The following is an 85,015-nucleotide window of genomic DNA, read 5'->3' as shown; positions in this document are numbered from 1 at the left end:
TTGGAACGTTCCCAACGGGAAGGAAAGATGTAATGCTTGAATCGCAGACTCCATCGATTGAGCGGACCGAGTTTCCATCGGTACAGCGAGATAAAAACGACTCTTTCGCTTGACGAACGTTGCGACACAGGCTTTTGACGTTCCTCTACCCGATACAACAGTATCAAGTTCCCAATGTCCAAACGTTTGACGCCCTTTGACGTCGGACGGACGTTTACTGATTGGCAGTCCGACGTTGAAGCGTCCGCGCGTCTCACGGGGTTTCTGACGCTTTCCCTTTTGCCGAAGAAGTCCAGAATCGGCCTCGACGAGGCCACTATAAATCCAACGATAAATTGTCTTGAACGAGAGTCCTTCTTCTTGAAATAATCGTCCGGCAATTTGTTCAGGGGACCACGTCTCCCGTAATTTTTCGAGGATGCAGATTCCTTTTTCGAGCGTAAACTTCGTACGTGCACCGCACTTCTTTTTTCGCTCCACATAACGATGGTCAGCATGAGAAGAATCGTAATGAGGATTTCGTTTCAATTCTCGTGAAATCGTAGAAGGTTGACGCCCCAGGCGTCCCGCAATCTTTCGGACAGAGAAACCTAGCTCGAGATACGTCTCTATTTTGACTCTTTCTGATATGGTAAGATGAATATAGCTCATAACGAATCCTCCGTTGAATTTTGTGTGGTAACTCTATTCTACACGAGGCCGTTATGGGTTTTTTTGTGTTTTCAGCTAGGTGTTGCACTTAATATTACAATTCGTCATTCCAATAAAAATAACAACAGTAAAAATGATGATCAAGATTTCAGGATTGCAATCGAACTTTTGAAAAAGGCTCAGGATTCGCAGAGGCTAGAGCAAGTCGTGAATCTAGACGTCGCGTCGGAAGACGTGCAAGAAGGACGATTTGTCGATGGCGGAATCAAGTATCGATATGTCAAGAGCTACGAGCGCAATCCTAAAAATAGATTGTTGGCAATCAAAGAGCATGGCGTCATCCGTAAGGCGTGTGGTTTTGATTTTGAAGCCGTCTATGGAGAACGTGGGAAGGAGTATATCGAAATCCATCATATCCAGCAATTGAGTGAGCTCGAAGAGCCCGCTGAAATTAATCCTAGAACTGATTTAATCCCGTTGTGCGCTAACTGCCATAGAATGATTCATAGAAAAAAAGATGAAGTTTTGACGGTCGAACAGTTGATTGAAATATTAGAAGGAAGAAGGCATTGAACATCACGAATGATGATGAGCCGTATACGACTTCATTTTTCTGAAGAGGTCCAACCGTATAATCTGCGTAATAATTCTAGTTCTATGACTTTTTATCCAATCAATCGATTGATTGGAATCTGTGTATATCATCTTCTTTTAAAATAAAATAGAGGTCCACTTGTTTACTCATACTAGTGCCTGATTCCTTTATATATACGGCACGTCGATTTCTAATCTCAAATAAAAAGATTGTATACGTTTCGATGTCGAAATGTATACAATCTTTTTTTGTTCTCTAATTCATTATTAACTAATACATTCAATCTCGAACATCACTTACGATTGATTAGCCAATGAGTGCGATGTTCGAGACTTTCTTTGACATGATCAGAATCAGCCGAGATGGGCAGCACCGATGACCCCCGCATGACCTTCCAATGTCGCGAGACGTACATCGATGCTCGGACGAAGAGCAGGATAGACGAGCTCGCGGACTCGGCAGATCAACTCTTCCCAGAACAAATCTGCAGATCCTGTGACTCCCCCTCCTATGATGATGACCTCGGGGTCGATCGTGTGGATGATGTTCGCGAGCCCTGTCGCCAAGTGGTTGATGAATCGGGTTCGTTCTGAGGGTACGGTGAGCAGCATCTCGATGGACGAGGCTTCCTTCTCCAAGGCACGTGATTGGAGTGCGGTGCCGCTCGCCAACCCCTCGAGGGAGCCGACGTTGAGCACCGGATGGACGGACCCGGATGAATCGATGATGGTGTTGCCAATCTCTCCCGCATATCCATTAGCCCCGCGAATGAGCTTCTTCTCATGGACATAGCCACCACCGATCCCGGTGCTGACCGTCACATAATAGACGGAAGAGGATGTCTGTCCTGCTCCGAACAACGCCTCGCCGAGCGCCGCAGCATTCGCGTCATTCTCGAGATGGGTCGGGAGCCCGAATCGGGAGGCGATGGGGGTGACGAGGTCGACGTGGTCCCAGCCAGGCAGATTCGGTGGGGATAACAGGTGTCCGGTCCTCGCGTCGAGCGGACCAGGCGCGGCGATGCCGATGTTCGTCAGATGGAACTCTTCCGAGAAGTATCGGATGGCATGTTCGATGTGCGAGATGGTCGGTCCGGGTCCGGCGGCCGGATTAGTCGGGAAGGACAACTGCTTGATGACCTTCTCCTGATCGACGACGGCGACGCGTGTCTGCGTACCGCCGAGATCGACACCGATCCGGAGCGGGTTCATCGTCTTCGGAGCAGGTCCGGTGACCAACATGAGACCGTCCCCGGAGACGACATGCTCGCTGCCGGCAGGGAGGAGTGCGGTCGCCCCGACCGATAACACGACGTCGTCCAATTCGATGGTTCCCTCGACGACGGTGATGATACGGAACGACGGGCTCGGGTCTAGTGCATGGGTCTGACGGATGGTCCATTCCTCGACGAAGAAATCAGGATTCCGCGTCAATCGTCTTCTAGATGGAGACAACGGGACGGAAGGCTCTAAGTAACGATAGTGAGGGAACCGTATCACGCGACGGGCCTGTTCGATGTGGAGTGTGCGCAAGGTGCCGGTGATTGGATCGAGACGATCATAGTCATGCAGACGATAGGTCGTGTCCGAGTTCTGTTGGATTTCGAGGACGACACATCCTTCCGTCAGGGCATGGACGGTCCCCGCCGGTACATAGAGGAAATCACCCTTCGATACCGGTACGTGATGCAATGACTGCAACAACGTCCCCTGCCGGACGGCCTCGTCGAATTCTTCCGGGCAAGACAAGGAATGACCGTGGATGAGGGAGGCGTCCTCCGGACAATCGATGATGTACCAACATTCGTTCTTTCCGTAAGGTTGTTGCTCATAACGTCTGGCATCGGCGTCGTTCGGATGGACCTGAACGGATAGGTCCGTCGAGGCATCGATCCACTTCAACAGGAGTGGGAAACCAGAATCCGTCTCCATACCGAAGATTTTAGGGTGGTTTGACCACAACTCTTCCAGATCGAGACCGACGAGCGGTCCGGATTTGACGCGCGTAATCCCGTTCGGATGACTCGCGAGTGTCCAGACCTCTCCCGTCGGAATGTCTTCGGGAATGGAAAACCCATACTCGCGAAGTCTCTGTCCGCCCCATATCCGTTCCTTGACGATCGGTTCGAAATAAATCGCTTCCTGCATGCTAACTCCTCCTTTATCCTGTTTTCAATTACAACTCTACACTTTTATAAAATAAAAATAAACAAATTAAATATCAAGTATAGACATGAAAAGGAAAACACGTATAATCATATTTGTAAGCGATTACAAAAAAGGAGGAGATTTTAGGTGAAGAAAATCATGTTGGCGTGTAGTTCAGGGATGTCGACGAGCATCCTGGTGTCGAAGATGCAGGAACATGCGAAGGATATCGGAGAAGAAGCGAAGATTTGGGCGGTCGGACAGGACCAGGCAATGAAGGAGATGGATGGCGCCGACGTCATATTGATCGGACCACAGATGCGGTTCCTTCTCTCGAAGTTCCAGCAGGCGACGGAAAAGCCCGTCGAGGTGATCGACATGATGGCGTATGGCATGGCGGACGGAAAAGCGGCCTATGAACAAGCCGTGAAGTTGATGGGGTGAACGACATGCAGACGAACGAACAGACGATCGAGCAAGTCGCGTTCATGATGATCCTACACAGCGGGAATGCCAGAAGTACGATTCGTGAGGCGATCGAAGCCTATAAGGAAGGGACGTTCGAGGAGTTCGAGCGGTTGCTGTCGGATGCACGCGCTCAACTACAAGAAGCACATCAAGTCCATTTCGGGCAGGTCCAGAAGGAAGCGAGCGGTGAACCGACGACGCTATCCTTGTTGTTGCTACACGCGGAGGACCATCTGATGTCGACGCAGACGATGCTGGATCTGACGGCCGGGCTCATCGAGCTCATGGAACATAAGTTCTCTAAAAAATGATAAGGAGTGTTTGAGATGACAGAGAATAGTAAGTGGTTCGACCTGTTGAGCCGTTTCCTGATGCCGATGGCGGCATTCTTGAACAACAGTCGCTACCTGCAGACGTTACGTGACGCATTCATGCTTGCTTTCCCGATTACGATGTTCGGTTCCTTGATCGTCGTCGTCGCCAACCTACCATTCCTCGACAAGTTCATGTCCCCTGGCGTGCTCGACGCCTTCAAGACGTCGCTCGGGAATGCACCATCTGCGACGATGGGCATCATGTCATTGTTCGTCGTGTTCGGTATTGGCTATTATCTATCCAAGAGTTATGAGGTCGAAGCCGTATTCGGTGGTGTCATTGCCCTCGTCTCGTTCCTATTACTTACTCCGTTCTTCGTCTCGGTCGAAAACGTCACGGAGCCGGTGGGTAACGTCATCCCGCTCGACCGACTCGGCGCGAAGGGCATGTTCCTCGCCATGATCACAGGATTCCTGGCAGGAGAGATCTATCGCTTCATTGTCCAGAAGAACTGGACGATCAAGATGCCAGCTGGTGTACCGATCGCGGTCGCCAAATCGTTCTCGGCACTCGTGCCGGCATTACTTACGCTCACTGTCTTCCTCGGGATCAACATCGCAGTCACTTCACTTTTGGACACGAACCTACATGACCTCATCTTCAATCTCGTCCAGAAACCACTCGTCAACTTAGGGAACGGTCTCGTCCCGACATTGATCGCCATCTTCTTCGTCCAATTGTTCTGGTTTTTCGGTCTTCATGGACAGGTCATTGTCAACTCGGTGATGGATCCGATTTGGAACACGCTGTCCCTCGAAAACCTGAACGCCTATACCGCGAACGGAGAAATCCCGAACATCATCAGCAAGCAGTTCATCGAAATCTACACCGTCGGGATTGGGGGCTCGGGTTCGACGCTGGCGGTGGTCGTCGCCATCCTGTTGTTCATGCGCTCCAAGCAATTGAAGCAGATCGGGAAACTATCGATCGGGCCTGGCGTCTTCAACGTCAATGAGCCGATGATTTTCGGGCTCCCGATCGTCATGAACCCGTTGATCATGATTCCATGGATTGTCGCACCATTGATCACGGTGACCGTGACATACTTCGCCATGTCTACGGGCATCGTCCCGCCTCCGACCGGCGTAGCCGTGCCGTGGACCGTCCCGATGTTCATCAGTGGCATGATGGCGACCAACTCCCTCGCCGGAGGTCTGTTACAGCTCGTCAACTTCGCCATCATCATGGCGGTATGGTTCCCGTTCCTCGTCTTCATCGATCGACTGAACCTGAAGAAGGAGCGTGAGGAAGCGAACGCCACGCAGGAGAAGAAGGAACAAATCGGCTGAACGACGTCGCTTGAGTGAAAAACAATAATAGATAGGATGTGCATAGGATGAATCAGACAGAGAACACGACCATGCAGGAGAAGAAGTATACCTTCCCGACCGACTTCTGGTGGGGGACGGCCGCATCCGCGACACAGATGGAAGGCGCTGCGCATGAGGGCGGGAAGGGACCGAACATTTGGGACTACTGGTACGAGCAAGAGCCGAATCGTTTCTTCGACGGCGTCGGTGCGACGGTGGCATCCGACTTCTATCACCAGTACGAAGAGGACATCGCCCTGATGAAGGAACTCGGTCACAACTCGTTCCGGATGTCGATCTCTTGGTCCCGTCTGTTCCCGACCGGGGAAGGAGAGGTCAATCCCCAGGCAGTCGACTTCTACAATCGCGTGATCAATGAGTTGATTGAGTCCGGCATCGAGCCGTTCGTGAACCTGTACCACTTCGACATGCCGCTCGCGTTACAGGAAAAGGGCGGCTGGGAGAGCCGACACGTCGTCACACGTTACGTCGACTATGCCAAGGTCTGCTTCGAGCTGTTCGGGGACCGCGTGACGAAATGGTTCACGCACAACGAACCGATTGTTCCGGTAGAGGGAGGCTATCTGTACGACTTCCATTATCCGAACGTGGTGGATTTCAAGCGCGCCGTCCAGGTCGCTTATCATTCAATCTTATCGAGTGCCCTTGCCATCGAGGCGTATAAGGAGTCGGGCCAGGCTGGCAAGATTGGCATCATCCTCAACCTGACGCCGTCCTATCCGAGAAGCCGGAACGAGGCGGACCTTCATGCTGCTCATCTGGCGGACATCCTGTTCAACCGCTCTTTCCTGGATCCATCTGTACTGGGTACCTTCCCGAAGAAACTGGTCGAACTGTTGGAGGAACAGGACGCCCTCCCGCTCATGGAGGAGAAGGATCGTCATACGATCGCGACACACACGGTCGACCTGCTTGGTATCAATTACTATCAGCCGAGACGGATCAAGGTGAAGGAACACCTTCCGAACCCGAAGGCACCGTTCATGCCGGAGCACCTGTTCGATTATTATGAGATGCCGGGACGGAAGATGAACCGTCATCGCGGCTGGGAAATTTACGAGAAGGGCGTCTATGACATCCTGACGAACCTTCGTGAGAACTACGGGAACATCGAGTGCTTCATCTCGGAGAACGGGATGGGGGTCGAGGGGGAGGAACGCTATCGCGATGCGGATGGCAGCATCCAGGACGGTTACCGGATCGACTTCATCGCGGAGCACCTGAAGTGGGTGCATCTGGCCATGGAGGAAGGTTCGAACGTCAAGGGCTACCACCTCTGGACCTTCATGGACAACTGGTCTTGGAGTAACGCCTATAAGAACCGCTACGGCTTCGTCGGCGTGGACCTTACGAGTCAGAGCCGGACGGTCAAGAAGAGTGGTCACTGGTTCAAGCGCGTGATTGAAGAGGATGGGTTCGTGAGATGATGAAGGATGATCAGGGTATATCTAGCCCTGGTCATCCCTTTTTGTTATATTATACGTATATGTCTATACATGGGGTGTAATCATGTCTACTAAAAAGAAACCAAAGTACGAGAAAATCGCAGATGAACTGCGCGGACGAATCCTTAACGGAGGTTATGACGTCGAGGAAGCCATGCCGGACGAAATTCAACTCGCGGAGGAGTTCGCGGTCAGCCGGATGACGATGAAGCGAGCACTTGAAATCCTGGTGTCGGAAGGCATCATCTATCGTCAACGAGGACAGGGGACCTTCATCCTGCCTTCGAGCTTCTCACAGGGTAGGATCAACGTGTTGAACAAAGAATCCCAAGGGCTGACGAAGCTTCTTGGCGAGCGGACGGTCAGGAGTGAGGTCCTCCAGTTCGAGGTGCGCTTCCCGGATGCAGAGGTCGCCCGTCATTTGATGATTGAGAAGACCGATCCCGTCTACGAGATACGACGCGTCCGTTATGTCGATGATGAACCTTACGTGATCGAGCATACGTTCATGCCCTCCTCGTTGATCACTGGAGTGACGAAGGAGGTCCTCGATAGTTCGATCTATCGATACATCCAGGAAGAACTCGGTTACACGATCACAAGCTCACATAAGATGATTCGGGCGGATAAACCGAACCAGTGGGACCGTGATTACCTTGGGAACGAGGAGACCGATCCGATCATCGAGGTCGAGCAAGTCGTCTTCCTCGGGAACGGGAAGCCGTTCGAGTATTCGTTCTCGAGGCATCGTTACGATAAGTTCGTCTTTACTTCCGTTCACATCGGTCGATGAATGACGATGGGGCAAGTAGATAAGCATTTTCCCGACCTGAGTGAACTTGAGTGATACTATTAAATGATCAAATAAGAAAGGCGTATACATTTCAATGTCGAAATGTATACGCCTTTCTTATACTTTTAAAGAAATTCTCGACGACTAGGTAACTGAAGAATTTTAAATGATGGTGAAATTGCTGAACAAGGTAAGCCTAAAGATTTGAAAGAAAAATACAATGCTACATACTTTAAAGAAGTATATTTCTCAATTGTAAATAAGGAAGTGAATAAGGTATGAACAAGTCCGTTGCTCGGTTGATTAAATACGACATGCTGGTATTTTTACGAGAACCATTTTTCGCTTTACCAATAATGATTCTTCCTGGTATATTCTTTTTCGTATTCATGAAAATATTTAGTGCTCAAATTGGTAGTGCTGAAAATTTTGGTCCATATATTCCGATTTATGCGTTATTAATTTCGTTCTTAATTCTGTTCTTTAACATCGGTCTTCAATACGTAACTGAAAAAGAACGAGGGATACATAAGCGCCTTGTCCTTTCAGGAATTAGCATTTACCAAGTCATATTTACATATGTATTTAGAGGTGTAGTGCTATCTTTAATTGGTTTTGCAGAGATACTTTTAATTGGTCTATTTGTATTTAAAACTACGATTACTGACCATTTATTGTTATTTTTAATTACATTTATATTCGTGATTTTCATTACATTATTGTTTAGCCTTTCTACCCATAATCTCTTTGAGAACTCACGACAGGTATTACCTTATACAATCATCATGTTCCAATATGTCTTATTTGGATCTGGGTTGATGTTTTCAGTAGATAGTATTCCAAGCTATTTGAAATTCCTAGTCGATATTAATCCTTTCTATCATATGAAAGAATTATTGCTAGCTGTTTGGAACTGGACACCTATCCACATGAATAACATTTATTATCTTATTTTTATTATCTTTGTATGTATCTCACTCATTTATTTTAAGGCTAGAAAAAAGCAGTACTGACTTTTTTCTATAGACATTTTGTTGAACGACTTTTAGAAAATCAACACAGTATTGAACTGTTCCCGGTCAAGTAGATAGTCAAAATAATAAATAATTATTAAACGGTTTGAGTCCTCAATTTTAATGGGCTCAAGCCGTTTAGTCGTTTTTGGTTTTTGGTACTGCTCTTCATTATAGAATCAAATGTATTGTTGCTTCGTATTACGGAAATCGTCGAACTCCTCGAATTTATGTAGACGATCTCTTTATTTTGTATCTCAGGTAGCATTACTGGATTGATGGTTGCCTCACTGATATCAGCACAAGCATTTCTAACATCTGCCTTCGTGAACAATATGATCCGTCCTTTGACGAAACGGATTGTTCTTGGTATGGCTCCCCGTCGTCCGCCAATCCGACGCGATCTTACAGCGCTAAGAATCGGGATCGGCAAGTAGTTGATCAAAGGGAACGGATCTTATTGGTTTTGATGCCAATGTACAGAGGAGAGACGGAGAAACTCATAATAGTTTACCTTCCGCGATTCGATGACCTTCTCGAGACTGATGTAGCGTCCGACTTCAAAGCCGTATTGATAAAGCAGCAAGAGCGTCAACAGTCGTGTCGTCCGACCATTCCCGTCATTGAACGAACGGATGGATCGATAGAAAATCGAGGACGAACAGGCTCGTCAGGATAAGCGGATCGACATCCTCTTGTTGCCGACGTTCGAATAGGATGTTGCATAACGCCTGCATCGCCGCTGGTGTTTCGAATGCAGGGACTGGAATGAAGCACTTCCGGCGAGTGCTATCAGGGAGATACCATGTAGTGTTATTGCTTCGTCCATTTCGCACTCCGTCCAAGACCGGATGGGGCAATGATTCCCTCGTCACGTAAGTCGCGCAACACGCGATTGATTGTCGCCTCACTGATGTCGGGGCAAGCTTTCCTTACGTCTGCCTTCGTGAATGGTGTGATGCGTCCTTCGACGAAACGACGAATCCGATTGTTCTTGTTCTGACTACCCGTCGTGACCAATCCGACGCGATCCTCGAGTTCTTTGTAGGCAGCAAGAATCGTGCTCAGCAAATAGTTGATCCAAGGGAACGGATTCTGTTGGTTCTGGTGCCAACGCACGGAGGAGAGACGGAGTGACTCATAATAATCTTCCTTCCGTGATTCGACGATCTTCTCAAGACTGATGTAGCGTCCGACTTCGAAGCCATACTGATAGAGCAGCAAGAGGGTCAACAACCGGGCCATTCGACCATTCCCGTCATTGAACGGATGAATCGATAGGAAATCGAGGACGAACAAGCTCGTCAGGATGAGTGGGTCGACGTCTTCTTGTTGCCTGCGCTCACGAAGGCTGTCGCATAATGCCTGCATCGCTGCCGGGGTCTCGAACGCAGGGACTGGGGTGAAGCGCGTCCGGCGCGTGCCATCCGGGAACGTTTCGCTGATCTCATTGTCGACGTTCTTCCACCGCCCACCTTCGACGGGGACGAATTTATAGAGTTCCTTGTGTAGTTGCATTAGAATGTTCGCATTGACCGGGATATCCTCGGCTGAAGCATGAATCAGGTTGAGGACGTCGCGGTAACCAGCAATCTCTGCCTCTGAACGATCGGCAGGGTCGGCTGACTTCGACATAATAGTTTGGAGACGACTTTCCGTGACGATGATTCCTTCGATCGCATTCGATGCTTTCGTCGACTGGATGACGGCGACATCGCGTAAGGTGTTGAGGATTTGAGGCGCTTGCTGTTTATAGAGATCCTGCTTGCCCTTATACTCATTGATCCGTCCAATCAAACGGACGGTCTCCATCGGCAGGGCGAGGTCTTTGAGATAGGTATATGTATAGTCGCGCATGCGTCGAACTCCCTTCACGAAATAGATCATATAAAGTTAAACATACTCATTTTCATAGTGTTTGACTATGTTTAAACTCATTATAACGTATTTAATGTCGTTCATACACGCATAAACATAGTCAAATCATCGCATTTTGACTATGTTTATTTGTTTTTGACCACGATTACTTTTTTTAACCGAAAGTCGAATGATCCTGACTGACTTAAAAACAATCCTGGCATTGAAAGTGTCTCGACGATCGCTCGCAGGCTTTCGTTAGTTTTCAATTCCTTCGAATTCACTGAGCTGAGATTAATCGTTTCAGTTTTTCTTCTGTACCGGATTCCTCAACCGGTGTATAGATGCTACATCGCAAGTCGTCTTCTCCCTGTACTTGGAGGGAGGTCAAGTCGAATAGCATCTTGCCAACTTTTCCATGACGGAATTCAATCAGGATTTCCGGAGCCTTACTGACCTGACTCTCCATCCAGAGTGATTTGAATTCAGGATACGTATTACTCATCTCCTGTATGAAGGACGTATACCATTCATCACCAGAGTATTGACCGTAGTATGTACGGAAAATGGACAAGAATCCTTTGGCGAAGTGTTCCCAATTCCCGGCAAGTACTTTAAATTCTTTCTGTGAGAACAAGAGGCGAATGAGGTTACGTTGTGATTCTGGAATGGTCGCAAAATCTACGAACACATGGGCCGCTGCAGGATTCCAGCCGACGATATGGCAGTAACGATCCGTAATGATCGTCGGGCACGTCGTCAAGGCAGAGAGAATTTTTTTGAGTGACGGACTGATAGTCATAGGGGAAGCTTGAATTTTCATACTGACGACCTGCGTCCCTAATGCTAAATCGTTCAAATATTCGTGTTCATCCCTGTTCAGACATAACGCCTGGGCGATACAGTCTAAGACGCTTCTAGATACCTTAATATCTCTTCCTTGTTCTAACCAGGTGTACCATGTCGTACTGACTCCTGCTAATTGAGCAACTTCCTCTCTTCTCAAGCCAGGCGTTCTCCTTCTTGATCCAGGCGGTAGCCCCACTGATTCCGGTTTGAGCTGTGCTCTTTTCGTCTTCAAAAAATAGGATAGAGCTTCTAATCGATTCGAGTCGTCCATATACGTTCCTCCTGATTTCTCTCCATCCAAGTATCAATTATAATAGGATAAATGAACACTTGTAATAGGATACATGACACGTATGATTATCTCATACTATTACAAGGAGTGAAGAAAAATGGAGCGCGTAGTGATTACAGGAATGGGTGTCGTCTCACCAATCGGAAACGATGTGGAGTCCTTTTGGAATAATATGATTGCTGGAAATTCAGGCATCACGGAAATCGATACGTTTGATACGACTGATTTCAAAGTAAAGATTGCAGGGAGTGTAAAAAACTTTGATGCGGAAAAGGCGATTGGTAAAAAAGCCTCTCGTAACCTGGATCGCTTCGTCCAGTTCGCATTAGCGGCTGCTGATCAAGCCTGGAACGATTCTAAGCTAGGAGAATCTGATCTGGATCGGGAAAGACTTGCTGTGTATGTGGGGTCAGGTGTAGGAGGAATTGAAACGTTGATTGACGGTGTTTATGCTTTACACCAAAAAGGTCCGAGAAGGGTCAGCCCGAGTCTCGTACCTTCGATGATGTCTAACGCAGCAGCCGCTCAGATTAGCATCAAGTGGCAAGCGATGGGACCTTCCATGTCACCTGTATCCGCGTGTGCGATCGGAAACACGGCTATTGGTGAAGCATATCGACTCATTCGAATGGGAGAGGCTGATGCTGCATTCGCTGGTGGAACGGAAGCGGGCATCACGGAATTGTCCATAGCAAGCTTCGGTAATGCGACGGCATTATCTACACGAAACGAGTCACCTGCTCAAGCGAGTCGCCCTTTTGACGGGACACGCGATGGTTTCGTGATGTCGGAGGGAGCGGGCATCTTGATTCTAGAATCGTTAACACATGCGAAGCAACGAGGTGCGTCCATCTATGCGGAAGTCGTCGGATACGGAGCAAGTTCAGATGCTTATCATATAGTGGCGACCCATCCGGAAGGTCAGGGAGCATACCTCGCCATGAAGCGTGCCGTCCAACAGGCAGGGATTGAGACGAAGGACATCGATGTGATCAGTGCCCATGCGACGAGTACGATCGTCGGCGATCAGTCCGAGACACGTGCGATTAAAAAATTGTTTAAGGAACATGCAAATACACTCCCGGTGACGGCGAACAAATCAATGTTGGGTCACATGCTCGGTGCTGCCGGTGGAGCGGAAGCGATTGCGCTTGCGAAATGTTTACAGGAAGGAATCATTCCACCGACGATCAATCTTGAAATCGAGGATCCTATGTGTGACTTGGATTATGTGGCAGAAGGGGCTCGTTCGGTGGAATTAGAGTACGGACTATCCAATTCTTTTGGATTCGGTGGTCATAACGCCGCCATCGTCTTGAAAAAATATATGGATTAAGCTTCAGAGTCTGAGTGCGGACAAGAGAACTCCATATGTAAGTACTCACTAAAAATGGATTGTAAACATTTCGACGTCGAAATGTTTACAATATTTTTGTGTATACAACGCTTAATAAATATTAGCGATTCGGGAATCTTCACCCCTGCTGTATCATCATTCATCCAACGATTCGTAACACATTCTATCTTTTTTGTGACAACGCGATACATCCATTTAATCAGATTTCGCTTGATTAAGGACGTCGAGATCTATATTTTTAGTAATCCACCTTCTGAAGGGAGATTTAAATCCACACCTAAAACACAACTGTATATGTCGTCATTCTAATTCTAGCTCCTTCATCACATCGTCAAAAGAAAGTGCTTTTGATTGCTTCTCATGTGCTTCTTTAGCGTCACGATAAAGCTGTAGATCTATGTCGTCTTCGATGCGATCGAGGACAGCATCTCGCACGAGTTCGGAAATCGTAATGCCCTTCGCCTTCGCATATTCTTGAATGAGGTGTATCTCATTATCGTTCAATCGAATTGTAATCATACTCATTTTCATCAACCCCTTTATCATAGATTGTAGTCTGGATGCAGATTTAGCTCATACGATTGCGATCGATACTGGATCACCTACATAAGATTCGACCTTTCAACATCTCGAATGAAGAAGATTCGTCATAAGGAAGTAGATTGAAATCTACTCAAATTGAGATAAACATGTTCATTCTCTTGTGTTTTGACTATGTTAAAAAAGAGGATGACTATCATTATCTTTTTCTTTACTCTGATAGCGTGACGCTCAAGATTTGCTTGAACGAGACGATTTCGACGTCTAGATTTCGTTTGACGAGATGGACCTCCTCCTGCACATAGTCGAGCTTCTCGACGAAGGCATCGAAACGATGCGTCAACGGACCGTTCATCGCCGTCACCGTGACGATGTCTCCGCTGAAGATGGCGTCGTTCAACGCGTTCTCGATCGTTCCGTCGATCGGTCCCTCCGTATCCTCGAACTTGAGATGATGGACCTCTTGATAATAGCGTTTCAGCAATCCTTTGTGTTCGGGCATCAGGAACGGGATCCATTTCTTGTTGCCACGGTCTTCATAACTCATTAAAAGCACTCCTTCCTATAATAAGAACATTTGTTCTTATTATGTTCCTCGTTTCTCTTGTTTTCAATCCGATATTTCGACGTCTCATCAATGCCTCCGTTTCTGGGACGAAAAAAGGCAGCGACGAGGATCTCGTCACTGCTCCAGTATGTTTCGGCTATTCGATTAAATGAGGAGATTCATTCTCCCACCATGCCGTCATGGTCGTTGTCCCGCATATATTGGTATAGCCAGTGCTTCTCCGTGATTGGCATCGCAAAGCCTGCGTCCTTCGCTTCCTGGATCGTCACTTGACCATTGCCGTCGGTATCGACGCGCGAGATATCCTCGGTCGCTGCAGTACCGGGAGCTGATTTCGCTACCGGTTCTTTTTTCGTCTCCTTTTTCTTCGTCAGACCGAGTGCGGCATTCGTCTCGTCCGGATTGTCGTTCTTGAACCGGTCGACGACGGTATTCCCGCGGACCGTGTAGGTATACTGATACGCGGATGGAATCATCGTCGACGTATTCGGGTAGGTGATTTGTGCTTCAAAGTTCGTTGCGCCACCCGCCTTGCGGATGACGTCCTCCATGTACGCCTGATCACCATGACGATTCAGTGTACTGTCCTGCGGAGTGATGTTGTAGGCATTCGAAACGCCACCGAGCGAATCGGCGATGATATGTCCTTCGTCGAGATCCGTACGTTCGACGCCAGGCACTTTCGCTTCATCGGAGTAGTAGCGTCCGTCACGCGTGACGTCTTCCGTCTCATCATCCTGGAGGACGATCTTCTTCGCGATGACGCGGACCAGCTGACCGTGTTCATTCGTGAACGCCCAATATTTCCGGTCACCGAACCCGATGTCGACGACGACGTTCGCCTGCCGACTACCGGACAGATCTCCGCCATCGATCGTAATCTTCTTATATCCTTTGAAAGAATCATGCGGAGTCTTCGTTTTTGATTCCGTTGATGGATTCGTCTCCTTTGATTGCGTGACTGTACGAGTATCCGCCTTTTTTTCAGGATGTTGATCGGCGTCCTTCGTCGCATCGGTCTTTTGTGTAGTCGTGTCTTCCTGCTGCGCTACTTGCTCTGTCTCATCTGGTAGAGGTGAGGTCGTCTCCGCATCTGTACATCCTGCCATCAGTAGGACGATAAGCGGAATTGTTATGTAAGAAATCTTCATGGGTGTACTCCTTTTAGATTAAGCTGTCGTTGCGTCCTTCATTATAACGCTAGTCCTTCATTTCTGCTGTCTTATTTCTGAAGGCTGATGCGATTGATTGATTACCTCAAGGGCGGGGGACAGATCGGGAACTGCTCTGTTTGATGGAAAGGAACCATATACCGTTCAGTTTCCGTATTTAAAATGACATCTCGTCAGCATTCGATTCTCAATCATGCAAAATTTTAAAAAATATAGCGTATAGTATTAATGAGTATATAAATATACAAATATATAAATGTAGTGAAAGAGGTGCTTTGATGAATTTTTGGGATGAGTTGTTAGAAGATGAGGTTGCTTTATCACTAAATAAAGAAAACGTGAAACAAATCGAAAAAGAATTAGGCGCTCGTCTTCCTAAAAAATATATCGAAAAGTTAGAAGAACAAAATGGTGGGGATCTTGTATTCGATTCAGTGAATGTTGATTTCGAAAACACATGGTCTGACGAAGAAGATAGTCTTCATCTACCGTTGAATCGTTTCAAACCCTTGACGGTGGAGGAATTTGAGGACGGCAGGTCTACGTTAGCTGAGTGGGGATTAACTGGAAAATTGATGCTGTTCGGCGAGGGTCAAGGCAGTTACCTTTGGTACTTCGGTTTCGATGACACCCCTAACGCACCACATATTTGGTGTTTGGACATTTCGGATGAGACAACACACTTCGTAGCAGAGAGCTTCGACCAACTCCTCGATCATCTCGTTCGTCGAAATGATCAAGTTGAAGGCGGAGTTGAATTAACACACGAAGATGTATTTGCCGACTATCCTTCGATGGATGAAATTCGAGAAGTAATCGCGGGGAATGATGAGGACGAACGACTGATGGCTTATCGCATGTGGTCGACAAGAGGTGAAGACGTTAAAGGATTGGTCAGTGAATTGCGTGGACGTGTCCAAGATTCGAACTATGAAGACGAACTAGATTCATACGCGGAACTATTAGCTCAAGTATTGATGGACAGATCAGTCGAAAACTATATGACACATGAGCAGGCAATTGCACTATTTAATGAAAAGGAAGATGTATCAGATTTGAGCCATGTAGTTGTACAGCTTGAATCAGATATGTAATGGATCAATAGCTTTTTAGCAACATGTCTTTGAAACCAAAAGAGACTAATCCTAAAAATTTGGGATTTGTCTCTTTTTTATACATTACTTTTTGTCAGTAGCGAGATCAGATATTTCAAATGCTGGAACGGTCCGCTCACAGACTACTCGGGATCGACGAGTAAGGAAGAATTCATTTTAGTCATCCTATTTGGAATAGCTAATGCGATAAATGATCATTTTAAAAGCACGGAACAGAGCGGTCCCGCTCTGTCTGATGGAAGGGGACCGCAAGCCGTCCTGTTTCCGTACTCTAGCTCGCTCCTCGCCAGCGCTCGCTGCGTTCCCGTCAACAGGACGGCACCGTGTCGGACTGCATCCCACTCGCGAAAGGAGTTTTTCCATGAAACTGACTACACTCGTTGAAATCACTCGTATCCGCCAAGAGGTCCGAGAGCCGGATGTCGCGCTCGAGACGACGCATATCACATCTCCCGAGGACGCGTTCTGTGTCGCGAAACGCTTCATCCAGGACGATGACCGTGAAGTGTTCCTTGTCATCCTGCTCAATACGAAGAACCGCGTCATTGCCGTCCATCGGGCACACGTTGGTAGCATCAACTCAAGCGTCGTCCATCCCCGAGAAATCTTCAAGTCCGCCATTCTTAACAATGCGACGTCACTCATCGTCAGTCATCAGCATCCGAGCGGTGACCCGCATCCATCACGGGAAGACATCGAGGTGACGGAACGGCTCGTTGAAGTCGGACGCATCGTCGGCATCCAGCTCCTCGACCACATCATCGTCGGTGCCGGAGAAGAATACGTCAGCTTGAAAGCACAAGGTGTTTTGTAAAGAGACGATAAGTGTAGACGGACGGGGAAACCCCGTCCTGTCCACGCGCAAGGGCATTGTTGTATTTAAATAAAGTAGTGTCTAACAAGCAATAGGGAACTCAGTAAATGAGAATCCTATTGTTTTTTGGGTTTTATTGCAAAAATAGGGGTTAACTATAGATAGTACAAGAATCAAAAGGAACGTTTAAAAGTCTTTTAAAAGTCTTTTAAAAGGTGTATACTAAAGAAAAATAAGAGGAGGGCATAATGATGGGAATGCGAATACTTGATATTCCAACCACTTCTATATCTGACGTGAAACGGTCTCCTATGGAAGCTTTCCAAAAAGCAGATCGTGAAGCGGCCGGCGTATATGTTTTTAACCGTGAAAAAGTTGCGGGCGTCATGTTGACGCAACAGCAATACGAATCACTCAATAAAGAAATCGAAGAATTGTACAGTCGATTAGATGATTTGACTGTTGAGATGCGACTATCTAACAAAAATGTCCGCACTTATACTGATTCAGAAGTCCGTGGAGAACAGGTAACTCACCCTACGACTATTGATGAAATGGATGGGTGGGAGTGATCATTGTATCAGCTTGAGTGGACGCAATATTCGAAAGAAGATTACGATAACCTCGATGGTAGTCAAAAGATATTCGTAGACAAAGCGTTGAACCGAATCGTTTCTATAGGGATGGCAGCAGGGCAGCCACTCAGTGGAAATTTGTCGCATTGCAATAAGTTGAAAAATAGAAAAATGGGGTTACGCGTTGTTTTTAGAGAAATCGGCGGTAAACTCCAAATCATTCAAATTGTAGCGATCGGTAAACGGGATAAAGATGAAATTTATAAAATGGCTGAACAACGATTAGATGGATAATTGAAAAAGGATCAACGTTCAGATACTCGATGGTATCTATACGCTGATCCTTTTTGTCGTGCTTTTTTCAAAGTATGACCGAAGTCATTTATCTTTTTATGCATAAAAGGACTATTAAAAATACATTGATAAAAAGATGCGTTTATAGACTTTGATATTGAAATCGATCCATTCGATTCATTTATTGTGAAAGAGTAATCATTTTTGTATACATAACGGTCGTTTTAAAAACAAAAAAAAAAAACTCACATATTTCCTCAGATGTGAGTTCTACCTGTCTTATTTATAGATATCACGACGATGCCCGATCTCGAGAATCAAAATCACGACTTTTTCATCCTGGATGTCAGCAATCAGACGATAATCACCGATGCGATAACGCCATTCACCCGATCTGTTCGAGACGAGTCCCTTACCATGACGACGCGGATCATCCGTCCCGACCAGATTCTTCTTGATCCAGGACATGATGATCCGCGCTTGTTGAGGATCCATCTTCTTGAGAGACTTTTGAGCTCCGCGCTCAAACTCTACCGTAAATGCTGTCATTCTAAATCAAGTTCCTTCATCATATCGTCGAAAGAGATCGCTTCTGATTTTTTACGGTGTGCTGCCATCGAATCATGATAGAGTTGTAAATCGATTTCGTCTTCGATGCGGTCGAGGACGGCATCGCGAACGAGTGTAGAAATCGTGATGTTTTTTGCCTTCGCATATTCTTTGATGAGTCGTGTATCCTGGTCATCCAGACGTACGGAAATGGTACTCATGATTATCAGCTCCTTTGTAATACATTGTAATACATATTCCAGTAGTAGTCTAGAAATGGCACCGATTTAAAATAGGATTGAACCTGTTATAACTAGTATGAAAATGATGAATAAGTATGAAAAAAGAAAGGCTGTTGTATCGCATGCCTTTCTTTTTGTATAAGACGTCGCACACGCTGAAATGCTCATGTGGAGGATCATAAATACACGGAAATACTATACAACGCTGTGAAAAATAATGAGATCGAGACGCCTAATCCAAGATAGAGGGTCTTGATGGAGTCTTGGGTTGATCGGATGACGTACACCAACAATCCCACGAAAAGGAGGCTGATTGCCATCAAGAAGAGGGATATCATGGTCGGCTCGAACCGGATATCAGAATAGGTGAAACGCAAGCTAGGGAAAAGAAACCCTGACAGTGGACCAGCCCCGCTGGATTGAAGAGTATCCTTGATCGAGTGAGGGGGTTCCTGTTGACCGAGCCACGCAGTCGCTGTGAAGAGAAGCAGGATCAAGATGCCTTCCATGCGCATCCGCATCCGTCGGACTTCAAACGATCGTTCAGGAGACGCGTAACTCCACTTCCCGTTCATGATACCGATGATCAGCACGGGTAGAATCAGGACGTGTTTCCAGAGTAAGGCTTGTCCATACGGTAAAATCCAGGAATCGGAATACTCCTCTACCTGCACGACGACAGACATCAGATAGATGCCGGAACCGACGATCAGTAAGAAACATAGCGTCACGAGTGGTTTGAACCATTCGAGGAAGATGCCCCAGTTACGGTCTAATGGACTCCAAAAGCCGAGTATGAGCAATCCACCGGTCCAGATGAAGACGGCGAGTGCGTGAATAGAATGTACGAGCATGCCTTCTGCCCCTTTGATGCTAGAGGCGTGCCCGGACCACGCGAACGTAACGACCATCGCCATAACAAGGAATACCCCTAGTTTTATACGTCCAGGACTGAGTGATGCACGATTGATGACGATGAGAAGGAGTACACTCCAGAGAGCCATCAGAATCCAAGCGTTCCCTGCCTCGAATGTAAGTAACACGGATCGCAGTGTTATCCAAAAACCGATCTCTTCATATAAATACAGTACGATTCGTAAGACGGACAGGGAAAAGGATAACAGCATCAGCACGATGAGCATGCGAACCCAGCGGATTGAAAGCGATACGTCAGGTCGGTAAGAACGAGGGATGAGCTGGACGGAAAAGAAACCGATCAACAGCGCAAGACAACCGTAGAGGAGCGTATCGCCGATCAGATAGAGCGCGGTCATCGCTTCCGCCCCTTCCCGATAAATCAGATCAGCTCGTCCAAACATTCACCGTTTCCGGGATGGACTGTAGTAGCTGTGCTAAGACGATCGAACAACACTTTCAAAAGATGCAAAATGTCCAGACCGTCACAGTTTCGTTTGCCCGTGGGGAGATGGAAATCGACCATCAGCTGGATGCTCGACAAGTCCAAAGCGAGCTGAACAAGATCGGTTTCGATGGATACGTCAAGGGAAAGAAAACGTCCGAGGCACCGGTCCGGTCGTTCGAGGGGATCTCCTTGATCCTGTCCGGGATTTTGATTGGTCTGGGATTGCTCATCCAAACGAGCGGAGTAGCGTATCTTCCGAATGTTTTGTACGGTATCGCCTTGATCCTCAGTGGGGGGAGAGTTTTCCGGAGTGCCTATTATGCCGTCCGTGCCCGCTCACTCGACATGAACGTATTGATGAGCGTAGCAGCCATCGGTGCCGCATGTATCGGGGAGTGGCTCGAGGGAGCGACCGTCGTCTTCCTCTTTGCCATCGGCAATTTGCTTCAGAATCGCTCCCTTGCGCGGACGCGCAATTCCATTCAGAAACTGATCGAACTGTCTCCGAAGGAAGCCTTCGTGCTGACGGACGGGGACGTTAGACGTAAACCGGTGGAAGCGGTGCGAGTCGGAGAAATCCTCCGGATTCGACCAGGTGATCAGGTTGCACTGGACGGCACGATCCTGAACGGGACGACGACCATCAATCAAGCACCGATCACGGGCGAATCGATTCCTGTCGATAAGAAGGAAGGCGATCACGTATTTGCCGGAACGCTCAACATGGATCGTTCGTTCGACATGATCGTCGAGAAGACGTATCAAGAGACGACGCTTGCGCACATCATTGAACTGGTCGAGGAAGCGCAGGATAATAAAGCACCGAGTGAAGCGTTCATCGATCGTTTCGCGAAAGTGTATACACCGTTCGTCTTCCTAGGTGCATTGTTGCTGATGATCGTCCCACCTTTACTCCAACTTGGTAGTTGGGGAGAGTGGTTCTATAAGGGGTAGCGTCAGGAAAATGCGGATTTACAATGCTAAGGAAATTCCCATACTAAAAAGCCAAATTTCTCAACATCAATTGAGAAATTTGGCTTTTTCCGTTGCTCAGTTAAAGCGTCCTTTAGTTGTATATTTCCTGTTAATATCCCTTTTGAAGCATAACATTGTTTTCAATGATCGCACCCGATAGTTGACGCCCATTTTAGAACCTATTCTTTGATTTTCAATAAGCGTAAACTGTTTAATGTTACAAGTAAAGTTGCTCCCATATCAGCAAATATAGCTATCCAAAGTGTTAACCAACCGGGCATGACCAAAAGTAATGCCACTAATTTAATCGCCAAAGAGAAGGTAATGTTTTGCTTGATGATTGCTAAAGCCTTACGGCTTAATTTTATTGTATATGGCAATTTACTCAAATCATCAGACATTAAGGCGATGTCAGCCGTTTCTAAAGCTGTATCAGTTCCAGCACCACCCATTGCTACACCAACGGTAGATGCCGCAAGGGCTGGAGCATCATTCACGCCATCTCCGACCATCCCCACACTTTGATGTTTTTCTCGAAGTTCTTTAATAAAATTAAGCTTATCTTCTGGAAGTAAGTCAGCTTTAATATCCGAAACACCAACTTGTTTTCCGATGGCTGTTGCCGTTCTTTGGTTATCGCCTGTTAGCATCACTGTTTCGATTCCCATATTGTTCAACTTGCCGATAACTTCTTTAGACGATTCCCTCATTTCATCGGCTACGGCAATAAACGAAAGAATTTCTTTTTCTGTTCCTAACACCATCACCGTTTTACCTTGAGTTTGCATATCGGCAATTTTTTCTTTCCTATCGCTTGAAATGCTTCCGTGTAATTCCTCAAAAAGATTTGGACTTCCCACATAATACATTTCATTATTTATTTTGGCTTTAACGCCTTTACCTGTAATGGATTGAAAATCCTCTACTGTTACTTCGTTGAATTTTAATCCATTTTCTTCTGCTTTTCGCATAATCGCTGAAGCAAGAGGGTGCTGTGATCCTTTTTCAATGGCTGCTGTTATGGTCATTAATTCATTTTCATTTCTACCATATGTCACAATGTCTGTTACAGCAGGAATCCCTTTGGTTAATGTTCCTGTTTTATCAAAGGCTATCGCTTTTAAGTGTCCTGCTTCTTCTAAATGGATACCACCTTTAATTAAAACACCATTTTTCGCTGCATTTCCTATTGCTGTAACCACAGCAACTGGAGTTGAGACTACTAAGGCACAAGGACAACCAACCACTAATACAGCTAAGCCTTGATAAATCCATTGGCTCCAGTCTCCGCCAAATAATGGTGGAACTACCGCAATTAAAAGAGCTAGTATGACAATAGCTGGTGTATAGTATTTTGCAAATTTATCGACAAACGCTTGAGAAGGGGCCCGTTCTGCTTGGGCTTCTTCTACCAAGTGAATGATTTTTGAAAGAGTAGTATCTTCAACTCGTTTTGTTACTTTAACCTCAAGTAACCCTTCTTCATTCAAGGTTCCTGCAAATACTTCATCATTTGTGGTTTTCGTTACTGGAACACTTTCACCTGTAATCGCAGCCTGATTTAATGTCGATGTACCTTTAACCACTATTCCATCCATTGCTAACTTTTGACCGGGCTTAACAATCATGATGTCTCCAACTTGAATATCATCAACATGAATCATCATTTCTTCATTGCTTCGTCGAATTAACGCTTCTTTTGGGGCAATATCCATTAAAGATTCAATAGATTGACGTGCTTTATCCATTGAATAACGCTCTAATGCTTCACTAATCGCAAATAGGATAACAACGGTTGCCCCTTCACCCCATTCACCAATGATTGCAGCTCCTATAATTGCAATAGTCATAAGCGTATTCATATCGAAATTTAATCTGCTTAGATTTTTGAGACCTTTAATGAATAACGAATATCCACCGATTAAAATGGACGCTGCATAACCAATTGTCGGTAGAACATGCTCTTCACCATACTGCTCTCCTAAGAACCAGCTAACTACAAGTAAAAGAGCTGATATATATACCTTAATGTTTTCTTTCTGCTTCCAAAAAGGTTCTCGTTCTACCCTTTGTTCTTTTTCATCTCGAATTTTTAAATTTTCAAATGCTCCTGCTTTTTCTAATTCTTCAATGGTTGTCGTCCCTTTAACATAAACTTTAGATGCTCCGAAATTTACTTTCGCATCCTGAACACCGGGAAGTTCTTTAACATTATTTTCAAAAATGGCTGCACAGTTAGTACAAGTAAATCCTTGAACACGATAGGCTTTCATTTCTTCTTCAGACAGTTTTGCTTTCCCACTAGACATTGATCTTCACCTCTTTCTTATGTGCCAATGCAATCATCATAATTTGTCTGATATGCTCATCATCTAATGAATAAAATGCAAGTTTTCCCTCTTTTCGAAACTTAACAATCCCTTGCTTATGGAGCGTTCGCAGGTGATGAGAGGCATTTGCAACCGTAACACCTATAATATTTGCTATATCACACACACACAGTTCGTCATCTTGACATAAAGCATAGGTAATTTTTGCTCTATTTTCATCTGCAATAGCTTTTAACATTTGGGCAACACTAGAAATATCTACTGTCTGTAAATTACCTTGTATTCGATTGACCTTTTCTTCGTCATAACAATAAATTTCACAAGTATCTTTCTTAATCACATTCTCACCCCAATATCATTCAAGTGTTTATTTGAATATAGTATAACCATTTTTAATAATTCATTCAAGTGTTTATTTGAATGAGTAAAAAAATTCATAAAAAAAGAATTGGAGTACCCAATTCTAATAACAAAATAACCAAACTGCATAAGACTTTAAGTACATAACATTATCTGGCCAATTAATGGAATAGGACTGAACTATTTGTTCTCTTCCGATAGCTTTCTATATAATGAAGCCCTAGACACATTTGTAATTTCACAAATTTGATTTACAGTCATATTTCCTTCTTTATATAGCTTTACTGCATAATTCATTCCCGCATGATTTTTATGATATTTCTTTATCCGACCTTTAAACTTTCCTTCTTTCTTAGCCAGCTCAATCCCTTCACGTTGACGCATACGGATAAGATCTCTCTCTAACTGGTTAACACCAGCCATTACTGTAATTAAGAATTGGCTGTATGGATTATCCTCTGATAAATCTAGCCATGTATCCTTGAGTGATTTTAAGCTGGCTTTTTTCCTTCGTATGTAATCGATCAATTCAAATAAATCTTGTGTACTACGAGTAATTCGAGTTAAATCTGTAACATAAATGGTGTCACCATCTTGTAAGTCCTCTAACATTTTTTGAAGTTGCTCACGTTCCTTCGTTGCCCCAGAAACTTTTTCTTCGTATATAATATCCATTCCGAATTCGCTTAGCTGCTGAAATTGTCTTGAAGGGTTTTGACTAGTTGAACTGACACGTACATAACCAATTTTCCGCAAAATATCACCTCACTTTTGAGACAAGTCTTATGAGACGCTAGATCACAGCAATCCACTTCAAAATAAATGACTTGATGAAGTCGCTTCAGATCATAGAAAAACCCTCATTTCGACGTCGAAATGAGGGTTTTTCTATGATCTGAAAAGATGCTGTCTTAGGACATCCTCTCTTCTTTTTTTAGGTTACAAATAGTTCAATGGGTTGACACTATTCGCTGCAGAATAACTGCTGTATTTATAACTGTTTTTATGAATCTCAAAGTGTAAATGATTTCCGAACGAGTTTCCTGTATTCCCAACTGTTCCAATCTTCATACCTTTAGAAACTGTCTGACCACTTTTTACCGAAAGGCTGTTCATATGAGCATAAACGGTTACGTATTTTTGATTCTTTAGACTATGTGAAATCATAACGTGTTTACCATATGCACCGCTGTTTTTAGAGGTAGTGACTTTTCCACTCGCAGAAGCATAGACGGGTGTGCCTTTTGTTGCAGCTAGATCAACGCCATTATGGAATGTATAACCGTAAGCACCATTAGAGTTTCCGTATCCTTGGGTCAGCCTCCCTTTAGTAGGAGAAGCAAAAAGAGACTCATTATACGTCATTTTTTTTGCAACGTGGCTCTTATATTTTTTTAGGTAAGAACTATAGATATATCGTGTGTTCCCTTTGTAAAGTACTTTTGTCCAAGCTCCTTTTTTTCCTAAATAAGAAAAGGTCTGCCCAGTGTTAGTCACGCCGACTATATTGTAATTGAGAGAAGGACCAGTCCGAACACGGAGATTGTCTGTCTTTACTTTTACTTTATATGCACTACTTGCTTCAACTTTTGGGCTATGCATCGAAAAAGTTGTTGTGAGTAAGACGCTAGAAGCGATAAGTATTACCTTGTTTTTCATTAGTTGTACTCCTTTAAAGATAAAGATACGGTGACAAACGATTTGTTAAAAGGAGTATAGCATCACTATATTACAAAAAAGTGTATCAAATTCATTTCAAAAATTGATACGAGATTTAATCAAAAAATGCATAGTTTTTTCACAAACAGATTTTATGTTTAAAATTAAACACATTTCTTTTTTATACATCTTAAAAAAAGATTTATTTTTTAGAGTTCGGGAGGAATTTGATGGAGTTATCTTTTTTGTTAGCTTTTGGAGCAGGGTTTTTATCTTTTATCTCGCCATGTTGCCTAGCTTTGTATCCTGTTTTTCTATCTTACATTACAGGAATTTCAGTTACAGAGTTAAAAGAAAATAAAAAGTGGAACTGGAATGGTGTTCCCCATACATTCGTTTTCTTACTTGGATTTTCGAGCGTATTTTTAGTGATGGGTTTTTCAACGTCATATTTGGCTGATTTTTTTATAGTGTATAAAGATGTTCTACGGATGAGCGGTGCACTTATTTTATTCATATTCGGTGTTATTTTAACTGGTCTGTGGACCCCAATATTTTTACTTAAAGAGCGAAGAATGAACTTAGGAAAAAGAAAGCGTGGTTATATCGGAACGTTTATTGTCGGAGTCGGATCGGCTGCTGGATGGACTCCTTGTACAGGACCAATCCTCGCTGGAGTTATTGCTTTGATCGCCACGAATCCTAGTAATGGATTTTTATATATGCTCTTTTATGTACTAGGTTTTTCTATTCCATTTTTCTTGATGTCGTTTTTGGTCGGGAAATCCAGATACTTAATGAATTATTCTTCAAAGGTTATGAAAATAGGTGGCTGGTTTATGATTTTATTAGGTATCATATTGTATTTCGATGGTCTGACGAAACTAACTACAATATTGATTGATTTTACAGGGTTTAGAGGGTTCTGACGCTCTATTTTCTATTTCGAGAGGAGATGCATCGTAAATGTCTCGTGAAAATGTCCTGATAATGGGAGTAGAGGAAAACTGGAAAGTGATGGAGAACATAAAACAACTTAAGCCTGTAAGTATAGATATTCATATTTCTTCAAAAGAAGGATGGGTTCGAAAGCTATTTCCTGATTTTAAATATTTTGATTCATTTTCAAAAAAAGAATCAGAAGAAGGGTATATTAGTAATCTGATTGAATATTGTACTTCTCAAGAAATAGGCTGGATTATCCCTTTAAGCGAACAAGAAGCATCTACGTTATCAAAACATAAGTTGAAAATGAGAAAAAATAACGTAGCGTTTATAACATCCTTTGACTGGGATAAAACAGTACTTCATGATTCATTTTCGGTTCAAGGTAATACTTTCACTTATTCTTTTGACCAGATAAAGAATGCGCCTGAAGGTGTAAAGGTGGGGAAAATTGATGCATATGTCGATTATCGATCTAGTGAAGTGATTTGCTGTTTTATGAGAGAAGAGTATGAACGGTACCAAGATACTGTTCTTTCATACGAGGTGTTTGCCAACTCGATTTTAGAGGAGTGCGTAGCAATAATTGCTCAAAGGCTTAATATAAAGGGTTCTTTTTCTTTCGATTATCAACGTGATTCGGAGGGAATGTATACGATTACAAAAATAGAATGTTTCATGACGCGTTCTACTCGTGAGGCTATTTTTAGTGATTATGATTTCGCTAATTATTTGTGGAGTAATATTCAAGGAATTGTCCTTTTAAAAGAATCAAATGATAAAAGCTCTTTTGTGTATCGCCTAAATGAAGAATACTTTCTTTTCTAAATCTCAACAGTTTGTTTTTATATGTAATCATCTTAAATGAGAAAGGTACTTTATGAATAAACTTTCATTTAAAATAACGTTATTTTATTTTTTCGGGATTCTCATGATTTTCATTCTCTCATCTGCTATTGTATACAACATTCTTGAGCATCAACAAGTAGAAAGTGAACTGGAGAGCCTTCAAGAGAGAGGCAATAGTCATCGAGATGTTCTTTCCACTAACTTCGACAAGCAAACAGTTGAACACGTTGTTTTAATGGAGGAAAAGGCGATGACTGATGTGATTATCTTAGACAAAAATAATCAAGTCGTCGATTCATCTAACGACGCTGAACAATTTTTGAACCCGGATTGGATTCAAAAAAAGGATGGAATCGTAGAAGGTAATTGGAGAGAGGGCAAATTTTTAGTGACGGTGAGTAATATTGAAGATGGCGGTCAAATAATCATGTTAGAGCCGACGAAGTATATACAGCATTTGATGGGGGAATTGAAACAACAAGTAGTGTTCTCTCTATTCTTGTTAGTACTTTTTCTATTAGTAAGTGTTTATTTTTTGAGTTATATCATTATAAAGCCACTTTTATCAATGAAAGAGGCAACGGTAAAGTTAAGTAAAGGCGAGGTGCTGAAAATCAGAGAAGCTGAGAGAAGCGACGAAGTAGGAGATTTAGCACGAGCGATCACTAAGTTATCTGTTGATTTACGTCACATTCAAAATACAAGAAAGCAATTTCTGACTTCAATCACACATGAATTGCGTACGCCGATTACCTACATTAAGGGATATGCAGGACTCCTCAAAAAAGACGAATCGAGATTTGGAGATATTATCTATGAGGAATCCGAAAGACTTCAAGAACTGATTGAGGATTTGTTTGAACTTGCTAGATTGGAAGAGCCACATTTTCAAATAGATCCTCAGATCACAGAGATGAATGATTTCTTAAAAAAAATCAGTGAAAGAATAATTTTTAAATTTGAGGAGAAACAAGTGAAATTAATTCTTCAAATTAATAAAACTCCCATCTACAAAGAGATAGACCAAGCTAGATTTGATCAGGTTCTCTTAAATTTACTGGATAACGCGCTAAAATATACACATGCGAACAAACGCGTATTTTTAAAACTTGATGAAAACTTTATTGAAGTTACGGATGAAGGTGGTGGTGTGGATGAGCAATCACTCCCGTATCTTTTTGATCGTTTTTATCGAGTAGATTCTTCACGAAATCGTGAAACAGGAGGTACTGGGCTCGGTTTGGCTATCACGAAAGAAATAGTTGAAGCGCACAAAGGGACCATCGTAGCTATTAATGTAGAAAACGGGCTGAAAGTTGTCATTGACTTGAGGGGGATTCCAGGATGAGAACCATTGCTTTGGTAGATGATGAGAATCGAATGTTAGAACTGATTGAACTCTATCTGCAAGACAGTTATACCTGTATTAAGCTGAACAGCGGAAGAGAGATATTGAACTTGATTGATGTAGATGAGCCTGACTTAATCATATTGGATGTGATGATGCCTTTAATGGATGGTTTTGAGACCTGTCAAAGGATAAGGGAAGTTTCGAATGTACCAATCATTTTATTGACAGCACTCGACGGAAAAGAAGAAATCGTAAAAGGATTACAACTGGGAGCAGATGATTACATTGTGAAACCGTTCGACGAGGCGGAATTGAAGGCAAGAATTCAATCGATTTTCAGACGAACTACAGTTTCTTCAGGATCAAAAATCGAATCGTCGGGTCTAATCTTAAATGAAGACGCCCATGAGCTGTATTATGATAATCATTTAGTCAAAGTCACGCCAAAGGAATTTTCATTACTTGCTAAGTTATTAAAAAATCCAGAACGTGTCTATTCAAGAGAGGAACTACTCTCAAGTTTATGGTTAGCAAATGAGTGGACAGATGAACGAACGGTCGACTCTCATGTAAGAAACTTAAGAGAAAAACTTAGGAAACTCGAGTTTCCTATTGAAGAACACTTTCGCACAGTATGGGGAATTGGTTACAAGTGGGTTCCTTAAATAAGGAGAAATAAGACAAGAGAGGAACGGTTAAAAAACCGTTCCTCTCTTGTTTATCGTTTATTCTGCAGATAGTTCGTCTTCAGTCACCCATTTATGATTTTTCACTTCTTCACCTGTAGTCGATTCGAAATCAATCATATACACTGTTGTTTGCTTAGCTGAGTCGATAGTGGCCGTAGCATCCTTCATTCCTTTCATATGATCCGCGTCTACTTTTACTTCATCGCCTACTTCATAAGGAGATGACTTGGCATCTACAATCTCTTCTTGAATAATCCATTTATGATTCGTGACGCGTTTCCCGCCATTTGTAGGGTCATAAGAAATGCTATAAGCAGTAGTATCATAAGCTCCTACAATTTTAGCCTCGGCCCCTTTCATGCCTTCCATATGTGCTTCTTTGATCATCGCCATGTCGCCAACTTTAAATTTAGGGTTTTTAGCCTCTTGGAGCCCTTTCGGAACCTCTTTCGATCCAGACATGTCCATCGTCGAATGATCCATACCGTCCATATTTTTATCCATGCTTCCTGTTGATTTAGAATCATCACCATTGCTTCCGCACGCAGCGAGTGCTAAAGAAAGCGAAGCAGCCATAGTTGTCATAAAAATCTTTTTCTTTAATTTCATAAAAATTACCTCCAAGTGTTTTTTTTTATGCTTTCCATAGACTTTATCACATAAATTTGCAGAAACATTGCAGAGAGCAGAAAAGTAACACATTGAAAAAAATATAAAATTCATGGGTGGAAAGACATATTTTTTTCACAATCATTCTTTAAGTTAAAGAAAATAATTAAATGAAGGGAATGATCCATGTGAAGAAAAGATGGTTAATCGCAACTATCGGTATCTTTACTCTCATGATGATAGTGGGCGGTTCGTATTTACTTTTTACCCGAGGTACTATGCCAAATAACAAACAGCATATGGAATCTATGATGAATGTAGGGAACACTACTACAAATCAGACCATGATGGAAGGTATGGGACATGGCGCGAGTGTCGATTTAAAATCAACTGAAGAAAAAGAGCGACGATTGAACATCCCTAAGATGCTAAAATCCGATCGTGAAACCAAGAATTCCATTCAATACACGATTGTCGCTAAACAAGGAGAGACACAGTTCTTCCGAAATAGTAAAAAAACTGAAACTCTAGGATATAACGGAAATTATTTAGGTCCTGTAGTGGAATTGAAAAAAGGAAAAATGGTAACAATCCGTACGGTGAATCGCTTATCAGAAGCGACTACATTCCATTGGCACGGTCTTGTTGTACCATCATCCGTAGATGGCGGACCACATCAAGTCGTGAAAGCTGGTGAAACGAAGGTAGTAAAGTTTAAAGTGAAGCAAGATGAATCGACATTGTGGTTTCATCCACATCCAATGGGGAAAACTGCTGAACAAGTATACAAGGGGTTAGCAGGATTGTTGTACGTAAAGGATGAAAAAACTAAAGAGACGATGCTACCTCAAAAATATGGTGAAAATGATATTCCATTAATTCTTCAAGATCGAAAAGTTAAAAACAGGAATGTCCTTGGATATGCTGATGTAGAAAAAACAGATGGGGCTTTAGGCGATACCCTCCTCGTAAACGGTACGATTAATCCATATTTCAACGTAAAATATTCGCAACTTAGAGTCAGATTGATAAATGGCTCCAATGCACGTAACTACGTAGTGAAGCTATCTGACGGTTCATCCTTTAAAAAAATTGCTGATGATGGTGGTTACATCTCAAAACCGAAAAACGTAAAGAAAATTGAATTAAGTCCAGGCGAACGTATAGAGGTATTGGTAGACTTTTCAAAAAGAAAAATTGGTGAGACTGTTTCATTTGAGACGAATGGAGTAAGGGTCGTTAACTTCAAGCTGAAGGATAAACAAGGGACGAACCTAAGTGCATTGGCGCCGAAAAGTGGATATGAAAAGCCGCTAAAGACCTTGTCTACAGTGAATCAAAAGTTAACTCTTTTCGGGATGGGCAAAAATGTTGAAATCAATGGGAAAAAGTTTGATGAGAAGAGAATCGATATTAAAGCGAAACAAGGAGAAACCGAAATTTGGGAGGTCTATAATAAAAAAGACATGATGGGTGGAATGACTCATCCCTTCCACATTCATGGAGTCCAATTCAAAGTATTAGAGCGAAACGGACAGAAACTAGATAATCAAGAAGCAGGTCTAAAAGACACTATCGCTATAAAACCAGATGAACGAGTTAAGATTCAGATGACTTTCAAGGAAAAAGGGGTATTCATGTACCATTGCCATATCCTTGAACATGAAGAGAACGGAATGATGGGTCAGTTGAAAGTGGACTAAAAAATAGGTGAATGTTTTCATCTTTTTTTCACAAACTAAGGAAATAGGCTTTGTGTAAGTCAAAAAAGACGGAAAATGGAGGTATTTTAGAATGAATACTGGACAACAAGAAATCTTAGGTGCCCTACACAACTGTATAGTGACTTGTAATGAATGCTTTGATGCGTGTTTGAGTGAACATCATATTTCTTCGATGGCAGAGTGTATACGTCTAGACAGAGATTGTTCTGAAATTTGTAGTCTTTTAGTACAAGCTATTTCTCGAAACAGCAGCAATATTGATGTTCTTGCAAGAAGCTGTGTTGAAATTTGTGAAAGATGTGCCGACGAATGTTCGAAACATGATCATGATCATTGTAAAAAGTGCGCTGAGGCCTGTAATGAATGTGCAAAAGTCTGTCGTAAATTAATTGCTTAAAGCGAAGTGTTAAAAATGAAGGAGCATCTATGTCGCCATGCCGAAAAAGGTATGAGCTAAAAAGCTGATGCTCTTTCATTATTTATAAGCACTAAGATACTTAGTTATGAAAAAGTTCATAACCCTTATAGACCAGTAGTATGGTGAGAGAAAATAAGGATACATAGAGGATAACGATCAAACTCTTCATAAACACTTTCATGAAAATCAACTCCATTCTATAGGTTGAATTGATTATATAGAAAGTTCGTGAAATTTATGAGGAAATAGACTAACAATCATTTATTATTAAAAAATTTTAATGTAAGAGGTGGTGACTAGGATGGATAAAATATTAATTGTTGATGATGAAATAAGAATGAGGCAATTATTAAGACTCTATCTAGAACCAATAGGATATGAATGTAGTATGGCGAATGATGGGATCGAAGCTTTAGAGAAAGTGAAAAAAGAAACCTTCGATTTGATTTTATTGGATGTAATGATGCCAATGTACGATGGATTCGAAGTATGTAAGAAAATAACGGATTCTCACCCGGAAGTCCCTATCATCATGATAACGGCTCTAAATGATGCTGAATCCATCGTCAAAGGACTAGATGCTGGAGCTACAGATTATGTCACAAAGCCGTTTAACGGGGACGTACTTTTAGCAAGAGTTCGGTCTGTCATGAGAAGGAAAGCAAAAGAACCCGTTATCTACCACGGACTTACGTTCGATGAGAGCAACAATTTAATTTTACTAGATGGCAAGTCGATTGACTTTACACCAAAAGCACATGCATTACTGCGACTATTCCTTCAACATCCTGGAAGGCTGTTCAACAGACTAGAGCTTTATGAATTCGTTTGGTCTTATACGTCAGAATCGGATCCGAGGACAGTTGATTCTCATATTAAGATGATTAGAGAAAAGTTAAGAGAGTTAGATTACCCGATCGATAGGCATCTGAAAACAATTTGGGGGAGAGGATATCGTTGGAGTGAGAATGAAACGAAATGACACTCTTACTATAGGAGCAAAAGTGTCATCATAAAAATCATAAGGGAGTCGGTGTCGGCTTCGAGTATCCATCTTTATATGAAGAATCGATTGCAGAACGAATATCTTTAACCGATTCTCCGTCCCGTTGCTTCAAAATAGACTTTACAGCAATCTCGAGACAGGTGCTGCATGTCGTTCCGTGACTTGTCCATTTCACCGATCCATTCGTCGCGTTTTCTTCTATAAAGCAATCATAATTATTTTTATGATTGACTGTTTCACCGCAACCGCAATAGCAAGGTATTTTCTCTAGTAGTTTACGATTTTTCCCTACAGCTTGATAAATATTTCGTACATCTTCAGGTTGAGTTTTTAAAAACGTGGGAAGTATCAACGATGATGATGTTTCTTCAATCTTGTCACCGCCCATATGTTTCGCATGATCTACCTCCTTTGAATGATTGGGAGTAGAAGACTTCATCGGGGATTGAGCACAGCCGACCGCAATCAGGGATAGGCTAATAAGACTTACGCTTTTTAAGAGTATGTTAAGTTTCACGATTGGATTCTCCTTAGAGATAATTTTGTAGGTGCATAAAACAAAGCTTTTTAATTGCGTTTTTTGTATTAGCTCATTTGTCTGTTCACGATAGTACCTATTCGTTCATTTGACCATAGTCTTCATCAGTTCAGTTAATTCATGAATTGTCATCAATCATTTGATGTCTACCTCGAACTTGTCCTTTAATTCTTTTTAAAGTTTCAGTACTTGTGATTTTGGCGCTAAATAGTCCTATTCAAACAAATGGTCTCATTTTTTAAAATATATCCTATACTTGTATGATAATTTTTATTTTTTAGTGTGTCAAAATACATTTTATATTTATATATATAAGTTTAACTGGAAGTAAAAACGAGATGTAGCTCTATATAGTCATGATCTCTCTATATACACCATACAGGTATATAGTACGTAAAAGGAGGTTTTCTTATGAATCACCATATCCATCACGAACATACTCATCATGAAGACCAACAAATGAGTGCTTCACATCATGAACATGAAGGAATGATCGGAGACTTCAAGAAAAGATTTCTCGTATCGTTAATGTTGACCATTCCAATCCTGCTACTTTCCAAAATGATTCAAGAATGGTCGGGTATCAACATTAGCTTTCCATATGACGACGTTGTTTTGCTTTTGCTATCCACAATTGTCTACTTCTACGGTGGATGGCCCTTCCTAAAAGGTAGTATTAATGAAATACGCCAAAAAAATCCTGGAATGATGATGTTGATTGCATTAGCGATTAGTGTAGCCTATTTCTATAGTGTCGCTATCATATTCGGTTTCGGACAAGGACATGATTTCTTTTGGGAGTTAGCGACCTTGATCGACATCATGTTATTAGGGCATTGGATTGAAATGAAATCAATCATGGGTGCCTCAAATGCGTTGCAGGAATTAGTAAAGTTACTTCCGAGTGTGGCGCATCGAGTGAAGGATGGGAAGGTTGAAGAGGTGCCGGTCAATGAATTAGAGGCAGGAGATCTCATTCGGATCAAGCCGGGAGAACAGGTACCGGTAGACGGAAAAATCGTCGAAGGAACAACAACGATTGACGAATCAATGCTTACCGGTGAATCACTTCCGGTAGATAAACAGGAGAATGACACCGTGATTGCTGGCTCTATCAATCAAGAAGGTGGTCTGACAGTCGAGACGACAGGTACTGGTGAAGGCACCTACCTTTCAAAAGTCATCGGCTTAGTAAGTGAAGCGCAATCTTCCAAATCACGGACTCAAAACTTAGCTGATCGAGCAGCAAAAATTCTTTTTTATCTCGCGGTGGGAGCAGGTGTTCTGACTTTCGTGATTTGGATTGTACTTGGATATTCGGTTAGTACAGCAATCGAGCGCATGGTAACGGTTATGGTTATCTCTTGTCCACACGCTCTTGGTTTAGCAGCCCCTCTTGTCGTATCCGTTTCTACAGCACTTTCCGCTAAAAGAGGTCTTTTGATTCGAAATCGAACACAATTCGAAGAGGCACGAAAACTAGATGCGGTTATCTTTGATAAGACTGGTACTTTAACGCAAGGTAATTTTGGAGTAACGGATGTGATGGCAAGTACAGGTATAAGTGAGGAAGAAGTATTACGACTCGCAGGAGCCATCGAACAGTCGTCGCAACATCCACTTGCTCGCGGGATCTTGACTGAAGTTCAAAGACGAAAGCTTGATTTACCATCGGTCGCAGGATTTGGATCGATGACAGGCATAGGATTGGAAGGAACAGTCGAAGGAAAGCAAGTCCGCGTCGTTAGTCCGCGATACGTACGGGACAAACAACTCGAAATCGACGAAGTGACATTCGAAGATTTGTCTGAAGAAGGGAAAACGGTCGTCTTTGTCTTAAAGGACACAGAATTAATCGGTATGATCGCCCTTGCCGACCTCGTTCGCGAGGAAGCTAAGAAGACTGTACAGGAATTAAAGGAGAAAGGGATTCAATCCATCATGCTGACTGGGGATAATCAAAAAGTCGCTTCGTGGGTCGCTTCCCAACTTGAGATCGATCAAGTGTACGCAGAAGTATTACCGGATGATAAGTCACGTCAAGTGAGACAGGTGCAAGCAGAAGGAAAAAAAGTAGGGATGGTAGGGGATGGAATTAACGATGCACCAGCTCTCGCACAAGCGGATGTAGGGATTGCGATTGGTAGTGGAACAGATGTAGCTGTAGAAACGGCTGATATTGTCCTTGTCAAAAGTAATCCAAAGGACGTCTTATCTGTCATCGAACTATCGCAAAAAACATATAATAAAATGATTCAGAATCTATGGTGGGCAGCTGGTTACAATATCATTACGATTCCTTTAGCTGCAGGTATTTTAGCACCATACGGCATTATTCTTTCACCAGCGATTGGAGCAGTTTTGATGAGTTTGAGTACGGTCATCGTAGCTATCAATGCGAAAACATTAAGAATTTAATAGAAGTTTGGTATATTTTTTCTTTTTTGTGTATGAACACACCCTATCTCACTTCATGAGTTAGGGTGTGTTCTTTTTTTCAATCAGATAGGATCCCATAGATAAAAGCATGGAACAGAGCGGCCCCGCTCTGTCTGATGGAAAGAGACCGCAAGCCGTCCTGTTTCCGTACTCTAGCTCGCTCCTCGTCGGCGCAAGGGTCATCAAAAAAAGCCGCTGCCGTTCCTTGTCTTCCTCCGCGTTTTGGCTCAAAGCAAGCTTTTCGCTCGCGGGCTCCGGAAGCCTTCGTCCCGGTGCGCTGTCCACTTTTTTTGATCTTTCCCTGCGGTCACCCTTGCGCCGTCTCGCGACGCTCGCTACGTTCCCGTCAACAGGACGGCACCGTGTCGGACTGCATCCCACTCGCGAAAGGAGCTTTTCCATGAAACTGACTACACTCGTTGAAATCACCCGTATCCGCCAAGAGGTCCGTGAACCGGACGTCGCGCTCGAGACGACACACATCACGTCCCCAGAGGACGCGTTCTGTGTCGCGAGACGCTTCATCCAGGACGATGACCGTGAGGTGTTCCTCGTCATCCTACTCAATACGAAGAACCGCGTCATTGCCGTCCATCGGGCACACGTCGGTAGCATCAACTCGAGCGTCGTCCACCCTAGAGAAATCTTCAAATCCGCCATTCTCAACAATGCGACGTCGCTCATCGTCAGCCACCAGCATCCGAGCGGTGACCCGCATCCATCACGGGAAGACATCGAGGTGACCGAACGGCTCGTCGAGGTCGGACGCATCGTCGGTATCCAGCTCCTTGACCACATCATCGTCGGTGCCGGAGAAGAATATGTCAGTTTGAAGGCACAAGGTGTTTTGTAAAGGAACAATAAGCGTAGACGGACGGGATAACCCCGTCCTGTCCGCGCGCAAGAGCATGGACGAAAAACGATGTCGTTTTTCTTTTGAGAGAGCGCAAGCGAGTAAGGAATGGATTCGTCCCGAATCCAAGGGCAATGAGAGACCCGCAGTGGATGGATCCACTGCGGGTGAGAAAGTACATCTGGTCTCTTCTATGTAGAAGGGTGTGATAGAGGATGCAGTAGTGAGACAAGTAGTGGAGTGGATGAAGGTTCGAGGAGAGATAGTTGATTGAAGTGAATCAATCCTCCTGTAGATAGGTAGTGATCTTCTTTCTACTGATTGTATAACTCAAGAAGAGCTTTCGGGCTCATGCGTGAGGCTGTAGGCTGCACGCAGCAACATCCTCATCGCACCGCTGCCCTCCTGCCGGACCGATAACGAGAGCTGCGACTCGCCTGCGCGAGGCATCTCTATGTTTCTGTTCCTTGCGACGGAAGGCACGGAGCGTTTTAAAAATAGAAATAATTAATTTAAAATATAGGTCTTATCACAAATACTTGGTTATTAATAAAAAAAACCAACAGCCAATTGACTGTTGGTAGAAGAGGAAGTATGGGGAAAGGGGAGGGGGTTAGTCTACTTTAACCAAAAAAGCGAATTGTCCGTCACCATTGGACCACTTTGCTTTGATTTCATAGGCATACGTTCCTGTTTCTTTCGGGACAGTAACGGCATCGCCAGTTAAAGTAACTTTTTCAGCATCTTGCTTATCTTTCCAACGAACGATCTCAATAGATTCCGGTTCGTCTTCAAACGAAATATCGATTTTTTTATTTGAGGATACTACAGTTGGTTTGCTTTTTTTCGTCATATCGAGTCCGTCGACATATACTTTATCGACACATTGGTTGCGCAATAGACCATCCCAACAAAATGATCCTTGAACCGTTGGAATATCTTTTCCTTGTGCTTCTACTTTGGGGTTTGGTGGTTCCCCACGAAAAGGGTCAAACACAAAAAATAGAACAACCAATACTACTAAAACACCCATCCATTTAAATTTACCCATAAAACGCTCTCCTTTGATAAAGATTATTTTTAAAAAAGTTTAAGTGTTCTTATTGAGTGGCTTGTTCCTCAACAAATCATTCTTTTAACTCGAGTTCATCGTGTCTCCCCATGATAGGTGAGATCGTTTGATTCTCAAATGCAGTTTCATACGTATCAACTACAGTTTGAATATATTCGCCATCTTCAATAAGAACTTCTCCATAAGCAGGAACTGGGTTGTGCCAATCCATTTTCTCATCATGGATTGTTGCAAATAAATATACTTTTCCAGATACAAGCATTTCTACTCTTCATACGTTCACAATACTTTATTACCTTTTATAATATAACGATTTTATGTAATTTACAATTGTATACAAAGTTATATTTTGGAAAAATTATTTTGTGACAGAATTGAAGAAGTTTTGCAATGCATGGATGAGCGAAGAAGTGAGTGAATGGACGGAGTTCTATGGATAGAGGATTGATGTTTCCATAGTAATGCGGACGACATAAAGACTTTCGAGCTCATGCGTGAGGTTGTAGGCTGCACACAGCAACATCCTCATCGCACTGCTTCGAACCGATAACGAGAGCTGCGACTCGCCTGCGCGAGGGATTTCTACGTTCCTGTTCCTTGCGACGGAGGGCACGGAGCGTTACATAGAATTATAAAAAGAAAAATAAAAGGTTAGGGTTTAGTGGAAGGAATGGCATACTAAAGGAAAGATTCTTGTCCACGTATGAGATCGTCGTTAGTGCTTCGGTCGTGAATGATGTGTCGTATGCGAGGATATCTAAAAAGGAGAAACTACATATGAAATTTGACGGATCGACTGATGTATTAGGTGCAGCACTTACAAATGCCCCTCTACTCTACCTCGTACCGATTGCATTTGGACTTTTCTTATTGATCGACTTCTTGTTTACAAAAGAAAAGAAGAGCTTTTTGAGCCGGACCGGTAAGATATTATTGGTTCCGTTCATTTTGATCGTAGGTGTACTTATTTATCTCTATTGATTCGATGTGCGTAGGAAACACTAATCATTTTTATGGCAGAAACGATCTTCAAAAGGTCGTTTCTTTTTTTATGTGTGAAAAATTAATCGTACATTGTTTCGTAATGACCCAGTTATCTTACATATCATTTCGCTTATCTTATCTAAGGTAATTCGTACAGACTCTAAAATCATTCTATGCTGTGCTTAACAAAACGATTAGGGGTGGAGTACATGAGTATAATTGAGATGTTTGAGGTCATGGATCAAGCAAAGGAGAAACAGGTACCAGATAAGGTAACATTGATTGATGCCCAGCTTCGATTCGTACGAGAAGTGGACGGTTCGATCGAGCACGTAACGTGGTTCATCGACGTCGATCGATTGACAGACTTCATGCAGAAACACTTTACTAAGCAGACCTGTTAAGGTCTGTTTTTTGTATGGACTTACATATATACTACCCTATCAATAAAAATAGGTGGGTGGGAAATATAACCAACTTTCTCCTGGTATTCACTGTATACTGAAGATAACTTACAAATCAGGAATGGAGCGATGAAAGATGAAACGAAAATGGATGGGTGCCAGCTTAGCGCTCGCAAGTATTGGATTACTCGTCGGACCACTGCAAGGTGCAGAGGCAGCGACACCGAAAATCAAGGTCCACTATATCGATGTCGGTCAAGGTGACGCGATTTACATCAAGATGCCAAGTGGTGAGGATATCGTCATCGATGGTGGCAACAAGGGGAAAGGTGATGCACTCGTCGCCTATCTAAAGAAACAGAAGGTCGGTGATATTGAGGTACTGATCTCGACGCATCCGGATGCCGATCATATCGGGGGGCTTGATGAAGTCCTCGACTCGTTCAAGGTCAAGAGCGTCTACGCACCGAAGGTCAAGCACACGACGCAAGCCTACAAGGATTTCTTGTTAGCGGTTAAGCGCGAGAAGTTGACGATCAAGACAGCAAAGGCTGGCGTCTCGCTTCCGGTCAAAGGTGTGAAGGCGCAGTTCGTCGGACCGGTCAAAGACTATGCGAAGAGTGATTTGAACAACTGGAGCGCGGTCTTACACGTCGCCTACAAGAAGAACACGTTTCTGTTCACGGGAGACGCGGAATTGAAGTCGGAGCAAGACATGATCGCGAAGAAGAAGACGCTGCGTGCGGACGTCCTCAAGGTCGGGCATCATGGGGCGAAGACATCAACAAGTGCGACGTTCCTCAAGTACGTTAAACCGAAGTACGCCGTCATCAGTGTCGGGAAGAACGCGTATGGACACCCGACGAAGGAAGTCGTGACGAACTTGAAGCGTGCGAAGGCGACGATGCTGCGGACCGATAAGAGTGGCACAATTGTCTTCGAAGGGAATGGATCGTCCTACACGATCAAGAAGTCGAAATGAAAAAGCGAAAAGGGATTATCGACCGAATTGAAGAGAAGTGGGTCGTCGTCGAGTTCGATGATGGGATGCGCGACATTCTGATTTCCCGCTTTCCGATGACGGTGGAGTCCGGTGATGTCATCTGGATGGATGAGTACGGTCATATCGAGAAGGACGACCGTGAACGGCAGCGACTCTCGAATGAAATCGATGAGCTGATGGAAGAACTATGGGAAGACTAAAAAAGAAATGAGCTGAAGCAGATGAATAAGTTAGGACAAGCGGTCGTCATCGTTGGGTTAGGGTTATCACTCGTTGGATGCGGCACACAAGAGACAATAGAAGATCCACCAAAAAAAGCAGCGAATCCGACTGAAAAGGTCGAGGTGGCAGAACCGAAAAAAGAAGATGTCTATTTCAAAGACGACACGTTAAAGATCGACATGGCGACCGTCAAGATTCTTTCGACAGAAGTACTTGAGCCGAGTAAAGAGTATTTCCGCGAAAAACCACAACTCGTTTTCACATATGAGACGACGAACGACAGCAAGAAGCCACTCAATGGGATGAATGTTTGGATTGCTTGCTTTGAAGCGACACAGGAAGGAACCGATACAATTAACAAGTTAGAGGTAGGGATGACGCCACAGGAAGAGAAGTATGCCTCTTATTTAGAGCATCAGTTGGATGATATTAAACCGGGTGGTACTGCAAAAGGGATTATGGCTTATGACATCGAGGACCCGAAGGCAGTCGTCACCTTGAAAGCAACCCAAGGATTATCAGGAAAAGAGTTGGGTGAGAAGAAGATTGAACTGAAATAAGAAGATGAATTGATAGAATCATATCTGGTGAAGAAAGGGAGATGACTATGAATCAAACATTTACAGAAGCGCAAGCACTCATTTTAGAAATGGGAGAAAAGTTTAAACCATATATTGTCGTAGGTCTTAAACAACGTTTAGAGATGGAAGAAATCATATCTACATTTGAAACGTATCTTCAAACACGAAAATTCGATCGTTCGGGACATCGAATCATTTCAAAATTTAGCTTTGAACAATTTATTTTGCAAATGAAATATTCTTAATTAAAAGAAGGCAATATGACTTCGCTTCAGGAAGCCATATTGCCTTCTTTTTTTGAAGTTCAAGCGCAAGAATATAATCATTTTTACGTTCAGCTATTTAAGATGGCACTGGCTTTCTTTTCAGCTGTTTTTTCATCTGTCCAGTCCATTTCAGACAGCATACTCGCTTGAACCTTTTCAATCTGTTCACGTGTGTAGCCGAGCTGCTCCATCGCGATGGCAGCATAAGCAATTGCTTGATTATTAGTCATGGTCAATCCTCCGTCTTGTCTGTATTGTCAGTTTTATCCTACTTTTTTATAGTACTTGATTTTAAAAGAAGAGAGGACATCTTTTTAACGGCTCCTGAAGTCCTGCTCCGGTACATTGAAGTGACGCGTCACGATTTGTCGGACCTTTTCTAGATCACGGTCTTCCGTCGAAATCATCTCGTCGTACCATGCTTTTTCGAGTACTTGTTCGGTCTCCTTACTGACGACTTCTGTATTCAGGATGTGATGGTACGGTCCCATCGCATCATCGAGGATGCGGAAGTGTTGGCTGATTGGTTCTTCGCCTGGGATGACGAGCGTATAGGCGACGGTCTCATGTTCGTCGAAGTCACGGTCGTTGGCTTTCGCGAACGGTTCGAAGAAGTCTGTCGCTCCATGAACCAGCATCATTGGTTCTTCAAAAGACGATAGATCTTGCTGCGTGTCTTGCTTGGCGATGCTCGTCAGGTAAGCACCGACGTCCTCCGGTGAATGTTGCATGATTCGTTCTAGCCGTTCAGCTAACGGTAATCCGTGTTCGGTGATCTGTGCATTCTGTTCGATGTACTCAATCATTTTAATCGGTGATGCTTCGCGTTCCAAGATTTGCTCCTGCTCGAGTGAAGCATGAATCTCACGGATGAAGTGACCGGATGTCTGATGGACTTCGTGCAACAGGTCTTCCTTATCGCGCAAGTCTCTTCCTTGCGTCCAGTTAGCGAGATACGACAAGGAAAACTCGTCCGTCGAAAAACCAAAGTGTGCCGCGACCGTATAAGCGACCATCTCCGCTTGGAATTCCTTCTCATGTGGATTCAACTCAATTCCACGCTCTTCATTTCGTTCCACGTTGTGCAGATTGGCATGCGCGAGTTCATGAATCAGGATGGTCACGTTTTCAATATCCGAGTTCCGCGGATTGAGGGCAATCGCGTTCAGTTCCGGATAGAAGCATCCTTTCGCGGTACCAAGCTCGCTTAAAGGCTGATCGAGTATTTTCACGTCTTGTGTCTCAGCAATCCCGTTCAACGCGCGGCGAAACGATTCCGCCTCACGAAGCGATCCATTTCGATGATAGGAAGCGAAGAGTTCAGAGACTTCGAGTCCCTTCTCCCGAGCATCGGTCTGTGTGTACTCGAAGACATGACCAATCTTGTAGTACATCGCTTTCCGCGTCGGAAGTGCGCCTTCCTTTGCACGCATTTGCTCCGTCTTCGTCGCGTCCTTCCATGCCACCCAATCCGTCTCTCGTTTGATGAACGTAACAGGGGAGGGGACGAAAATCTTGATCCCTTTCTCTCCTTTTTGAACCTGTACGCCTTGTTTCTCCCAGTACGCATAGGAACCGACGGCACGGGCGCCTTGGAACTGCTCTTCGATGAGTAACATATTCCGCGTCGAGTAGCGATGGAATCGGCTCATGAAGTCGAGGTGTTCCTTGATGCTCTCCTGACTGACGAAGTGGGAGGCGAGCTGCGTCTCCATCTTATCGGTCAACGCTTGGACTTCCTTCTGGTAATCCTCACGCGTCTTTTTCTGATATGCCATATCACTCACGCTCCTTCCGACGAAACGGACGAATCAGCAGCACCTTCAAAATCGTTCAACTCTTCTGATACCATCGGGTCGGTAGCCAGTCGATCGAATAATAACTGACGGCGATCATGTGATACCGGGAGTAATACCAAAGGTTCTTCCTGCAAGAGCTGAAGGAACGCTCGTTCATCCTGAGAAACCGGAATATCATAATGTGCTTGATGAATCATGACGGTGACGTGGGACGGATGCAATTCGAGAAATGTCGCGAGTGTGAAGGCTTCGAGTCGTCTCATTTGTGAGTCATCCTTTCTTCATCCGAATGCTTATGTTGCTTGCGCTGATCGATTCGCTGTTTGACAGCCGTCTCTGCCGTCTCAAGAAAAGAGGGACGGTATTCGGTCGTCGGAATGATGTCCTCGATGCTTTCCGTCTGCATCAAAGCTTGTACGAGTTCGATCAATACCTGTGTTTGAAGGTCTGTTTGTTGGACGCTCTTTCGTAACGGAGCAAGACTTTTCGAAATCTGTTCATCCCAAAACGGTGTCAACTCTTGCTCAATCTGTTTCGAGACGGAACGACTGACATAGTTCAAGTCCCATTGCTTTTTGATCATCTCTTGATAGTCGCGGATGATGTGATCGATGGCTGGACCGACCCCAGACAATCGTTCTCTCTCTCGGTATTCCTCTAAAAAATCAGTGGTCACGGCACTCATCTTGATCCGGACTTGTTTTGTTTCCTCCATTGCCCGTCACCTTACCTTTCGTGTTGGACTTCCTGTTCGAGTTGTTCAAACGCACGCTGATTCTTGATATGATCCCACTCATCATTCATGTGTCGTCCGATCCGATAGAGTGTCTCTTGCATGATCCGTTCACGTCGAAACGCTGACTGGATTCTTTGTCTAGGTGAGGATGTCTTCGTCTTCTCAAGCTTCTGGGATGACGTAGGCGACTCACGCATCTCGGAGAGGATAGCGTTTCCCATCCGCGTGTAGAGATCCTGTTCTTTCGTCTTCCGATAAGCAGACGCTTGCGATGCCGATCCGTAACTTCGCTCGTAGAATGCGACCTCGTTATCCAGTCGTTGCTTGAAAGAGGTATGCTCCTTCTCGAAGTAGGTCGCAAGATACGTGTCAGTCAATTGATTGAGTGAAGAACGTACTTCTTTCATACCGTTCATGTTGTAATACCACTGGCGCTTATCGTCCGGTAGTCGTTTCTGAATCGCTTTATACTGACGTACAAGTTCCGGATGTAGCACGCGATTTGAAACGGATAGTGTTGCATGATTTCGTTTGTGCGCGAGAACTTCATCACGGATGAAGGCATTTAACTTCTCCTGTTCCCGTGTCCGATCGGCAAGCGTATGGACGACTTGTGCCTTCATCTTCTCAATCGTTTTCGGTTTCCGTTTGCCCCGTTCGCGTGGATGCATCGTCTCGACTGTCGCGACATGGACGTGGATGTTATCCGTGTTGTAATGAATCGCAGCGGTCCATGTCGCATGCAGCATCTGTTCCTTTTCAATCATCAGCGCGGTCGCGTTCCGTGTCGCCTGCATCAACCGTTGTTCATCGATGTAACGATTTTCTTTGACACCGACTTCCTGTAACCACGCTCCATCGAACGAGATGACGTCTTGCCAAAGGATGCTGCCGTTCTCTTGTGCCCGTCGGAAGATATCGCGTAAGTGCTCTCGTTCCCTCGCACTCAATCGGTCTTGTGTCGCCGTGAAGAGACCGCTTGATTTCAGTTCATCTTCCATATAGTCGTGATAGTTTTCAAATTGATGCGACCGCGCTTTCGTCTCCGGACGATCGATGTAACTGAGGTAGGTCGTATAACGACGCGCGCGTCGGGTTGCTTGCGGCAACTTGAACTTCGACTTGATGATGACGCCGGGAATGTTACTCATCCTGCATCACCTCACGGAAGAGTGTAGTCAAGAGTTCGAGTTCGGTTGCGCTCCGCTTCAGATGCAAAGTGTTCGCTTCGAGCTGTCGTTCGAGGCGTGCTACTTGCGTCGACTGGACGCCGTCTGCGCACCAGGTCGTCAACAATCCTTTCAATAATTCTTGTCGGGAACACATTTGTTTCTCCGCCTGTTCGTCGAGTTGTTTGACGAATCGGGGGTCGATGTCACGAATCAAGAGATCCATTCGTCTTCCTCCTTCCATACGAAAGTCAGTCTTAATGATTTAAAAAATGAAAAGTTTTCCGAACAATTCACTCGCTCCTCCTGTCATTAGAAGTGAGAAAGGTGTTACCCACTCAGATTAAGAACGGAGGGGACATATGCAATCGATCATCGAACAGAGTTACGCTCTTGGAGAAGCCGTAAGCGTCTCCTTGATCGTCGAACTTCTGAAGTATATCTGGTCGAAGATACAGCATCATGAGATGAAAAGAGTCGAAAAAAGTGACGTAACAGAATCGATCTAAGCGTTGATGAAGGTCGATAGAATGACTAAATGTACGTCGATTATTTTAGAGGAGAAAAACCAAAAATGGTTAAACAACGTGAAAAAGAGCATAAGGGGAAACTGCTATCACTCAGCGTGCTAGCCTAGGCGGAGCCTAGTGTTTCCCTGATATCATCAAAATCGCCAAAAGGTCACACCGCGTGCCACTAAAAACCGCATTTTGGCACGGTGTTTGCCACCTTACCATTTCATTTCACGTGCTTTAATGCGCAGCTGATCTTGTCTTTTTTCTTCTTGCGTGAGTTGTTTTTTCAATTCCGTTTGTCGTAACAGTGCGTCTTCTTTGTCTTGCTTCAGATTGAAGATTTCATCCTCACGTTCGACTTGTTCATCGAGTGTCAGGTCGGGTAAGGTGGCTTGTTTCATCTCAATGTCTTGTTCAATCTGTTGGATGAGAGAAGCTAGTTCCGTCTGTTCGCGCTTCATGTTCTTGATCCGTTTTTGACTTTGCAGGTGCTCGTCAGCGAGAAAAAGTTGTGCATAATCGTCCGCTTGTTGTTTAGAAAGTGACGTCTTTAGTACACGTCGTTGATCCATATAGAGTGATTCGACGAGCGCATCTTCTCGCTTCGTCACACTCAGCTTCTCGAGTGACTGTTCAGGTTTAATGACATACAAGCGGAGTGCTAGTTGATCAAAGTCACGCGGTACATCTTCGATTTCAAAGATGTAGTGCTCGTCCTGCTGATAGACGACACGGACGCGTTGCTCATCCGTCGGGCGTTCCTTATAAGCGATACGCGTAACAAGTCTCGTCGCGTAATCTTGAGGTTGATCGAACTGGAGACGGATGCGCATTTGTTTTCGCTGCACATCATGGGACCAATCGAGAAGCGTGACGGTCTGTCCATTCGTTAACCGTTGTTCTTCACCGATGGGTGTCGCATTGATCGGTTGTTCCTCGGCAAAGAAAAGGGAAGAGAAGCCGAAAAACAGAAAACCAATCAAGAAGAACAGTCCTGTTCCGAGATACAGTCGTGACCAATCACGGGTCAGCGTCTTTCGTTTTCCTGGATGCATTTAGACACCTCCTGACGTTTGAAGGCTCTTCATCTGATCGACAACGTAACGTTTATCTTGATGCGTAAAGGTCAGTTCAACTAATTCTTCAGACGTCTCTTCATAACCATTGGCATCGATCGTCAATGTCCGTTTGAAGCGGACGAGACAATGCTCTGGATCGTCCCGATTTGGAAAGACTTCGATGTCCGAGACGGAGGCGGTGAACTTGTTATCGCTTCCGCTACTCGCGAACAACGTTTGTTTGATGGACTCCGACATATACTGATCGGCTTGTCGTTTGCGTGTTGGATAGGTCCCATCCTCCCATGTGAAGGCGAACGTGATAAAGCGTTCCGCGCTCTTCGAAATGATTGAATTTTGTTCTTGCTCTTGTTCATTAGTTGAGATGGACGGATCTGACACCGTCGTTTTTGGTAACACATTCTTCTCGTCTTTCTCGACGATTCGATGCGATTCATCTGCTGCCATCGAACGATATTGATAGACATTGGCACTGATTGACAGCAGCAGACAGAACAACACGAGCCATAGGAGATGACGACTCGTCAATGCCATAGTTCATCCCTCCCTATAGCGAAAACAGTGGTGCCGGATCAATGTGACCGGACCAATCACTCGTCTTAAATTCGATGTGGAGATGATTCCCGGTCGAACGTCCGGTCGACCCACACATCCCGATCGCTTGTCCAGCTTCGATCTTTTGCCTCGTCTTAACCTGGCGTGCAGAAAGGTGGGCGTAAGCGGTGATCCAGTCGCCTTGTTTGATCTGAATCAGTTGCCCATACGGTCCGCGTAAACCGCTATAGGTGACGGTACCGGAGCGAACGGCGTGGACGGTATCCGTATCGTGGCAACTGAAATCGATGCCCGTATGGATATCCGTCTTTCCGAAAACGATCCGTGACCCGAAACCCGATGTCATCTGCAGTGGGATGTCGAGCGGAGCATGAAGTTTTCCTTTGATCGGTCCTGTCTTACCTTCTGCTAGTACCGTCGGTGTCAGATAACGGAGGACAGCATCGACATATTCGATGTCACCGTAACAGGCTTGATGCTCGATCGCGCTCGGACGATGGCACTGATAGATGCCACTCTTTTTGACGCGCTGGTACATCATCTGTGAAAAGGAGATCGCGAGTTGTTTCGTATAGCGTCCGCCGTTTTCTTGAACGTAATCGATAAAGCCACCGCCGAAGTTGTAACTCTGGAGCGTCAACTTGACGTCCTCGTTCGCTTGCCGGAAGACTGACACGAAGTGTTTCACCCCATAACGAATGCTCTCGTCAGGAGAGGTGATGCAACCAATCCGTCCACACTTCGATTCACTCGCTTGCATCGGATCGTTCCCGCGTCCGCCGCTTTCCTGCATCATCAACGCAAGGACGACGTTCGTCTGTCCCTCAAGCTGTTCTTTCTTTAATTCACGTGCAATCGCTTCGCGGTATTGCAGGACATCATCACTGACTTGTAGACTCGCGTCCGAGTAAGCGATCGGTGTCTCCGTCGCCTGTTCGTTCTCGATTCCGGTCAACGTATCGAGAATCCCTGCGACGATGATGATCAGTAGGAGGAGCAGAAGCGCGATTCCGAGAGCAATCAGACGATACTTTAAGGTCAGGAGTCGCCATTTCATCCGGACGGCGACACGTGCCGACTGCCGGACCGTACTCCACATCAGGCACCACCTCCGAACAACGTCAGCTCCTCGGGTGAGACATCGACATCGAAAATCAACGTCTTCACACCGGAGATACTGAGGACGATCCGTCCTGTCTCGAGCGACGGAATCAACCGCGTCTCACTCTCCGTCAACTGTCCGTCGAAGACGGTCTGGATCGTAGGGATGCTCTCGGCATCCTGCTCGCCGATGAATTTATACTGCGTCAACTGGAACAACGTCTTGACGTTTTCCGCGTTCTCCGACTTCGAGCCGGTCGGGACGAAGTCCGTGATCAAGTGCGAGGCGAAGAAGATGCCGCCAAAGTATTTCCGCGCTTCGCGCATGAATTGTTGTAGGTACAGGATTGCCGGTTGCGCGATATCGCGCGTATTGATCAGGTGATGCGCCTCATCGATGACAATCAGATACTTGAAGGCATCCTCGATCAATAACTCGCCCTGGTTGTAGCTGCGGAGTTGTCCGGCACCATTAAGAATCATCCCGTCCCACAGCATGTTCATCAGGTTGAAGACCTGTGCCTGAAAGATTTCGTCTTTCAGATTGGTCAGGTTGCGTAGCGGGAATGAGACAATCGCTTCCTCGTCAAATCGCTCGATCGAGGAATGTCCGTCGAAGATGTTGCCGTAGTTGTGAACGAGGTTCGTGATCGCGAGCTCGATGTTCTCAAGACGGCGGACACGGTTCGTACTGATCGTCTCGCGGATCGTCGTCCGCGAATCGTCCGCATACAATTCAGAGCGGACGAGCGCTAAGAAGTCAGAGAAGACCGGATAAGTGTTTGCAGGGTGCGTCGTGATTGGCGCGTCACCGTCCTCATTCCAGAGCCCTTTCTCAAGGTAGAGTTGCCGGAGCAGGATTTCGAACTCGTTCGCTTCTTCTTGTGTAGCTGCTGGATTGATGTAGTGATAGAAGACCGCAATCTTCGATAGATGTTGCATGAACGAGAGTGCCTCATCCGCCGAGCCGTCGGCATGTGTGACCGTCTTATAGACATGGAGCGGATTGATCCGTCCGGCAGAACCGTCAAGTGCGATCTCCTTTCCACCGAGCTGTCGTACGAGGTCGGAGAACTCGCCCGTCACGTCTAAGATGCGAACGTGATTCCCTTTGATCGCTTGATCGAGGACCGTCTTCTTGAGCAAAGTCGACTTCCCGGAGCCCATCTTACCGATCATCAAGGCGTTGTAGAACTTCCGTTGTTTGTCCTTGTGGAATAAGTCGAAGATGACGCTTCCGTTCGTATCGGTCGTCCCGTAATAGGTCCCAGTCGGATCCTGTAGCGACGTGAAATGAAACGGATAACCTCCTGCGATTGAGAGCGACGGAATCTCTTTCCCGCGACGACGGTTCGGTAGCTTTTGCTGTTGCTCGTAGCTGAGGAACAGGCTCTGCCATTCCCATTCCTGTTCGTTCAGGAAGACAGTTGCGCGGAAGTTCCGTGCCTCCAGTTCCTCCATCACGTCCTGGACTTGGCGTTCGAGTGTGTCGACTGTCTTCGCTTTAACGTAGAGACGGAGATGCAGATACTTCATCGTCTCACCTTGCGTGATCTGTTCGTAGAGTTCGTTCAATTCCTTATACGTCTCCCGCGCATCAATCCGGTCGACATTATCTTTCGCATTTTCGAAGCGCGTATTCTGCTCGGCCATCGATTTGTTGATGGTCCGGATCATCTCCCGTTTGTCCGCCGTCCCGATGTCGAGCGTCGTCAGGACGCCGGGGAGGTTGAGGATCGGTTCGAGCCAGAAATCGTAGACGGTCGATTGATACTTATAGACATGGAGGCAGGCAAGATAACCGTCGCCGGTCCGTACATAGTTCGGCTCGAAGCGGAGTCCGCCTTGCGGTTGAATCGCTTGGACGAATGTCGGATTGTAGCCGTCTTGTTGTTTGATTGTTTCCGGGTCTTGCTTTCGTAAAAAACGTGTACGCCACATGACACCATCACTCCTTTCCGTCCTGGGTCGGTTTTGTATTCGGGTTGTGTAGCTGGAACAACACATTGATTTTCTGCTCGAGCGTCAGTTCGACCATCGGGTTGCTGCGTCGAAGCAGTTTCGTCAATTGATACTTCCGTTCCCGCAACATTGCCTCATCCGGGGCATAAAAAAAGAGGAGATAATCGCGATTGGTGCGATGCTCCTCGAGGTAGATCAATTCTTGCTTCTTCTTTTGCAAAAACGGATGATAGGCGGCGTTTTGATTTTGCCGCAACTGTCGTTCGATCCGTTGTTTCTGTTTCTCCAAATTAAGCGGTGTGTTGAGCGGAATCACCTTCAACGGATGAATGTACGCCTGCAACAGATAGGCGAGAGAGAAGATGTCATGATCCTTCTTCGTCTCGGACAACCCATAGATATCTTTTGAAGTCAGCTGAATGATGTCGCAGAATGTTCCGTCTTGCATCTCGAATCCATCGAGCGCTGTGGCATCAACAATCGGTAGAAGCACGGCGACGGATGGCGGGATCCGGATGCGTTTTTCCTTCCGTGTTGGAGGTGTCGTCAGTTGCATCTCATCGAGCCAAGTAATGTCTGTCGTCGGAATTGTTTTAGATCGTTTCTCTTCCGATAAACTCATGCCATCACGCTCCTTTCGATCCGTCCTTACCGTCTGTCAATGCGATATACGTGTCTTTCTTCTTCATCAGCGCGTAATAGAGCACGTGAATCATCCGTTTCTCTGGATTCGTCGTTGGGCGGATGACGAGGAAGAGTCCGAACGCGACCAGGAAGAATGTGAATGGAAGATGTAAGGCGTCCGGGATGAACGGAAGAGCAATCAACCGGACGATGATCAAAGCGACGAGAAACAGTAAATCATAGAGATAGAGCATCTTATTGATCTTCAGCTCGGTCGTGACTTCGTTCGGAATCCGGTACTGGCGCTGTTGCATGGTCTCACTCCTTTTTCGGGTCTAGACGCGGGACATCGGTCGAGTACATACGGGAAGATTCTGACGTCACGCGTGTCTGTGTTTGTTCGACATGCTTGAGTTCTTTTTGTGTCGTGGTCTCGAGTGTCTGATAGATCGACTTTCGTTGCCGCTGTGTTCCGGATGATGTCTCTTGCGACTCATTGATAGAAGGTGAAGAATTGCTCGCTCCTGAAGAGGAGATAGTAGGTGTTTCGTCTTCAGGTGTGTTAGAAGAATGTGCAAGTACATTAGGTTTCATGTCAGATGTTGATCCTGAGTGAACAGAAGTCGGACTAGGTGCACGAGATCCAATGGGTTGTTTCGACGATGAAGTAGGCTGTGATGCGACAGTTGTTTCAGAGATAGTGAACGCATTAGGTGATGTAGCTGGTTGTTCCTTCATCGATCCATCGGGCACCTTCGATTGTGCAACAGGTGTTTGCGATGATGGCGGAGTAGTCGCAAGTGATTGTGGTGAGACATCGTCCAAACGACGTGGCATGGACTCTTTTGATGTTGTTGCAGTCGGACTCTCCGAACTCGTGTCGTGCGTCGATAAATCAATTGATTCAATGCGTTGGTTCTCTTGTCCGGTTAATTGTGAAGTGCGCTCTGGTGCTTGCGAACGTATTGGCACACTATCGGACGAACGATCCGGACGCCCCGTCGGTGTGCCACCATTAGGTGGTGGATTCGGTGGTAACTTCGTACTGGCAGCTTCTGAGGCGGATGGAGTAGTAGGGCGTGATGTCCTCTTCATCGTCTGTCCAGCGACACGAGCCCCTGCTTTTGCCGTTCCTTTCCCTACAGCATACGCACCAAGTGCGACACCCCACCCACGTTTCAGACCTGCATCAATCCCGAAGAGGCGTTCGACCATGTTCGGTCCATCAATCAAGGCAGCAGAGAAAGCAATCAATGCGATCAAATAGGCAAGACCGTCGAGTGTATCAGCAAGATAAGCCGTCCCAATCGTGTAGAGCTTAATCGAGACGAAAATCAAGATAATGACGAGGAACGTATTCAGGATGCTTTGAATGACTTTCTTCGTCTTTTGTCCGCTGTGTAAGTCAGCAGGGGCGACTAAAATCGCTAAAACATAATTAAAAGCCAACTCGAACGAAAGTCGAGCCAGCTTGTAGGCAATCGAGAAAAGGGTGAAGCCCATCACGCCAAGGGTGACAAGAATCGTCAACCAGTTCGGATGATAGCGATAGTAGTACTGGTTATTCCAATCAAGTCCACTTTGATCGAGTTCGCCTAGTACTTCCTCACTACCGTCCCAAAGAATAAATGATTTTGAAAGTTTTGATCCAGTAGTGGAGATGTCTAGTTTATTGCTATCGAACACCTCATTTATCTGTAATCCTTTGATTAATTTGGTCGGAACATTATTTTTTACGACGTTTTCTGTATAGTTTTCAAAACCATTTTTATCATATGCTACTAAATCATTTAAATTTTCTTTGAGTATTGTTTCAGATATAGTTTCCTTTTCAGAACCATATATACTACTACTCTTGACTTGATTGACTGCCTGATCTGTGAATTCATTTAGTTGTTTCATCGTAGGTGAGAGAAGTCCTAAAATCATCAATGAAATGAAAATATTGATAAGAAGCCCTTCTCGATCGAATTTCTTTTGAAAAATGATGAGATAGCCTGTTAAAACAAAGCTGCCGGCTAATAGTACATACAAAAAAGGTTGAATCGTCTGAACGAATTCAACCACTTGAGGATTATTAAAGAATGTTTTGATCATCAAAATATCATCTGTAAGACTTTCGAGAGAATCAATCAATAAAGAAAGCCCTCTGACAAAAATCCACCCTACAGTTCGTAAAGCGTCGTTAACTAGATTACTTAAATTGAAAAGACGTTCGAATTCGGTAAGTTTCTGGATAACCTGAGCATCAGACATATCTATCCAGACCTCCGTTTCATTCTATTTATTATTAGTTACAAACTCATTGACTGTATTAGTAAAAGTCTCATCAGTCAGGCGATTAATATTTAATTTATCTTTGATTTTTCCTTTCGACACGTAATATAAACGTTCACCTTGTAGCGTAGATGTGTATTCAAAGTTTGCTCTATCCACTATTTTTTTAGCATCAGGTTGAAAAGTATTATAGATGTTGATAGGTACTTCGTTTTTTTTCGCTATGGAATCGAGTTTATTTTGATATGAGCCAATATCTCCGTCTTCCTCTTTTAAAATTAGTAGGAATCCTTCCTGTTTTCCATCCATTAGATTTTCTACCTTGGATAACTTTACTTGATTCGCCTGACTAGAGTCTTCAGTTTCGCTACAACCGACCAAAAGTAACGCAGAGGAAATCAATAGTCCGGAGAGTACTCGTTTCGCTTGCATGCCTCCACCCCTTTTCCGTTTATGACACTTGTTCCGGATCCGTTAAATCGCCATTACTGACATGGACCCGGAAATCGAATGTGTCTATAAGCGTAACAGTTTTTCGGTCGCCTGAGTCTGGGTCTTCTTCCTCAAATATAACGAGAAAGCCGTCCCGGGTCTGGATATTCAAGACTTCACCGCGGCGGAGACGCTTTTTATTCTCCTTGATGATAGTTGCGATGACGCGGAGTTCACGCTGGACGCGTTCCGTGCGTGTCAGTTCTGTCATTTGATGCCCTCCTTAGACGCCATGACGAAGTTTCTCGAGTCGTTTGCTGATGATCGTCTTCAAGAAATGGCGCTGGTTGTCGGTCACAGGAATTGTCTTATCTAGGATGCCTTGTTCGAACAGATCAATCGGTAACGTATCGTATTCTGTCGTCTCGAAGATCGAGCGTAGGATTTTTGGCTGCAGGACATCGCAGACGCGCCATTCTGTTGCGTCAAGTGTCTCCTCCTCCGTCTCAACCGTTTTCGATGCATCTGAGGCGCCGAGATGGAACGGGACACGAAGCGTATTCAGGTCGAGATGCGCATGTGCACAGGGAATGACGAGGTCGTTGATGGAACGGTCCGTGTTGAAGTCATCCGCCAAGTATTCATAGCGATATTTCATCGCTGTCCGTCCGGTCAAAAAGAGAGGATAGGATTGGATTCGTTTCTGTTGCTTGTCTTGCCGCTTGATGACACGGATAATTAACATCTCGCCTTCCTTCAGTCCCATCACCTCGGTTGCCGTCAGCAAGCGCCGACCATCGACACTCTCCGTCTTCGACTTCGAGAGCGAGAACGTCTGTCCCGAACGAGACTTCGTGACGATCGTCTGCTCCCCGAGCTTCTTCGAAATCAATTCTGCCGTCGACTCATCTGCTGTCAGTAGGTAGTGCGTATTCCCGCAGTTTCCGTCGATCGTCTTCCAATCCTCCCCGTAGAGGTTCTCAAGTTGGGCGTAGGACTGGATGACGAGGTTGAAACGAATGTTCCGGCCGAGACAGACGGTAATGATGTTCGCCATCCCTTCAATCGCTGGCATGTTCCCAAATTCGTCGAGCAGGAAGATAACCTGGCGTTCACAACGTCCGCTCGTCGCTTGCGAGGCGACGCGAGCGAGCGAGGTATAGACTTGTTTGACGTACAGTGAGGCGATGACATTCAGTGTTGGATCATAGTCCGGAACGATCAGGAACACGGCGACGGGGCGCGGATGCTGACGAATCTCCCGGATGTCGATCGGTGCATCCGTTGTCCAGTCGAAGAGACCGACCGTCTCGTCTCTCCAACCTGAGAGTGACACGGTATACTGCTGTCCCTCACTTTCTACGGTGATATTGGTATCCACTTCGAGGTTTTCTTCGTGATGGAGTACAAAACTCCCATCGTCGTCCGTCGTCAAGGCGAGTTGTTTCCCACTTGGAAAGTAGAACGTCAACCGTGACAAGGGAAGGGCACGTCCACGAATCCAGCGATTGAAACCGATCAGTTTCATATCAAGTGAGTTCTGTGCCGTCAAACGTGCCGTCGCATCAAGCGTAAAGATCCCGAGCTTGGCGTTGGTATTAGCGAGGATGCTCGCGCGCGTCTGCCCACCGGAGAAATGAAGCGTCGCGTACTGCATACGTGCCGGATGATTCTCCGGAAACGATGCGAAGAAGGCATCGAGTGCCGATTGTTCCTGTCCCATTTCATCGATGATCGTCCGTGAGCCGAGATCGGACAACATCAAAGCGACGTTATACATCGTGATCTTCTCCGGTTCATGTTTGGCTTGTTCGCATAATCCGAGAATCAGAGCGGTGCAAAGGTCCGTCGAAGAGTTGCTCCAGAACGGATCCTTTGCCTTCGGATCATGGTAAAGCATGTAGGCGACCGAACGGGCATACTGTTGGGCAAGGGAGTAGTTCTCGTCCAAATAAGCGTCGATCGTCAGCTGCAGCAGGTTATAGGACATTGATTGCGACGGGTTCATCAAATTGAGGACTTCGACTTGATAGCCGCGTGCTTCGAGTGTCTCTTTAGAGGCAGCGAACAGTTCACCTTTTGGATCATTGATAATCAAGCTCGCTTGGCGTTCAGCACGGCTGTAGAGATCGATCGTCGAGAAGACGAACGTTTCACCTTTCCCGGATCGTGTCGTCCCAATGACGAGATTGTTGACGGCACTATCATCGATGTAAAGCCGATCGCGATAACGACCGACCGGGACACCACCAGATCCGCTATAGGTCTCCTTACGGTCCGGAACATCGCGATACTGCTGTTTCAGCTCTTGGAACGTCGTGAAGCGGGCACTTCCTTTTTGTGCTGCTTTGAGATCGCGGAAGTTGAGCCAATACTTTAATAAGAGAAAGCCACCAAGGAGGAAGCAGACACCAAAGATTACGAAAGCGAGGGAGGTCGACCAAGCGAGTGTCGTCCACCAACTCGATTCGTACTGAAGCGGAGAGCCGGTCGTCAACTTCCCGTCTTGGAATAGATTTTGGATTGTCTGTTGCAGGAGCTGAAAGGCGACGTTGAGTACTAAGAACAACACAGTCGGTAAAGCAATCAAAAAGGCAAGACATCGCCACAGCCAAGCGGAGGTAACGAGAGAACGAAGTGAGAAGTTCAACATTATTTCAATCACCACACTTTCATTAAAGAAGTAAAGACACTTCTCTTCGCTTCGCTTCGAGCGACGCATTGAGCTTTTCGAGTTCTTCCTTATCTTTTTTCTCTGATAACTGGCGCTTTTGATCCTCGAGTGCTTGAATCTCTTCGTCCAGTTGGACGAGTGTTGCTACTTGCTTCTTTAATTGCTCGTCGTTGATCGTCTTGACGCTTTCTTGAGCCTTCGTCACATCTTTCAATGCGATGTAGGCACGTGTTTTGGCTTCCTTACGGGCTGTCGTCATCTCGACGCCCGTAAGCGAGACGGCACGTTTATAGTCTTTCTGCAAGATAGCAAGGTCGAACGTTCCTTCGTCCGTCGGATAAACGGATTGGAAGGCTTGTAGCGTATCCTGACGATTGGTCGCGAATCGTTTCGACTGCATGATGATCGTCTCGACATCGATTGGATCCTTCGTCACAGAGACCGCTTGGTCGTAGTCCTGTTCTTCGACATACTGCGTAATCAGGAATTGCTGTTGTTCATCGTTTAACGACTTTCGTTTTTCGAGTCGTTCGACGAGTGGATCCGTCTCTCCCGTCAACGCTGCTTCATACAACGGTTGCCAGTCGGATGTTTCCGCTTGGACGCCGCTTGGTGGATCCGGCTGTACGAGTTGAACGATGGATAGCGCACCGAGGAGCAAGAGACTCACACCGCTGACACCGTAGACGAGACGACGTTGCCCGCGACGTAAGCGGGAGACGTGTGTCGCATTCGGCTGTTGTTGAATCGCTGACGCCGTCATCGTCTTGTAGGATTCCGGTGTCAAACGTTCCAAGTTCTCGAGCAATAAAATTTTCTTTGTTGCATCCTCCTTCCGGATCCGGATGCGTGGGATCCGGTCTTTCAGCTGCAAGTAAAGATTGGGATAGGTCGGATCGCCGAACTGAAGCGATCCTTTATAGAAGAGCTGATCGGCATCATCGAAGATCCTAAACTCACTCGCAAACCGTTCGTTTTCTTGCTGGGCTTCCTGATGAACTTGTGTCGATAATAAAAGCGCCTCCTCATATGGGAGACGCTCATAGTTCGGAAAGCCATCTTTCGGTACATCTGTGAAACGGACGAAGAGCATACATTCTCCTCCTTTGAAGCAAGACATCTTAACGAAGACAATAAAAAAAGCCATCCAGTTTGGAATGACGGTCTGTGCGATCATTTGTAAGATTAGAATTTGATGTTGTCGTTGACCATCTCTGCCAGCGTAAAGGCACCCATGACGATGATCAGACCAACAGCACCACCGACGAGCCAACCGACGGCTTTCGATCGTCCGCGATCTCCTCCGAAGATAAAGTAGAAGCCACCAACTGCGAAGGCGATGGCTGCCGCGATGACGGCGAGTCCTTGAAAGAACTGGAGTAAGCTGAGCCCTGTCTCATTCAATCCCATCTGTTTTCCTCCTCTCAATCCCGTGACGTAGCTACAGACGATGTGAAGTTCAGTTTTGAGTCGAGTGCTTCTAAAATCAGTTCCTGGTTCTCCTGGATGACGAGTTGATGCTGTGCATCGAGCCACTCCTCATAGTCTTTCCCTTGGATCCGGAGCAACTTCTCGGCAAAGGTCTTGTTCTGCTTCTGTTCACGTGTCGGCATGGTGTACACTCCTTCCTTGAGGTCGATGCGCAGCAGCACATCCTTAAGGACAGTCGAAGTGAAGCAAGGCGGTGGGTTTAGAGCACGTTCCCCCACAAACTCTGATGTTCGGTACCGAACATCTGTCTAGGGTTTTTCGATGACCCTCAACAAATACGTGACCTGTGGGCGAGTTTTAGGCGACTCTCGCCGAACCATTTCTGCGTATATCCCGCTCACTCGGTCACACATGAGGGAAACGCCGGTATGTGATTGGAAGGACTGTCCTTAGCGATATGCTACTACGGGCATCAGTTCCTCTTGTCATGGTTTCGTGTTATTCAATAAGTAAATCCAAACATACATAGGTATCTTACTGATGGACTAGTTTGCGACGTGAGACATGAATCAACTCATCATTTGGGTGCTTCCGTTTTGCAATGACTTGGTTCTCACCGACGACTGTACGAATCCGATAATAGATTTGCGAGATTTCTTGTGTCTCCTTGCTCTCTTGTTCGATGGCAATACGACCATGTAGTTTGTATGTCTTGCCGTCGAATGTACGAACAGAATCCGCAAGCGGGAGTTCGGCCAGATCGAAGCGTTCGTGCTTCAGGTGAGACCAATTCCGTTTCTTCTCCATCCTCAAATCGAATTCATCCCAAGGGATGGATCCAAGTGTCTGTTCACATGCTGTTGCAAGAATCTGGATATCTAAGATAGAAGGGAGCGAACGATTTCGCTCATAGGCGCTAATTGCTGCCTGCGAAATCTCCCCATATGTCTTTTCAGCTAACTCTATCTGACTCCAACCATGTTCTAGACGTTCACGTCGTAACCATTCCCCGAATCGATACATATACAGTCTCCTTTCCTTCGAGAACTACAGTATGACAATGTCTTCCTGGTGATAGTTAGAATATAGCAGATTATTCTGTCAATTCAACCGTTATAACGATATGTCAAAAACGTTACGAATGTCGATTTATGTCGACCCGTTTGTTTATAGGCTTTTTAGAGATTTTTTTAACATGGAATCCTTACTTGTATTAAAAATGTAAAATTTTATTTTACTTTCATTTTTCGATAACCTACATTTTGTAAAAATTATGATAAGGTGGATGTATATTTTCAAGGGGTAATTCATCCCAGAGGGGGGACTAGCGTGACTTTATTTATTAACGAACTTAATTACATAGACCAGAAAGATAAAACGACAGTACTCGAAAAACTCACGTTTTCTGTTTCTCCAGGAAAGTCATTGGCGATTAGTTCTAATATTACCCATCGTCAGCTACTCATAAAGATACTTGAAGGTCGTATCCGCAGTGCAAGTAAACATGTTCATGTAAACAATCATCACCCAGGAAATACTGTACAATATCGTTCGTCAATCAGTTTCTATTATGAGCATCCATATACATACGATAGATTAACCATCTTAGACCATCTTACTTTTTATAAAAAATTGTATAACAGCTCAAAATCGATTTCAGAGACGCTTGAAATTACACAATTAAACGAAATAGCAAAAAAAAGAACAAATAAACTAGATCGTTCTCAAAAGAAACGTCTGCAACTCGCAATTCTTATTTTACAAGATACACCGGTGGTCGTTTTCGATGAGCCGGATCAAAACATTGATCAATATACCAAGAACATTCTATTTAAAGTTATCGAATTGTTGCTACAGGAAGAAAAGTGTCTCCTAATACTGACAGGAAGTACGGAGAGTGCAATTACTTTATCCGAAGAATCTTATGTATTAAGTAGTAGTGGACTTACACGCATCAATACAGAAATTGAGGAAGAAGAGAACGTAATCTCAGAAAATGATGAAGAGATTAATGGACTTGAAAAATCCGCTCCCTTTTCGCCTCTCGAACTGAACAAGGTCGTTGCTAAACTTGAGCGTAATCTTATTTTACTGGATATAGATGAGGTCAAATTTTTCGAAAGCGCATCGGGAAATGTTCAAATCCATGTGGCAGATACGATGTTACCGGGTCTATATACAATGAATGAGTATGAAACGACTCTTCAGGACCGGCATTTTTTCCGATGTCACCGTTCCTATCTCGTTAATCTGAAGAAAGTACGCGAGATCGTCACGTGGACACGGAACAGTTTTAGTCTAGTTCTCGACGATCGAACCGAAGTGCCCTTATCTAAGAATAAAATACACGTTCTTAAAGAAATGCTCGGCATTAAATGACGATCTTCTAGCAAGCTAATTACTCTTTTCATAAGCTTATTAACTCCTTTCATCGTTAAAATAATGCGGTGTATAGCGCTCTCTACTATTCTAAGGTTAGAAAACGAGAGGAGAACTGCATTATGGAAAAGGTAATCGAAATTGAATCATTGACGAAACACTTTTCAGATAAGACGGCTCTTGACGATTTAAATTTCTATATCAAGCAAAAAGAGATCTTTGGGCTACTTGGTCCCAGTGGCTCTGGTAAAACTACCATGATCAAAATATTAACTGGTCAAATGAAACCATCCACGGGTTCAACCAGTCTACTTGGAATTCCCTCTGAAAAACTTAAACAAAAGAATACCTTTCAGAAAGTAGGTATCATGACAGACAATAGTGGTCTCTACGATCGCTTGACGGTAAAAGACAATTTAAAGTTATTTTGCAAAATTTTTTCTGTCTCTGAAAACCGTATTCATCGTGCGCTGGAGTTAGTCAATTTAGGTGATGAGCAGAATAAGAAAGTTGCCTTACTGTCGAAAGGGATGAAACAACGGGTACTGCTCGCTCGAACTTTTTTACATCAACCCGAAATCTTATTTTTAGATGAACCTACTTCTGCATTAGACCCTGTCAACACTCAAGCCATCTATTCTGCCCTTAAAGATATGAATCGAGACGGTGCGACGATTTTCTTAACGACTCACGATATGGTAGAAGCGGACACCCTTTGCGATCGTGTCGCCTTCCTAAATCGTGGTCATATCCAATTGTTAGGATCACCAAAATCGATTAAACAGCGTTTTGCTGATCAGACGTTGACACTCGAATCATTAGACGGCCTAGAACACGTTTTCGAATCGAATGAGAAAGATGCTCGTCATATCTATGAAATGTTACGTACTAATCAGGTTGTATCTATCCATTCTAACGAACCGACTTTAGAGGATGTGTTCGTAAAAGTAACAGGGAGTGAACTCAGATGATCTTTTCAATCAATCGTACAATGGCCATTTTTCAGAAGGATGTAAAAGACGTGTCAAGAAACGTATTTGTCGGTACGACACTTTTGGTTCCTATCTTGATGGCAATTGTCTATAAGAATATTGGCGAAGTGACGTTAGAAATTCACTACACCGTCATCAATTTGACATTCTCTTCAGTAGCAGCATTCGTTCAATGTACATTGATCGCAGAAGAGAAAGAGAAGAACACGTTGCGTAGTTTGATGTTGTCACCTGCCTCCACTCTAGAGATTCTAGGTGGCAAAAGTATATTGACTGCTCTGATCACACTCTTCACCATAGTCATCAGTGCCGTCATTACGGGTTATGCTCCGTCACATCCTTTCATCATAATAATTGGACTTCTCGTCTCTTGCTTGTTCTATCTTGCCTTAGGGACGCTTCTAGGATTGATGACTTCCTCTGTGATGGAAGCTTCTGTCGCTGTATTACCTGTCATGTTTTTATTCGGATTCGGAACGTTGCTCCAGCAGGTTTCTGATAAATATCCGTTACTTTCTATTGTCGATTATTTGCCGAACTTACAACTGTTAGAGCTAGCTGAAAAGGTTGAGAATGGTGCCTCTTTCTCTTCGCTATCCATTAATCTAATCGTTATTTTGATGGCTGGTATATTATCCAGCGCTTTAGTCTTCATGATCTATCAAAAGAGAACATTAAAAGATTAAGAGTCATTACAAGATTACAAGTATCGGTGGGAGGAATAATGATGAAAAAAGTACTGTTAGCAATTGTGGGGACGCTTTTTGGCTTACTTATCATGTATGTCATTCAGAACGGATTATAAACAGTCGATAGAGGAGGAGTTCATATGACGAGTAGTATTTTATCAAGTAATCTAAATTCTACCTCAGCGTTTTACGAGGATGCCCGAATCGGAATAAATACAAAACATAGTTTTCTGTTACTAAACGTCTCTGAAATCCTTTATATAGAAAAAATCGAAAGACACGTACGAATTTACTTAAAGAATGACGAGTACATTGATACTTCTGAAAACCTAAAAGCTATCGAGTTGAAATTAAGTAAGTATGAATTTTATCGTCCACACAAATCGTTTATCGTTCCATTAGGAGATATCCGAGAAATCTCATCCGATCATTTCATGGATTCCTATAATATTCATCTTATAAAAAGTAAAACGCATATTAAGTTAAGTAAACATAAGTACAAAGAGTTGCGAAACATTCTTGTGACGGGGTGTCATATCAATTTATAAGTCCCCTAGAAAGTGTAACTAAATTTTAAAAGATACAGATATGCAGCTTTATGAAGTTACCATGTCTTTCCTGACAGCTTATAGTAAAAGCATGTTCAACAGCAACTACTTAAAACACTTGTTGATGAGCAAACTACTATTAGGAGGTCATACAAATGACAAACGAGCAAATCATTCAATCGTGGAAGAATCTTGATGAAACATCTGTTATCGCTAACCCTGCTGGTGAAGCGGTAAATGAACTGAACTTCGAAGAAATGTCTCGTATCAACGGTGGTGGAGACGTTCAACCTGAAACAACTCCATTCTGTGTAGGTGTCATTGTAGGAGTAACTATTTCACTATCTAAATGTAAATAATTTCTTTAATACTTAATAAAAAGGCGCCGATCAAATATGATCTGGTGCCTTTTTATTTTCTAAAAAATCGAATTCTCCCTGAAAAGCAAGGATAGCCCCCTGTCACTCACTTAAATAAGCCTCTTAAGAGCGAATTAAGTTATTTAGACAAAATTACAATAAAATTACTATTAATCACTTATTTTTCTAAGCGAATTTTAGGAGGGTTAATAATGAATATCCAGACAAAGCTTAGCGGCAAAGAAACAGAAGTAGCAGGTTTAATAGCAAAGGGATACAAAGATGTTGAAATTGCCAAAACCTTATTCATCAGCCAGCGCCGAGTGGGAGAGATTGTCTTTAACATTAAACAAAAATGGGGTATTCAATCACGTGTTGAGCTAGGTATTATTGCTTTCGAATACAAACTCATTCAAAGTCCCCTTGCTAGAATTAAGTCTTAAAGTAAAAAGGAGAATAAGGATGAAGCGAGTAGCTTTTATAGAACAAATGGAACATAGCGAATGTGGATTGGCATGCTTGTCTATGATACTAAGCTATTACGGTCATCATTGCTCCATTTCTGATTTACGGGAAGAATATGATGTTCCAAGCAGCGGGGCATCCTTTTTGAATCTCTCGTACATTGGCAATGATAGAGGAATGAATTGCAAGGGCTTCTCTTGTTCTCAAAAAGATTTAGAGTTTTTGCGTGGTTCGACACCTTTCATTGCTCACTGGAATCAGAACCATTTTGTTGTAATCGAAAAAATTGGAAAATACGTACATATCGTCGATCCCGCATTAGGAAGACAACGTATTAGCATAGAAGAATTTTTCGTACACTTTAGTGGATTCTTGATGTCCTTTTCTCCTAACGATCAGTTTATCCATAAGAAGAAAAAGTCTACTGTGAAGTTCTTTTGGGGGTTCGCTAAAACGCATCAAAAGTGGATTTATATCACTCTCGTTTTTTCTTTACTTCTTCAGACATTGGGATTGTTTATTCCTATGCTTACAAAATGGGTAACAGACGACGTCATCATTTCCAAAGATCAATCATTAATTAAGTTCATCGGTCTCTACATCGTATTTCTATTGCTGCTCAACATCCTTTTTTCACTTGCAAGGGGCTTTGCCATTACACGTCTTCAAAGGCTTATGGATAAAACTATGATGACGACCTTTGTAAGTCATTTGTTTAACCTTCCCTACGCATTTTTTGAAAAGCGGACGGGTGGAGACTTATTGTTCCGATCCAACTCTCATTTAGTGATCCGACAAATTCTTTCAAATCGTGTAGTTGGATTTTTGATAGATGGCATCTTGCTTATCGGTTATGCATTTATGATGCTTAATCAATCAGTTCAATTGGGTCTAGGAGTGATTACTCTTAGTATTTTACTATTCATTGTTCTCGTGTCTTGTACTCGGGTTACGCAACGCCTGAACAATAAAGATGTGGTCGCTCAATCAAAAGTACAGAGTCATTTATCCGAAGCAATTCACGGTGCAAGCGATGTAAAGATGTTAGGTATCGAACGTCAAGTAGTTGGAGAATGGTCTAGTAAATTTGAACATCAGCTGATGATTACAGAAAAAAAGAATTATTGGAACACAATCCTCAATACTATTGCGAGTAGTGTTCAGTTTATCGTTCCTACGATTCTTCTCTGGTATGGTAGCATGCTCATTCTAGAAGGCAGAATGACTATTGGTGAGCTACTAGGTTTTAGTGCTCTTGCCACCATGTTCATGATGCCGATCGTATCAATTGGTATGGGATATACGGAACTTTTGTATCTAGGATCTTATGTCCAACGTTTGACAGATGTATTGGATGCAAAAGAAGAAGAACTGCATCTTGATGAAGGTACGCTTCCTCGTCTAAAAGGACGTATCGAATTGAAAAACGTATCCTATGCTTATGATTCATTCGCAAATCCAACATTAAAAAATATTGACCTCATCATTCAACCTGGTGAAAAGATTGGTGTAGTTGGTGCTTCAGGAGCAGGAAAAAGTACCTTGGCTAAGCTACTCATTGGATTCTATCGTCCGACAGAAGGTGATGTTCTTTATGACGAACGTAGTCTTAATACAATAGACATTAGGCAGTTGCGGCATCAAACAGGAGTTATCCTACAAGAGACAAAGCTTTTTCATAAAAGCATCTTTGATAATATTTGTCCGGGTGAAGATTATGATCTTGAAAAAGTTGAGAGGGCTACACGGCAAGCTAACCTCCATGATGAAATCATGCGCTTACCTATGCAATACCACTCCATGCTATCTGAAGGAGGAACAAATCTCTCAGGAGGACAGCGTCAACGTCTGCTACTTGCCCGCGCACTATATCACGATCCATCAATCCTTATTTTAGATGAAGCGACGAGCGCACTTGATAACCTAAATGAAAACTTAATCGATGATAACATTTCTAATCTCGAATGTACGAGAATCGTCATTGCCCATCGTCTCAATACTATTCGGAACGCCGATAGAATTATCGTATTAGATCAGGGAGAAATCGTAGAAGAAGGCTCTCATCATGAATTGATGATGAACAAAGGACATTACTATGAACTCTATCATGCTCAAGACAAGGAGATTATTCATGCCACATAATCAAAGATACTTTTATCAAAAACCGTTCCTTTCGACTATCGTTGTCTGTCTTTTAGCTACATCATTTCCATACAAGTCATTTGCATCAGGAGACGTAATCCCTTCAACCCTAGACATACATTCAAGTTACTTAAATAAAATAGATTCCAATCAAAAGCAAAACGTTGCAATACCAGTTGCACGCAGTTTACAACTAGATTCTCGTATCGAAAAGAACATCCTCAATTCGTTGAAAAAAAATCCAGGACATAATCTTGGCGAGCAACTTCCAGAATACTATACGGACTGGGGATGGAATGTAAGAGATGTAACCTCAGATTTGAAATCACACCGTCAGTCGAAAGGATCCACCTTAACTACCATTGCTATCATCGATAGCGGAATCGATGATAATCATCCAGCTTTAAGTCAAAACATTGTATCAGATGGCAGAAGCTTTGTACCCGGTGAAGAGGGCACAAGGGACCAGACGGGTCACGGTACCATGGTGGCTGGCCTGATCGCAGCTAAAGGGAAAATTTCTAGTATCGCTCCTTCTATCGGTATTGTTCCTTATAAAGTCTTTGGGAAAGCAGCATCCGAATCCGAATGGGTAATCAAGGCTATCAAACAAGCCACTAAGGATGGTGTAGACGTTATTAATCTAAGTTTAGGTACGTATAAGGATCCAACAAACAAAGAGGATAACAAAGTGATCAAAGCTTACGAAAAGGCTATTAAATATGCGCATAAAAAAGGTGTTGTCGTAGTCGCGTCTTCCGGTACCGATGGATACAGCATGGACAATCAAAAAGATTTGGCGAAGAAGATTGGGAATATGAAACGTGCAATGCATCTTCCAGGAGGGCTCAAAAATACGATTACAGTCGGCGCAACCAATCGATTGCTTCAACCAACCGAATACTCGAATCACGGTAAAAAAGTGGATCTCTCTGCACCTGCAGGTGACTATGGTCCCGATTGGTCGACAAGTGGCATCGCCGATATTAAAAGTTTCGTCCTTACTACATATCCGACCTATCTCCCTCAATCACCTATCAGTCAAGCGCTTGATCTTGATCAAGGATATGAATTCATGATTGGTACAAGCCTGGCTTCACCACAGGTAGCTGCAGTGGCTGCGTTACTCATAGATGTTGCGAAATCTAAAGGGATCAACCTTTCACCAGATACGGTTGAACACTTATTGAAGAAGAGTACAACCCCTTTCCTTTATCCAGACGACAAACGGAAGGGAGGAACAGGCATCGTTAACGCAACCAATGCCTTGCATATCCTTAGAAATCTTATCGAGAATGGGAGTGTTCGAAAATGAGTACTGATATCAAAGGATCTACTTCATGGAAAAAAGCGATGTATTTAAACGAACTCAAGCGTCCTATTATTCAAGAAAGTTATAAGATCGTACAACATGATTATGATCGGGTAGCTAAATGGAGACACTATTCATTCTTAAAAGATCAAAAACTTTTTGAAAATCGATTACACGCAGAAGAGTTGACACTTGAGCAATTTGAGAAAATGTTGAATGGCGAAATAGAGGGAAATACTGATATTCCTGAATGGTTGCAATCTTTTCGAACAATCATGTCTAGACCCATTAAGGTCGGTAATTTAAGAGTCGATGGTCTCCATGAAGCATTCTTACCTTTTTTGTCCTTTGCAAAGTCTGAAATTGATGCAACATTGCCTAAAGGACATCCTTTCTATAATCATTGTACGGAGCAATTTATGCCGTCACTTCTTGAGAACCTGTCCAATCAATTTCTTCAGTTGGCAGCTCGAACCCTTACGTTAGAGTTGAATGTGTCACGACTTCGTGAAGAACTCGTTGGAGATAGCCCAGAAGAACGGTTCGAGTCGTTTGTAGCAATTAAATTACGTGATCTAGATGGATTAAACGCATTCTATGAGGAATACATTGTTCTCGCCCGGCTATTGGCTACTCGAACTCTTTATTTCATCGATAACATCGTGCGTTTCATAGAACGTTATGTTTCAGACGTGAAAACCCTACAAAATATTTTCGGATTGGAGCAATTAACACTTTTAGAAATGGAACTCGGTCTTGGAGATTCTCACGAACATGGTCAGTCTGTGATCGAAATAAGCTTTCTCGAGACTACTACGAGACTGATCTATAAACCAAAGTCCTTACAAGTTTCACTACAAGTACATGAACTACTCAATTGGTTCAATCAAAAAGATTTCAAGCATCCTTTCGCTACTTATCGCATTATTGATCGCAATGAGTACTGTTGGGAGGAGAAAGTCTTAGGGCTAGCTTGCGAGGACACCGAAGAACTGAGAAGACATCATTATCGTCTTGGTGGATTACTTGGTGTGATGTATCTCTTGAAAGGGACCGACCTCCACTTCGAAAATATTATTGCTTCTGGTGAGCATCCTCTTATCATCGATTACGAGACTCTATTCCAAAATCACCTTGCTGACGTTTTCGAAGATAGCGCGGAAGTACAAGCAAAGTTCAAGATGGTTGACTCCGTACTAGGAACCGGTCTGTTACCCACACTTGGTTTTAAGTCACACGATGGTAAAGGTATTGAAATGAGTGGGATAGGGGGAAGTGTACAGGAGCTTCCGTTTCCAGTACTTCAATCTGAAAGGGAAAACACCGATGAGATGCGATTCGTAACAAAACCCTATTGGACAGAGGAGAAAGCAAATCGTCCTTCTCTAAAAGGTTCAAATATCCAGACGTCAGATTATGTTGAACAAATAGTCGAGGGCTTTACGAACGTCTATTCTATCGCAATGCAACATAATGATGAATTAAGAGAAAACATCGATAAATTTTCTAAGTTGAAAATCAGGCATATTTTACGAAGTACGAACTTTTATGCCAATTTTTTGACAGACACCAATCATCCAAATTTCCTTAGAGAAGCCTATAGTCGAGAAATGATCTTGGATCGTATGTATTTCTCACATTATCCATCAATGATTGTCGCTGCCGAAAAACGAGAACTAATTAACGGAGATGTTCCTTACTTTTATACAACACCGTCCTCACTATCCTTATTTGATAGTGCAGGGCACGAATATCCTAATGTCTTTGAAGAAACGGGAATCGAAAAAGTCTATCGAAAACTTCACTGTCTTGATGATAAGACGCTGATTGAACAGCAACAATTAATTAGAAGTTCCATCGTGGCATCTGCTGGCTTGCTTGATAGTTCTTATCTTTCCGTTGATACTGTTCCAATCGAACCGCTCACATCAAAAGACTACCTTAACGCTGCTGTCACGATAGGGGATGAGCTACTCGAATCGGGGATTTGGAACAAGGATATGACTGAACTGACATGGTTAGGTATTGAGACAAACTACAATGGACAAGCTGGCGTATCAGTCATAGGGGAAGATTTTTATAACGGGACAAGTGGGGTTGCAGTATTTTTGACTCATCTCCATCGCCTAACCCAGGTTAAGCGATTTGAGCAAGCTGCTACAGCTGCAATAGCTTCTGCGATTCGCTCTGCAAAACCATACAATGCATTTTTATCCGCTTACCATGGACCAATTTCATTGATTAATGCACTTACATTGATTGATCAAGCAAATGAGTCTTATCAATATAAGAACAAAGTCGAAATTTTTATTGATTATCTCAAAGGGAAAGAACAACAATCAACTAACTGTGATCTACTTGGTGGTTGTGCTGGCATCATTCATGCTTTGTTGAATGCCTATGAATACTACGGAGAGAAAAAGTATCTTAAAGTCGCCACTTCCTATGCAAAGAAGATTCAGCAAGAAGCAGTCGATACGGGGAACGGATATGCATGGCCAACCCAACATGAAGGGAATGTCATTTATTTAGGTGGTCTTGGACATGGTGTATCTGGTATTCTAAGCGCGCTCTTACGATTGAACAAATACGTTCCGGATAACGAACAGGTTTCGATGGCTTTATCAGCTCTTTCCTATGAGAATTCCTTATATGACGTAAAGCGTAGAAACTGGAAAGATTTAAGAAAGACTGAAGAGTCTTATAGCTCCTATTGGTGTAGCGGATCTACTGGAATTGGCTTTAGTAAGCTATCTTTAATGAATTTGAATTGTAATGCTGAATTGATCCAAGATATCGACATCATCGTTGCATCTATTAAAGATAGTTACTTATCAGAAGATCATTGTCTTTGTCACGGAGATATGGGAATTGTAGATTTTTTGATCACAGCTGCTATTAAAACAGGAAAGCACGAATGGACTGCTCTTGCTCACGAATTGGCTACAAAAGTGTACCAAGATCGTATCAAGTACGGTGAATATGTTTCAGGAATTGCTAACGGGATAGATACACCTGGATTATTTTTAGGAAAGTCCGGGATTGGTCTGCAGTTTTTAAGATTAGCAAATCCTATTGAAGTTCCATCTGTGTTAGCTTTCAGCTAAAAAAATCGACGAATATTTTTTAATTAACAGAGCGGATTCCTAGTAGGAATCCGCTCTTAATCAAATAAGAACTACGTAATCTTTCGGAACGAAAGACTATCAGAGCTGACTTCGTAGAATGGACTGTGAATGTTCTCATCTGAAATGTGATACGACCCGTGCCAGGACTAAACAATATTCCCTACCTAGAAGAGGAGGGGTGTATTCTTCTAGACTAGGAGGCTGAATTTTACGATAGGAGGAACGTGTAGCATATTAATCACTTCTGCAACTGATACATGATACCAGTACGTTTTTTCGAGTCTCCCTTCTTCACTCAAAGTAATTTTGGATAACAGGTGTACTTTGATCGATTGGCCACAGGCTATGAGTCTCCTCTATATATCATACGATTCGTTTGCTGATTGCGCGAGTTCGCTTACTACGTGATAGAAAATCTTTACATCTCACTAACAAAAGTATACTCCTCTTTATGAGACAACATTCGTTTTGACAGACTCTATTGGATATTTAACGAGATTGTACTTGCATTCCACTTCTTCGCCCTACTGTTATTTCTTCAATAATCGAGTTATGTTAACTGAATTCTCTATTTCAATTTACTTGTGATAATTATCTGTTATCACAAGTAGTTATTTGTTATACTGAATATGGATAAATGATGTAATACAATTATTAATTAATTGATTACACTTTAAATACGTATGTATATCAGTCATAATTGAATGTAATACGTAAATAATCGGTGTTTTACTTAGCAGATGAATAAAAAAGGTATCAAAAGAGGAAGCGTTGAACAGATAGACGGGAGAATGGACCATGAACGAAGAGGAATTGAATGAAATTGTAATTAGAGAAGAAGCAGCACTGGCATTTGCCGATAGCCGGGAGAAATTGCTCGCGGTACTGGAGAATGATCATTTGAACATGGAAGCACTGAGCGATCTCGAAATCTTCGAACTATTCTGGGCGACAGAGTTATTTCCGATTTATAGTCAAAAAAGCCCGCATACGAAGCGGGCGTACAAACAAGATCTCGATTATATTTTACGATTTTTTGTGACCAAAACGCAGGGCGTTAAACAACTGACGATCCTCAACTTACACGAGTACTTAAAAGATGTTCATGATCAGTACGCGCCACGGACCGTCAAGCGGCGCAATACCATGTTGCGGCGTTTCCTGCGCTTTCTACACGTTAATGATTATCACTCGCGTGATCTGTCAGTACAGGTGAAGGACCAGATGAAGCCGGAGCCGCTCCGCCGCGAGATCGACTTCGACGAAATGGAGGCGATTGCACTTGCCTTTCGCCACACGGTAAAGCAAAAAAAGAACCGCGAGCTGTTGCAGCTGCGGAATGAGACGATGGGCTATTTGTTGTTGACGACAGGAATGCGGGCTAGTGAATTACTAGCACTGCAGTTCAGCCAGGTTCAAGAGCATTCTTCTAGTAACTATATTGAATTTAAAGGAAAGCGTGAAAAGTGGCGACGCATTCCGTTATCCCAAAAATCAATCCATCTTATCGATCGATTAAAGCAATTAATGCAAATTGAAGGGTTAACGAATCCTTATATTTGTTTCAATATTAGGACTAATAATAATTCTATTTCTTATGAAGCATTGAGACTTATCGCTCAAGCTGCTTCCGCACAATTAACATTACAAAAAAATTCACCCCATTGGTTTCGCCGCTCTTTTATTACAAAGCTATTAGCGAATGGTATTCCTTTATATGAAGTCATGAATCTTTCGGGGCATGAGTCAATAACGACTACGAATACGTATCTTCAACAATTAAAAAAATCTAATTTAAATGTGCTACCTTATGATTAAGGGACTTTTTATATAAAACGTCAAATCTCCTTAATAATTAGACATTGATTAATATACGAGAAAATATAACATTTATCGGTCATTCTACTAAGTTTACTTGTATATTAGATTTTTATATAAAACGACCGTTTATAAGTATAGCTCGTTGGTAGTAGATACTCTTACTTTCTAAAGAACCATTAAATATGTCTTTACTCAATACTAACTGCGATAGTGTGGGAAAGCCATTGCAGATGTAATATATACACTTAAATACCTAAATATCAAAAGCCAGTGCCTAAAAGGCGCTGGCTCCGTTGAAAGAAAATGAACTTAATATAGTTTATGAGTTAGAAATATATAATCTGAAAGAGGACACAATCACACCTATTCACTTATTTAAAAGTCACTTTGTCCGATATAAGAAATTTTTAATTCATTTAATTTCAAAATCAAAAATTCTCTGCTATATTTCTCCTCAACTTCTCGAGTAATCAAAAAACTTAATTCTTCCTTAGCCCGTGTTAAAGCTACATATAAGTAATTTTTCATTTTATTATCAGGTGTATTTTTTCCAAGTAAATATGGAGCAAGATCTGTTGTTAAAATAAATAAGCATCTGTTCCCTTCCAATCCTTTTATACTATCGATAGAATTGACTTTAATACCTGTGACCTGAGTTTTATCGCGATTTAACTTTAATGCTTCACCGAGTTTTGCCATATCTCTTCTTGATAGCTTTAATTTAAATGCCGCCTCTATTTTACTAATGATATAGCTGTTGCTCTTTGAAGATAATGACCTCAAGCACCATTCTTTAGCCTTAAATACTGCTAAGTCAATTTTGTCTTGTTTAATGCTTGATTTTTTAATAATACATTTCAATTCATACAAAAGATTACTCTCTTCTGCTTGTAAGTCCTTACTATTCGTAATATATCTTGTGTTTTTTTTTAAAATATATACGTAATCAAAATTCTGATTTTGAATATAAGCGTCAATGATTAAATCTTTCTCAAATACAAACCCTAACTCCCCTACTATATCTTTTTGTGCCATTTGACATTGTTCACTAGAAATAAAGCTATTGGCTAGCTCTACATGGGCGTGAGGGCATCTATGATTCTCTTCTTTATACTGTACTTTATCCGGATGTTCAGCTATCAACACATTGAAAACACTTCTACCACGTAAATCCTGTTTCGGATCACCTACAAGAAATAGATTCAACTCATTCATATAAAAGGTATTTATTATTGTTTTTAGATGGATATCCATATCTTGTGCTTCATCAATAAAGATAGAGTCCAAATAATTCAAAACCATTGATAATATTCTTGTTCTCTTAACTTTAACTTGCTTTCTATCAGTTGTTTTCCCATTGATTATCCATTTCGCCACTTCTGTTACTTTATCTACGTGAATTTCTTGATTCTCTTTTAATTCTTTTATTTTTAAGTTTCTATAACGAGGTACATCTGAAAGTTTAATTAATGAAGCTTTAAGATATTGAGTTTCATACAACAGATGATGAAATGGAAAAATAAACTCTTGTATTAAGAAAGAATGGTAAGTTTCGATGTAAAGCTGCTTAGGTATCGATCCGTTTTTTTCAATCACTTTTTCTCTAATTCTGTCTCTAGCAGCATTCGTATATGTTACAACATATACAATTTTTTCTTTATTAATTTCTTTTAACCGTTGTAACACTACTTCTGCCATTGATGTTGTTTTTCCTGCACCAGCTCCTGCTACAACAATGTTCATGTTCTTTCTCCAGTAGCTAGAAAGTTTAATACACCGGCGATATGTTGTGGCAACTGTACTTCTTTTAATTCTTCTGAACCTATATCTTGGCAAAATCGTAGCATGACATTTGTTTTTGCTGTTCTCCACTTATTTGACAACAATTCTGATGTCTCTATCCCATCCCAATTAAGATTTTTTTCAAAATAGCTTTTCAAAATTTCAAAATTTCCTTCTTCTTCAACAAACTCCGTTTCCAAAGTATAGCTCTTAGTAGTTTTAATCCATATATTAGTATGTTCATTATATTTTTCATGATTCCTTTGTGCATTAGGTTGATCATCAAAGTCTCTTATAATTCCAAGTCTATTCGAAGAACCTTCATTTACTTTTAACCATAAATCAATCATTTTCGTGAATCCTTTATGTAGCGAAATTACATAAATATCATTTAATAAATCCTTTTGGTTGGTAAGATAGGACTTGATTAACAACTCTTCAGTGGGTCCTTCAACTAGCACACATTTTCTAGAAAATAAAAACTTCAAAAAATCTAGGTTCGGCTTTTTCGCCAAATAGTCTAAGTCAGCGTGTTCCATACATGACATCAAAGAAAATGCATTTCCTTCTGTCACTACTACTACATTTTTTAATTCCAGCTTGTTTAAAAATTCAGGACTATGAGTGGAGATAAACAGTTGAGTGTTTTTGACTTTATTAATTGTAGAGTTAATAAAACTTGAGAGCAGCTTTTCGTTACTGACACATAAATGTGCTTCTGGTTCTTCAATGGTTAAGAGATTTAAAATGTCATCATCATTGTTCTCTAAAGAATTCATCATAACCAAAAGGTAAACGAGGTTCCTATATCCTAAGCCTTGTGTATGAAGATATTCTTCACCATATCCTAGTCGAACATTATTTAATAACGAATGCATACTAGGCATATTTGGTAATAAAGTGATCTCTTCAAAAAAGGTTTTGGCATTTTCTATATCACTACTATCCTGCCAATTAAATATCCCATCTAGATTACTTATTCCTTTAAGATCTTCAAAAAACCGTTCGTATGACACTTCTACGTTTACTTTCTGCTGTTCGGTTAATTTATTGTTTAACAAATTTACCAATGCTTTTGATCCAAGTTGATTTTGCTTATTTGAGAAGTCATCTCTTTCCGCAGCTAATGCATTGTACTTAAATTGATTTAACTCATTAAAACCCACTGACGTCTTTGTAGTAGGGACTATAATCGAGTATGTATATAACTCCATTGGTAAAAGATTCATTTTTATCTTTTCAATTGTATCTTCATATTTTAATACTGTTTTAACATGTTCCAAGAGTTCTTTAGTTTTTTCAATTTGAAAAATGTATTGAATAGCATATTCTATATCTTCGCCTTCATTAATTGACAAAATCCACTTGTTTACATAGAATTCTTCACCAGCTTCAGGTTTCAAATGAATTTGCACTGAAACACTAGGTATGACCTCTGTAAATTTTTCAAGCTCAATTGTATTGTCCTTAATAAATTCTAAATTATCTTCTATAAATTCGAAGTAATTTTGTTTTGCCACATGATTAATATCATGCCAACCTAGTTTTTTAGATATACTTCCAACTTCACTGTTTAAAAAAGGCAAAGTAATGGCTTTGAGTAAATTACTTTTTCCGCTGTTGTTGTCTCCAATAAATATGACTAATCTATTTAAATCGACATCTATATCTTTAATGTTTCTATAATTTTTAACTTTAACTTTTGATATTTTCACGAGGTCACCTCTCCCTTTTATACCTTCATTTTACAGTATATTCATGCGGAATATTCCCAATGATTAATTTTCTCTATACTAATTAATGTATGCAAATTGAGAAGTTTCTTACGAACACATTGAACATATTTCCTAAAGTTATCTATCGGTCCTTACCTTTTAAATAGTGTTCAGCAATTTGGATTTTTATGACTAAATTTTATAGAGTGTTTCAGTTATTTTATAGAGGTAAAGATACTACGCTTTATAACCGTTCGTAAAAGTACACTATTACAAATTAAAAGGGAGAGAAGAGCTGTTTTTCCAGCGTCCCCTCTCCCTCTTTTTTATCCAAGCTTCTTCTGATAAATTATCATATGTAAACAAACAAAGCAGTCTCTTTTTTGAATCCCTCAATCAGAAATTTTAAATTTCGTTCACTCTTTTTCTCAATAGATTTCAGTAGATTTGGGATTAGTATGAAACATAATTAAGCTTAAGATTATGTGCGAAAAAGGTTGCATTTCTTAAACTCAACCTTTATATTTATATATGAACATATTATCATATATAAATATAGTTTAAACCAATTTGGAGGTGTCATGCAATAATGAAACATGATTTAGAAAAGGAAGAGGATTTCGCTGAGGGTGAACATCCGCTAGATGAGGAAACACTCTTTGTTGTGTCCCAAACATTCAAGGCATTGAGCGATCCGACCCGTATTCGCATCTTAAATCTACTCTGTTCAGCTGAACATTCTGTCAATGACTTGGCAGAGCAATTGGACTTGGGCCAATCCACTGTGTCGCATCAATTGCGCTTCTTGAAGCAACTGCGCCTGGTGAAATACAGAAGAGCCGGCACGACTTTGTATTATTCGAAAGACGACGATCATATCATGAACCTGTTGAAACAGGCGATTGAGCATGCAACGCATCATTAAAAAACGCTTTTCCACGCTAAAGCATGCACTGATTTATAAAGAGAAATTGAAGGAGGAATCGGAATGGCACATGATCACAGCCATGACCATACACACGGAGCAAATAAAAAAGTGCTGCTCATTTCATTTATTATCATCACCAGTTACATGATTGTCGAGGCCGCCGGGGGCTTCTTAACGAACAGCCTGGCACTTCTGGCTGATGCCGGACATATGCTGAGTGACTCCATTTCGCTCGCGATTGCCCTGATCGCGTTCAAGCTGGCTGAAAAAGCTGCAAATCACAGCAAAACCTTTGGATACAAACGTTTTGAAATCCTCGCCGCAACCATCAATGGCGCGACGCTGATTGGTGTAGCACTCTACATTTTTTACGAAGCCATCGGCCGATTCGCTAACCCGCCGGAAGTCGCCACGACCGGTATGCTCATCATCAGTGTATTCGGCTTATTGGTCAATATTCTGGTCGCTTGGATCATGGTGCGCGGCGGAGATACACATGATAACTTGAATATGCGGGGGGCGTACCTGCATGTATTAAGTGACATGCTGGGTTCTGTCGGCGCCATTGCGGCCGCCCTGCTCATAATGTTCTTCGGCTGGGGCTGGGCTGACCCCGCGGCCAGCGTCATCGTCGCAGCCCTTGTCCTGCGAAGCGGATATTTCGTCACTAAATCTTCTCTGCATGTGCTGATGGAAGGCACGCCACAGAATGTAAAGATTGAAGATATCATTCAAACCATCAAAGAGACCAAAGGTGTTCACGGCGTCCACGATTTACACATCTGGTCCATTACCAGCGGGCTGAATGCCTTGTCCTGCCACGTAGTAGTCGGCAACCATCTCACGCTTGCCGATAGTGAAAGCATGTTGCACAGCATCGAACATGACCTTGAGCATCAAGGCATCAACCACGTGACGATTCAGATGGAAACAGATGCTCACAAGCACAATGATTCCATTCTCTGCACAGTGAAAAGCGAACCGTCCCATGATCATCATCACCATTAATTTCTAAGAGTGAAAAAATGCCGATAATTTTGAAGCAAATCATCTTGGAAAAGAAAGCTCCTAAAAATAATTGGAAGAGGAACTGTCCGATTTAATCTGACAGTTCCTCTTCTTTTGGCTCAATCAAGTTTTTAACTTCTTAGTAAGGAGTAATCTACTCCATACTATATCGATGAAAAACATCATCGTTCTGCATGTCCCAATATCCCCTTACAATGTTTCCTCTTCATCCTTTAGTATAAAACTCTGTTTTCTTCTTCTTTATAGACTGCTTTTGCTTTATTATGTCTTACTAACCTAGATCGATTAATCTCTGCCTCTTCTTCATTGTATTCTGAATGCATGCTAATGTTAGCCATAAACAATTCACTTCATCTTTAAGATGGGCAATCTGAAAGGGAATATTCGACTTAACTCAGCAATAAGTCGGTTAAACAAGTTGGATCTCCATCAAATGTTGAAAAATTAATTTCTCCAGTCTTTCCTTCAGCTTCAATTTCAACCACGTAAGGTCGATTTCGAGGCAGCCACAGGTCGATGAACCCATTCGCTGGAGTCTTCATCATCTTATCTACATAAACTTTCCCTTCGTTGTCGGTAATGATTACCTTCATTTCCTTTTCTGCTAATTCACCTTGGCATCCTGTTAAGCTATGAATTTCACAAGGGTGCGTATATGTTTCATATGGGGCAATTGAGACAAAGAACTCTTCTGCCGGCAACGGATAGACCGATTTATCTCCCTTGTCTTCAACTGTTACTTGTTGGTCATCAATTGAAGCTGCACTAACTTCGTCACTTCCACTCAAGTCAGCCACCAACTCCTTTACTTCTACTTGGGCCGATGAAGGTTCGTCATTGCAGCCCCCTAGTAAGCCAAGTAAAGCTAACATGAGTACAAAAAATGGGATTTTCATATTATCTCTCCTCTTCTCCCTACTATAGCAAAGTCGATTCTTCTATCAAGTGCTGAATTCTTACGACTTTAGGGACTCCTGCACTCTTGCTAAATAAATCCATGTATTTTATATAGAAGATCACTAAGTCGGCAGGAATTGAAGCCGCACAATCGTTTCCTAAACTCTTCGATTGGCAAAGAAGCGTTTATATAATATTTAATTACATGGTCAATAGACTTTAATTTGTCCCATCATTCCATTGTCTTCGTGTTCAAGAATATGACAATGAAACATATAAACTCCTTCATATTCAAACTTGATTGCAATTTCCACCTTTTCACCAGGCGCGATTGAAAGCGTATCTTTCCAGCCTTGTTCGTTTTCGGACGGACTTTCCCCGTCTCTTGAAATGATTTTAAATTGGGTTCCGTGAACATGGAATGGATGAATCATACCTCCCATTTCATCTGGTTTGTTGTAAATCTCCCAAACCTCTGTCACTCCCTTTTCTTGCTTTAAATCGATTCGCTCGGCATCAAATTTCTTTCCATTGATTGTGACATTCTCCATCATACCGAACAACTCGATTTTTTTAGTCACGGGTAGTGCCATTTCTTCATCAGTGATTTCAAAGTCATTCATTTTTTCAGGAATTTCTCTCGAAGATGTTGTTGGTTCTGACACTTGGAAATCGAGAATATTGATACCTTCTTCATTAATCAGCGCGATTTCATTTTCTTCTATCTTCGAAAAATCAACAATAATCTCCGCCCTTTCTGAAGGGGTCAAAGTCAGCTCATTCGTTTTCACAGGCGCATTTAATAAACCGCCATCCGTTCCAATCTGAACGAAAGAATCTCCGTTGCTCAGTTTGAATGTAAAATTGCGGGCGTTTGATCCGTTCAACAGTCGCAGCCTTACTTTCTCTTTTGCTACTGTCAGTTTCGGATCTACAGTGCCGTTTATAAGTACTGTATCGCCCACTGTACCGTCTGAGTTTTTTGCAGCTTGGTAATCTAGGCGCTTCTCTTCGAACATTCTGTCTTGAATAACTAGAGGAATATCATTAATGCCATATTGATCAGGTAACTGCAGTTCACTCAATTGATCATCTTCGATATAAATCAAGCCTGCTAGACCACTATAGACTTGTTCTGCCGTCTTCCCTTCAGGATGTGGATGAAACCATAAAGTAGCTGCATCCTGCTTAACTTCAAAGGAAATAATGCGTTCTTCCCCGGGTTTTAATTTATTATGGGGACCTCCATCTACATCCCCGGGTATCTCAAGACCATGCCAATGAAAAGTCGTGTCTTCACCGAGTTCATTGATCAATCGAATTGTTACCTTTTCACCGGATTTGAACTTGAGCATAGGACCCAATAATGAGCCATTGTATCCTAAGGTATCAGAGCTGATGCCTTTATAAAATTCCGTTTTACCCTTTTGGGCACGAATTGTATAAGCCGTCTCTTTATCACTTTCACTCTTTAAGGCGACTGGAATGGAAATTTCATTCTCTCCCTTTGAATCTTTCAATTTTTTTAATTCACCATGTTTCATTTCATTATCCATCTCATCCATATTGCTATGGTCTTCCATATTCATATCTATTTCATTGTCCATCTCGTCCATATTGCTATGGTCTTCCATGTTCATATCTGAATGATTCATGGTATTTGAGTCGGAGCAAGCGATAAGTGTTCCAATTACCATGAGAAGTAATAATAATACAACTAAATATTTCTTCATATTCTGTTGACCTCCTGTTTTAATAGTCATTTACGCATCTGGATTTTTCATGTTTGGTCTGTGGGTGACAGGGACTTTGGGGTTCTGATTTTACAACAATCCAACGGTCTTTACTAAACTGGAAACAGAGAACGATTGCCTTAAAAACAATATCGAGTCCGATTGCAATCCATACACCTGCTATGCCCATCTCAAGCTGGATAGCCAGCAAGTAGACGGCTCCTGTTCGGATAACCCACATTCCCACCGTTGTCAGATACATTGGGAATTTTGTATTGTTCGCTCCTTGAAATCCTCCTGTAAGGACAAGGACGACAGCTAAAAACGGTTGGAAGATGGCCGCAATTTTTAGTGCAATATCAATATCGTTGATCACCTGTTGATCATCAGTAAAGAGCGACCCTGCCCATCCTCCGAAGAAGAAAAGCAAAATACCGAAGAGTGACATGAAACCCATTGCCAAGTAAGTACTTAATTTTGCATATTCTTTTGCACTTTCATAATCACCAGCGCCCATGTTTCGCCCAACGAGAATCGTGGCAGCAGTTGCAAACCCATAAGCAAGCATGTATGAGAATATTTCAAGATTTCCTGCTATTTGGTGTGCGGCAAATGTATTAGTTCCAAGGACGACAATGAACCCAAAATAAACGATCTGTCCAGCTCTCATTACCAGTCTTTCAACAGCCGCTGGGCTACCTAAGTTCATCAATTCTATTTGATGTTCCATATCAGGTTTCCAGAAATCTTTTCTAAACGCGATGACATCCGTTTTGCGGATGTAATTCACCAATAAAATAGTCCCAACAACGCGCGCAATAACGGTAGCAAGTGCGGCTCCGACGATTCCAAGCCCCGGAATCATCCAGAAACCAAAAATCATTAGATAATCAAGCACAATGTTGACAATATTGACAACAATACTGACTTTCATTGGAGACTTGGTATCGCCAGTACCGCGTAAGATACTGCTCAGTGTAAACATGAGGGCCATAACTACCGAAGGGATACCTACTATTTTGAAATAGAGACTGGCTGGCTGCAGTACTTCATTATCAATGCCCATCAATAGGAGAAGAGGCTTAGCAAAAAACAAAGTTACTATACCAAAGAGCACGCCTATCAGTACAGACAAGATAATTGCTTGTTGTGCAATATGTCTTGCTCTTTCGATTTTTCCAGCCCCTAAATTATTTGCCACGTATACGTTTACCGCCACACCGATTGCCATAAATACTGCAAAGTAAATAGCTAAAATCGCGTTAGTGACCCCTACAGCTGAAACTTCAGCAAGGCCGATTCTTGAGACAAATAGCGTATCAACAAAACCAAGCAGTGTTTGAAAGAAGTTCTCGGCAACTGCTGGTAAAGCCAGGATGAAAATTAGTTTTATTTTAGTTCGTTTATCATCCGTATTTAATAACACCTCCCCCTTGTTCATTTGGGGTCCCTCCTTTCAGTGAATCCAATTATTTAAAAACGGCCCATATATGATATATGGGCCGCTGTTTTTACTCTGTTACATTTATCACAAACGGATAGACATATACATTTCCTTCAAACTTAAATTCACTCCATACTTTGTAGTGACCAGGCTGGTGAAAAATGGTTTCAAACACAGTATTGTCATCGAATGACGGGTGAACGTGTATAAACTGCTCTCCTTTTTCATCTAAAATTACAACATGTCCCAGGGCCCCTAAATAAGGTTCAGGTGTACTATCCTTCGTATCGTACGTGAATACTGTAGGATGGTGAGCTTTCAGTGAGTCGACAGATAGCTCTACTGTATGACCATCAATGGTTTTTCTGAATTCTGTGTCTACTTCAAGGGCTGGCAGCTCAGATGTGACTTGATGATGACCTACATGAAGATGAACAGGAGTGGCTTGATATGCCAATCCTTTTGGTTGGATGTCCACAAAAAGCTTATACATGCCTGATGCTAATTGAATATCATATTCAAATTTACCTTTGTCTGTTTGAACAGGATGGAGGTGTTTGTATTCACTCAAGTCCTCACTTACCACAATCAGATGCAAGTCTTTTTCATGACTGACTTCTAATTCGGGTGCTTTTTGATTTTTATCTTGTAACTCTATAAAGAGTTTTCCATTCTCATATGCAGCATTTACAAACACTTCGTTTTCGGTCGATTTTGAATGGTTGTGATGGTGTTCATGATTTTTCAATTTCAACATTCCTTTTTTTAGATTTTTGTTAATTAGACTTATCATTCAATGTGTTTTCATCTTATTCTCGATTAAATTTTGTCTCGATCTAAAAACGCTAAACCTGCTTATTTGCAGCAGGAACAACCTATTTCGTTCTTTGTATCAGCAACTTTATATCCAGTTTCTTGAATAGCCGCTTTAATTTCGTCCAAAGTAACTTGTTCTTCTTGAAAAGATACATCCACTTGGCCGTCAGAAAGTTTAACTTTTACAGTATCTACACCAGTGAGTTTTCCTACTTGACCTTCAATCTTATTTATACATGAACTACATGACATACCGACTACATTTAATGTTGTTTCTTTCATCGCTTATTCCTCCTAATCTTCATTACTATACCCTAGTATTGTATATTTCGTGCAAAAATTAAAATCTTCACCTCCTTAACTAATCAATCTGCAATCAGAGGTAATTGTTAACGGACAAAATTCTTTAACTAGGCAGTACTAGGCTTTATCAATCGAATTCAAGAGTTTAAGAATAACTTTTTTATTGGCCTCAAATCCAATGAAAGATTCGACTAGTTTCTTTTTGCCTAATATCCCTTTTTTATAAAATGCGAACAAAGGGACAATTCTATTCCCGGAGATTTCAATCATCTCCTGTTCAAGACTCAAATCCTTTGCAACATCTTTTCCGTGATAGGAAATTGCGTGGGACGCTAAATAGGTTTTAGCATCTTGGCAATCTGAACACGTGGGACGTGTATATAATACAAGTTCCAAATTGTTTGTCATGTCAAGCTCTCCTTTACTATGCTAACGAAGGTTTAAAACGTTTCAATCGCAGCGCATTTACTAAGACAGAAACAGAGCTTAGACTCATTGCAGCCCCCGCAAGCATTGGATTTAATAACGGTCCTCCCACCAAGTAGATAACACCCATTGCGAATGGAATCCCCACTACGTTATAAGCGAAAGCCCAGAAAAGATTTTGTTTAATGTTTCGAATTGTCGATTTACTCAATTCTACTGCGGTCGGTACATCCATCAAATCACTTCTCATCAGTACAATGTCTGCTGACTCGATAGCGACGTCTGTTCCCGATCCGATTGCAATTCCAATATCCGCTTGTGCTAAGGCAGGGGCATCGTTGATTCCGTCTCCAACCATCGCCACTTTCTTGCCTTCTGCTTGTAGTTTTTTCACTTCATTCGCTTTATCTTCCGGCAACACTTCACTGAGGACACGGTCAATTCCAACCTGTTTTGCAATTGCCATGGCTGTTCCTTTGTTGTCCCCCGTTATCATAGCTACCTCAATGCCCATTTTCTGAAGCTTTTCAATTGCTTTCCTGCTGTTTTCTTTCACTGTATCTGCCACAGCGATAATCCCAGCAATCTGATTATCGATTGCTACATACATAGGTGTCTTACCTTGTTGCGCCAGTTTATCAGATACTTCTTCCAGCGCAGTCAGAGAGATGTTCTGTTTCACCATCAGTTTCCGGTTCCCCGCAAGCAATGTCTTTCCATCAATCATGACTTCAATCCCGTGTCCAGGAATGGCTTCGAAATTACCGAGACTCATCATCTTCATTTTCTTCTCTTCCGCAGCCCTTACAATCGCTTCGCCTAGTGGATGCTCAGAACCTTTTTCAGCAGATGCTGTTAACTGGAGAAGGGTTTCTTCGCTGTTTCCATTGACAGTGATAATATCTGTGACTTTTGGCTTTCCTTCGGTAATCGTGCCTGTCTTGTCAAAAACGATGGTTTGAATTTTATGAGTGGTTTCCAGTGCTCCTCCACTCTTGATCAGTACACCGTTCTCAGCACCTTTTCCTGTTCCTACCATGATTGCAGTAGGAGTAGCAAGTCCCAATGCACATGGGCACGCAATCACAAGGACTGAGATGGTAATTGTCAATGCGAATAGTCCTGTTTGTCCACCGAAGTACCAAGCCAATCCCGAAAGTATGGCAATGACGATGACGATGGGTACGAAATAGCCGGAAATAATATCCGCTAATTTGGCAATTGGAGCCCTTGAACCTTGTGCATCTTCGACTAATTTAATGATTTGCGATAATGCAGTGTCCTTCCCTACTTTTGTCGCACGGTATTGAATAGTTCCATTCTTATTGAAACTTGCTCCGATGATATTTGACCCTACATTTTTTTCAACCGGAATACTTTCCCCGGTCAACATCGATTCATCAACAGAAGTGAGACCTTGAACGACAACTCCATCTACAGGAATCTTTTCTCCTGGTTTTACAATAATCGTATCACCAACGACTACTTCATCTATAGAGATTTCAACTTCTTGTCCGCTTCGAATGACTCTTGCCGTTTTTGGGGCTAAGCCCATAAGCTTTTCAATAGCTTCTGAAGTTTTCCCCATTGAGCTAACTTCCAGATACTTACCTAATGTGATTAGCGTCAATATGACCGCAGCTGACTCATAATAAAGATTATTCACATATCCGCTAGAGCCCATCGAGATAGCGACTGTAGCACCTAAACTATAAAGGAACGCAGCACTAGTTCCCAAAGCCACTAAGGAATCCATGTTCGGATGTCCTCTAAATAATGTTTTAAATCCGACAGAGTAGAACTTCCATCCGAATAGTATGACTGGAATGGTTAGAATCAATTGCAACAGAGAAAACGTCAGCGGATTCATCATCGGGTCTATAAACATTGGCAAGGGCAGGTTTATCATATGCCCCATTGAAATGTACAACAACGGTACTGTGAAGATTGCCGATCCAATGAAACGGTTCCACATCGATCGGACTTTTTTCAACTTCTTCTCTTTTTCGGATTCTTGGCTGTCGGCCGGTCCACTGTCTTCTTTTGCTTCATACCCAGCGTTGGCTACTGC

Annotated in this window: 89 protein-coding genes (1 of these 89 running past the window's edge); 41 read left to right on the top strand and 48 right to left on the bottom strand. The window is 42.9% G+C overall.

Annotated features, from left to right (window positions below; translation table 11 throughout):
* On the bottom strand, positions 1-651 hold a 651-nt coding region (locus KNQ03_RS15975), incomplete at its 3' end, for an IS30 family transposase (protein WP_214725575.1).
* Here KNQ03_RS15975 and KNQ03_RS15970 point away from each other — a divergent pair.
* Positions 637-1,224, top strand: coding sequence for an HNH endonuclease (locus tag KNQ03_RS15970; RefSeq protein WP_214725573.1), 588 nt, complete (start codon positions 637-639; stop codon positions 1,222-1,224). The two genes, KNQ03_RS15975 and KNQ03_RS15970, sit on opposite strands and share 15 nt — an antisense overlap.
* A gap of 375 nt (positions 1,225-1,599) precedes the next feature.
* On the opposite strand, the gene KNQ03_RS15965 is transcribed toward KNQ03_RS15970, so the two are convergent.
* Positions 1,600-3,393, bottom strand: a complete 1,794-nt coding sequence (locus tag KNQ03_RS15965) for a type I phosphomannose isomerase catalytic subunit (protein ID WP_214725570.1) — start codon at positions 3,391-3,393, stop codon at positions 1,600-1,602.
* A gap of 147 nt (positions 3,394-3,540) precedes the next feature.
* Between KNQ03_RS15965 and KNQ03_RS15960 the strand changes: the two genes are divergently transcribed.
* From KNQ03_RS15960 to KNQ03_RS15935, 6 genes are all read left to right on the top strand, one after another.
* The gene (locus KNQ03_RS15960; protein ID WP_214725568.1) at positions 3,541-3,837 is read left to right on the top strand and encodes a PTS sugar transporter subunit IIB; all 297 of its coding nucleotides are present in this window, start codon (positions 3,541-3,543) and stop codon (positions 3,835-3,837) included.
* A 5-nt stretch (positions 3,838-3,842) separates the two neighbouring features.
* On the top strand, positions 3,843-4,172 hold the full coding sequence (locus KNQ03_RS15955) for a PTS sugar transporter subunit IIA (RefSeq protein WP_029343447.1): 330 nt from the start codon (positions 3,843-3,845) through the stop codon (positions 4,170-4,172).
* A gap of 15 nt (positions 4,173-4,187) precedes the next feature.
* Positions 4,188-5,525 (top strand): PTS cellobiose transporter subunit IIC, encoded by a 1,338-nt coding sequence (celB, locus tag KNQ03_RS15950; RefSeq protein WP_214725567.1) that lies wholly within the window; start codon positions 4,188-4,190, stop codon positions 5,523-5,525.
* A gap of 47 nt (positions 5,526-5,572) precedes the next feature.
* Complete coding sequence (locus KNQ03_RS15945) at positions 5,573-6,994, top strand: glycoside hydrolase family 1 protein (RefSeq protein ID WP_214725565.1); 1,422 nt, start codon at positions 5,573-5,575, stop codon at positions 6,992-6,994.
* A gap of 82 nt (positions 6,995-7,076) precedes the next feature.
* Positions 7,077-7,805 (top strand): GntR family transcriptional regulator, encoded by a 729-nt coding sequence (locus KNQ03_RS15940; protein WP_214725563.1) that lies wholly within the window; start codon positions 7,077-7,079, stop codon positions 7,803-7,805.
* A gap of 278 nt (positions 7,806-8,083) precedes the next feature.
* Positions 8,084-8,818 (top strand): ABC transporter permease, encoded by a 735-nt coding sequence (locus KNQ03_RS15935; RefSeq protein ID WP_214725561.1) that lies wholly within the window; start codon positions 8,084-8,086, stop codon positions 8,816-8,818.
* Between the two features lie 620 nt (positions 8,819-9,438).
* Here the strand turns inward: KNQ03_RS15935 and KNQ03_RS17115 are convergent.
* The 3 genes from KNQ03_RS17115 to KNQ03_RS15920 form a co-directional block, all read right to left on the bottom strand.
* Positions 9,439-9,654, bottom strand: coding sequence for a hypothetical protein (locus KNQ03_RS17115; RefSeq protein WP_371743278.1), 216 nt, complete (start codon positions 9,652-9,654; stop codon positions 9,439-9,441).
* Positions 9,632-10,675, bottom strand: coding sequence for a Fic family protein (locus KNQ03_RS15925; protein ID WP_251140336.1), 1,044 nt, complete (start codon positions 10,673-10,675; stop codon positions 9,632-9,634). Before KNQ03_RS15925 ends, KNQ03_RS17115 begins: the two co-directional genes overlap by 23 nt.
* Positions 10,676-10,955: 280 nt before the next feature.
* Positions 10,956-11,795 (bottom strand): helix-turn-helix transcriptional regulator, encoded by an 840-nt coding sequence (locus tag KNQ03_RS15920; protein ID WP_214725559.1) that lies wholly within the window; start codon positions 11,793-11,795, stop codon positions 10,956-10,958.
* A 118-nt stretch (positions 11,796-11,913) separates the two neighbouring features.
* Here KNQ03_RS15920 and fabF point away from each other — a divergent pair, with 118 nt between their 5' ends.
* Entirely contained in the window at positions 11,914-13,152 is a 1,239-nt protein-coding gene (gene fabF, locus KNQ03_RS15915) for a beta-ketoacyl-ACP synthase II (protein ID WP_214725557.1), read from the top strand.
* A gap of 321 nt (positions 13,153-13,473) precedes the next feature.
* Here fabF and relB (KNQ03_RS15910) read toward each other — a convergent pair whose 3' ends face one another.
* The 3 genes from relB (KNQ03_RS15910) to KNQ03_RS15900 form a co-directional block, all read right to left on the bottom strand.
* Positions 13,474-13,698 carry a type II toxin-antitoxin system RelB family antitoxin gene (relB, locus tag KNQ03_RS15910; protein WP_214725555.1) on the bottom strand — a complete coding sequence of 75 codons (225 nt, stop codon included), beginning with the start codon at positions 13,696-13,698 and terminating at the stop codon, positions 13,474-13,476.
* Between the two features lie 226 nt (positions 13,699-13,924).
* On the bottom strand, positions 13,925-14,260 hold the full coding sequence (locus tag KNQ03_RS15905; RefSeq protein ID WP_214725553.1) for a YolD-like family protein: 336 nt from the start codon (positions 14,258-14,260) through the stop codon (positions 13,925-13,927).
* A 179-nt stretch (positions 14,261-14,439) separates the two neighbouring features.
* Positions 14,440-15,432: a DNA/RNA non-specific endonuclease gene (locus KNQ03_RS15900; protein ID WP_214725551.1), complete on the bottom strand. Its 993-nt coding sequence runs from the start codon at positions 15,430-15,432 to the stop codon at positions 14,440-14,442.
* Positions 15,433-15,731: 299 nt separating this feature from the next.
* On the opposite strand from KNQ03_RS15900, the gene KNQ03_RS15895 reads away from it, so the two are divergent.
* The 4 genes from KNQ03_RS15895 to KNQ03_RS15880 all read left to right on the top strand — a co-directional run bounded on the left by KNQ03_RS15895 (position 15,732) and on the right by KNQ03_RS15880 (position 18,251).
* A complete protein-coding gene (locus tag KNQ03_RS15895) occupies positions 15,732-16,547 on the top strand; it encodes an SMI1/KNR4 family protein (protein ID WP_214725549.1) in 816 nt (271 codons plus the stop codon).
* A 382-nt stretch (positions 16,548-16,929) separates the two neighbouring features.
* The gene (locus tag KNQ03_RS15890; RefSeq protein ID WP_082318459.1) at positions 16,930-17,382 is read left to right on the top strand and encodes a JAB domain-containing protein; all 453 of its coding nucleotides are present in this window, start codon (positions 16,930-16,932) and stop codon (positions 17,380-17,382) included.
* Between the two features lie 251 nt (positions 17,383-17,633).
* Entirely contained in the window at positions 17,634-17,954 is a 321-nt protein-coding gene (locus KNQ03_RS15885) for a hypothetical protein (RefSeq protein WP_053451887.1), read from the top strand.
* Positions 17,955-17,957: 3 nt separating this feature from the next.
* Positions 17,958-18,251 (top strand): type II toxin-antitoxin system RelE family toxin, encoded by a 294-nt coding sequence (locus KNQ03_RS15880; RefSeq protein ID WP_214725547.1) that lies wholly within the window; start codon positions 17,958-17,960, stop codon positions 18,249-18,251.
* 279 nt (positions 18,252-18,530) lie between these two features.
* Here KNQ03_RS15880 and KNQ03_RS15875 read toward each other — a convergent pair whose 3' ends face one another.
* The 3 genes from KNQ03_RS15875 to KNQ03_RS15865 form a co-directional block, all read right to left on the bottom strand.
* On the bottom strand, positions 18,531-18,800 hold the full coding sequence (locus tag KNQ03_RS15875) for a type II toxin-antitoxin system RelE family toxin (protein ID WP_047395636.1): 270 nt from the start codon (positions 18,798-18,800) through the stop codon (positions 18,531-18,533).
* The gene (relB, locus tag KNQ03_RS15870) at positions 18,797-19,021 is read right to left on the bottom strand and encodes a type II toxin-antitoxin system RelB family antitoxin (RefSeq protein WP_026829710.1); all 225 of its coding nucleotides are present in this window, start codon (positions 19,019-19,021) and stop codon (positions 18,797-18,799) included. The genes KNQ03_RS15875 and relB (KNQ03_RS15870) overlap by 4 nt, the downstream gene beginning before the upstream one ends.
* A gap of 197 nt (positions 19,022-19,218) precedes the next feature.
* The gene (locus tag KNQ03_RS15865; RefSeq protein WP_214725545.1) at positions 19,219-20,361 is read right to left on the bottom strand and encodes a copper resistance D family protein; all 1,143 of its coding nucleotides are present in this window, start codon (positions 20,359-20,361) and stop codon (positions 19,219-19,221) included.
* Positions 20,362-20,375: 14 nt separating this feature from the next.
* Here KNQ03_RS15865 and KNQ03_RS15860 point away from each other — a divergent pair, with 14 nt between their 5' ends.
* Positions 20,376-21,359, top strand: a complete 984-nt coding sequence (locus KNQ03_RS15860) for a heavy metal translocating P-type ATPase (protein WP_214725543.1) — start codon at positions 20,376-20,378, stop codon at positions 21,357-21,359.
* A 200-nt stretch (positions 21,360-21,559) separates the two neighbouring features.
* Here the strand turns inward: KNQ03_RS15860 and KNQ03_RS15855 are convergent, their stop codons facing one another.
* From KNQ03_RS15855 to KNQ03_RS15840, 4 genes are all read right to left on the bottom strand, one after another.
* Positions 21,560-23,689 (bottom strand): heavy metal translocating P-type ATPase, encoded by a 2,130-nt coding sequence (locus tag KNQ03_RS15855; protein WP_214725541.1) that lies wholly within the window; start codon positions 23,687-23,689, stop codon positions 21,560-21,562.
* Entirely contained in the window at positions 23,682-24,050 is a 369-nt protein-coding gene (locus KNQ03_RS15850; RefSeq protein WP_017474136.1) for an ArsR/SmtB family transcription factor, read from the bottom strand. Before KNQ03_RS15850 ends, KNQ03_RS15855 begins: the two co-directional genes overlap by 8 nt.
* A 200-nt stretch (positions 24,051-24,250) precedes the next feature.
* Complete coding sequence (locus KNQ03_RS15845; protein WP_017474137.1) at positions 24,251-24,826, bottom strand: recombinase family protein; 576 nt, start codon at positions 24,824-24,826, stop codon at positions 24,251-24,253.
* Positions 24,827-25,009: 183 nt separating this feature from the next.
* Complete coding sequence (locus KNQ03_RS15840) at positions 25,010-25,729, bottom strand: peptidoglycan DD-metalloendopeptidase family protein (RefSeq protein ID WP_214725539.1); 720 nt, start codon at positions 25,727-25,729, stop codon at positions 25,010-25,012.
* Positions 25,730-25,959: 230 nt separating this feature from the next.
* Between KNQ03_RS15840 and KNQ03_RS15835 the strand changes: the two genes are divergently transcribed.
* Genes KNQ03_RS15835 through KNQ03_RS15820 form a run of 4 tightly spaced genes read left to right on the top strand, consistent with a single transcriptional unit; the run spans position 25,960 to position 29,539 of the window.
* Positions 25,960-26,658: a cytochrome c biogenesis CcdA family protein gene (locus KNQ03_RS15835; RefSeq protein ID WP_034786404.1), complete on the top strand. Its 699-nt coding sequence runs from the start codon at positions 25,960-25,962 to the stop codon at positions 26,656-26,658.
* Positions 26,659-26,695: 37 nt separating this feature from the next.
* On the top strand, positions 26,696-27,502 hold the full coding sequence (locus KNQ03_RS15830; RefSeq protein WP_069940636.1) for a hypothetical protein: 807 nt from the start codon (positions 26,696-26,698) through the stop codon (positions 27,500-27,502).
* Positions 27,503-27,554: 52 nt separating this feature from the next.
* Positions 27,555-28,871: a sensor histidine kinase gene (locus KNQ03_RS15825; protein WP_050678843.1), complete on the top strand. Its 1,317-nt coding sequence runs from the start codon at positions 27,555-27,557 to the stop codon at positions 28,869-28,871.
* Positions 28,868-29,539, top strand: a complete 672-nt coding sequence (locus tag KNQ03_RS15820; protein ID WP_029343435.1) for a response regulator transcription factor — start codon at positions 28,868-28,870, stop codon at positions 29,537-29,539. Before KNQ03_RS15825 ends, KNQ03_RS15820 begins: the two co-directional genes overlap by 4 nt.
* Before the next feature lie 60 nt (positions 29,540-29,599).
* Here KNQ03_RS15820 and KNQ03_RS15815 read toward each other — a convergent pair whose 3' ends face one another.
* Positions 29,600-30,172 carry a YdhK family protein gene (locus KNQ03_RS15815; RefSeq protein ID WP_029343434.1) on the bottom strand — a complete coding sequence of 191 codons (573 nt, stop codon included), beginning with the start codon at positions 30,170-30,172 and terminating at the stop codon, positions 29,600-29,602.
* 170 nt (positions 30,173-30,342) lie between these two features.
* Here KNQ03_RS15815 and KNQ03_RS15810 point away from each other — a divergent pair, with 170 nt between their 5' ends.
* The 3 genes from KNQ03_RS15810 (at position 30,343) to KNQ03_RS15800 (ending at position 33,296) form a co-directional block, all read left to right on the top strand.
* Positions 30,343-31,875, top strand: coding sequence for a multicopper oxidase family protein (locus KNQ03_RS15810; RefSeq protein WP_214725537.1), 1,533 nt, complete (start codon positions 30,343-30,345; stop codon positions 31,873-31,875).
* Between the two features lie 91 nt (positions 31,876-31,966).
* Entirely contained in the window at positions 31,967-32,293 is a 327-nt protein-coding gene (locus tag KNQ03_RS15805) for a four-helix bundle copper-binding protein (protein ID WP_214725535.1), read from the top strand.
* A 322-nt stretch (positions 32,294-32,615) separates the two neighbouring features.
* On the top strand, positions 32,616-33,296 hold the full coding sequence (locus KNQ03_RS15800) for a response regulator transcription factor (protein WP_050678842.1): 681 nt from the start codon (positions 32,616-32,618) through the stop codon (positions 33,294-33,296).
* Positions 33,297-33,333: 37 nt separating this feature from the next.
* Here the strand turns inward: KNQ03_RS15800 and KNQ03_RS15795 are convergent, their stop codons facing one another.
* A complete protein-coding gene (locus KNQ03_RS15795; protein ID WP_371743277.1) occupies positions 33,334-33,837 on the bottom strand; it encodes a PCYCGC motif-containing (lipo)protein in 504 nt (167 codons plus the stop codon).
* A 432-nt stretch (positions 33,838-34,269) separates the two neighbouring features.
* On the opposite strand from KNQ03_RS15795, the gene KNQ03_RS15790 reads away from it, so the two are divergent.
* The gene (locus KNQ03_RS15790) at positions 34,270-36,276 is read left to right on the top strand and encodes a heavy metal translocating P-type ATPase (protein ID WP_050678840.1); all 2,007 of its coding nucleotides are present in this window, start codon (positions 34,270-34,272) and stop codon (positions 36,274-36,276) included.
* A 421-nt stretch (positions 36,277-36,697) separates the two neighbouring features.
* On the top strand, positions 36,698-37,150 hold the full coding sequence (locus KNQ03_RS15785) for a JAB domain-containing protein (RefSeq protein ID WP_353049232.1): 453 nt from the start codon (positions 36,698-36,700) through the stop codon (positions 37,148-37,150).
* 613 nt (positions 37,151-37,763) lie between these two features.
* Here KNQ03_RS15785 and KNQ03_RS15780 read toward each other — a convergent pair.
* A complete protein-coding gene (locus KNQ03_RS15780) occupies positions 37,764-38,201 on the bottom strand; it encodes a hypothetical protein (protein ID WP_053451902.1) in 438 nt (145 codons plus the stop codon).
* A 76-nt stretch (positions 38,202-38,277) separates the two neighbouring features.
* Positions 38,278-38,484, bottom strand: a complete 207-nt coding sequence (locus KNQ03_RS15775; RefSeq protein ID WP_053451903.1) for a hypothetical protein — start codon at positions 38,482-38,484, stop codon at positions 38,278-38,280.
* 515 nt (positions 38,485-38,999) lie between these two features.
* On the opposite strand from KNQ03_RS15775, the gene KNQ03_RS15770 reads away from it, so the two are divergent.
* The 6 genes from KNQ03_RS15770 to KNQ03_RS15745 all read left to right on the top strand — a co-directional run bounded on the left by KNQ03_RS15770 (position 39,000) and on the right by KNQ03_RS15745 (position 41,661).
* Positions 39,000-39,203 (top strand): hypothetical protein, encoded by a 204-nt coding sequence (locus KNQ03_RS15770; protein WP_053451904.1) that lies wholly within the window; start codon positions 39,000-39,002, stop codon positions 39,201-39,203.
* A 212-nt stretch (positions 39,204-39,415) separates the two neighbouring features.
* Positions 39,416-39,610 (top strand): hypothetical protein, encoded by a 195-nt coding sequence (locus KNQ03_RS15765; protein ID WP_214725533.1) that lies wholly within the window; start codon positions 39,416-39,418, stop codon positions 39,608-39,610.
* Positions 39,611-39,746: 136 nt separating this feature from the next.
* The gene (locus tag KNQ03_RS15760) at positions 39,747-40,592 is read left to right on the top strand and encodes a ComEC/Rec2 family competence protein (RefSeq protein ID WP_214725531.1); all 846 of its coding nucleotides are present in this window, start codon (positions 39,747-39,749) and stop codon (positions 40,590-40,592) included.
* Positions 40,589-40,813: a DUF3006 domain-containing protein gene (locus KNQ03_RS15755; protein ID WP_053451907.1), complete on the top strand. Its 225-nt coding sequence runs from the start codon at positions 40,589-40,591 to the stop codon at positions 40,811-40,813. The genes KNQ03_RS15760 and KNQ03_RS15755 overlap by 4 nt, the downstream gene beginning before the upstream one ends.
* 21 nt (positions 40,814-40,834) lie before the next feature.
* Positions 40,835-41,395, top strand: coding sequence for a DUF5067 domain-containing protein (locus KNQ03_RS15750; RefSeq protein WP_053451908.1), 561 nt, complete (start codon positions 40,835-40,837; stop codon positions 41,393-41,395).
* A gap of 41 nt (positions 41,396-41,436) precedes the next feature.
* Positions 41,437-41,661: a hypothetical protein gene (locus KNQ03_RS15745; protein WP_214725529.1), complete on the top strand. Its 225-nt coding sequence runs from the start codon at positions 41,437-41,439 to the stop codon at positions 41,659-41,661.
* An 89-nt stretch (positions 41,662-41,750) separates the two neighbouring features.
* On the opposite strand, the gene KNQ03_RS15740 is transcribed toward KNQ03_RS15745, so the two are convergent.
* The 6 genes from KNQ03_RS15740 to KNQ03_RS15715 form a co-directional block, all read right to left on the bottom strand.
* Positions 41,751-41,912: a hypothetical protein gene (locus KNQ03_RS15740; protein WP_160315907.1), complete on the bottom strand. Its 162-nt coding sequence runs from the start codon at positions 41,910-41,912 to the stop codon at positions 41,751-41,753.
* 84 nt (positions 41,913-41,996) lie between these two features.
* Complete coding sequence (locus KNQ03_RS15735; protein ID WP_214725527.1) at positions 41,997-43,460, bottom strand: ArdC-like ssDNA-binding domain-containing protein; 1,464 nt, start codon at positions 43,458-43,460, stop codon at positions 41,997-41,999.
* A gap of 5 nt (positions 43,461-43,465) precedes the next feature.
* Positions 43,466-43,744: a hypothetical protein gene (locus KNQ03_RS15730; RefSeq protein WP_214725525.1), complete on the bottom strand. Its 279-nt coding sequence runs from the start codon at positions 43,742-43,744 to the stop codon at positions 43,466-43,468.
* Complete coding sequence (locus KNQ03_RS15725) at positions 43,741-44,196, bottom strand: hypothetical protein (RefSeq protein WP_133208778.1); 456 nt, start codon at positions 44,194-44,196, stop codon at positions 43,741-43,743. Before KNQ03_RS15725 ends, KNQ03_RS15730 begins: the two co-directional genes overlap by 4 nt.
* A gap of 11 nt (positions 44,197-44,207) precedes the next feature.
* Positions 44,208-45,368: a MobP2 family relaxase gene (gene mobP2 / locus KNQ03_RS15720; RefSeq protein ID WP_214725522.1), complete on the bottom strand. Its 1,161-nt coding sequence runs from the start codon at positions 45,366-45,368 to the stop codon at positions 44,208-44,210.
* A complete protein-coding gene (locus KNQ03_RS15715; RefSeq protein WP_053451914.1) occupies positions 45,361-45,612 on the bottom strand; it encodes a hypothetical protein in 252 nt (83 codons plus the stop codon). The genes mobP2 and KNQ03_RS15715 overlap by 8 nt, the downstream gene beginning before the upstream one ends.
* 136 nt (positions 45,613-45,748) lie before the next feature.
* On the opposite strand from KNQ03_RS15715, the gene KNQ03_RS15710 reads away from it, so the two are divergent.
* A complete protein-coding gene (locus tag KNQ03_RS15710) occupies positions 45,749-45,895 on the top strand; it encodes a hypothetical protein (RefSeq protein WP_160315908.1) in 147 nt (48 codons plus the stop codon).
* A 221-nt stretch (positions 45,896-46,116) separates the two neighbouring features.
* On the opposite strand, the gene KNQ03_RS15705 is transcribed toward KNQ03_RS15710, so the two are convergent.
* The 14 genes from KNQ03_RS15705 to KNQ03_RS15640 form a co-directional block, all read right to left on the bottom strand.
* Positions 46,117-46,956, bottom strand: coding sequence for a hypothetical protein (locus tag KNQ03_RS15705; protein ID WP_214725520.1), 840 nt, complete (start codon positions 46,954-46,956; stop codon positions 46,117-46,119).
* Positions 46,957-47,514, bottom strand: coding sequence for a hypothetical protein (locus KNQ03_RS15700; protein WP_133208775.1), 558 nt, complete (start codon positions 47,512-47,514; stop codon positions 46,957-46,959). It abuts the gene before it with no gap.
* A gap of 13 nt (positions 47,515-47,527) precedes the next feature.
* Positions 47,528-48,634 (bottom strand): lysozyme family protein, encoded by a 1,107-nt coding sequence (locus tag KNQ03_RS15695; RefSeq protein ID WP_251133740.1) that lies wholly within the window; start codon positions 48,632-48,634, stop codon positions 47,528-47,530.
* On the bottom strand, positions 48,634-50,577 hold the full coding sequence (locus KNQ03_RS15690) for a VirB4 family type IV secretion system protein (protein WP_214725518.1): 1,944 nt from the start codon (positions 50,575-50,577) through the stop codon (positions 48,634-48,636). The genes KNQ03_RS15695 and KNQ03_RS15690 overlap by 1 nt, the downstream gene beginning before the upstream one ends.
* A 7-nt stretch (positions 50,578-50,584) precedes the next feature.
* Positions 50,585-51,220 (bottom strand): hypothetical protein, encoded by a 636-nt coding sequence (locus KNQ03_RS15685; RefSeq protein ID WP_214725516.1) that lies wholly within the window; start codon positions 51,218-51,220, stop codon positions 50,585-50,587.
* A 4-nt stretch (positions 51,221-51,224) separates the two neighbouring features.
* Positions 51,225-51,536, bottom strand: coding sequence for a DUF5592 family protein (locus KNQ03_RS15680; RefSeq protein WP_029343412.1), 312 nt, complete (start codon positions 51,534-51,536; stop codon positions 51,225-51,227).
* A gap of 4 nt (positions 51,537-51,540) precedes the next feature.
* Positions 51,541-53,478, bottom strand: coding sequence for a pLS20_p028 family conjugation system transmembrane protein (locus KNQ03_RS15675; RefSeq protein WP_371743276.1), 1,938 nt, complete (start codon positions 53,476-53,478; stop codon positions 51,541-51,543).
* A gap of 24 nt (positions 53,479-53,502) precedes the next feature.
* Positions 53,503-53,931 carry a hypothetical protein gene (locus KNQ03_RS15670; protein ID WP_214725513.1) on the bottom strand — a complete coding sequence of 143 codons (429 nt, stop codon included), beginning with the start codon at positions 53,929-53,931 and terminating at the stop codon, positions 53,503-53,505.
* 19 nt (positions 53,932-53,950) lie between these two features.
* Positions 53,951-54,202, bottom strand: coding sequence for a hypothetical protein (locus tag KNQ03_RS15665; protein ID WP_035412857.1), 252 nt, complete (start codon positions 54,200-54,202; stop codon positions 53,951-53,953).
* A 12-nt stretch (positions 54,203-54,214) separates the two neighbouring features.
* Positions 54,215-56,653, bottom strand: coding sequence for a VirD4-like conjugal transfer protein, CD1115 family (locus KNQ03_RS15660; RefSeq protein ID WP_214725511.1), 2,439 nt, complete (start codon positions 56,651-56,653; stop codon positions 54,215-54,217).
* Positions 56,607-57,698 (bottom strand): hypothetical protein, encoded by a 1,092-nt coding sequence (locus tag KNQ03_RS15655; protein WP_214725509.1) that lies wholly within the window; start codon positions 57,696-57,698, stop codon positions 56,607-56,609. Before KNQ03_RS15655 ends, KNQ03_RS15660 begins: the two co-directional genes overlap by 47 nt.
* A gap of 92 nt (positions 57,699-57,790) precedes the next feature.
* Positions 57,791-58,015, bottom strand: a complete 225-nt coding sequence (locus tag KNQ03_RS15650) for a hypothetical protein (RefSeq protein ID WP_050678812.1) — start codon at positions 58,013-58,015, stop codon at positions 57,791-57,793.
* A 14-nt stretch (positions 58,016-58,029) separates the two neighbouring features.
* Positions 58,030-58,218, bottom strand: coding sequence for a hypothetical protein (locus tag KNQ03_RS15645; RefSeq protein ID WP_214725507.1), 189 nt, complete (start codon positions 58,216-58,218; stop codon positions 58,030-58,032).
* 352 nt (positions 58,219-58,570) lie between these two features.
* Positions 58,571-59,059, bottom strand: a complete 489-nt coding sequence (locus KNQ03_RS15640; RefSeq protein WP_214725505.1) for a helix-turn-helix domain-containing protein — start codon at positions 59,057-59,059, stop codon at positions 58,571-58,573.
* Between the two features lie 306 nt (positions 59,060-59,365).
* Between KNQ03_RS15640 and KNQ03_RS15635 the strand changes: the two genes are divergently transcribed.
* The 10 genes from KNQ03_RS15635 to KNQ03_RS15590 all read left to right on the top strand — a co-directional run bounded on the left by KNQ03_RS15635 (position 59,366) and on the right by KNQ03_RS15590 (position 71,868).
* Positions 59,366-60,415 carry a LytTR family transcriptional regulator DNA-binding domain-containing protein gene (locus KNQ03_RS15635; RefSeq protein ID WP_214725503.1) on the top strand — a complete coding sequence of 350 codons (1,050 nt, stop codon included), beginning with the start codon at positions 59,366-59,368 and terminating at the stop codon, positions 60,413-60,415.
* Between the two features lie 122 nt (positions 60,416-60,537).
* Entirely contained in the window at positions 60,538-61,386 is an 849-nt protein-coding gene (locus tag KNQ03_RS15630; RefSeq protein ID WP_214725502.1) for an ABC transporter ATP-binding protein, read from the top strand.
* Positions 61,383-62,093: an ABC transporter permease gene (locus KNQ03_RS15625; RefSeq protein ID WP_214725500.1), complete on the top strand. Its 711-nt coding sequence runs from the start codon at positions 61,383-61,385 to the stop codon at positions 62,091-62,093. The genes KNQ03_RS15630 and KNQ03_RS15625 overlap by 4 nt, the downstream gene beginning before the upstream one ends.
* 143 nt (positions 62,094-62,236) lie before the next feature.
* Complete coding sequence (locus tag KNQ03_RS17290) at positions 62,237-62,644, top strand: LytR/AlgR family response regulator transcription factor (protein ID WP_214725498.1); 408 nt, start codon at positions 62,237-62,239, stop codon at positions 62,642-62,644.
* Positions 62,645-62,799: 155 nt separating this feature from the next.
* Positions 62,800-63,003: a mersacidin family lantibiotic gene (locus KNQ03_RS15615; RefSeq protein WP_214725496.1), complete on the top strand. Its 204-nt coding sequence runs from the start codon at positions 62,800-62,802 to the stop codon at positions 63,001-63,003.
* Between the two features lie 212 nt (positions 63,004-63,215).
* Positions 63,216-63,446 (top strand): response regulator transcription factor, encoded by a 231-nt coding sequence (locus KNQ03_RS15610; protein WP_251132530.1) that lies wholly within the window; start codon positions 63,216-63,218, stop codon positions 63,444-63,446.
* A 19-nt stretch (positions 63,447-63,465) separates the two neighbouring features.
* Positions 63,466-65,610: a peptidase domain-containing ABC transporter gene (locus KNQ03_RS15605; RefSeq protein ID WP_214725494.1), complete on the top strand. Its 2,145-nt coding sequence runs from the start codon at positions 63,466-63,468 to the stop codon at positions 65,608-65,610.
* Positions 65,600-66,925, top strand: a complete 1,326-nt coding sequence (locus KNQ03_RS15600) for a S8 family serine peptidase (protein WP_214725491.1) — start codon at positions 65,600-65,602, stop codon at positions 66,923-66,925. Before KNQ03_RS15605 ends, KNQ03_RS15600 begins: the two co-directional genes overlap by 11 nt.
* On the top strand, positions 66,922-70,029 hold the full coding sequence (locus tag KNQ03_RS15595; RefSeq protein ID WP_214725489.1) for a type 2 lanthipeptide synthetase LanM family protein: 3,108 nt from the start codon (positions 66,922-66,924) through the stop codon (positions 70,027-70,029). The genes KNQ03_RS15600 and KNQ03_RS15595 overlap by 4 nt, the downstream gene beginning before the upstream one ends.
* 819 nt (positions 70,030-70,848) lie before the next feature.
* Complete coding sequence (locus KNQ03_RS15590) at positions 70,849-71,868, top strand: tyrosine-type recombinase/integrase (RefSeq protein ID WP_053451930.1); 1,020 nt, start codon at positions 70,849-70,851, stop codon at positions 71,866-71,868.
* Positions 71,869-72,246: 378 nt separating this feature from the next.
* Here the strand turns inward: KNQ03_RS15590 and KNQ03_RS15585 are convergent, their stop codons facing one another.
* Together KNQ03_RS15585 and KNQ03_RS15580 are read right to left on the bottom strand one after the other, a co-directional pair.
* Positions 72,247-73,614 carry a UvrD-helicase domain-containing protein gene (locus KNQ03_RS15585; protein WP_214725487.1) on the bottom strand — a complete coding sequence of 456 codons (1,368 nt, stop codon included), beginning with the start codon at positions 73,612-73,614 and terminating at the stop codon, positions 72,247-72,249.
* Positions 73,611-75,368, bottom strand: a complete 1,758-nt coding sequence (locus KNQ03_RS15580) for an ATP-dependent nuclease (RefSeq protein WP_214725485.1) — start codon at positions 75,366-75,368, stop codon at positions 73,611-73,613. The genes KNQ03_RS15585 and KNQ03_RS15580 overlap by 4 nt, the downstream gene beginning before the upstream one ends.
* Positions 75,369-75,957: 589 nt before the next feature.
* On the opposite strand from KNQ03_RS15580, the gene KNQ03_RS15575 reads away from it, so the two are divergent.
* A complete protein-coding gene (locus KNQ03_RS15575) occupies positions 75,958-76,293 on the top strand; it encodes an ArsR/SmtB family transcription factor (protein ID WP_094942600.1) in 336 nt (111 codons plus the stop codon).
* Positions 76,294-76,356: 63 nt separating this feature from the next.
* The gene (locus tag KNQ03_RS15570) at positions 76,357-77,304 is read left to right on the top strand and encodes a cation diffusion facilitator family transporter (RefSeq protein ID WP_094942601.1); all 948 of its coding nucleotides are present in this window, start codon (positions 76,357-76,359) and stop codon (positions 77,302-77,304) included.
* 410 nt (positions 77,305-77,714) lie between these two features.
* Here the strand turns inward: KNQ03_RS15570 and KNQ03_RS15565 are convergent, their stop codons facing one another.
* The 7 genes from KNQ03_RS15565 to KNQ03_RS15535 form a co-directional block, all read right to left on the bottom strand.
* Positions 77,715-78,221, bottom strand: a complete 507-nt coding sequence (locus KNQ03_RS15565) for a CueP family metal-binding protein (RefSeq protein ID WP_214725483.1) — start codon at positions 78,219-78,221, stop codon at positions 77,715-77,717.
* 210 nt (positions 78,222-78,431) lie between these two features.
* Complete coding sequence (locus KNQ03_RS15560) at positions 78,432-79,955, bottom strand: multicopper oxidase family protein (RefSeq protein ID WP_214725481.1); 1,524 nt, start codon at positions 79,953-79,955, stop codon at positions 78,432-78,434.
* A 19-nt stretch (positions 79,956-79,974) separates the two neighbouring features.
* A complete protein-coding gene (locus tag KNQ03_RS15555; protein WP_214725479.1) occupies positions 79,975-81,396 on the bottom strand; it encodes an MATE family efflux transporter in 1,422 nt (473 codons plus the stop codon).
* A 70-nt stretch (positions 81,397-81,466) separates the two neighbouring features.
* Entirely contained in the window at positions 81,467-82,156 is a 690-nt protein-coding gene (locus tag KNQ03_RS15550) for a hypothetical protein (RefSeq protein WP_094942630.1), read from the bottom strand.
* Between the two features lie 98 nt (positions 82,157-82,254).
* The gene (locus KNQ03_RS15545; RefSeq protein WP_211656279.1) at positions 82,255-82,497 is read right to left on the bottom strand and encodes a heavy-metal-associated domain-containing protein; all 243 of its coding nucleotides are present in this window, start codon (positions 82,495-82,497) and stop codon (positions 82,255-82,257) included.
* A gap of 138 nt (positions 82,498-82,635) precedes the next feature.
* On the bottom strand, positions 82,636-82,926 hold the full coding sequence (locus KNQ03_RS15540) for a glutaredoxin family protein (protein WP_094942608.1): 291 nt from the start codon (positions 82,924-82,926) through the stop codon (positions 82,636-82,638).
* 16 nt (positions 82,927-82,942) lie between these two features.
* Positions 82,943-85,015 carry the 3' portion of a heavy metal translocating P-type ATPase gene (locus KNQ03_RS15535; protein WP_214725478.1) on the bottom strand. 384 nt of this gene lie beyond the right edge of the window, so 2,073 of the gene's 2,457 nt are visible here — the last part of the coding sequence; its start codon lies beyond the right edge, outside the window; the stop codon is at positions 82,943-82,945.

Source organism: Exiguobacterium sp. s143 (genome assembly GCF_018618895.1).
GTDB classification, from domain to species: Bacteria; Bacillota; Bacilli; order Exiguobacteriales; family Exiguobacteriaceae; genus Exiguobacterium_A; species Exiguobacterium_A abrahamii.
The sequence above is the reverse complement of the archived record's forward strand: the minus strand, read 5'-3'. Positions and strand labels throughout refer to the sequence as shown.

Excerpts from the sequence above, each read along its gene's own strand:
- KNQ03_RS15970 (WP_214725573.1), top strand. The coding sequence starts at position 637 with ATGAATATAGCTCATAACGAATCCTCCGTTGAATTTTGTGTGGTAACT.
- KNQ03_RS15965 (WP_214725570.1), bottom strand. The coding sequence starts at position 3,393 with ATGCAGGAAGCGATTTATTTCGAACCGATCGTCAAGGAACGGATATGG.
- KNQ03_RS15955 (WP_029343447.1), top strand. The coding sequence starts at position 3,843 with ATGCAGACGAACGAACAGACGATCGAGCAAGTCGCGTTCATGATGATC.
- celB (WP_214725567.1), top strand. The coding sequence starts at position 4,188 with ATGACAGAGAATAGTAAGTGGTTCGACCTGTTGAGCCGTTTCCTGATG.
- KNQ03_RS15945 (WP_214725565.1), top strand. The coding sequence starts at position 5,573 with ATGAATCAGACAGAGAACACGACCATGCAGGAGAAGAAGTATACCTTC.
- KNQ03_RS15940 (WP_214725563.1), top strand. The coding sequence starts at position 7,077 with ATGTCTACTAAAAAGAAACCAAAGTACGAGAAAATCGCAGATGAACTG.
- KNQ03_RS15935 (WP_214725561.1), top strand. The coding sequence starts at position 8,084 with ATGAACAAGTCCGTTGCTCGGTTGATTAAATACGACATGCTGGTATTT.
- KNQ03_RS15925 (WP_251140336.1), bottom strand. The coding sequence starts at position 10,675 with ATGCGCGACTATACATATACCTATCTCAAAGACCTCGCCCTGCCGATG.
- KNQ03_RS15920 (WP_214725559.1), bottom strand. The coding sequence starts at position 11,795 with ATGGACGACTCGAATCGATTAGAAGCTCTATCCTATTTTTTGAAGACG.
- fabF (WP_214725557.1), top strand. The coding sequence starts at position 11,914 with ATGGAGCGCGTAGTGATTACAGGAATGGGTGTCGTCTCACCAATCGGA.
- relB (WP_214725555.1), bottom strand. The coding sequence starts at position 13,698 with ATGAGTATGATTACAATTCGATTGAACGATAATGAGATACACCTCATT.
- KNQ03_RS15905 (WP_214725553.1), bottom strand. The coding sequence starts at position 14,260 with ATGAGTTATGAAGACCGTGGCAACAAGAAATGGATCCCGTTCCTGATG.
- KNQ03_RS15900 (WP_214725551.1), bottom strand. The coding sequence starts at position 15,432 with ATGAAGATTTCTTACATAACAATTCCGCTTATCGTCCTACTGATGGCA.
- KNQ03_RS15895 (WP_214725549.1), top strand. The coding sequence starts at position 15,732 with ATGAATTTTTGGGATGAGTTGTTAGAAGATGAGGTTGCTTTATCACTA.
- KNQ03_RS15890 (WP_082318459.1), top strand. The coding sequence starts at position 16,930 with ATGAAACTGACTACACTCGTTGAAATCACTCGTATCCGCCAAGAGGTC.
- KNQ03_RS15885 (WP_053451887.1), top strand. The coding sequence starts at position 17,634 with ATGGGAATGCGAATACTTGATATTCCAACCACTTCTATATCTGACGTG.
- KNQ03_RS15875 (WP_047395636.1), bottom strand. The coding sequence starts at position 18,800 with ATGACAGCATTTACGGTAGAGTTTGAGCGCGGAGCTCAAAAGTCTCTC.
- relB (WP_026829710.1), bottom strand. The coding sequence starts at position 19,021 with ATGAGTACCATTTCCGTACGTCTGGATGACCAGGATACACGACTCATC.
- KNQ03_RS15865 (WP_214725545.1), bottom strand. The coding sequence starts at position 20,361 with ATGTTTGGACGAGCTGATCTGATTTATCGGGAAGGGGCGGAAGCGATG.
- KNQ03_RS15860 (WP_214725543.1), top strand. The coding sequence starts at position 20,376 with ATGGACTGTAGTAGCTGTGCTAAGACGATCGAACAACACTTTCAAAAG.
- KNQ03_RS15855 (WP_214725541.1), bottom strand. The coding sequence starts at position 23,689 with ATGTCTAGTGGGAAAGCAAAACTGTCTGAAGAAGAAATGAAAGCCTAT.
- KNQ03_RS15840 (WP_214725539.1), bottom strand. The coding sequence starts at position 25,729 with ATGAAAAACAAGGTAATACTTATCGCTTCTAGCGTCTTACTCACAACA.
- KNQ03_RS15835 (WP_034786404.1), top strand. The coding sequence starts at position 25,960 with ATGGAGTTATCTTTTTTGTTAGCTTTTGGAGCAGGGTTTTTATCTTTT.
- KNQ03_RS15830 (WP_069940636.1), top strand. The coding sequence starts at position 26,696 with ATGTCTCGTGAAAATGTCCTGATAATGGGAGTAGAGGAAAACTGGAAA.
- KNQ03_RS15825 (WP_050678843.1), top strand. The coding sequence starts at position 27,555 with ATGAATAAACTTTCATTTAAAATAACGTTATTTTATTTTTTCGGGATT.
- KNQ03_RS15820 (WP_029343435.1), top strand. The coding sequence starts at position 28,868 with ATGAGAACCATTGCTTTGGTAGATGATGAGAATCGAATGTTAGAACTG.
- KNQ03_RS15815 (WP_029343434.1), bottom strand. The coding sequence starts at position 30,172 with ATGAAATTAAAGAAAAAGATTTTTATGACAACTATGGCTGCTTCGCTT.
- KNQ03_RS15810 (WP_214725537.1), top strand. The coding sequence starts at position 30,343 with ATGAAGGGAATGATCCATGTGAAGAAAAGATGGTTAATCGCAACTATC.
- KNQ03_RS15805 (WP_214725535.1), top strand. The coding sequence starts at position 31,967 with ATGAATACTGGACAACAAGAAATCTTAGGTGCCCTACACAACTGTATA.
- KNQ03_RS15800 (WP_050678842.1), top strand. The coding sequence starts at position 32,616 with ATGGATAAAATATTAATTGTTGATGATGAAATAAGAATGAGGCAATTA.
- KNQ03_RS15790 (WP_050678840.1), top strand. The coding sequence starts at position 34,270 with ATGAATCACCATATCCATCACGAACATACTCATCATGAAGACCAACAA.
- KNQ03_RS15785 (WP_353049232.1), top strand. The coding sequence starts at position 36,698 with ATGAAACTGACTACACTCGTTGAAATCACCCGTATCCGCCAAGAGGTC.
- KNQ03_RS15780 (WP_053451902.1), bottom strand. The coding sequence starts at position 38,201 with ATGGGTAAATTTAAATGGATGGGTGTTTTAGTAGTATTGGTTGTTCTA.
- KNQ03_RS15775 (WP_053451903.1), bottom strand. The coding sequence starts at position 38,484 with ATGCTTGTATCTGGAAAAGTATATTTATTTGCAACAATCCATGATGAG.
- KNQ03_RS15770 (WP_053451904.1), top strand. The coding sequence starts at position 39,000 with ATGAAATTTGACGGATCGACTGATGTATTAGGTGCAGCACTTACAAAT.
- KNQ03_RS15765 (WP_214725533.1), top strand. The coding sequence starts at position 39,416 with ATGAGTATAATTGAGATGTTTGAGGTCATGGATCAAGCAAAGGAGAAA.
- KNQ03_RS15760 (WP_214725531.1), top strand. The coding sequence starts at position 39,747 with ATGAAACGAAAATGGATGGGTGCCAGCTTAGCGCTCGCAAGTATTGGA.
- KNQ03_RS15755 (WP_053451907.1), top strand. The coding sequence starts at position 40,589 with ATGAAAAAGCGAAAAGGGATTATCGACCGAATTGAAGAGAAGTGGGTC.
- KNQ03_RS15750 (WP_053451908.1), top strand. The coding sequence starts at position 40,835 with ATGAATAAGTTAGGACAAGCGGTCGTCATCGTTGGGTTAGGGTTATCA.
- KNQ03_RS15745 (WP_214725529.1), top strand. The coding sequence starts at position 41,437 with ATGACTATGAATCAAACATTTACAGAAGCGCAAGCACTCATTTTAGAA.
- KNQ03_RS15740 (WP_160315907.1), bottom strand. The coding sequence starts at position 41,912 with ATGACTAATAATCAAGCAATTGCTTATGCTGCCATCGCGATGGAGCAG.
- KNQ03_RS15735 (WP_214725527.1), bottom strand. The coding sequence starts at position 43,460 with ATGGCATATCAGAAAAAGACGCGTGAGGATTACCAGAAGGAAGTCCAA.
- KNQ03_RS15730 (WP_214725525.1), bottom strand. The coding sequence starts at position 43,744 with ATGAGACGACTCGAAGCCTTCACACTCGCGACATTTCTCGAATTGCAT.
- KNQ03_RS15725 (WP_133208778.1), bottom strand. The coding sequence starts at position 44,196 with ATGGAGGAAACAAAACAAGTCCGGATCAAGATGAGTGCCGTGACCACT.
- mobP2 (WP_214725522.1), bottom strand. The coding sequence starts at position 45,368 with ATGAGTAACATTCCCGGCGTCATCATCAAGTCGAAGTTCAAGTTGCCG.
- KNQ03_RS15715 (WP_053451914.1), bottom strand. The coding sequence starts at position 45,612 with ATGGATCTCTTGATTCGTGACATCGACCCCCGATTCGTCAAACAACTC.
- KNQ03_RS15710 (WP_160315908.1), top strand. The coding sequence starts at position 45,749 with ATGCAATCGATCATCGAACAGAGTTACGCTCTTGGAGAAGCCGTAAGC.
- KNQ03_RS15705 (WP_214725520.1), bottom strand. The coding sequence starts at position 46,956 with ATGCATCCAGGAAAACGAAAGACGCTGACCCGTGATTGGTCACGACTG.
- KNQ03_RS15700 (WP_133208775.1), bottom strand. The coding sequence starts at position 47,514 with ATGGCATTGACGAGTCGTCATCTCCTATGGCTCGTGTTGTTCTGTCTG.
- KNQ03_RS15695 (WP_251133740.1), bottom strand. The coding sequence starts at position 48,634 with ATGTGGAGTACGGTCCGGCAGTCGGCACGTGTCGCCGTCCGGATGAAA.
- KNQ03_RS15690 (WP_214725518.1), bottom strand. The coding sequence starts at position 50,577 with ATGTGGCGTACACGTTTTTTACGAAAGCAAGACCCGGAAACAATCAAA.
- KNQ03_RS15685 (WP_214725516.1), bottom strand. The coding sequence starts at position 51,220 with ATGAGTTTATCGGAAGAGAAACGATCTAAAACAATTCCGACGACAGAC.
- KNQ03_RS15680 (WP_029343412.1), bottom strand. The coding sequence starts at position 51,536 with ATGCAACAGCGCCAGTACCGGATTCCGAACGAAGTCACGACCGAGCTG.
- KNQ03_RS15675 (WP_371743276.1), bottom strand. The coding sequence starts at position 53,478 with ATGTCTGATGCTCAGGTTATCCAGAAACTTACCGAATTCGAACGTCTT.
- KNQ03_RS15670 (WP_214725513.1), bottom strand. The coding sequence starts at position 53,931 with ATGCAAGCGAAACGAGTACTCTCCGGACTATTGATTTCCTCTGCGTTA.
- KNQ03_RS15665 (WP_035412857.1), bottom strand. The coding sequence starts at position 54,202 with ATGACAGAACTGACACGCACGGAACGCGTCCAGCGTGAACTCCGCGTC.
- KNQ03_RS15660 (WP_214725511.1), bottom strand. The coding sequence starts at position 56,653 with ATGCGTCGCTCGAAGCGAAGCGAAGAGAAGTGTCTTTACTTCTTTAAT.
- KNQ03_RS15655 (WP_214725509.1), bottom strand. The coding sequence starts at position 57,698 with ATGCTCTTCGTCCGTTTCACAGATGTACCGAAAGATGGCTTTCCGAAC.
- KNQ03_RS15650 (WP_050678812.1), bottom strand. The coding sequence starts at position 58,015 with ATGGGATTGAATGAGACAGGGCTCAGCTTACTCCAGTTCTTTCAAGGA.
- KNQ03_RS15645 (WP_214725507.1), bottom strand. The coding sequence starts at position 58,218 with ATGCCGACACGTGAACAGAAGCAGAACAAGACCTTTGCCGAGAAGTTG.
- KNQ03_RS15640 (WP_214725505.1), bottom strand. The coding sequence starts at position 59,059 with ATGTATCGATTCGGGGAATGGTTACGACGTGAACGTCTAGAACATGGT.
- KNQ03_RS15630 (WP_214725502.1), top strand. The coding sequence starts at position 60,538 with ATGGAAAAGGTAATCGAAATTGAATCATTGACGAAACACTTTTCAGAT.
- KNQ03_RS15625 (WP_214725500.1), top strand. The coding sequence starts at position 61,383 with ATGATCTTTTCAATCAATCGTACAATGGCCATTTTTCAGAAGGATGTA.
- KNQ03_RS17290 (WP_214725498.1), top strand. The coding sequence starts at position 62,237 with ATGACGAGTAGTATTTTATCAAGTAATCTAAATTCTACCTCAGCGTTT.
- KNQ03_RS15615 (WP_214725496.1), top strand. The coding sequence starts at position 62,800 with ATGACAAACGAGCAAATCATTCAATCGTGGAAGAATCTTGATGAAACA.
- KNQ03_RS15610 (WP_251132530.1), top strand. The coding sequence starts at position 63,216 with ATGAATATCCAGACAAAGCTTAGCGGCAAAGAAACAGAAGTAGCAGGT.
- KNQ03_RS15605 (WP_214725494.1), top strand. The coding sequence starts at position 63,466 with ATGAAGCGAGTAGCTTTTATAGAACAAATGGAACATAGCGAATGTGGA.
- KNQ03_RS15600 (WP_214725491.1), top strand. The coding sequence starts at position 65,600 with ATGCCACATAATCAAAGATACTTTTATCAAAAACCGTTCCTTTCGACT.
- KNQ03_RS15595 (WP_214725489.1), top strand. The coding sequence starts at position 66,922 with ATGAGTACTGATATCAAAGGATCTACTTCATGGAAAAAAGCGATGTAT.
- KNQ03_RS15590 (WP_053451930.1), top strand. The coding sequence starts at position 70,849 with ATGAACGAAGAGGAATTGAATGAAATTGTAATTAGAGAAGAAGCAGCA.
- KNQ03_RS15585 (WP_214725487.1), bottom strand. The coding sequence starts at position 73,614 with ATGAACATTGTTGTAGCAGGAGCTGGTGCAGGAAAAACAACATCAATG.
- KNQ03_RS15575 (WP_094942600.1), top strand. The coding sequence starts at position 75,958 with ATGAAACATGATTTAGAAAAGGAAGAGGATTTCGCTGAGGGTGAACAT.
- KNQ03_RS15570 (WP_094942601.1), top strand. The coding sequence starts at position 76,357 with ATGGCACATGATCACAGCCATGACCATACACACGGAGCAAATAAAAAA.
- KNQ03_RS15565 (WP_214725483.1), bottom strand. The coding sequence starts at position 78,221 with ATGAAAATCCCATTTTTTGTACTCATGTTAGCTTTACTTGGCTTACTA.
- KNQ03_RS15560 (WP_214725481.1), bottom strand. The coding sequence starts at position 79,955 with ATGAAGAAATATTTAGTTGTATTATTATTACTTCTCATGGTAATTGGA.
- KNQ03_RS15555 (WP_214725479.1), bottom strand. The coding sequence starts at position 81,396 with ATGAACAAGGGGGAGGTGTTATTAAATACGGATGATAAACGAACTAAA.
- KNQ03_RS15550 (WP_094942630.1), bottom strand. The coding sequence starts at position 82,156 with ATGTTGAAATTGAAAAATCATGAACACCATCACAACCATTCAAAATCG.
- KNQ03_RS15545 (WP_211656279.1), bottom strand. The coding sequence starts at position 82,497 with ATGAAAGAAACAACATTAAATGTAGTCGGTATGTCATGTAGTTCATGT.
- KNQ03_RS15540 (WP_094942608.1), bottom strand. The coding sequence starts at position 82,926 with ATGACAAACAATTTGGAACTTGTATTATATACACGTCCCACGTGTTCA.